Source organism: Peribacillus sp. NPDC096379, assembly GCF_044762875.1.
Lineage (GTDB): Bacteria > Bacillota > Bacilli > Bacillales > DSM-1321 > Peribacillus.
In genome coordinates, this window is sequence record NZ_JBIWFD010000008.1 from 1 (window position 1) to 107900 (window position 107900).

The 107900-nt window shown below is 36.6% G+C and carries 96 protein-coding genes and 18 pseudogenes; 83 read left to right on the top strand and 31 right to left on the bottom strand.

From position 1 onward, the window contains the following. Positions 1–496 precede the first annotated feature (496 nt). Together ACIQZI_RS22025 and ACIQZI_RS22030 are read left to right on the top strand one after the other, a co-directional pair. Positions 497–670, top strand: a complete 174-nt coding sequence (locus tag ACIQZI_RS22025; RefSeq protein WP_062187310.1) for a Spo0E family sporulation regulatory protein-aspartic acid phosphatase — start codon at positions 497–499, stop codon at positions 668–670. A 178-nt stretch (positions 671–848) separates the two neighbouring features. Next, complete coding sequence (locus ACIQZI_RS22030) at positions 849–1310, top strand: NUDIX hydrolase (RefSeq protein ID WP_403077418.1); 462 nt, start codon at positions 849–851, stop codon at positions 1308–1310. 107 nt (positions 1311–1417) lie between these two features. On the opposite strand, the pseudogene ACIQZI_RS22035 reads toward ACIQZI_RS22030, so the two are convergent. From ACIQZI_RS22035 to ACIQZI_RS22045, 3 genes and pseudogenes are all read right to left on the bottom strand, one after another. Continuing rightward, positions 1418–1873 (bottom strand): annotated as a pseudogene (locus tag ACIQZI_RS22035) (transposase); the annotation flags it as partial. Positions 1874–2173: 300 nt separating this feature from the next. Beyond that, positions 2174–2638, bottom strand: coding sequence for an RrF2 family transcriptional regulator (locus ACIQZI_RS22040; protein ID WP_403077421.1), 465 nt, complete (start codon positions 2636–2638; stop codon positions 2174–2176). 19 nt (positions 2639–2657) lie between these two features. Beyond that, positions 2658–3227, bottom strand: coding sequence for an NAD-dependent epimerase/dehydratase family protein (locus ACIQZI_RS22045; RefSeq protein WP_403077424.1), 570 nt, complete (start codon positions 3225–3227; stop codon positions 2658–2660). A gap of 451 nt (positions 3228–3678) precedes the next feature. Here ACIQZI_RS22045 and ACIQZI_RS22050 point away from each other — a divergent pair, with 451 nt between their 5' ends. Both ACIQZI_RS22050 and ACIQZI_RS22055 read left to right on the top strand, forming a co-directional pair. Further along, the gene (locus ACIQZI_RS22050; protein WP_403077427.1) at positions 3679–3861 is read left to right on the top strand and encodes a DUF4083 domain-containing protein; all 183 of its coding nucleotides are present in this window, start codon (positions 3679–3681) and stop codon (positions 3859–3861) included. A 329-nt stretch (positions 3862–4190) separates the two neighbouring features. Next, the gene (locus tag ACIQZI_RS22055; RefSeq protein ID WP_082675265.1) at positions 4191–4742 is read left to right on the top strand and encodes a DUF1003 domain-containing protein; all 552 of its coding nucleotides are present in this window, start codon (positions 4191–4193) and stop codon (positions 4740–4742) included. Between the two features lie 459 nt (positions 4743–5201). Here ACIQZI_RS22055 and ACIQZI_RS22060 read toward each other — a convergent pair whose 3' ends face one another. Then, positions 5202–7058, bottom strand: a complete 1857-nt coding sequence (locus tag ACIQZI_RS22060; protein ID WP_403077430.1) for a helix-turn-helix domain-containing protein — start codon at positions 7056–7058, stop codon at positions 5202–5204. Positions 7059–8153: 1095 nt separating this feature from the next. Here ACIQZI_RS22060 and ACIQZI_RS22065 point away from each other — a divergent pair. The 11 genes and pseudogenes from ACIQZI_RS22065 (at position 8154) to ACIQZI_RS22115 (ending at position 19311) form a co-directional block, all read left to right on the top strand. After that, positions 8154–9701, top strand: a complete 1548-nt coding sequence (locus tag ACIQZI_RS22065) for a primase C-terminal domain-containing protein (protein ID WP_403077433.1) — start codon at positions 8154–8156, stop codon at positions 9699–9701. 524 nt (positions 9702–10225) lie between these two features. Further along, positions 10226–10960 (top strand): bifunctional lytic transglycosylase/C40 family peptidase, encoded by a 735-nt coding sequence (locus tag ACIQZI_RS22070; RefSeq protein ID WP_403077436.1) that lies wholly within the window; start codon positions 10226–10228, stop codon positions 10958–10960. 17 nt (positions 10961–10977) lie between these two features. After that, positions 10978–11508 (top strand): hypothetical protein, encoded by a 531-nt coding sequence (locus ACIQZI_RS22075; protein ID WP_403077439.1) that lies wholly within the window; start codon positions 10978–10980, stop codon positions 11506–11508. A gap of 236 nt (positions 11509–11744) precedes the next feature. Beyond that, a pseudogene (locus tag ACIQZI_RS22080) lies at positions 11745–11843 on the top strand (acetyltransferase); the annotation flags it as partial. A gap of 148 nt (positions 11844–11991) precedes the next feature. Further along, positions 11992–13020: a LacI family DNA-binding transcriptional regulator gene (locus ACIQZI_RS22085; RefSeq protein ID WP_403077441.1), complete on the top strand. Its 1029-nt coding sequence runs from the start codon at positions 11992–11994 to the stop codon at positions 13018–13020. Between the two features lie 117 nt (positions 13021–13137). Beyond that, positions 13138–14520 (top strand): extracellular solute-binding protein, encoded by a 1383-nt coding sequence (locus ACIQZI_RS22090; protein WP_403077444.1) that lies wholly within the window; start codon positions 13138–13140, stop codon positions 14518–14520. Between the two features lie 110 nt (positions 14521–14630). Next, positions 14631–15503 (top strand): carbohydrate ABC transporter permease, encoded by an 873-nt coding sequence (locus ACIQZI_RS22095; protein WP_403077447.1) that lies wholly within the window; start codon positions 14631–14633, stop codon positions 15501–15503. A 5-nt stretch (positions 15504–15508) separates the two neighbouring features. Continuing rightward, entirely contained in the window at positions 15509–16330 is an 822-nt protein-coding gene (locus ACIQZI_RS22100; RefSeq protein WP_403077450.1) for a carbohydrate ABC transporter permease, read from the top strand. A 164-nt stretch (positions 16331–16494) separates the two neighbouring features. Beyond that, positions 16495–17220 carry a ThuA domain-containing protein gene (locus tag ACIQZI_RS22105; RefSeq protein WP_403077453.1) on the top strand — a complete coding sequence of 242 codons (726 nt, stop codon included), beginning with the start codon at positions 16495–16497 and terminating at the stop codon, positions 17218–17220. A gap of 23 nt (positions 17221–17243) precedes the next feature. Then, a complete protein-coding gene (locus ACIQZI_RS22110) occupies positions 17244–18269 on the top strand; it encodes a Gfo/Idh/MocA family protein (protein WP_403077456.1) in 1026 nt (341 codons plus the stop codon). A 16-nt stretch (positions 18270–18285) separates the two neighbouring features. After that, entirely contained in the window at positions 18286–19311 is a 1026-nt protein-coding gene (locus ACIQZI_RS22115; RefSeq protein WP_403077459.1) for a Gfo/Idh/MocA family protein, read from the top strand. A gap of 581 nt (positions 19312–19892) precedes the next feature. On the opposite strand, the gene ACIQZI_RS22120 is transcribed toward ACIQZI_RS22115, so the two are convergent. After that, positions 19893–20453: a recombinase family protein gene (locus ACIQZI_RS22120; protein ID WP_403077462.1), complete on the bottom strand. Its 561-nt coding sequence runs from the start codon at positions 20451–20453 to the stop codon at positions 19893–19895. A gap of 806 nt (positions 20454–21259) precedes the next feature. On the opposite strand from ACIQZI_RS22120, the gene ACIQZI_RS22125 reads away from it, so the two are divergent. The 8 genes and pseudogenes from ACIQZI_RS22125 to ACIQZI_RS22160 all read left to right on the top strand — a co-directional run bounded on the left by ACIQZI_RS22125 (position 21260) and on the right by ACIQZI_RS22160 (position 26361). Beyond that, positions 21260–21607: a general stress protein gene (locus ACIQZI_RS22125; RefSeq protein WP_403077465.1), complete on the top strand. Its 348-nt coding sequence runs from the start codon at positions 21260–21262 to the stop codon at positions 21605–21607. Positions 21608–22050: 443 nt separating this feature from the next. Further along, the gene (locus tag ACIQZI_RS22130; RefSeq protein ID WP_403077468.1) at positions 22051–22428 is read left to right on the top strand and encodes a MerR family transcriptional regulator; all 378 of its coding nucleotides are present in this window, start codon (positions 22051–22053) and stop codon (positions 22426–22428) included. Positions 22429–22544: 116 nt separating this feature from the next. Beyond that, positions 22545–23483: an aldo/keto reductase gene (locus ACIQZI_RS22135; protein ID WP_403077471.1), complete on the top strand. Its 939-nt coding sequence runs from the start codon at positions 22545–22547 to the stop codon at positions 23481–23483. A gap of 62 nt (positions 23484–23545) precedes the next feature. Beyond that, positions 23546–23758 (top strand): annotated as a pseudogene (locus ACIQZI_RS22140) (cupin domain-containing protein); the annotation flags it as partial. 100 nt (positions 23759–23858) lie between these two features. Further along, positions 23859–24281 (top strand): MarR family winged helix-turn-helix transcriptional regulator, encoded by a 423-nt coding sequence (locus ACIQZI_RS22145; protein ID WP_403077474.1) that lies wholly within the window; start codon positions 23859–23861, stop codon positions 24279–24281. A gap of 65 nt (positions 24282–24346) precedes the next feature. Beyond that, on the top strand, positions 24347–24745 hold the full coding sequence (locus tag ACIQZI_RS22150) for a DoxX family protein (protein ID WP_403077477.1): 399 nt from the start codon (positions 24347–24349) through the stop codon (positions 24743–24745). Between the two features lie 133 nt (positions 24746–24878). After that, positions 24879–25847 carry a ring-cleaving dioxygenase gene (locus ACIQZI_RS22155; protein ID WP_403077480.1) on the top strand — a complete coding sequence of 323 codons (969 nt, stop codon included), beginning with the start codon at positions 24879–24881 and terminating at the stop codon, positions 25845–25847. Then, positions 25787–26361: pseudogene (locus ACIQZI_RS22160) on the top strand (NAD(P)H-dependent oxidoreductase). Before ACIQZI_RS22155 ends, ACIQZI_RS22160 begins: the two are co-directional and overlap by 61 nt. A gap of 264 nt (positions 26362–26625) precedes the next feature. Here ACIQZI_RS22160 and fsa read toward each other — a convergent pair. The 4 genes from fsa to ACIQZI_RS22180 form a co-directional block, all read right to left on the bottom strand. After that, positions 26626–27294 carry a fructose-6-phosphate aldolase gene (fsa, locus tag ACIQZI_RS22165; RefSeq protein WP_403077483.1) on the bottom strand — a complete coding sequence of 223 codons (669 nt, stop codon included), beginning with the start codon at positions 27292–27294 and terminating at the stop codon, positions 26626–26628. 236 nt (positions 27295–27530) lie between these two features. Then, positions 27531–29279 (bottom strand): phosphoenolpyruvate--protein phosphotransferase, encoded by a 1749-nt coding sequence (gene ptsP, locus ACIQZI_RS22170; RefSeq protein WP_403077486.1) that lies wholly within the window; start codon positions 29277–29279, stop codon positions 27531–27533. After that, on the bottom strand, positions 29276–29542 hold the full coding sequence (locus ACIQZI_RS22175) for a phosphocarrier protein HPr (protein WP_403077489.1): 267 nt from the start codon (positions 29540–29542) through the stop codon (positions 29276–29278). Before ACIQZI_RS22175 ends, ptsP begins: the two co-directional genes overlap by 4 nt. Before the next feature lie 86 nt (positions 29543–29628). Next, positions 29629–30378 carry a DeoR/GlpR family DNA-binding transcription regulator gene (locus ACIQZI_RS22180; RefSeq protein ID WP_403077492.1) on the bottom strand — a complete coding sequence of 250 codons (750 nt, stop codon included), beginning with the start codon at positions 30376–30378 and terminating at the stop codon, positions 29629–29631. A 169-nt stretch (positions 30379–30547) separates the two neighbouring features. Between ACIQZI_RS22180 and ACIQZI_RS22185 the strand changes: the two genes are divergently transcribed. The 7 genes and pseudogenes from ACIQZI_RS22185 (at position 30548) to ACIQZI_RS22215 (ending at position 36781) form a co-directional block, all read left to right on the top strand. Further along, positions 30548–31252, top strand: coding sequence for a ribulose-phosphate 3-epimerase (locus ACIQZI_RS22185; protein WP_403077495.1), 705 nt, complete (start codon positions 30548–30550; stop codon positions 31250–31252). Continuing rightward, positions 31253–31819 (top strand): 6-phospho-3-hexuloisomerase, encoded by a 567-nt coding sequence (gene hxlB / locus ACIQZI_RS22190; RefSeq protein ID WP_156187527.1) that lies wholly within the window; start codon positions 31253–31255, stop codon positions 31817–31819. Between the two features lie 52 nt (positions 31820–31871). Beyond that, positions 31872–33041, top strand: coding sequence for a mannitol-1-phosphate 5-dehydrogenase (locus ACIQZI_RS22195; protein ID WP_403077499.1), 1170 nt, complete (start codon positions 31872–31874; stop codon positions 33039–33041). A gap of 18 nt (positions 33042–33059) precedes the next feature. Continuing rightward, the gene (locus tag ACIQZI_RS22200) at positions 33060–33500 is read left to right on the top strand and encodes a PTS sugar transporter subunit IIA (protein WP_403077502.1); all 441 of its coding nucleotides are present in this window, start codon (positions 33060–33062) and stop codon (positions 33498–33500) included. Positions 33501–33577: 77 nt separating this feature from the next. After that, positions 33578–35017: a PTS mannitol transporter subunit IIBC gene (locus tag ACIQZI_RS22205; protein ID WP_403077505.1), complete on the top strand. Its 1440-nt coding sequence runs from the start codon at positions 33578–33580 to the stop codon at positions 35015–35017. 229 nt (positions 35018–35246) lie between these two features. Beyond that, positions 35247–35621: pseudogene (locus ACIQZI_RS22210) on the top strand (Tn3 family transposase); the annotation flags it as partial. A gap of 563 nt (positions 35622–36184) precedes the next feature. Continuing rightward, complete coding sequence (locus ACIQZI_RS22215; protein ID WP_403077508.1) at positions 36185–36781, top strand: NADPH-dependent FMN reductase; 597 nt, start codon at positions 36185–36187, stop codon at positions 36779–36781. 444 nt (positions 36782–37225) lie between these two features. On the opposite strand, the gene ACIQZI_RS22220 is transcribed toward ACIQZI_RS22215, so the two are convergent. Beyond that, entirely contained in the window at positions 37226–38485 is a 1260-nt protein-coding gene (locus ACIQZI_RS22220; protein ID WP_403077511.1) for a glycosyl hydrolase family 18 protein, read from the bottom strand. Between the two features lie 354 nt (positions 38486–38839). Here ACIQZI_RS22220 and ACIQZI_RS22225 point away from each other — a divergent pair, with 354 nt between their 5' ends. Continuing rightward, positions 38840–39160: a 2Fe-2S iron-sulfur cluster-binding protein gene (locus ACIQZI_RS22225; RefSeq protein WP_403077514.1), complete on the top strand. Its 321-nt coding sequence runs from the start codon at positions 38840–38842 to the stop codon at positions 39158–39160. A 112-nt stretch (positions 39161–39272) separates the two neighbouring features. Here the strand turns inward: ACIQZI_RS22225 and ACIQZI_RS22230 are convergent. From ACIQZI_RS22230 to ACIQZI_RS22240, 3 genes and pseudogenes are all read right to left on the bottom strand, one after another. Further along, a pseudogene (locus tag ACIQZI_RS22230) lies at positions 39273–39494 on the bottom strand (helix-turn-helix domain-containing protein); the annotation flags it as partial. A 340-nt stretch (positions 39495–39834) separates the two neighbouring features. Continuing rightward, positions 39835–40830 (bottom strand): VOC family protein, encoded by a 996-nt coding sequence (locus tag ACIQZI_RS22235; RefSeq protein WP_403077517.1) that lies wholly within the window; start codon positions 40828–40830, stop codon positions 39835–39837. A 21-nt stretch (positions 40831–40851) separates the two neighbouring features. After that, the gene (locus ACIQZI_RS22240; protein WP_403077694.1) at positions 40852–41628 is read right to left on the bottom strand and encodes an alpha/beta fold hydrolase; all 777 of its coding nucleotides are present in this window, start codon (positions 41626–41628) and stop codon (positions 40852–40854) included. Between the two features lie 78 nt (positions 41629–41706). Between ACIQZI_RS22240 and ACIQZI_RS22245 the strand changes: the two are divergent. After that, positions 41707–41913: pseudogene (locus ACIQZI_RS22245) on the top strand (IS4 family transposase); the annotation flags it as partial. Positions 41914–42174: 261 nt separating this feature from the next. On the opposite strand, the gene ACIQZI_RS22250 reads toward ACIQZI_RS22245, so the two are convergent. Next, entirely contained in the window at positions 42175–43290 is a 1116-nt protein-coding gene (locus tag ACIQZI_RS22250; RefSeq protein WP_403077520.1) for an FAD-dependent oxidoreductase, read from the bottom strand. Between the two features lie 325 nt (positions 43291–43615). Between ACIQZI_RS22250 and ACIQZI_RS22255 the strand changes: the two genes are divergently transcribed. The 9 genes and pseudogenes from ACIQZI_RS22255 (at position 43616) to ACIQZI_RS22295 (ending at position 55368) form a co-directional block, all read left to right on the top strand. Further along, positions 43616–44230: a TetR/AcrR family transcriptional regulator gene (locus tag ACIQZI_RS22255; protein WP_403077523.1), complete on the top strand. Its 615-nt coding sequence runs from the start codon at positions 43616–43618 to the stop codon at positions 44228–44230. Between the two features lie 409 nt (positions 44231–44639). Further along, positions 44640–45320 (top strand): annotated as a pseudogene (locus ACIQZI_RS22260) (IS6 family transposase); the annotation flags it as partial. 387 nt (positions 45321–45707) lie between these two features. Beyond that, the gene (locus ACIQZI_RS22265; protein ID WP_403077526.1) at positions 45708–46247 is read left to right on the top strand and encodes a hypothetical protein; all 540 of its coding nucleotides are present in this window, start codon (positions 45708–45710) and stop codon (positions 46245–46247) included. A gap of 35 nt (positions 46248–46282) precedes the next feature. After that, positions 46283–48250, top strand: a complete 1968-nt coding sequence (locus tag ACIQZI_RS22270) for an ABC transporter ATP-binding protein/permease (RefSeq protein ID WP_403077529.1) — start codon at positions 46283–46285, stop codon at positions 48248–48250. Positions 48251–48317: 67 nt separating this feature from the next. Further along, a complete protein-coding gene (locus ACIQZI_RS22275) occupies positions 48318–48986 on the top strand; it encodes a response regulator transcription factor (protein ID WP_403077532.1) in 669 nt (222 codons plus the stop codon). A 1-nt stretch (position 48987) separates the two neighbouring features. Further along, positions 48988–50310 carry a HAMP domain-containing sensor histidine kinase gene (locus tag ACIQZI_RS22280; RefSeq protein WP_403077535.1) on the top strand — a complete coding sequence of 441 codons (1323 nt, stop codon included), beginning with the start codon at positions 48988–48990 and terminating at the stop codon, positions 50308–50310. 628 nt (positions 50311–50938) lie between these two features. Then, a complete protein-coding gene (locus ACIQZI_RS22285) occupies positions 50939–53350 on the top strand; it encodes a beta-glucosidase (RefSeq protein ID WP_403077538.1) in 2412 nt (803 codons plus the stop codon). 507 nt (positions 53351–53857) lie between these two features. Continuing rightward, positions 53858–54478, top strand: coding sequence for a recombinase family protein (locus tag ACIQZI_RS22290; RefSeq protein ID WP_403077541.1), 621 nt, complete (start codon positions 53858–53860; stop codon positions 54476–54478). 193 nt (positions 54479–54671) lie between these two features. Beyond that, positions 54672–55368, top strand: a pseudogene (locus tag ACIQZI_RS22295) (IS6 family transposase). A gap of 176 nt (positions 55369–55544) precedes the next feature. On the opposite strand, the gene ACIQZI_RS22300 reads toward ACIQZI_RS22295, so the two are convergent. Next, the gene (locus tag ACIQZI_RS22300) at positions 55545–57575 is read right to left on the bottom strand and encodes a carbohydrate-binding domain-containing protein (RefSeq protein ID WP_403077544.1); all 2031 of its coding nucleotides are present in this window, start codon (positions 57573–57575) and stop codon (positions 55545–55547) included. A 194-nt stretch (positions 57576–57769) separates the two neighbouring features. Here ACIQZI_RS22300 and ACIQZI_RS22305 point away from each other — a divergent pair, with 194 nt between their 5' ends. The 9 genes and pseudogenes from ACIQZI_RS22305 to ACIQZI_RS22345 all read left to right on the top strand — a co-directional run bounded on the left by ACIQZI_RS22305 (position 57770) and on the right by ACIQZI_RS22345 (position 64173). Further along, positions 57770–58456: a response regulator transcription factor gene (locus ACIQZI_RS22305; protein WP_403077547.1), complete on the top strand. Its 687-nt coding sequence runs from the start codon at positions 57770–57772 to the stop codon at positions 58454–58456. A 154-nt stretch (positions 58457–58610) separates the two neighbouring features. Further along, a complete protein-coding gene (locus ACIQZI_RS22310) occupies positions 58611–59747 on the top strand; it encodes a sensor histidine kinase (RefSeq protein ID WP_403077550.1) in 1137 nt (378 codons plus the stop codon). Between the two features lie 115 nt (positions 59748–59862). Beyond that, positions 59863–60672, top strand: coding sequence for a polyphosphate polymerase domain-containing protein (locus ACIQZI_RS22315; RefSeq protein WP_403077555.1), 810 nt, complete (start codon positions 59863–59865; stop codon positions 60670–60672). Then, positions 60641–61327, top strand: a complete 687-nt coding sequence (locus ACIQZI_RS22320) for a DUF4956 domain-containing protein (protein ID WP_403077558.1) — start codon at positions 60641–60643, stop codon at positions 61325–61327. Before ACIQZI_RS22315 ends, ACIQZI_RS22320 begins: the two co-directional genes overlap by 32 nt. 237 nt (positions 61328–61564) lie before the next feature. Next, positions 61565–61975 (top strand): annotated as a pseudogene (locus ACIQZI_RS22325) (DUF4317 family protein); the annotation flags it as partial. A gap of 358 nt (positions 61976–62333) precedes the next feature. Beyond that, entirely contained in the window at positions 62334–62606 is a 273-nt protein-coding gene (locus ACIQZI_RS22330) for an HU family DNA-binding protein (protein ID WP_062187508.1), read from the top strand. A 605-nt stretch (positions 62607–63211) separates the two neighbouring features. After that, positions 63212–63760, top strand: a complete 549-nt coding sequence (locus tag ACIQZI_RS22335; RefSeq protein ID WP_403077697.1) for a ribonuclease FAU-1 family protein — start codon at positions 63212–63214, stop codon at positions 63758–63760. Positions 63761–63856: 96 nt separating this feature from the next. Next, on the top strand, positions 63857–64036 hold the full coding sequence (locus ACIQZI_RS22340; RefSeq protein WP_403077562.1) for a hypothetical protein: 180 nt from the start codon (positions 63857–63859) through the stop codon (positions 64034–64036). After that, positions 64033–64173, top strand: a complete 141-nt coding sequence (locus ACIQZI_RS22345) for a hypothetical protein (protein WP_403077565.1) — start codon at positions 64033–64035, stop codon at positions 64171–64173. The genes ACIQZI_RS22340 and ACIQZI_RS22345 overlap by 4 nt, the downstream gene beginning before the upstream one ends. A gap of 145 nt (positions 64174–64318) precedes the next feature. Here ACIQZI_RS22345 and ACIQZI_RS22350 read toward each other — a convergent pair whose 3' ends face one another. Then, complete coding sequence (locus ACIQZI_RS22350; RefSeq protein WP_062187472.1) at positions 64319–64531, bottom strand: hypothetical protein; 213 nt, start codon at positions 64529–64531, stop codon at positions 64319–64321. Between the two features lie 840 nt (positions 64532–65371). On the opposite strand from ACIQZI_RS22350, the pseudogene ACIQZI_RS22355 reads away from it, so the two are divergent. Further along, positions 65372–65680 (top strand): annotated as a pseudogene (locus ACIQZI_RS22355) (helix-turn-helix domain-containing protein); the annotation flags it as partial. A 217-nt stretch (positions 65681–65897) separates the two neighbouring features. On the opposite strand, the gene ACIQZI_RS22360 reads toward ACIQZI_RS22355, so the two are convergent. Then, the gene (locus ACIQZI_RS22360) at positions 65898–66053 is read right to left on the bottom strand and encodes a YjcZ family sporulation protein (RefSeq protein WP_403077576.1); all 156 of its coding nucleotides are present in this window, start codon (positions 66051–66053) and stop codon (positions 65898–65900) included. 593 nt (positions 66054–66646) lie between these two features. Here ACIQZI_RS22360 and ACIQZI_RS22365 point away from each other — a divergent pair. The 4 genes from ACIQZI_RS22365 to modB all read left to right on the top strand — a co-directional run bounded on the left by ACIQZI_RS22365 (position 66647) and on the right by modB (position 69199). Continuing rightward, positions 66647–66919: an HU family DNA-binding protein gene (locus tag ACIQZI_RS22365; protein WP_403077584.1), complete on the top strand. Its 273-nt coding sequence runs from the start codon at positions 66647–66649 to the stop codon at positions 66917–66919. Positions 66920–67371: 452 nt separating this feature from the next. Then, positions 67372–67548, top strand: coding sequence for a TOBE domain-containing protein (locus ACIQZI_RS22370; RefSeq protein ID WP_403077699.1), 177 nt, complete (start codon positions 67372–67374; stop codon positions 67546–67548). Between the two features lie 168 nt (positions 67549–67716). Further along, on the top strand, positions 67717–68538 hold the full coding sequence (modA, locus tag ACIQZI_RS22375; protein ID WP_403077589.1) for a molybdate ABC transporter substrate-binding protein: 822 nt from the start codon (positions 67717–67719) through the stop codon (positions 68536–68538). Then, on the top strand, positions 68519–69199 hold the full coding sequence (modB, locus tag ACIQZI_RS22380) for a molybdate ABC transporter permease subunit (protein WP_062187464.1): 681 nt from the start codon (positions 68519–68521) through the stop codon (positions 69197–69199). The genes modA and modB overlap by 20 nt, the downstream gene beginning before the upstream one ends. Before the next feature lie 310 nt (positions 69200–69509). Here the strand turns inward: modB and ACIQZI_RS22385 are convergent, their stop codons facing one another. Both ACIQZI_RS22385 and ACIQZI_RS22390 read right to left on the bottom strand, forming a co-directional pair. Next, positions 69510–69755: a hypothetical protein gene (locus tag ACIQZI_RS22385; RefSeq protein ID WP_403077593.1), complete on the bottom strand. Its 246-nt coding sequence runs from the start codon at positions 69753–69755 to the stop codon at positions 69510–69512. 1209 nt (positions 69756–70964) lie between these two features. Then, positions 70965–71158: pseudogene (locus tag ACIQZI_RS22390) on the bottom strand (IS66 family transposase); the annotation flags it as partial. Between the two features lie 194 nt (positions 71159–71352). Here ACIQZI_RS22390 and ACIQZI_RS22395 point away from each other — a divergent pair. Next, on the top strand, positions 71353–72132 hold the full coding sequence (locus ACIQZI_RS22395) for an alpha/beta fold hydrolase (protein WP_403077595.1): 780 nt from the start codon (positions 71353–71355) through the stop codon (positions 72130–72132). 89 nt (positions 72133–72221) lie between these two features. On the opposite strand, the pseudogene ACIQZI_RS22400 reads toward ACIQZI_RS22395, so the two are convergent. After that, positions 72222–72380, bottom strand: a pseudogene (locus tag ACIQZI_RS22400) (transposase domain-containing protein); the annotation flags it as partial. Here ACIQZI_RS22400 and ACIQZI_RS22405 point away from each other — a divergent pair. The 8 genes and pseudogenes from ACIQZI_RS22405 to ACIQZI_RS22440 all read left to right on the top strand — a co-directional run. Continuing rightward, positions 72374–72508 (top strand): annotated as a pseudogene (locus tag ACIQZI_RS22405) (transposase domain-containing protein); the annotation flags it as partial. The pseudogenes ACIQZI_RS22400 and ACIQZI_RS22405 overlap by 7 nt on opposite strands. Before the next feature lie 435 nt (positions 72509–72943). Continuing rightward, complete coding sequence (locus ACIQZI_RS22410; protein ID WP_403077605.1) at positions 72944–75130, top strand: EAL domain-containing protein; 2187 nt, start codon at positions 72944–72946, stop codon at positions 75128–75130. Between the two features lie 202 nt (positions 75131–75332). Beyond that, positions 75333–75773: a flavoprotein gene (locus ACIQZI_RS22415; protein WP_403077608.1), complete on the top strand. Its 441-nt coding sequence runs from the start codon at positions 75333–75335 to the stop codon at positions 75771–75773. Between the two features lie 1322 nt (positions 75774–77095). Beyond that, positions 77096–77518 (top strand): FosM family fosfomycin resistance protein, encoded by a 423-nt coding sequence (gene fosM, locus ACIQZI_RS22420; protein WP_403077610.1) that lies wholly within the window; start codon positions 77096–77098, stop codon positions 77516–77518. A gap of 176 nt (positions 77519–77694) precedes the next feature. Next, positions 77695–78165: a peptide-methionine (S)-S-oxide reductase gene (locus ACIQZI_RS22425; protein ID WP_403077613.1), complete on the top strand. Its 471-nt coding sequence runs from the start codon at positions 77695–77697 to the stop codon at positions 78163–78165. Between the two features lie 303 nt (positions 78166–78468). After that, positions 78469–78840 carry a hypothetical protein gene (locus tag ACIQZI_RS22430; protein ID WP_403077616.1) on the top strand — a complete coding sequence of 124 codons (372 nt, stop codon included), beginning with the start codon at positions 78469–78471 and terminating at the stop codon, positions 78838–78840. A gap of 250 nt (positions 78841–79090) precedes the next feature. After that, positions 79091–79735, top strand: a complete 645-nt coding sequence (locus tag ACIQZI_RS22435; protein WP_403077619.1) for a DUF6518 family protein — start codon at positions 79091–79093, stop codon at positions 79733–79735. A gap of 337 nt (positions 79736–80072) precedes the next feature. After that, positions 80073–80390, top strand: coding sequence for a hypothetical protein (locus ACIQZI_RS22440; RefSeq protein WP_403077622.1), 318 nt, complete (start codon positions 80073–80075; stop codon positions 80388–80390). Positions 80391–80602: 212 nt separating this feature from the next. Here the strand turns inward: ACIQZI_RS22440 and ACIQZI_RS22445 are convergent, their stop codons facing one another. Then, positions 80603–80791, bottom strand: a complete 189-nt coding sequence (locus tag ACIQZI_RS22445) for a YjcZ family sporulation protein (protein WP_403077625.1) — start codon at positions 80789–80791, stop codon at positions 80603–80605. A gap of 347 nt (positions 80792–81138) precedes the next feature. After that, positions 81139–82376: pseudogene (locus ACIQZI_RS22450) on the bottom strand (IS110 family RNA-guided transposase). 797 nt (positions 82377–83173) lie between these two features. On the opposite strand from ACIQZI_RS22450, the pseudogene ACIQZI_RS22455 reads away from it, so the two are divergent. From ACIQZI_RS22455 to ACIQZI_RS22475, 5 genes and pseudogenes are all read left to right on the top strand, one after another. Beyond that, positions 83174–84004 (top strand): annotated as a pseudogene (locus tag ACIQZI_RS22455) (DUF4822 domain-containing protein); the annotation flags it as partial. A 68-nt stretch (positions 84005–84072) separates the two neighbouring features. Continuing rightward, positions 84073–85524 (top strand): sensor histidine kinase, encoded by a 1452-nt coding sequence (locus ACIQZI_RS22460; protein WP_403077627.1) that lies wholly within the window; start codon positions 84073–84075, stop codon positions 85522–85524. Between the two features lie 16 nt (positions 85525–85540). After that, the gene (locus tag ACIQZI_RS22465; protein WP_403077630.1) at positions 85541–86236 is read left to right on the top strand and encodes a response regulator transcription factor; all 696 of its coding nucleotides are present in this window, start codon (positions 85541–85543) and stop codon (positions 86234–86236) included. Between the two features lie 28 nt (positions 86237–86264). After that, the gene (locus ACIQZI_RS22470) at positions 86265–86933 is read left to right on the top strand and encodes an ankyrin repeat domain-containing protein (RefSeq protein ID WP_403077633.1); all 669 of its coding nucleotides are present in this window, start codon (positions 86265–86267) and stop codon (positions 86931–86933) included. Positions 86934–87527: 594 nt separating this feature from the next. Continuing rightward, positions 87528–87731 carry a hypothetical protein gene (locus ACIQZI_RS22475; RefSeq protein WP_403077636.1) on the top strand — a complete coding sequence of 68 codons (204 nt, stop codon included), beginning with the start codon at positions 87528–87530 and terminating at the stop codon, positions 87729–87731. 27 nt (positions 87732–87758) lie between these two features. Here ACIQZI_RS22475 and ACIQZI_RS22480 read toward each other — a convergent pair whose 3' ends face one another. Then, a complete protein-coding gene (locus ACIQZI_RS22480) occupies positions 87759–88322 on the bottom strand; it encodes a nitroreductase family protein (RefSeq protein ID WP_403077639.1) in 564 nt (187 codons plus the stop codon). Positions 88323–88491: 169 nt separating this feature from the next. Between ACIQZI_RS22480 and ACIQZI_RS22485 the strand changes: the two genes are divergently transcribed. Further along, on the top strand, positions 88492–88773 hold the full coding sequence (locus ACIQZI_RS22485) for an SDR family oxidoreductase (protein WP_403077642.1): 282 nt from the start codon (positions 88492–88494) through the stop codon (positions 88771–88773). 379 nt (positions 88774–89152) lie between these two features. Here ACIQZI_RS22485 and ACIQZI_RS22490 read toward each other — a convergent pair whose 3' ends face one another. From ACIQZI_RS22490 to ACIQZI_RS22505, 4 genes are all read right to left on the bottom strand, one after another. Beyond that, on the bottom strand, positions 89153–89845 hold the full coding sequence (locus ACIQZI_RS22490) for an LrgB family protein (RefSeq protein WP_403077645.1): 693 nt from the start codon (positions 89843–89845) through the stop codon (positions 89153–89155). Then, a complete protein-coding gene (locus tag ACIQZI_RS22495; protein ID WP_403077647.1) occupies positions 89815–90219 on the bottom strand; it encodes a CidA/LrgA family holin-like protein in 405 nt (134 codons plus the stop codon). The genes ACIQZI_RS22490 and ACIQZI_RS22495 overlap by 31 nt, the downstream gene beginning before the upstream one ends. A 104-nt stretch (positions 90220–90323) precedes the next feature. Further along, entirely contained in the window at positions 90324–90977 is a 654-nt protein-coding gene (locus ACIQZI_RS22500) for a GntR family transcriptional regulator (RefSeq protein ID WP_403077650.1), read from the bottom strand. A 523-nt stretch (positions 90978–91500) separates the two neighbouring features. Further along, positions 91501–92418 (bottom strand): AraC family transcriptional regulator, encoded by a 918-nt coding sequence (locus tag ACIQZI_RS22505; protein ID WP_403077653.1) that lies wholly within the window; start codon positions 92416–92418, stop codon positions 91501–91503. Positions 92419–92654: 236 nt separating this feature from the next. Between ACIQZI_RS22505 and ACIQZI_RS22510 the strand changes: the two genes are divergently transcribed. The 8 genes and pseudogenes from ACIQZI_RS22510 to ACIQZI_RS22545 all read left to right on the top strand — a co-directional run bounded on the left by ACIQZI_RS22510 (position 92655) and on the right by ACIQZI_RS22545 (position 99225). Further along, entirely contained in the window at positions 92655–93797 is a 1143-nt protein-coding gene (locus ACIQZI_RS22510; protein WP_403077702.1) for an MFS transporter, read from the top strand. A gap of 90 nt (positions 93798–93887) precedes the next feature. After that, a complete protein-coding gene (locus ACIQZI_RS22515; protein WP_403077656.1) occupies positions 93888–94532 on the top strand; it encodes an NAD(P)H-binding protein in 645 nt (214 codons plus the stop codon). 26 nt (positions 94533–94558) lie between these two features. Next, positions 94559–95032: a flavodoxin family protein gene (locus ACIQZI_RS22520; RefSeq protein WP_403077658.1), complete on the top strand. Its 474-nt coding sequence runs from the start codon at positions 94559–94561 to the stop codon at positions 95030–95032. A gap of 3 nt (positions 95033–95035) precedes the next feature. Beyond that, the gene (locus ACIQZI_RS22525) at positions 95036–96019 is read left to right on the top strand and encodes an aldo/keto reductase (RefSeq protein WP_403077661.1); all 984 of its coding nucleotides are present in this window, start codon (positions 95036–95038) and stop codon (positions 96017–96019) included. 37 nt (positions 96020–96056) lie between these two features. Then, positions 96057–96908 carry an aldo/keto reductase gene (locus ACIQZI_RS22530; RefSeq protein WP_403077663.1) on the top strand — a complete coding sequence of 284 codons (852 nt, stop codon included), beginning with the start codon at positions 96057–96059 and terminating at the stop codon, positions 96906–96908. A 497-nt stretch (positions 96909–97405) separates the two neighbouring features. Beyond that, positions 97406–97579, top strand: a pseudogene (locus tag ACIQZI_RS22535) (VOC family protein); the annotation flags it as partial. 293 nt (positions 97580–97872) lie between these two features. After that, positions 97873–99033 (top strand): MFS transporter, encoded by a 1161-nt coding sequence (locus ACIQZI_RS22540; RefSeq protein WP_403077666.1) that lies wholly within the window; start codon positions 97873–97875, stop codon positions 99031–99033. A gap of 24 nt (positions 99034–99057) precedes the next feature. Then, a complete protein-coding gene (locus tag ACIQZI_RS22545) occupies positions 99058–99225 on the top strand; it encodes a DUF4083 domain-containing protein (RefSeq protein WP_403077669.1) in 168 nt (55 codons plus the stop codon). A 193-nt stretch (positions 99226–99418) separates the two neighbouring features. Here the strand turns inward: ACIQZI_RS22545 and ACIQZI_RS22550 are convergent, their stop codons facing one another. Together ACIQZI_RS22550 and ACIQZI_RS22555 are read right to left on the bottom strand one after the other, a co-directional pair. Continuing rightward, on the bottom strand, positions 99419–99544 hold the full coding sequence (locus ACIQZI_RS22550; protein WP_403077671.1) for a YjcZ family sporulation protein: 126 nt from the start codon (positions 99542–99544) through the stop codon (positions 99419–99421). A gap of 533 nt (positions 99545–100077) precedes the next feature. Next, on the bottom strand, positions 100078–101019 hold the full coding sequence (locus ACIQZI_RS22555) for a BMQ_0737 family morphogenetic spore coat protein (protein ID WP_403077674.1): 942 nt from the start codon (positions 101017–101019) through the stop codon (positions 100078–100080). A gap of 224 nt (positions 101020–101243) precedes the next feature. Here ACIQZI_RS22555 and ACIQZI_RS22560 point away from each other — a divergent pair, with 224 nt between their 5' ends. Both ACIQZI_RS22560 and ACIQZI_RS22565 read left to right on the top strand, forming a co-directional pair. Beyond that, complete coding sequence (locus ACIQZI_RS22560; protein WP_403077677.1) at positions 101244–101621, top strand: DUF3992 domain-containing protein; 378 nt, start codon at positions 101244–101246, stop codon at positions 101619–101621. 1149 nt (positions 101622–102770) lie between these two features. Further along, positions 102771–103220: a DUF1569 domain-containing protein gene (locus tag ACIQZI_RS22565; RefSeq protein WP_403077679.1), complete on the top strand. Its 450-nt coding sequence runs from the start codon at positions 102771–102773 to the stop codon at positions 103218–103220. Between the two features lie 306 nt (positions 103221–103526). On the opposite strand, the pseudogene ACIQZI_RS22570 reads toward ACIQZI_RS22565, so the two are convergent. Next, a pseudogene (locus ACIQZI_RS22570) lies at positions 103527–104026 on the bottom strand (tyrosine-type recombinase/integrase). Positions 104027–104286: 260 nt separating this feature from the next. On the opposite strand from ACIQZI_RS22570, the gene ACIQZI_RS22575 reads away from it, so the two are divergent. Beyond that, positions 104287–104739 carry a hypothetical protein gene (locus ACIQZI_RS22575; protein WP_403077682.1) on the top strand — a complete coding sequence of 151 codons (453 nt, stop codon included), beginning with the start codon at positions 104287–104289 and terminating at the stop codon, positions 104737–104739. Positions 104740–105111: 372 nt separating this feature from the next. Here ACIQZI_RS22575 and ACIQZI_RS22580 read toward each other — a convergent pair whose 3' ends face one another. Then, entirely contained in the window at positions 105112–105285 is a 174-nt protein-coding gene (locus ACIQZI_RS22580; RefSeq protein WP_403077685.1) for a YjcZ family sporulation protein, read from the bottom strand. Positions 105286–105636: 351 nt separating this feature from the next. Between ACIQZI_RS22580 and ACIQZI_RS22585 the strand changes: the two genes are divergently transcribed. Together ACIQZI_RS22585 and ACIQZI_RS22590 are read left to right on the top strand one after the other, a co-directional pair. Further along, on the top strand, positions 105637–105816 hold the full coding sequence (locus ACIQZI_RS22585; RefSeq protein ID WP_403077688.1) for a hypothetical protein: 180 nt from the start codon (positions 105637–105639) through the stop codon (positions 105814–105816). Positions 105817–105867: 51 nt separating this feature from the next. Then, a complete protein-coding gene (locus ACIQZI_RS22590; RefSeq protein WP_403077691.1) occupies positions 105868–107274 on the top strand; it encodes a catalase in 1407 nt (468 codons plus the stop codon). Positions 107275–107900 lie beyond the last annotated feature (626 nt).

Below are 107900 nucleotides of genomic sequence, written 5' to 3' on the forward strand. Positions count from 1 at the left end.
TTTTGGACAGATCTTTTGGAAATTATAGAATCCAACGGCCATCATTCAACTGCTAAATGGACAAAGTAGTTACAAAAACAATGGTTTTTGGTAACGATCATTAGTTAATCGATCTGCAAATTGCTTCTTTGGTATTTCTGTAACAAACTACTTTATGGTCCATGACAGCCACCCTGTCACTAGGCCAAAGGGGTGCTTTAGCGCCATGAAAATGCTGCCAGATGAAAGCCCTTTGAAAGTATGATCACTTCCTAAAATCGACTTTATGTTCACTTACTTGAAGGTCATACGTATTTCACATGGAATCATACATATATGAGTTTGAGTGAAATGAGGGTGAACCATCTATGAGTGTAGATCAAAACTTCTACTGTCATTTTATAAGAACTTTTGTCAGGTGTATTCCAATTATGTAGAATGTTTTGCATAATATTGCTTATGTGCAAAGTAGTTAATGCACTAAACAAATAAAAAATGGATGATCAGGGGTATTTAGATGATTTGTACAGAGGCCGATGAATTAGAAAGTAGGATCAATCAGATGAAAAAAAATTTGATCCAAATTGCAGAAGAAACTAGCTTAAATAGCTATGACACCCTTTGTTACAGTCAAAAATTAGACGAGCTCATCACGATTTATCAAAAATTAAAAATTGATAATATACAATAGGGTGATCAAAAATCCTACATTTTAATTTAAAATGGGGTTTTTCTTTTGTCTTTTTTATAAAACAGATTCTTTTTCATTACCTATAATTGACCTTATGTAAAATAAAAGTGTATGTAAGATACATAAAGTTTAGTTCATGTAGGATAATCGTAGATAGATTGATGAAAGGATGTTACATATGAAATTCAAATATACGGTTTGCTTTGTTAAACAAAACAATAAGATACTTCTGTTAAATCGAGAAAAAGCACCGATTATGGGAGTATGGAACGGAGTGGGGGGCAAAATCGAGAATGATGAATCTCCTGAACAAGCTGCAATTCGTGAAGTGTGGGAAGAAACAGGCATCCAATTAGATAGTTTTATATCTCAAGGAGTAATAACATGGGAGACTCCAGAAGGTATAGTAGACGGGATACACGTTTTTTTAGGAGAATTGGACAGGAGCTTTACACTTAACACTCCGCGAAAGACCAGAGAAGGTATTTTAGATTGGAAGGAAATTAATTGGATACTGAACCCAAATAATCTTGGCATACCAGAGAAAGTACCTCAATACCTACCAGTTTTATTGGATCAAAAAGGGCATCATTTCTTTACTTATAGAAAAGGTAATATGCTATATGAAAAGAGATTGTAGGAATTACCGATAACATCGCTTATGTTAACTAGATTTATATAGAGTATTCATGTGATACTTTAAGGCCTTGTTCAATTAAAGGGCCAGATAACTGAATAAGAAAGGGCGCCTGCCGTATTACTAATCCCACCTGAACCTTGATAGTCAGTGGCGAAATGATCAGGTAGTTGAAACACTGTCGCATCTAAAATACGGATACGATTGAAAGTAGAGCTCATATGTGCAGAAAGCGATTGATTTGAACAGAGTTTTTGTGTGAGAAGAGAAGTAAAGACTTCTCGAAGAAATGCGACAGCTGCTGGATTAAAGCGTTGATTCAGTCCTTCTGAGCTCATCAGTACCCCAGTGGAAGCTTCTAACTGACTGCACAATTGTGTAAGTGATGTGCTAGCAATTTCTTGACTGAGCCATACGCAAAGGACAATGAGTTCGTTTGCTTGATACTTACTAGATCGCTGTACAAAGCCAACTTGTTTGGCGATATCTTGTAGGACTACTGGAGATAAAAAGTATTGTAGTTCTTGTGCGAAAAGATTCAGTTCATTTGAAATGGTAGGATTCATCAAAAACGCCATCCTTTCTCGTAAACTACTTACGATAAGCATAGCGTTTTTTCATTTTGAGGGTATGATTTTAACTTCGTTTGATGGGCATGCGGCTGAACCCCTTTAAGGAATAAAACTAATCTCTTATCTAAATTAACGGGTGCTTAATTAAACAATCAGCTAAAAGGATCTTCGACTAGAAGATCCTTTTAGCTGTACCTATAATGTACTTTATGTTAACTAGTTTTGTATGTGTTATACATATAAAATGATGATAATTTTTGGATTAAAATAACAGGTTATCAATAAATTGATAACTTAATCGGTTTTTTGATCCCAATCAATAACACCAATGATGTAACTGTCTTTTTCTAATAATTCCGAAAGATACAATTCCTTTAAGTTAGAAGAAAAAGCATCCATTCCAGAAGAAAAAGCACGAATTACTTTATTTTCACTTTCTTGAATGTGTGTTTCGTTTGAAAAAATTTTCCTAGCTAAATTTGTTGGTTGAAATGAGAGTCCTTCCGATTCAATTGCTTGATACACATCAAAAAGTGATATCTTTTCTATCGATTTCGCTAATTGAAATCCTCCATCTTTACTTGCATTTGATGTGACGAGACCTGCTACAACTAATTTTCGAAGGATCTTTTTTAGATAGGAATCAGAAACATTTAATATATTGCTCAATATATGGCTTTTAACAGGAACATGACCTTTTTGTAGAGCTAATATTAGTAAAACAAAAATTCCTTGCTCAATACTTTTATTGACCTTCATAAAGTATCTCCCTCAGTTGTTATTGTGTTAGTTTACTGATTAATTTATTTGCAACTTCTTCTACTTGAATTGGCTTCATTTTTTTCGAAAAAATCCCTAAAAATTTAAAGATAGGAATCATTTTTGACAATGTATCAGTCCGTCCTCCTCCATATACGATTGTTGGTTCAACATATTCTACACGTTTTCTACTTGCTTGAAGCATTTTAATAATATTGGATTTAATATCCGTAAATGATTTTGGACCTAAAACCCCTCCTATAAATCCCATAGCCTTAATATTATAATTTTGTGCAATTTTAAGCATGACTTTAGCCGGAGTTTCATTGATCTCTACTAAAAGTTTAGCGTCTTTCTCTGGGCGCCCAACAAAGTCGACTATAAAATCTATAGTTTTTGGTAATAATTTTATCACGGAATTATAATCATTCACATTTGCAGATATATTGTGAACACGTGGATGTTCAAGCTGGTTTTTCCCAGAACGAGAAACTACATAAAATTCTGCTTGTGAATCTTTCTCTAACCATTGTTTAGTTACTTCTCTCCCAATGTATCCATTTCCACCTAATAAAATAATATTTGTCATAACTACACCCCCCTACATCTTTAGATATAAAATATCTATGGATGTAATATATCCATAGATATTAAGAGTGTCAAGATAAAGTTGTAAAAAATAGACTCATCTTATTAAAAAAATACTTTTAACATTTTCTGCTATTTGGTGGTTGTTCGGTGGGAAAAGGGTTTTAATGATTGTTAGCTCATCTTCTTTTTTTCACTAACGAATTTGGGTGATGGGGTTCTCCATGCGTAGCATGGGTCGGCGATAGTCGAAGAGCCTCGCAGAACATACTTTTTACGTAGTAAAGTGTAGTGTGCTCTTCACTTTACTTGGAAGATATAGGGGAAAGATTGTACTGCCGATAACATCGCTTATGTTGACTAGATTTTTTTACTATGCAACAGTTGAGTGAAAGAATGGTAAAATAAAGGGTATTTTGAAAATTTTATAAGTGATTTGAAAGAGGAGAATAATGAATATAGGAGTAAATATAGGAGATATTATTTTTCAATTATTTTTTTTAGCAATTCCAATACTGTTTATAGCAATCTTATTTTTGTTTTCGCGATCTTCAAAAAAGAAAAAAGATCAATTAGATCGTATTGAAAAAAAGTTAGATACAATGCAAAAAAGAATGGATGAATTAATAAAGTAAAAGGATCTTCGGCTGAAGATCCTTTTTCACATGCCGATAAGCATGATTATGTTAACTAATTATGAATAATACATACAACGAAAAAACATCATTATTTTGTTTGTTTTATAGAATCATATAGTCCTATTGGATAAGTCATCATATAATAAATAAAAAGTGAGGTGGAGCATTTTTATGAGTAGTCCCAGTATAGGTGAGTCGGATAATTTGCCGACATCAGAGGAAGTCATACAACTGAATATCCAAGATGGATTACTACATAAAAATAGAGTCCGTCTTCTATAAGCTTTTGAAACATGGCTTCCTCTAAAAAAGAGGAGGTTGGAAAAATGGTACAAAACATTTGGAAGAAAATGAATTTAAAAAAACAAATCGAAAAACCGAAAAAAATCCAAGGGTTCGATATTGATTTAAACCAGGAAAACTTATCACGTATTGATCGTCTTGTAGATCGCTACGAGTCAGAAATTCTTCATCAATTGAATAGTGATTACACGCAACGAACAAAGTGGTCTGATCGAATTGCAGACAAAATTGCGCAATTTGGAGGCAGTTGGAAATTTATCATTTATTTTAGTTGTACTCTTGCAGTTTGGATGATTTGGAATAGCTTATCAATTACACAAGCATTTCATTTTGACTCGGAACCGTTTATTTTATTGAACTTATGTTTATCCTTTATAGCAGCATTTCAAGCACCTGTTATTATGATGAGTCAAAATCGTCAAGCTATACGTGATAAAAATGAATCGATGATAGATTTTGCGATTAATTATAAAGCAGAGCAAGAGATTGATGATATGCAAAGTCGTCTACACAATATAGAAAGCCAATTAACAGAGATTAGAGACTTACTAAAACAACAAAAAAAAGAAAATTGATTATAAAAAAGGATCTTCACGTCGAAGATCCTTTTGATTGTCATATTTTAAGAGACCGGAACTTGTATAGTCTTTTTCAAAATAATATTCGTGGCTATCAAGTCTAAACGAGTACGCCTGTTCAATTAATTGAACTCTATGGGGGGATAATCTGCACTATTTGTGAGGATGAATGTTCGGTCAATAGGGTCCCATTAACGATACGGGCAAGGAATCTATGTTGCTGTTTTCGCATTTCGAAAACAGTTTTACTATGTTCATTTATTATCGGCATTATTGTTGAAATATGTACATTATTACTTTAATAATTTAACAACTTTATTTTAACCCAGTCTTAAAATCAGAACGGGGCGTGCGTGTATGAGGTTTTAAAATCAAATAACTTCCTTGTTGATTTACAAAAACATTTGTTGCGATTAAGAGGGGAATAAACAATCGGCAACACTCTAACATATTTCATTAGTAAGAGTGCTGCCGTTGTTTTTCTTTTAACCAATTGAGCATTTTCTCATCGTTCTTGTTGTTTTGGCGTTTATTTTCTCTTCTTAGGTACCGCGAAAGAGTAGAGTGGGAAAAACCAATTTCTTCTGCTGTCTGTCGGATACTCATATTTTGGGAGTCCATCATGGCTTTCATTGTTTCTGGAGAGAGCTCTATTTCATGTTCTGGTCCGAAATGCAACACTTGCTGTTCCGGTTCCCAATGTCTATCTGTACTACTTTCTCCAGAAGGTACGATGGATGGGTCCTCGGTGGATTCTAATTCAAGTGTTGGAGCTAGTTCATTTAATGAAAAGTTCTGTGAGTAAATAAGATCTTCTGTAATTGAGCTCTCATGACTTATCTGATTCATCCGTTCAATAATTTCTTCATTCACCAAACGATTTGAATCAATCAGTAACTTTTTCTGATTTTCATTAACGACAGTGTCTGTTGGCAGAATAAGTACGCTCAGTTTAGTCCAATAGCTTTGGAACCACCCCTTTTTCCCAACCTGTTCCTCATCCATCTCTTCCGTATAGTTCCAGCTCCTGATCACGCTGTCTTTCTGCAATTCATCCAATACGTTTTCAAACTTATCTCTCTTTTGCACACCGTTATATCGACTGGATATGTCCATTATTTTCAACAGGGTAGATACCTTAAAGGGTTGCTGCAAGGTTCTTCTAATGGTCCTGATTTTCCACTGGATATTAAAATAACGGGTCAATCGCTTGTGTTCGCGCTGTGTGTAATGGCTATATTGAAAAACCTTTAAATCTAATAAACCAAGTGTTCGATTCGGTCCATCCAAGTAGGGGGTAAGAACAGAGGACGGTTTTACTTGAACGGCATATATACCTTTTGGTTCTCCTGTTTTTTTATCATAGGCAACACGGATTTTTCCAACTTCGAACATTCTTTGGAAATCTTTGAATTCATAAAGTTCATTGTCCTGGATATCTTGGGCGTTAAACACCTTTACCTGCTGATTACCAAGGGAGACCCAGATGCTTGAAAGTGCAGCCACTCGTTTCATGATATTGAAGCGATCTTCCTCACGAAAATCCAGTTCCCTGCCTTGTGCTGTGCGTTTCTTTAGGTTCCTAAGCTGTAAGGCATCATTACTATGAAACTCTATATATCCGTCACTGGTCTTCGGAGACACCATCCATAAGTATGTAATTAAATCAAAGAGGTCAGCCGTCATTTCATCCAATGAGTTTATAGTAGATTCGATAAGCTCAAACCACATTTCCTGTTGATCTGAGGCAAGCTCAGTCACATGAGACTCAGGAGGCCTGATTTCTGCTAATCCTCTGACCTTTCCACGATTGTCGATAATCTCGGTTGCCAAAAGACCCGTCTCTCCTTTTTTAAAGTCCTTTTTCTTTGTCACGATGTCTCTCATTAAATGATAATCCATGTCCATGCTGGAATATATATATTCACGGCTCAAAGCTTCACTTATTTTCTCTTCATTCGCGCTTCGTTTTATCTCATCCATAGGGAATTCGTTTATAAAATGTCCGGCTAATATGACTTTCATTGTATCCTGATAGTTTTCTACAGCCTTTTTTAACATTTCTTTTGTGATAAGTTTTTCGAAGTATAATGTTTGAGTGAACAAAGAAAATAAGGCCCGGAAGCTTGGACTCATTGTATAGTCCGGAATCTGATTTTTGACCTCTTCCTCCGTCATACGATAGGCTTCCTGTTTCCATTTAGCTAGAATATAAGGACGATCTTTAAACAAAATTTTGGTTTCTTCGAAAATAGCAATCTTCAGAAACTCATAGTTCAAAATCATATGATCATGTATGTCCTGATATATCAAAAAAAATCCATCCTCTCTATATGAAGGAAATCCAATGGCTGAAAAGATTAAAACCTCTACTTTTATCTAAAATGCACCACATTCTTATCATTATAACAAGAGTGGAACAGTTTTCGAAGAGAAAATGCACCATTTACTACACAGGTTCCGAAAAATGTGCACCATTTACTATACAGGTTTCGAAGTAATGGTGCATATGCACCATAAACCATACTGGTTTTACGAAGCCAGCATACGTAAACATATGTCCCTGTCAAACTAATCATTAAATGTTCAAGGCCACTAAACAAAAGATTCAATGATTTCTATATGATTTAAGGGAAACGCACCATTATTCTAAAGTGAGCGGAACCTGTGTACTATTTATAGCTATTATGCACCACCCTTCTCTTTATTTATTGAACTACTTGTAAATACAGCTCTAAGATTTTGGCGAGTATCAGCTTAAAATTTTTCTAGGTAAATTTGATAAAGTGAAATATGTTTGCAAAAATGCTCCATTAATCTCGAAATGAGCGGAACTTGTATACTATTTTTTTTTAAAATGCACCAAAATTATATTTTTAGTGTGCATGTGAGCGGAACCTGTGTAGGAGGAAAAAACGTTGATTTATATACATATCAGCACTATTTTGTTTCTATCACATATAAAAAATGTACCCAATTTGAGCACCATTATTTTATAAGTGAGCGGAACCTGTGTACCAAAAATGCACCACTCACCCTCAGAGGTGAGCGGAACCTGTTTAGTATTTTTCTTAGATGTATGTCAACGAACCTTATCATGACAAGCTTTTTTAGGATTACGTTCAATATGCAATGTGTGCAATAATGGTACATTTTCGGCTTTTTTGGTGCAAAAAGTGAGCGGAACTTGCATAACAAAAAAAAAAAAAAAAAAAATCAAACCCTTGGGGCTCTAAGCCCCAAGGGACTTTTTATTTTTGGTGCATTTCTCCTAGAGAGCACCCTTTTTCAAAAGTCGAGTTCGATATACTATATTCAACAAAACGTTCCATGCAAGAAGTGGAAATCGGTGCAATTTATTGCAACTTTAAATGTCTGTAATTTAAGTAGAGGAAGAAGGTGTGTACCATGGGAACTCCAATAGCAGCTAATTACAAAAGAAGTCTCCTTTCAATCGTTGAAATCATGCAATTTATGACTCATAGTAGCTTGCGTCTATATAAAAAGAAGGGCTCCCGTCAGCCCTTAAATAGAGTGGTTGAATACGAGAATACTATGAACGAAAACCCTCATCGTAAAGGCGTGGTCTTTGTATCGCCGTGTAAGGCTGACCTTATGGAGGGGAAAGGCTATATTGTGACTTCTTACGAAGCTCTCCAAGAAAAGTATGGGACCCTGACCCACTGGACACCTAATACCTATCGCGGTGGTACATACTATGACTTCAAAAGACGTATCATCAAGGGGCATGAGCGTGAGAATCTAAAACAAATCAATGTAATTAGCCTTGATATCGATACAAAAGAAGTGGATCTGTACGCCCTTTATCTTGGATGTGAGGAATTGGGCTTGCCTCGTCCTAATCTTCTTCTGGAAACGCCAAGAGGATTCCAGGTCTTCTTTGTGCTGGAAACTCCTTTTCATATACACAAAAAACAAGATTACAAGGCTTTAAGAGTTGCCGAGCGTCTGTCGGAAAATATGCGAAAAGCACTTAAAAGCTATGTGCCGGTTGATACCGGATGTGTCCCTTTCGGCTTTTACCGCATCCCAAGGGAAGACAATGTACTGGACTTCTATGACCAGCCTGCCAACACAAGCCAACTGCTAACCTGGTCTAAACAGTATGAAGAGAAGGAAAATAGAAACTTCTTGCGAGTAGTTTATAACAAGAATGCTTCTGCGATCGACCAAACGTCTTCAGACTGGTATCGGGCGCTTATTCGAGCTACACACATCCAGAAAGGGCATTTTGGCTCCAGCCGCAATAATGCGCTCATGACGCTTGCACTTGCCAATTACGCGAGTGAACGGCCATTGGAGGAAGCTTATGATGAACTTGATCAATTTAACAGCAACTTGTATCAACCACTAAAGAAAGGGGAATTTGAACGAATTATAAGAAGTGCGTATTCAGGCAAATATAAGGGCGTAAAGCGTTCCTACGTGGAAGACTTACTGGAGCTTTGGACAGATGGACAAGCTCAATTCAAGGGAAGCGAAGGATGGTATAAATTCAAAAAGCCGCGTGAAGAGCGAGTGCGTTCCCATTATGAGGAGTGGGAAGAGGACATCATCGCCTATTTAAATACACATACAAGCCCTGAAACGCCGTTTTTGGAGGCTTCTTTGAGTAGTCTTGCTAAAACCTTTGGAATGTCTGTATCTACGCTTAAGGAAGTTTGTAGGCAATCGAGCAAACTTAAAAAATTTACGATTGGTCGTGGCCGCGGGGCTATAACAAAACTTGCCAGCCGTTCGATGCTATTTAGGAGCTTGCTGATGCTACGTAAGAATAGCATTCTACAAGCCCAGCTTTCTTTTGCCGAACTTCTTCCCGAACCGAATCAATTTGTTGCCCTCCAATTCCCCACATTGGAAACGGAATTGCTGACTCATGAAGTAGACATTTTATACCGTTCTGGGGCGTCTCCACCTGATAAAATGACTTCTTAAAATTAATGAGCCAGTCTGCCATTACATATCTATAGTATCCTTTTGGGTGTCTGTAAGAAAATGGTTTCTCTTATACTAGCTTGAGTAGTGGATAGTTTTTCTTTTTATTGGGGAAGAACTTTTTGAGTGGCTTCTATTTGGATTTTGTGTAAGGTGGGCGCGAGAAGAATTAGCATATTATATGCATGCTTTTATACATGTTTAAGGTTTTATTAGTGAGGGAGATCTTAAAGTCATAATAGGGTTTATTTGGTTGCTTATTTAATTTATGAAGAAATAAATAATGAGATTCAAGGATAAGATTAGGTGAGTTTTAAGTTATTATTCTATCGAGGAACCAATGATCTTACGTTTAGATAATGGGTATATGTAAGTGATTTATCATAAATTCGTATCCTAAAATATAGGAAGTTATATTCATTTTTCTTTACAAGTATTTCCAAACAAATGTACGTCTAGTAGGCTTGAAATACAGTTTAAAAAATCGTAAACCATATAGATTAATATATGTAACTTAGAAGTTAATGAATGTCTATATGAGTTGCGGTTTTAAAAAGCAGTCATCCGAATCAATCGGACTTCCACCTGGAGCTATTACTGACCCTGAATACTCTATTCAAATTGGCGTGAAATATTTTGCGGAAGTGATGAAGCAGGCTAAAGGTGATATTAATCTAGCTTTGCAAAGCTATAACTTTGGAAATGGATTTATTGGGTACGCATTAGAACGTGGAGGTTATTCCAAAGAAATAGCTACCCAGTTTAGTAGTATGATGGCTGCTAAGCAGGGATGGAGCCGTTACGGTGATACAAATTATGTGGACCATGTCATGCGATATTACAACGGTGGAAATGGCAACGTGGTTGTCGTAGGTGATGGTACACAATCCTTTAATGTAGAAGAAGTCCATAACATCATGAAAGAGTATCTTGGTCGTCCCTATGTATGGGGAGGCAGAACGCCTGCAGCAGGAGGATTTGACTGCTGTGGACTACTGGAATATGCCTTTGCACAGATTGGCATTGAAATGTACGGCACAGCTCAATCACAGTACAACAAAACAAAGCCGGTTCCTGAAGATCAAATAAGACCAGGAGACTTCGTTTTTTTCTCCACATATAAGCCGGGAGCGTCCCACGTAGGTATGTATGTTGGGAATGGTCAATTTATCAATGCAAATAGCAGTGGCGGTACTTCTTATTCGTCCGTTGAAGAATGGAAAAACTTATATCCTTTCTTAGGTTTTAGACGGATTTAGAAATGGAGGTCCATGGCATGGAGCCAAACCAAAAGAAAAATTTCGTATTTTTAATGATTGTATTTGTTGCTGCTTTGGTTATTATGTACGTTTTCAGCTTGCGATTACAGTTGCAGGAAGTCAGAGCGAACCAAGGCAACTATGAAGAGCAGGTTAAATCTCTAACCTCTATCCAGAACACGGATGCATTAAAGATAAATCGCGAGTTTCTTAAAAGTTTTTTCACCTATCAAACCACTGCTGAACGATACAAAAAAATTGAACCATTCATGACCGATAAAGGATACAAGGCGACCCATCCTTCCGGAACGGAACTTCCTAATTCGGAAGAATCGGTCCAGTCATCCATGGTAGGCCTGAAGCCTTTTGAATATCAATCTTCGAAAACGGAAGCTGAATTTTTTAATGAATTCAAGCTGACTACGGAATTTAATAATGTTGCTGCCACTGAAACAGTTATCGTCAAAACATCGCTCATATATGTGAAAGAGCAAGGTTGGAAGATTGATGATGTTGAGTTTATTGGTCAATTGACTGGGCGTAAATAAAAAGAGTGTTTTAGTGAACTGACCCTAGGAGTATACCCACATAAAAAATACCCTTTAGGCTGCCATAGCTCCAAATTCTTTTGGAGTTATGGCAGCCTAATTTTTCTTTAACTATCTCCTCGGGGTACCCGTCTACAAAACGGTAATTTTGTACGATAAAGCTAATTCAAGCGCGAAAAAATGTAGTTAATGCATTAAAGAAAAACGGTCACGAAGTTGTTGTACTCGACTCCTATGCACTAATTTCTTCTGGATCTGTTGTGATCAGAGATGTTCCAGATAACGTGGTAGTTGGAGGAAATTCAGCGAAAATGATAAAAAAGTTGTTTTGTTAAGTGGCTTGATAGTTTATTATAGAAACCGTTTATAGTACCCTTATGGAGAGAAGTTCTATAACGATGTAGAAATTGATAGAAGCAAGTTGGTGAAAAGTAATGTTATAGATACTTGATATTAATAGTATAAAGGGAAAGGATGAAGGAGTTGGCAACAATAAAGGATATTGCCAAAGAGGCAAATGTAAGTGTTACCACGGTATCAAATGTTATTCATAATAGGGCATCTAGAGTTTCAACTGAAACTGTAAATAGGGTTCAATCAATCCTAGAAAAATATAATTACATTCCAAACATGAATGCAAGATCTTTAGTTAATAACAAATCAAAACTAATTGGGGTCTTTTTTAACCAACTGACAGAAGAGACTTTATTTGAAAGTCCGTTTAATACTGAAATACTTGGTGGAGTTGATGAGGTATTGAAAGATAATGGATATTACTTATTAGTTCGTTCTATATCATCGATAAGTGAAATCCAGCAGGTTTTAAAAACTTGGAAAGTAGATGGGGTGATTTGTTTAGGGTTTTTGGTAAAGGATGTAATAGATCTAGAACGAAGCATAAATACACCGTTGGTTTTAATAGACATAGAAGTTGATCATAAAAATTCTCGTTCAATGCATTTAACTGTTGGAATTAATGATTGGGAAGGATCTAAAATAGCAACCGAGCATTTAATTGAGAACGGACATCACAACATAGGTTTTGTTTCGTACCCCATTGTTTCTGGTGGAGTTATTGAACGACGTTATTTAGGATATTTGGAGGCTCTTAACAACCACGGTGTTAAACAGAACACGGAATTTATATTTGAATATGATAAAACGAAAGTCAGCTTGGACGAAATTTGTGATGAGATAGTAAAAAAAATAGATGATATCACTGGGTTAGTATTTACGGCTGATTATTTAGCGATTGAAATTATGGATAATCTCAAAAAACAGGGCATTTTGGTCCCGAATGATCTTTCGGTTGTAGGATTTGATGACATAGTTATGTCACAGTTTGTTAGTCCGAAGTTAACATCTATTCATCAAGATATACGATTAAAGGGAAGGAAAGCCGCAACTTTGTTAATTGAATTATTAAACGGTGATACTAATCAAGAATCTAAGAAGGTAGAGCTACCTATCCAATTAATTACTAGAGAATCTGTGAAAAAATTTAGAAAGTAATTGCGAGAGCGTTTTCAATATGGTAATATTCAGAAAAAAGGTTTAACGTTAAACCTATGAACTAGAAGACCAATATTTTTTTTGGAAGTTTAACGTTAAACTTAATAGGAGGGGTAAATGGTGAGGAAATTAGTTATTAGTCTCTTAACTCTATGTTTATTTTGGGTTTTAGCTGCTTGTTCAGGAGAAGACAAAAGTCTTAAAGGGCTTTCAAAAGATGAAAAGTCGGACAAGGGTATGGAAGTCGTCGGGGAGAATGTGAAATTTGACCCTAACAAACTTGTAAATAATGGTGAAACAATTGCAATAGAATTATGGACTTGGGGTGGAAAGGAAGTTTTCCAAAAGCAAGTAGATGCTTATGAAAAAATTTATCCCAACGTTAAAATAAAAGTTGTAAACCAACCGTGGGATGATTATTGGACTAAACTTCCACTTCAATTAAAAGGAAAGAATGGTCCTGCGTTGTTTAATGTCCATAATTCATATCATTCAAATATTATCAAATTCATGGCGCCATATGATATTTCAACCGAAGCGTTGGATAAAGATTACATAGGAGTGACCTCGCATGTTATCGATGATCATGTTTACTATATTGATTATGCTATTAACTCTGGAAATATTTATTATAACAAAAAAATGTGGAAAGAAGCTGGTCTTACTGAAACAAATATCCCGACTACATGGGATCAATTCATTCAAGTAGCTGAAAAGTTGACTAAAAAAGATGAAACGGGAAAACTGATACAAGCCGGATTTAATTTCAATGGGGAAACTTACAAAGCTATTATTGCTGGTTTAGGTTATCAAAAGGGAGAATTATTATTTAAAAAGGATGGAAAAACAGTTGATTTTGACAATAAGACAACGATTGAAAACACACAAATGCTCTATGATCTATACAACCAATCCCATGTTGGATCACCAGACTTTGGGGACGACTCGACAAAAAGCTTTGGTAATGGACAATCTGCAATGGTTTACAAATGGGGATGGATGCAAGGGGAATTGAACAATAATTACCCTGATATTGAGTGGGGAGTTTTCCGAATTCCAACGCCAACGGATGAAGTTCCATTTGCTTTTGATCGCTACAATGGTGAGAGTACACCTGGTATCAATGCAAATGCATCAAGAGAAGAGCAAGCAGTTGCACAAGACTTCTTAAAATTTATTTTAGCTGGTGAAGATTTTGGTAGGGCGTTTTCGTTATTCAACGCATCTTTCCCTTCAAAAAAATCACTTGCTAAAGACCCTGATATTCTTGCAGATCCTGTATTAAGGGCTCTTGCTCCAAACATTGATCGTTATATATGGCCAGGCTCGTTCCCGAGCGCCGTTGAAACTCAATCAGGAAAAGTGTTTGAAGAAATTTTCTATAATGGTGTCGATATTAAAGATGCAATAAAGGCTGGTCAAGAACAAATGGAAAAAGATATGAAGAATGCTGATTTTGAAACAGTGGAATCAAAATATAAATTCTATTCAGAAAGATGAAAGCGGTTTTATCAATAGCATAAAGGTCTCAAAATCAACCTTTACATATTCTGCAATGTGAAGGTTGATCTTAATTAACTTCTAGCGATTGTAGAAAGTGAGAGTGGAATATGGAAAACGTCAGACGTAGGAATAACAGTATTTTCACTTTAAAGAATATAGTTGTCACCTTATTGCTTATCTATTTTGCAGTATTTCTGATTTATCCAATTGGAATGGCCTTAGTAGGAAGCTTCTATAACTGGAATCCAATGAATGGTACATTTGATTTTAACGGTATCCGCAACTATACGGAAATCCTAAAGGATAAACTGTTTTGGACTTCGATGTCGAATACAATGATTTTTTCAATTGTCGTGATTGTTTTTAGAGTTCTAATTGGTTTACTTTTAGCCCTTGCCTTATTTTCGAAACTAGCAAGATTTAAAACTACATTCCGAACGGTTTATTACATGCCAACGATCACCCCACTTGTTGCTGTTTCATTTGTATGGGTCTGGCTTTATAATCCTCAATTTGGTTTGATTAATGATATTTTTGGTTTAGATATTAACTGGTTAAAAAATAAGGACACAGCCCTAGGTTCCGTCATGTTAATGACAATCTGGAAAGATTTTGGGTATGCAACAATAATCTACTTAGGTGGCTTAATGTCATTGCCAGATGACTGTTTTGAAGCGGCCGATATTGATGGCGCAAGTGGTTGGGAAAAGTTTAAGTACATTACTTGGCCATTGCTAAAACCAACAACAATGCTTGTAGCTGTCACATCCCTGATTACTTATTTGCAATCCTATATTCAGATATTGGTTATGACTGAGGGGGGACCAGGAACATCAACCTATACGATATCTTATTTGATATTTGATGAGGCATTTCAGAATTATAACTTTGGAACAGCTTCAGCTATGTCAATTGTATTATTTTTCTTTATTGGATTATTAACCCTTATTTCATTTAAATTGACCAAGGAAAGGAACTAACTAGAATGCTGCAAAAAGTGAAAGTAACATCCTTTAATCTACTTCTTGTATTATTTTCGATTATTACGGTATTTCCTTTTGTATGGATGTTGGTCTCTTCTTTTAAAACCAATAGTGAGATAGTCAAAATAGGTGGGAGCTTTTGGCCCGAGCACTTTAATTTTTCGAATTATATAAAAGTGCAAGAAAACTTCCAGTTTATGACGATGTTTTTGAACACATTAATCATTGCAACGGTTATTACGGCTTGTGTCATCTATACAAGCTCAATCATTGGATTTGTATTAGCAAAATATAAATTTAAAGGGAGAGACCAATTATTTGGTTTAATCTTAGGAACGATGATGATTCCTTGGGCAGTAACGATTATCCCTAAATATGACATGATGGAAAAATTCGGATGGATGGATAGTTATGCAGCTTTAATCATTCCTTCGCTTGTTAGCGGATTTGGGATATATGTATTACGACAAAATATTATGTCAATACCTGATGAAGTCATTGAGGCGGCCAGAATTGATGGGGCATCAGAGTTTTATATTTTTCACCGTATTATATTCCCTATGTCGCGAAACGCAATATCAAGTGTAGCTATATTTCAGTTTTTATGGGTGTGGGAAGATTATCTCTGGCCATACTTGGTGATTAATACTGAATCAAAACAACTAATAGCAGTGGGCTTAGCGATGTTTAACGGCCAATATTCAACCGATTATGGTGGTTTATTTGCAGCTACAGCTATTTCAATAATTCCAGTCATAATCGTTTATATTATGTTCCAAAAACGTTTTATCGAAGGAATAGCTGGTGCCTCAGTAAAAGGTTAATAACGAAGTAGAGTATATGATAGGAAACTACACATTTTTTATCAAATAAAAATGGTAAAAGGATCATTAAGGTGAAAGAAATAGCATTTTTTAGTGGTGTAACCGGTTAAATCTTAATGGGATATCAGTATATTAATATATTTGAAGAAAGCTAGGTGCTAAACATGATAAAAGTAACAGTATGGAATGAAAATCGTCATGAGAAAAAAAATCCAGTTGTAGGAGATATATATCCAAATGGAATTCATGGTACGATTGCGGAATTTTTAACAGAAGCAGGATTTGAGGCAGGAACGGCTACCTTGGATGAACCAGAAAACGGTTTAACAGATGAGGTTTTAAACAATACCGATGTGCTAATTTGGTGGGGGCACCTTGCACACGGGGAAGTGAAGGATGAAGTGGTCCATAAAGTACACCAACGTGTTTTGGATGGAATGGGACTAATTGTGCTTCATTCTGGGCATTTCTCTAAAATTTTCAAATCATTAATGGGGACAAGTTGTGATTTAAAATGGAGGGAGGCTGGTGAAAAAGAACGTCTCTGGGTAGTAGCACCAAGCCATCCGATTGTTGAAGGAATTGGAGAGTATATTGAATTAGCCAAAGAAGAGATGTACGGAGAACATTTTGACATACCAGTCCCAGATGAGCTTATTTTTACAAGCTGGTTTGAAGGAGGCGAAGTGTTCCGAAGCGGCTGCGCATATAATCGTGGAAACGGTAAAGTGTTCTATTTCCGACCTGGACATGAAACCTATCCGACATACCATAACAAAGATATCCAACGAGTTATTGTGAATGCCGTGAAATGGGTACAGCCCATAAAGAGAAATCGTCCAGTTTATGGAAATGCACAACCGTTAGAAAAGCTTTCATTGAAAAACTAATTTAAATCAAGGGGGAAGTAGTGATGGGGAAATTAAAAGTTGGTGTGATTGGATGTGGCAGTATTGCTCAGCATCGTCATTTACCGGAGTATGCAATGAATCAAAATGTACAGATTATTGCTGTTTGTGACATTGTTGAGGAGCGTGCACAAGAAGTGGCTGAAAAGTACGGGGCAAAAGTGTATACGAGCTATGAAGAATTATTACAAAGTGGTGAAGTTGACGCAGTAAGTGTATGTACACCAAACTATCTTCATGCACCCATCTCTATAATTGCTTTAAACGCGGGTGTACATGTTCTATGTGAAAAGCCGATAGCGACTTCAAAGGAAGAAGCACAGGCAATGATTGAATCGGCTGAAAAAAGTGGAAAAAAATTAATGGTTGCTCATAATCAGCGCTTTGTTCCATCACACCAAAAAGCGCGTCAATTGATAGAAAATGGGGAATTGGGCAAGATTTATAGCTTCCGTACGGCTTTCGGACATGGTGGACCAGAAGGATGGAGTGTGGAAGGAAAAGAAGGATGGTTTTTTCAAAAGGAAAAGGCATTCATTGGAGCAATGGGTGACCTAGGCGTACATAAAACAGATTTACTTCGTTATTTGCTTGGTGAAGAATTTGTAGAAGTGGGTGCATTTATTGAGACTAGCGCAAAGGACTTTGCAAATGTGGATGATAATGCGGTTTGTGTACTGAAAACTGAGAGTGGTATTATCGGCACGCTTGCAGCAAGCTGGTCTTATGTCAGTAAGGAAGATAATTCAACGATTATTTACGGTGAGAAAGCGATTCTTCGTTTAGAAGAAGATCCGACATATTCCTTAGTTGTGCAGTATGCGACTGGAGAAAGTGTGAACTATAAGCTTGGTAAAATTCAGTCTAATGAAAATGGAGGGCAGGTAAACTCACATATTGTTGAACAATTTGTGGAATCCGTTGTTCAGGAAAAAGAACCACCGGTAAATGGCGAGGAAGGCATGAAATCATTAGAAGTCATATTAGCAGCTTTAAGATCTAACGAAACAAAACAAATTACCCGCGTGTAAATAAGAGGAGACACATATGAATAAGCTTCGAATAGGAATCATTGGGATAGGTGGTATTGCCCAAGGGCGCCATATCCCCGCTTTATTGCAACTAAATGATCAATGTATTATCACTGCGGTTAGTGATGTGAATTTAGAACGTGCGAAGGAAGTAGCTGAAACACATCAAATTACTCATGTATTTGAAAACTACCGAGATGTATTTCCTAAAGTTGATGCAGTGTGTATCTGTACACCGAATAAGTTTCACGCTGAAATCTCAATTGCCGCTTTGGGTGCAGGTGTTAATGTATTCTGTGAAAAACCAATGGCTCTTACTACAGCAGAATGTGAAGCAATGATTACAGCCGCAACGAAAGCAAAAAAGGTGTTAGCTATTGGGTATCACTACCGTTTTATGAAAGAAGCACAGTCAGCTAAGAAAATGATGCATGGAGTCGGAAAGCCGCTTGTGGCCAGAGTTCAGGCATTAAGACGCCGTAAGGTACCAGGATGGGGTGTTTTTACCAATAAAGAACTTCAAGGTGGTGGTAGCTTGATTGATTATGGGTGTCATCTACTTGATTTAGCTCTTTGGTTAATGGGGAATCCGAAACATATCACAGTATGCGGTAGCACTTATAATGCGTTAAGCAAAACAGAGAATCAAGTGAATATGTGGGGTGAATTTGACCATAAAACATTTAATGTGGATGACCATGTAACCGCCTATATCAAATTTGAAAATGGAGCTTCCCTGCTTTTTGAAACATCATGGGCAGCTAACATTAAAGAGGATCAAGAACATGTCAGCATATCTGGTGTTGACGGGGGACTAAGTGTGTTTCCAATTGAACTTTATTCATCAAAGAATGGAATGCTATTTAACAGTGAACCAGCGTGGCTTCCAGTTGAAGAAGCCCCGGGACTTCTGCAGCTAAAAAACTTTATAGACGTCTGCCATGGAATAGATGAACTTATTGTAAAGCCTGAAGAAGCCTTGCAAGTATCGCAAATTATCGATGCTATTTATGAAAACAGTAGCAGTAAAGAGGGTATGTAAACATAGAACTAGGCGTATTTACTGTTTTATATACAGATCAATTAATTGAAGAGATGTTTGATAAACATAAGATCAGAGGTTTACGTGCTGTTGAAATCGGAACTGGAGGTTATCCAGGTAATGCACATTGACCACTTGATGAGAGTTTAACAGATGAGCATAATCGACATAATTAATTAGAAGTATTCACGTCACGAGGTTAATAATCATTACCTTTAGCTACATGGAAATCAGATTTCTCCAGATGAAGTCTTACAGATGTGGTGGATCTAACAAATATATTATGATAAACCTCTGGCTAAATAGTTAGCAGGAGGTTTATTAATTTACCTTCAATCATTCCTTTCCTTAAGGTGCTATGACTGACCTGTAGTTTAAATAGTAAGAAGTACCACCTAACAACTAACCTTGTTCTTTTTTCTAAAATATAGGGGTCCTACCACATGCCCATCAAGCGAACCAAACAAACTTCCCCTAAAATGAAAAAAACGTTATTCTTTCAGTAAAATGGCCCAGTACCAGCGTTGCTGTAACCAGGGGCAAAGTAGACATAGCTTAAGCACCTCTTGCCCCATTGGTTACTAGTTAGTCTCATTATTGTTTTGTATCTTACGATATAGAGTCATTCTAGAGATACCGGCTTTCTCTGCAGCATCCGTTCGACTCATTCCCTGTTCCATAAGATATAGAGCATACTGGATCTTTTCTTCATCTGCTTTCGGTCTTCCAGGAAGCTTTCCTCGTTTCCTTGCAGCCAAAATCCCCTCTTTTGTCCTTTCAGAGGTTAAATCCCTTTCAAATTGTGCAATCCCAGCAAAAATGGTAAACAGCATTTTTCCATGGGCTGTTGTTGTATCGAGCCAGGATTCCTTTAAACTCTTTAAATGTGCTCCCTTTTTGGAAATAAGTTCCGTGATTTCAATAAGGTCTTTTGTAGAACGAGACAAGCGAGTCAAATCGGTCACGACCACTGTATCCTCTGATCGCAAAAATTCTAGCATATGATTTAGCTCGGGACGGTCACGCTTTGTTCCTGTCACTTTTTCGAAAAAAATACGCTCACAACCAAAATCCTCTAGTTGTTTCTTTTGTCGATCTAAATTTTGATCCATGGTAGAAACACGCATGTATCCAAATTTCATATGTATCCTCACCTCTTTAACACCTATTGTATCAAAAATACCTATTTACAAGTATTGTTACAAATAATATTGTTACGTATTTTTGTTACGTTAGTTATGCAAGATTACTAGCTGGAAAAATTGGCGAGGACTTACGTAACAGAAACGTTCGTTTTTGTTACAGACGATGAAGTTGTCACTTAATAATGCCAGTCACATGATTCAATAATCGGGCCTGATTGTTGAAGATTGAAAAATGCGAAAGAGCTGCAAATATTGATTTAAAAGAAAGTTTGTTAAAATCCTGTTAATAAAGAGTTTTTCTTTTTACCCCTAAACTTCATCCGTATTATTCCATAAAAGGACCATATTCTTAAATAACATATTTGAAGAAGTTGTTAACGGTGAAGAGATTGTGAGAGTTTTCACTTAAAGGGTCAGGTTAGTGTAACAAGAAATAATCAATTCTCACATTTTGTGTAATAACAATAAAGTTGTTTAATTTTGAATCCGCAAATACGCATTACACTGTCCACATCTGTGGACGGTGTAAAAATAAAGTTATTTAATTTTTGGTGCAATTGCTGAATAACACTTCGTAGATGTAAAAATAAAGTCGTTTAAAAATCTAAGTTTTATTCCACAATCCCGCCCGATTGCTGAAGATCATTATGTATGCAAAGAAGGAGCTAAAAAAGCAACTTTCCGCGAACTACAAAACAGGAGTGGAATTCTAAAAGGAATGAAGCTTGAAGGTGAAATGTGTCTAGAAATACTAAAAAACGGGTAAAGAATACATAGTTGAAGCAAACAGGAGGTAATTTTTAATGAAGAATCAAGTTATTGGCGTATACGATAATGAACAAAGAGCGGCTGAAGTTGTTGAAGATTTAAAAGAGAAAGGCTATACAACTGAGGAAATTTCAGTTATTGCTAAAAAAGCAAAAGAACTATCTGAAAACACACAGGAAGTAAAACCCTCCACTATGGATGGAGCCCTTGCTGGAGCTGCAACTGGAGCTGCAATTGGCATAGCAGTCGTAGGGGTCAGCTCTGGTGCTGGCGGATTAAAGCATGCTCTTATGGAAATTGGAGTCCCAGATGATGAAGCTGAACGCTATTCTAATGACGCTCAAGATGGTAAAATCCTGGTATTTCTTCACCCCAAAGAGTGAGGGCGGATTGAATGGTCGATGTTCGCATAAATAACACGCAGTGATTCTAGCTAAAAGTCGCTAAATCACTTGATGTAATAGTTTTCCTCGGGAATTGACTCATGATGGACTACAATGGAAAGCACGTGAGATTCCGGTTCTTAAGATGCAGGTTTGATTCCTGCCGAGGGCGTACGAAAATTAGTGAGTTCCTATGTTTGTATGGGTTTTGTACGAACATAGGACCTTTTTTGTTTGGGTGCACCCAGTGTTATTCAACAATCTGGCCCGTTTGTTGAATAGCATGACTGACGATTTTAAACAACTCTATTGTTTTTTTAACGAGTTTATTATGATTTAAACAACTTTATTATCATGAAACACATTTCATAGAACTGGCATCTTTTATCGAAATAGTTTAATCTTTGTTAAAGTAAACTTTAACGCTAAAGGTGATTATTACTATGTACACAATAAATGAAGTAGAAAAAATGTATGACATACCATCATCAACATTACGCTTTTATGAAAAGGAAGGTATCCTTCCAAAAATCAATCGAAATAGCAATGGACGAAGAATTTATAAAGAAGAAGAGTTAGAATGGTTAGAATTAGTAATGGCTTTAAAAGATACTGGAATGGCGTTGGAAACAATTAAAGAATACCTTGCTATGTCTCATGAAGGTGACGAGACTTTAGAGCAAAGAAGAAGTATCCTTTTAGAACATAAACAAAGTGTTGAGAGGCAATTAGCTATAACATTGAAACATTTTGAAAAAATAAACAGAAAAATAACACTATATGATGTACTGGTTCTAAAGAAAGAGCCTAAGGACCTTTGATTTAATCGTTTCTCTTGACTTAAAGTATGCTTCAATTTGTATAGTTTGATTTGAGGAATTTTAAAAATAAGTAAATTCCCCAAATCTGCAAGAATACCAGAAAGGATGAGAAACTTTTGAAAACGAAAAAATTGGGTCATAGTGATTTAGAAGTATCAGCTATTGGTTTAGGTTTAATGGGGATGTCACCAATTTACGGTCAAATAAATGATGAAGATTCTATTCGCACGATTCAACGTGCATTAGAATTAGGTGTTACATTGCTTGATACAGCAGATGTATATGGTAATGGTCATAATGAGGAATTACTTGGTAAAGCTTTGAAAGGACGACGTGAACAAGCCATTATTGCGAGTAAATTTGGTTTTGGACCAAATTTCCAAGGTATCAATGGTCATCCCGATTATGTGAAAGAGTCCATTGATAAGAGTCTAAAACGCTTAGGTGTTGATTATATTGATTTATATTACCAACATCGTGTTGACCCTAATGTTCCAATTGAAGAAACAGTAGGAGCGATGGCGGATTTAGTGAAAGCAGGTAAAGTTCGAACTATTGGTTTGTCAGAAGCAACTCCTGAGCAAATCCGTCGAGCACACGCTATACATCCAATTACAGCTTTGCAAACAGAATATTCTTTATGGAGTCGGGAAGTGGAAGCTGAAATTATACCAACCGTCAATGAACTTGGAATTAGTTTTGTTGCATATAGCCCTCTAAGTAGAGGTTTTTTATCAGGAGAGTTGCGTAAATTTGAAGATTTAGAAGAAACAGACGTACGTAGAAGACTTCCTCGCTTCCAACCAGAAAATTTCCCTAAAAATGTTGAATTGGTTGATAAAGTAAAGGAAATTGCTACTGAGAAAAATTGTACACCTTCACAATTAGCAATTGCTTGGACTATTGCTAATGGGGCTTTACCGATTCCTGGAACGAAACGTTTATCGTATTTAGAAGAAAATGTAGATTCACTGGAAGTTGAACTAACTTCTGAAGATTTACGTCGCATCGATGCGGTTATGCCAAAAGATGCAGTGCTTGGAAGTCGTTATTAATAAAGTAATTTTGTTGTTGATTTAAAATAAAATATATGCCCATTATGTAGCACAGACATGAATACATCGAAATCGTGTATGTTTTAGAAGGAAGTTTTCTTCAAGAAATAAAAGGGAAACAGGTTAAGATGAAACAAGGAGATTTATGTATTTTAGATAAAAACATCACTCATTCTTCTTTACCACAATCCAAACATTTGAAAATTATTATTTTTATCTCTTCATTTAAGCCAAATACCTGTACGTTAAGGAATTTGGCTTTTGTCATAGATTAATTTCCAAAGATAAAAGATGTTGACAAAAAAATTTATAAGTATTATTATTATCTCGAATTAAAGATATTTTGATTCGAGGTTTTTTAAGGGGGTGAAATTAATGGAGAGTAAATGCAATAATTTACCCTTTCTAATATTAATGCAAACATCTAAAGCAATTCATGAACAAATAAAGGAAGAAATAGCAAAAAATAAGTTAGGTATTACGGAATTTTCTGTTTTAGAGGTACTTTATCAAAAAGGGAAACAAACGATTCAACAAATTGGAAATAGCATATTGATCTCAAGTGGTTCGATGACCTACGTTATAGATAAGCTAGAACAAAGAGGTTTATTAAGCCGAAATGCCTGTTTAAATGATCGGCGGGTGATACATGTGATATTAACTGATGATGGAAATGAATTGATGAAAAAAGTCATGCCGATTTATCATGAGTTCGTTAATCATATGTTTGATTCATTAGATTCTGATGAGGCAGAGACATTGGTGCAGCTTTTGAGAAAAGTAAGGAATGAAGTTTAAATTTTCATTTTTTTTCGGGAAAAATATCACGAATTCGAGATAAATATATTTAGGAGGATTTTAAGATGATAGATATTGGTTTATTAATCATTCGTTTGGTAATTGGTTTACTATTTGTGGGTCACGGTGCTCAAAAATTATTTGGCTGGTTCGGTGGCTATGGATTGAAAGGAACCGGTGGATGGTTTGAATCCATGGGCATGAAACCAGGAGTAACCATGGCTGTTTTCGCAGGGTTAGCAGAACTTATTGGAGGACTTTTGTTTGCTTTAGGACTATTAACGCCACTTGCAGGAATTATGATTGCAGGAACTATGTTAATGGCTATCGTAAAAGTGCATGCTCCAAATGGATTGTGGGCAACAGCTAATGGATATGAATACAGCTTAACTTTGCTTTCAGTTGCTATTGGTATAGCTTTGGTCGGTCCCGGTCAATATGCTTTAGATTCACTTTTATTCTAAAGTATCTTAAATTAAAGCTTATTTAAATTTAAAATGGAAATAATCTACATGTGTTAGCAATTTCAAATGGACGTAATAAGGTAGATAGGTTAACTGGAACAGCATACAAAGATTGTGACAGGAGTGGAATGAGATGGAACTCTTAGGACTACATCATGTATCAATATTAACAGGAAAAGCGGAAAAAAATTATGAATTTTATACAAAAACTTTAGGAATGAGATTGGTAAAGAAAACGGTTAATCAAGATAATACGGAATCCTATCATCTTTTCTATGCTGACGCCGAAGGAACCCCAGGAACTGAAGTTACGTTCTTTGACATTCCTCATCTTGGGCAAACATACAGAGGAACTTCAGATATTTCTACTGTATCACTAAGAATTAGAAATTCAGATTCATTGTTATTTTGGAAAGAACGTTTTAAACAATTTGGGGTTGAACATGATGATATTCAAAAAAGAGCAAATCGCGATACATTGGCTTTCAGGGATTTCGATGGGACTCGCTTAATACTGGTAGCCGATAACGGTGAAAAAGGTGTGAGATCTGGAATCCCTTGGAAAATGGATGGCATTCCACTAGAACATGCCATTATTGGTTTAGGACCTGTAACCCTTACAGTCGCAATTGCAGAACCAACTATCGGTGTTTTAACAGAAGTTATGGGTTTTCGATTAGCTGGTTCTTATCCTTCACTTGAAGGGGATTATTCAGATATATTGATTTATGATACTGGAGAAGGTGGCAGCGGTGCGGAAGTTCATATTGAAATAAGACCAGATTTACCAAGAGTCCGTTTAGGTCGCGGAGGTGTTCACCATGTTGCCTTCCGTGTTCCGAATGAGGAAGAATATGATCAATGGGCAGAGCGTTTGAAAGAATACAAGTTACCAAATTCAGGGAAAGTGGAACGGTATTACTTCAAGGCATTATATTTCAGGGAACCCAATGGTATCTTATTTGAATTATCAACAGATACACCAGGATTTGCGACAGATGAATCAATGGAAACAATGGGAGAAAAACTAGCACTTCCACCATTTTTGGAACCAAATCGAAAAGAGATCGAAGAAAAATTAAGACCATTAACATTAAATTAAATCATGGAGAAATATTAGCTCCTGAATCTGTTATCGAAGGAAATGAAGGGTGGAAAGCAACTGTCGAGGCGACAAAAGACGTTCCGGTAGCAAGATCAGCTGACCTTGAATGGGCAGATGCTATTATCATCAGTGTCTCAACGCGTTTTGGGAATATGCCATCACAAATGAAACAGTTCCTCGATATCCAAGGTGGGCTTTGGGCAAGCGGTAAGACAGTGAATAAAGTAGTAAGTGCTATGACTTCAGCGCAAAACCCACATGGTGGGCAGGAAGCTACATTGTTATCGTTATACACTTCTATGATGCATTGGGGTGCTATGCTACTCCTGGTTATAACGGATCTAGTACGTATTTGGTGCAGGCGGAACCCATATGGAACAAGTGTAACAGTTGGACAAGATGGTAACATGATTGAGGATGTTAAGATGCTGTAAAACATCAAGATAAACGTATAGTTACAGTTGCGAAATGGGTAAAAAAGGTAGTGGATAAATATATTCCAAATATATAAAGAGTCAATCGGTTATTGATTGGCTCTTTAATTTGGAGAAAAGATGTAATATTTATCATGTTAAATATATTAAAAATCTATTGTAAAATTAATCTTATTAGCATAAGGGGTACCGCCAGCAAAACGCGGATTTACAACGTTAAGGATATTCCAGTATTAAAAAATCCCAATTTCGCAGTGATATAAATGAAAAATTGGAATTTAATTATTCAACAATTGCGTCCTATTCTGAAGTATGATGAAACCTTCATATGTTTCATCTTCTTAAGCTTGAGGAGTTTTTTCCCAATCAGCTGCAAATTTTTCCATGCCCTGATCTGTTAACGGATGCTTAGAAATTTGCTCAATGACTGCATACGGAATCGTTGCGATGTGAGCGCCAGCCATCGCTACACGAGTCACATGATCTGGATGACGAACAGATGCCGCGATGATTTGCGTATCAAAGTTATGAAAACGGAACAATTCAGCTACTTTTGACACTAATTGTACACCGTCCTCAGAAATGTCATCCAAGCGTCCTAGGAATGGAGATACATACGTTGCACCTGCACGAGCTGCTAATAACGCTTGATTCACTGTAAAGATAAGTGTAACGTTCGTTTTAACACCTTTATCTGCAAGATAACGGCAAGCCTCTAAACCAGCTAATGTCATAGGAAGTTTAATTGTAACTTTCTCATCTTCGCCGTTAATTTTGATCAGCTCTTCAGCTTGTGCAATCATTTCATCAGCTGTAACGGCATCTGGCGTTACTTCAACTGATACAGATTCTACACGTGGAACTGCTTGGCAGATTTCTGCAATGCGATCTTCGAATTTAACACCTTCTTTGGCAACTAAGGAAGGATTTGTTGTAACACCTGCTAAAACGCCAATTCGATATGCCTTTTTAATATCTTCAAGATTTGCAGTATCAATAAAAAATTTCATGATAAAATTCCCCCATTTAAGAATATAGTAGGCTTTTTGCAGTTCGAACAACATTTTCTGTTGTAAATCCAAATAGCTCCATTACCTCAGCTCCCGTTGTTTTAGGTTTCCTCCGTCAGTTTTCCATTAGTGAGGTACTTTCACTACGTCATTTTTACTGAAATTGAATGGAGTTTTTTCTGATAAAAATTGACTCACCCTATTCACCTAAGAAACATGCCATCTCATTACTAGAGCTACTGCATGTAAACTAAAACATCCTCCGATTTTATAAAGGTATTAGTAACAAATTCCTTCACCTCTTCAGATGTTTTCATTGTTAAAATTTGTTCAATTCTCTCAGTTATATCTGCTTTTGACAGATTAAGAATATTGCTTCTGGTCTGTAAAATGGAAGTAGCACTCATACTAAATTCATCTAAGACAAGTCCAAGTAAAATTGGTATTGCTACTTCATCTCCTGCCATTTCTCCACACATACCCACCCATTTTCCTTCTCTGTGCGCTGCATCAATAACCATTTTAATTAAGCGAAGAATAGCTGGATTGTATGGCTGATACAGATACGAAACACGCTCGTTCATACGATCTGCAGCCATTGTATATTGAATCAAGTCGTTTGTTCCAATTGAGAAGAAATCAACTTCTTTCGCAAATTGGTCGGCCATGACCGCAGTAGAAGGAATTTCCACCATGATTCCGATTTCAATTGTTTCAGAAACAACGACACCTTCAACCTGTAGCTTCGCCCTTTCTTCCATTAAAACAGCTTTTGCTTGACGGAATTCACCAAGAGTTGCGATCATTGGGAACATAATTTTCAAGTTTCCAAACGTACTTGCACGAAGCAATGCGCGAAGCTGTGTACGGAAGATGTCCTGCTCTTCTAAGCATAAACGAATCGCACGGAAGCCTAAGAATGGATTCATTTCTTTTGGTAAGTCTAAGTATGGAAGCTCCTTATCCCCACCGATATCAAGCGTACGTACAACAACAGGCTTTCCTTCCATTCGCTCTAATACCGTTTTATAAGCATCAAATTGCTCATCTTCAGTCGGAAGCTGAGTACGTCCCATATATAAGAATTCGGTACGATATAAACCAACACCCTCACCGCCGTTTTCAAGCACACCCTTTACATCCTCAGGCGTACCAATATTGGCAGCTAGTTCCACATGTTGACCATCCTTCGAAATGGTCTGCTCATTCACAAGCTTTGCCCACTCTACCTTTTGAGCTCCATAAGCAGCTCTTTTCTCTTCATATTCTTTCACCATATCGGCTGACGGATCGACAATCACTGTTCCAGTCAAGCCGTCTAAGATGACCAATACTCCATTTTCGATATCAGTTGTGACCGTTTTCGTTCCAACAACTGCAGGAATTTCCAACGAACGAGCCATAATCGCTGAATGAGAAGTACGTCCACCGATATCTGTCGTAAACCCTTTCACATATTGTCGATTTAATTGAGCTGTATCAGATGGGGTTAAATCCTCAGCAATAATAATAACTTCCTCAGAGATCATGCTTGGATTCGGAATCGTTACACCCAAAAGATGAGACATCACACGCTTTGTCACATCGCGGATATCTGTAGCACGCTCCTTCATGTATTCATTGTCCATTGACTCGAACGTGCTTATAAACATGTTTGCCACTTCCTGTAAAGCAAATTCTGCATTCACTTTTTCAGTTGTGATTTTGTCTTTAATTGGGTTAATAAGTTCTGGATCACTTAAGACAAGAAGATGAGCGTCGAAAATCGCGGCCTTATCCTCTCCTAGCTCTTTGAAGGCATGCTCCTTGATTTGTTCAAGCTCAGATGTTGACTGCTTAAGAGCAGCAGTGAAACGTTGAATTTCTGCTTCGATTCTCTCTATCTCGCGTTTTTCTATAACTAATTTAGGTTCTTCTAATCGATAAGCTTTTGCGATGGCGATTCCTGCTGATGCTCCAATCCCTTTTAGACTTTGAACAATCATTGGCTTAGCCCCTGTTTCGTGATTGTTTCAGTCACTGCAGCAATTGCTGCAGTTTCATCCGAACCAGAGGCAACAATTTTAATTTCAGCACCTTGTGCAATTCCTAATGACATAACACCCATAATTGATTTTAAGTTTACGCTTTTTCCGTTACATTCTAAATTAACCTCTGAGTGAAAGCTAGATACTGCTTGTACTAAAAGGGTTGCTGGACGTGCATGAATTCCTGAAGCTTCTGTTATTGTAAATGTTTTTTCTACCATATTGATCAATCTCCTTTGCTTTCTTTTTATTAATGAGAAATTGTGATTTGCTCATTAAAAGCTATTTAAAATAGAGTAACCAATACTTAATCCACCACATTGATTCCTTTATTGGCATACAGCGCTTTAACATCTGGTTTAACATGTTCAGTAATGAGATAGGTTAAAGAATCAGATGGACATACAATGTGATTAGAAACGGTATCCAGTTTATCAGATGTAACCATGGCTAATACTTCAGTAGAAATGGATACCATTTTTCGTTTTACTAAAGCTTCCGATATACTGGGAATGCTGATTCCGATGTGAGGATCGATATTATAAATCCCCATAATATATAGGTCGGCCCTAATCATGTTCAGCGTTTCCACTGTGTCAATCCCCAAGTTGACCATCGACTCTTTAAATAAGGTGCCGCCAATCATGTTAACTTCAACATAATCGTAGTTGGATAATGCCATGGCAATGGGTGGGCTGTTGGTAATGACCGTTGCCTTCAAGGATAAAGGTAGGTTGTTTACTAGGTGTAGGTTCGTTGTCCCCCCATCGATCAGCAAGACCATATTATCTTTTATAAAATCAATCGCTTTAAGGGCCAAATTGATTTTTACTTCATTGGATATATTTTGTCTCGTAGAAAAATCAACAACCGGAGGACCGATCCTCAGCGCCCCACTGTGGACCCTTTTCACTAGGCCCTGGGTATCCAACTCCTTTAAATCTCTCCTGATCGTATCCTCTGAAACAGACAGACGTTTACTTAAATCGCTGGCGATTACTTTATGTTCATCATTTAAGAAGTGTAAAATTTTTTGTTGCCGTTCTTCTTTTAACATTTTTCATTTCCTCTCTTGTTATTTCTTATAATTTAACATAGTTTTTTTATTAAGCAAAGACAAAGACGCGTAAAAATGCACAAATATGCAAAAATATACTTTACTCCGAAAGGAAAACGCTATATAATCCTGTTATAAGCATAAAAGCGCAAAAAAAGGAGGCATTAACATGCACGATAAGGCAATTGTAATTGCACCATCTATTATGTGCGCAGATCTCTGCAGCTTAGAGAAAAGTGTAAAAGAGATTGAGCGTGCAGGCTTAGATACATTACACGTAGATATCATCGACGGAGCGTTCAGCCCAAGTATGCCGCTTGGAATCGACACCGTGAAGAAATTACGTGAGGTCACCGACATGGACTTTGATGTTCATATTATGTCCAATAATAATGAGTTTTTCATTCAGGAGATGCTCAACATTGGTGTCCAACAAATCTCGTTCCATCTAGAGACAAGCATCCATATTGATCGTTATATCAATATGATCAGAAAAAATGGGGTGAAGGTTGGAGTGGCACTTAACCCGGCAACTCCATTATCTGTCCTAGACTATGTATTGCCACAGGTTGATACTGTACTTTTAATGCTTATCAATCCTGGTTTTGCAACTGATAAAAACGAAAGCCAAGTATCCTACGCTACACAAAAGGTAGAGGACTTAAGCAAATTAATTCAGAAAAAAGGTTTGCACACAAGAATTGAAGTCGACGGAAGAGTATCTTTAGACACGATTCCTGAATTGGTGAGGGCAGGTGCAGAAATTTTGGTTGCGGGGACTACAAGTCTATTTATTTCAAATAATAGTTTAAATGAAAATAAACTACTAGTAGAAGAAGCGATTACACAAGGACTAAATATAGGGGTGAAATAAATGGTGAATTACTGGGAAGTTTCTAAAGATATTATCAATGAATTAGGCAATACTCTAGGCAATACTAACAGAGAAGAGGTAGAACAACTGATTGCTGAAATACAGAAAGCTGAGAAAGTATTCTTCGTCGGTGTTGGCAGGGTACTACTGTCATTAGAGGCTATCGCTAAAAGATTGGCTCATCTTGGCATCAAGACTTATATCGTTGGACAAATCACTGAACCTGCTATTACTGAAAGAGACTTATTGATTGTAGGCTCCGGTAGCGGAGAAACCGCTTTTCCACTTATTATCGCCAAAAAGGCAAAGCAATTTAAAGCAACAGTAGCCCACATTGGAGCGAATTCACAAAGTTCAATGAGAGAGTATACGGATCTCTTTATTAAAATCCCTGTAAGCACGAAGCTGCATTTGCCAGGTGAAATTCCGTCGGTACAACCAATGACAAGCTTATTCGAACAAAGCCTGCTGCTATTGGGTGATACAATTGCCCTAATGATGATCAAAGAGAAAGATAAAGATAAAGATATGCACTCTCTTTGGCAATATCATGCAAACTTAGAATAGTTAGAATTGGGATTTTCGTGTAGTTGAGTACTAGATTAGTAAAGGAGACTAGATGATGAAAGCTTTGCATTTTGGTGCTGGAAACATTGGGAAGGGTTTCATCGGAAATTTGCTCAGCAAAAACGGTTATGAAGTGTGCTTTGTTGATGTCAATCAAGAAATGATTGACAGAATTAATAGAAGAAACAGTTACTCAGTTGAATTATTAGACGAGAATCATACTGTGGAAACAATCTTTTCCGTATCTGCCCTGAATAGTATTATTCAAGAGAAAAAAGTGATTGAAGCAATTGTAAGTGCTGATATCATCACGACATCTGTAGGAGTCGCCAATCTATCTAAGATATCCAAAGTCTTGGCAAAAGGTCTTTTAGAAAGAATCGCCCAAAATGAGAAGAAAATTGATGTAATCGCCAATGAAAACGCGATTAATGCTTCTTCCACTTTAAAAAAGGAAGTAGAAAAAATCGTGTCAAGCAAAGAACTAGCTCAAATCAATTCCCTTGTCGGCTTTCCCAACTCTGCTATTGACCGCCTTGCTTTATCAAAAAAAGGTGCGGAAGGTGACATCGCCCTTGTAGAGCCCTTCTTTGAGTGGGTAATCAACAAATCAGAAATGGTTAACTTTGATCTACCTTTAATCAGCGGTGCTACATATGTAGAGGACTTGAGACCTTATATTGAAAGGAAGTTATACATTGTAAATATGGGGCATGCGACCACAGCCTATTTGGCATTTTTATTAGGAGAACCAACAATACAAAAGGCCTTAAGGAATCAGAATGTTGAAAGAATCGTGAGGAGCGTGATGGTGGAGGCTTCCCAGTATATCATTCGGACTTATCGGTCAGACTCCGAAAAAATGTCTGAGTTTATCGAAAAAACGCTCAAGCGTTTTAAAAACAGCAATATAAGTGATGATATTTTGCGTGTCGGACGGTCGCCAATCAGGAAGTTAAGTTATGAAGAGCGGTTGGTCAAACCAGCAAGAGAACTCTTCAAGTTGGGATTGCCTGTAGAAAATTTAGCCGCTTCCATCGCTGCTGGCTATCTGTTCGACAGCCCTGAAGACGAGGAATCGATCACACTGCAAGGTTATATCCGTAGCAATGGAATAGATAAGGCCGTTTCACATTTTTCACGCATTGAAAATGTTAAATTGAAGGTTATGATAAAGAAGTATTACGATAAAATGAAAAACGGTCACATAGCAAACTGTTGAATTGAGAGGAGAAATAATATGTTAAGCCAGTATCTTAAAAATAATGTCCACTTCCTGAATTCAGTCCCTACCTGGGAAGAAGCCATCAAGCTCGCTGCCGAGCCTCTGCTGAATAAGGGAAACATCACTGAGAAATATGTACAGGATATGATTCAAAATGTGAATGTTAATGGTCCATATATTGTCATTGTCCCTGGAATTGCTATGCCTCATGCACAAAATCATGATGGAGGGGTGCTAAAAACCGGGATCTCATTCCTGAAACTGAAAGAACCTGTGTTTTTTCCTGAAGAAAAAGATGTAAACATTCTTTTCGTTTTAGCAGCTGAAGATACGACAGGACATTTAGAGTTGATTTCAGACTTGTCCTCTTTATTGATTGATGAAGATGCTATGGTCAAATTCAAAGAGGCTAGCAGCGAATCTGAAATCATCGAGCTTATTGAATCGGTAGAATAACATTTCCCCGCATTCGCCCGATACGGATGCGGGAGATATTTTAAATAATAAAATTCACTTAAAAGGGAGAGTTTCACATGTCCAATGTTACAGCAATAACAGAAGTTAAAAAACCTTCTCCTTCGGCTCGTGCTCGAATACAGGCATTTGGTGGCTTCCTCACCAATATGGTTTTACCTAATATCGGAGCTTTTATTGCCTGGGGGATGCTCACAGCCCTATTTATTCCAACTGGATGGATTCCTAACGAAAAGCTTGCCGAAATCGTTGGTCCTTCCATTACCTACCTATTGCCTTTACTATTAGCAGGTACAGGGGGCAGGATGATTGCAGGCCAAAGAGGGGCAATAATGGGAATGATTGGTGCTATTGGTCTTATCGTCGGTTCAGGAATTCCAATGTTCCTCGGGGCCATGATTATAGGCCCATTAGGTGGCTGGGTCATTAAAAAATTTGACAAGTCAATAGAAAATAAAGTTCCAGCTGGATTTGAGATGATCGTCAATAACTTTTCAATTGGTATTCTTGGTTTCTTATTAATGATTTTATCCTTTTATGTCATCGGTCCTGTAATTGAATCTGCAAACAACTTTGTAACATCTGCAATTAAATCTTTGGTTGCTATTGGATTCTTACCATTGCTATCTTTAATCAATGAACCAGCCAAAATACTTTTTTTAAATAATGTAATTGACCAGGGAATTTATTATCCATTAGGTATGCAGGAAACACTAAAAGAAGGAAAATCAATCTTCTTTACTGTTGCATCTAACCCTGGACCAGGTTTAGGATTACTGCTGGCATTTAGCGTTTTTGGAAAAAAAGCTGCTAAAAGAACAGCACCGGGTGCGATTATTATTCACTTTTTAGGTGGAATCCATGAGTTATATTTTCCGTATGTATTAATGAAACCACTTACAATTATAGCTATGATTGCTGGAGGAATGTCAGGCATTACTGTGTTCAATCTGTTTAATGTTGGTCTTGTAGCTGGTCCAAGTCCTGGTTCGATTTTCTCTTATCTGGCGCTGACACCAAAAGGAAACTTTTTGGGAGTTATCGCAGGTGTTGTTGTCGCTGCCGTGGTTTCTTTCGTCATTACTTCTATAATTCTGAAACTTGATAAAAAAGCCGATGAGGAAGAAGACTTTACAAGTTCAATAGAGAAATCAAAATCCATGAAATCCGAAGGTAAACAAATTTTAAGTTCATCTTTGGTTAACCCTACTTCCAATACTATCAGTAAAATTTCTTTCGCTTGTGATGCTGGTGTTGGAAGTAGTGCGATGGGCGCTACTACGTTTAGGAAAAGATTGCAAAAGAAAAATATCAACGGGATCGAAGTCAAGCATTACAGGATAGAAGATGCTCCAAAAGATTCTGATATTATAGTGGTCCATAAAGATTTATACGAAAGAGCAAGATTAACTCATAAAGACAAAAAGATCATTACGATAAGTAATTATATTGATGATCCGAATCTTGCCCAGTTAATTAATGAATTAGAGGAAAGATAAATGTTGTCATGATACCAAATTTCTCTTATCGCAATTTGGTATGTATTTTCGGAAAAAAGAAGCTGATTTCTCCAACACTAAGGAAAAATCAGCTTTTCTTTATGTCAATGATTGCAAATCATTTGAGTTAAGTTTATGTGAAAGTTATATTCCCTAGTGATTAATGTGTTTCCAATATAGTGGGGAAGCATTTTTTGTTGAATTAACTGTCAAAAAGCATACTTTATGACACGTGTCAGATTTGTCAATTGAAGAGCATTATACAGATACAGCTGGTTTTACAGATCAAGTATTTGGTTTAACTCATTTACTCGGATTTCGATTTGCGCCACGTCTTCGAGATTTGTCAGACTCAAAACTTTATGTAATAGGAAAACCAAGCGATTTTCCGAAAATCGAGAATCTCTTGCGTGGTCAAATAGATATGAAGGTTATACGTAAAAATTACGATGATGTTCTACGCTTAGCACATTCTATTCGAGAGGGGAAAGTTTCCGGTTCGCTTATTATGGGTAAGCTAGGTTCTTATGCTCGACAGAACAAGGTTGCCAAAGCACTTAGAGAGATGGGACGAATTGAAAAGACAATCTTTATCTTAGATTATATCTCAAGTGAATCCGTACAAGGAATTTTTTAATCAATCTTTATTCTAAAGCTACATATAGAAATTACACTGTTTTTGACGATCGAATCAATAAAACTCTGTGCTTGAAATTATTCTTGCCGAGGAACCTTTCCCCCATACAAACAGCGGACTTTATCAGCTAATGATATATAGTTGGTTATCTATTGCTGTAGACAGCTCAATGTTATAGATTAAAATTGTGTGCATAAATCAAATTAAATTTCCTAATAAGGATTGAACAATATACTCTAAAAAAGGGTGGCAGAGGATAACGAGCTTTAAGATCAAGTATCCATGAAGAGGTCTAAACTACATGTATTAAATAGAAAAGGAGAATTGCCAACATTTCGTGGAAAACATACGTTTTTTTTCTTTTTCTGGTAGGGTGCCACTTCCAACAAATGTCTTAACGTGGTTTTACATCAAAATGGTAACCTACTTTATTAGACTGAGCAGATAAATTTAACGAAATAAGGATAAAATATGAAGAGTGATGAATCGTAAGGACATTCATAACTTCGAGACGAGGTATGGTGGAAGAAATGAGTTTTTTAGATAAACTATTTGGTAGATCAGCTACTGAGGAGGAAAAAACAATGACAAGATTAAATATCGGAATTATCTTAGGAAGTACACGCCAAGGACGTGTAAGTCCACAAGTAGGAGAATGGGTAAAAGGAATTGCTGACAAACGTGGAGATGCGAATTATGAAATCGTAGATATTGCAGACTTCAATTTACCATTTGTATTTACAACTGCTGGTGATGAACCAGGATTAAAAGCTTGGTCAGAAAAGCTTACTAATTTAGATGGGTTTGTGTTCATTGTGGCAGAATATAATCATAGCATAACAGGTGCATTAAAAAATGCATTGGATTCAGCTCGTGACGAATGGAATAATAAAGCTGCTGGTATTGTAAGCTATGGTTCAACTGGTGGTGCTCGTGCAGCTGAACATTTACGTGGAATTTTAGGAGAATTACTAGTTGCAGATGTTCGTGTACATCCAACATTGTCATTATTTACAGATTTTGAAAATGGAAGTGTTTTTAAACCAGCTGAACACCACCCTAAAAATGTAAATGCTATGCTTGACCAAGTTATTGCCTGGAGCGGTGCATTAAAAACTTTACGATAAAAATCATTCCAAACAATAGTAAATGTGAGGAGGATTATAGCTATCCCTCTTTTTGTATGTGAAATTCCATTGGTCAAAAGCTTAACGAACGGGTGTATTAAGAAAGAAAGGACTTCCCTAATAGTGAAGGGGCTAAGTTGAAGATCCTTATTTCACCCCATGTGAAGAGAGTTGTTTTTTTTAAGATGAATGTGCAAAATAACGCTTAAAATAGGTGATAAATAACACCTAAAGTGACAACCGCATTCTAACGTTTCTGAATTAACTTTATTTCCCAAGTGGTATCATATCGGTGACTATGCAACATGAAACAACTTTATGGTGAGAATTTAGACATTGCTCACGTAAGAATGCGTCTTGAACTACATACTTTATACAGAAAAAACTGAGCAATGTAATCAGCGCAGGCTTTTTCTGTATATATTAACCGTTCTTGTTAAATGTTTAAATCACTTTTCTTGTATTTAGAAATTCCTTTACTAAGTAGGCCGATTGAGGGAAGTGCAATCCTACTTGCCAAGCTCCTATTCCTCTTAATCGATAATCAACAACCAATTGTAGCTTGTGTGCACGTGCTCTCGAGTCTTCGTACCAAACGATATGTCTTGTACCCGCTTCGTCTCGATAGCTAAAGAAAGGCTGCTGGTCTTGAATGGAATATTGAATAGGTACTTGATATTTCATAGCTGTCTCTATGGCAGTGGCTACGGAAACAGCACGCCCACTTAAAGCGGTTCCATTTGACATCGTCCAGTCATATCCGTATCGTGGAACACCAAGGATGATTTTATTCCCTCTCATTAAGTTTTGAGCATACTCGATGGTTTTCCTAACTTCTTGTATTGGAGCAACAGGACCAGGCTGACTGCTTGCTTCATGCCAGTCATAGGCCATAATAAAAACAAAGTCAACAGCAGCTCCAATGCCTCCGTAATCATATCCCATTAACCAAGGGATGTCATCGCTTGTTTTTGCTGGAACAGCTACAGAAGTATAATATCCTTCAGGCTTCAATCGATCTCGTAACGCTCGCAAGAATCCGCTATACATATCTCTTTCTCCTTCACGGATTCTTTCAAAGTCAATATTCACTCCGGCGTAATTTTTTGTCTTCACCAAATTGTAAATATTATTAATAACTCGTTCCCTTACCTCCGGATTATTTAATACTTTCCTTGTTAATTCGGGGCTGAATCCGGTCTCCGTTAAATTTGTTATGACTGCAAGAGGGGCAACCTTATTTTCCCTTAATAATCCGATAAGGTGTTGATCATCAAGTGTACTTAAGCTTCCATCTTCAAGAATATGATATTCAAATATTCCAAAATACGTATTAATAGAAGCAAATGCTTTAACATTGGCTATATTTTTTGCTGGGATAGAAGGTGTGATATAACTCAGTCCTTCTCCTTCATGCTTAAGTCTTGGCGGCAAATAGATATTCATGCCAACCGTCAATAAATCAGATTGTAATCCATTATATAAGCGAATCGTTTCAATAGGAACCAAAGCCATTTGCGAAATGGAATATAGCGAATCTCCAGGTTGAACAATATATACATTTGTCGGAATAAGTAAGTCCTGCCCTGGTACCAGACGATCTGTTTTTAAACCGTTCGTGATTCGGATACTATCCATATTAATTCGATATTTCGTCGAAATGGAAAATAATGAATCGCCTGTTTTTACAACATAAATAAACATAGATCCACCTCGTTTGCTAAACTTTGTTATTGATTTAAATATATGTCATTGTGTATTAAGAATGTCGGGTAATAATTATATTATAGACGATCAACAAATCCTCTAAGGTTTCGATTCCGAGGGTCTTTGCTTCAAGGTGACTCAAATACTGAAAAAACGTTAAAATTTCGTGCTTGAATAACCAATATGACTTTTGCTAATACGTGTTGCCATTTCATTATCCACCCCTTGCATCATTTTGTAATATTGAAAAGTAATATTTCTCTACATTTCATGTCTATCAAATGTGAGAAAAGGAGATAATTATGTTAAAAGACTATTGGTATTCATCATTTAGTACGGGGAGGTAATAAAATGCCAAAAGTAACTGTTATAGGATACGGAGCTTTTGAAGTGGAAAAAGGGAAAAAGCTAGTATTAGCTCTAGAGGATAACGGTGTAGATATTCTTCATCGTTGCGGAGGGAATGCAAAATGTACGACATGCAGAGTAGAAGTATTGGCTGGTGAGTTTTGTGATTTAAGCAATGTAGAAAAAAACGCCTTTTCGGAAAAAGGAATTGAAGATCATTTGCGTTTATCCTGTCAACTTCGTGTGGATGGAGATGTGAGCGTTCGCCCAATCATGACAGTAAATGGATCTAGTATGAATGCTGGTCCGAGACCATCCAAATAATTGGATTCTGAATTGTGAAAATTAGCCAACATACATATTAGGCCCAGTACCAGCGTAGCTGTAACTAGGGGCAAAGTGGACATAGCTTAAGCACCTCTTGCCCTATTGGTTACTAGTTAGTCTCGTTATTGTTTTGTATCTTACGATACAGAGTCATTCTAGAGATATCGGCTTTCTCTGCAGCATCCGTTCGACTCATTCCCTGTTCCATAAGATATAGAGCATACTGGATCTTTTCTTCATCTGCTTTCGGTCTTCTTGGAAGCTTTCCTCGTTTCCTTGCAGCCAAAATCCCCTCTTTTGTCCTTTCAGAGGTTAAATCCCTTTCGAATTTTCCTTTTATTGTAATATATCTGGCGAACTAGAGCAGTAACCCTGTGATTAGGCTACAAAGGATAGCAATGATTTTAATTTTCAGAGTATTGACAAATATCGAAGCATTTTGCATCTATTTTAAGTGTTAATTTGCACACCCAACTTTAAAACCCAGCTACCTTCACATGAGAAGATTAGCTGGGTTTCTTAATTATTTACGACCAATCATTTATATAACTAATTAGATGTACTAGACAGTCAAAAGTTCTTGTCGAAATTTGTTGATAGAAGAATAACCCAAACCTAGCAATTTGGTGATATCCTAAAATGACCTTCGTATTCTATTAAATTTCTAGGTATTATTTTTTTACTGTTTCCTTTACAATGCCTGCGTAAATTCCTGTCATAATTTCGTCTGTTGCACCTACAGGTTGTCCCCAAAGTGTAAGGGCTAAGTCTAGTTCTTCAGTTGTCCAATGAATTGGTTCCCAGTCTGGCTCTAAGACTAGATATGCATTCGTAAATAATTCAATTCGAAGTCCACTACCTGGATCCTCAACATATAAATAAAGCGCGCGCGATCCGCCGTGACGGCCTGGTCCTATACATTTCAACCCAGCTTCAGCTAAGATGTCTGCTGCTCGTAAAATATCTTGACCATCATCCAGCCAGTATGCTAAATGATTCACCTCTGAAGTTGATTTTGCCCGTGGATCACTCATTACAGCGATGTCATGCGCTAGAGGTGATACGTTCATCCAAGCACCTACAATTTGATCCGTACCAGGGACTTCAATAGTTTCACGCATTTGAAAACCTAATTTTTCTGCTAAGAAATCTGCAATAATTTGTGTACTCATCGTTGTCATACAATTTATATGGTCAATACGTCTTGGCGAAACGCCTTTTGACCAAGCTTTGTAAGGTTGATTTCGTAGAATAGATTTATTGTCACCTTCACCCAAAGGACGCTCCATATCATAATAAATTTCAAAATTATGACCACTTGGTAATTGGAAACGAATGGCTTCGCCTTGGCCTACTTCAAATTTATCGTTAATTTTTGTTACTTCAACGCCAGCTTCCTCAAATAAAGCCGCAAAACTCGCTACATCTTCTCTGCGTTTCGCTTTCCATGCAATGTGCTCAATTCTTGATTCTGCACCAGCTGTAATCGATAAAGTATGGTGTTCAAAATCTCCCCATGCTCGTAGATAATGTACACCATCAACTTCTTTCGTTTCTTCTAAACCTAATACTTCTTTAAAAAACCAAAGTGATTTTTCTACATTTTGGGAAATTAATGCTACATGACCCAATTTTACGATTTCAGGTAAAATTTTATATTCTTCCATTATAAAGCCCCCTTGAATTTATTATTTCAATGAATCAGCAGTTTCTTTAACCGATAAAAATTGCTCGACTAACTGGATAAATCGATCTTTCTGTTCAATCTGCGCCCAATGACCGCATTGTTTAAGTAAAACAAGCTGAGCATTAGGAATATGCTCTAATAAAGTTAAACTACTTTCCTTGGGCACTAGTCTGTCTTCGTAACCGTGAATCAATAATACTTTTTGTTTAATTCGCATTAAGTTACTTGGTGAAAACATATATTCTGTTGGTGACTGGGCAAATAATTTCGGGAAAATCTCCCTTACTTCTTTTCTCATCACCTTTTCATATCTATCTTCAATATTATCTAATATATTTATGATAATAGATTCGTCATACATAAAGGAGATGAGTATATTTTTTAGATTTTGGACAGTGGGATCTTTATCAAAATTAGTAGCGCGTACCAATTCTGGAGTTAATTCTTTCAATTCTCCGCCAGCCGATCCCATCGTTATAATTTTGTTAAATCGGTCCGGAGCATAAATTGCTGCACTGAAAGAAATCACCCCATCCATTGAATTTCCTACTAAATGAGCTTTTTGGATATTATTATGGTCCATTAACTCTAAAACTTGTCTAATACGTGCCGTAGTCCATTCCCAATGAGTTAAATCAATATTTTCGGGAATATCTGTGTTTCCATAACCAATTAAATCTGGCGCTAATACATGAAATTTTTCACCAAGTATTGTTAAAATTCCAGCCCAATTGGTTTCAGAATTCGTACCTAACCCTGCCCCATGTCCACACTTGATTTGGACTAATTACTTAGGACCAGGGGTCACTAGAAATCTTTCGCTTTTTATATTTTCTTCAAGTATTTGCACTAGAACCAAGCGATTTATATAATTAAAGATTACTTTCCGTTATTGTTTCAAGCGATAGCAGTTGGCACAGAAGAACTTTTGGAAATTCTGCATCGTCTTTATCAGCTGCTCAAAAAGAACGGACGTAAATGTCATCGGTATAAGAAGAAGACCGTCTTTGATATTCTAGGGGTTGTGTACGAAACGACAGTAAAGCATAGACAAGCTGCCTAGCGAAAAAAATCGTATTTTAATAGGCTTCTTTGGTATGCCTACTTTCCATTACTCGCTCGTTTTGAAACAAGAATTATTTCGTATCTAGTCATTTACATCCTTAGCTTGATGGGCATGTGGTAGTCCCCCTAATAGCTCGTAAAAAAATTCTGTTTTACGTACAAGGGGGAAGTCTGCCCTTTTTTAGGTATAATTGCATTGAATCTTCAGTTTAATGGGCTATTCACAAATGAGTTTACTTTTACTCCCAGTTATGGAGGTTTAGTTGGGACTATTAAACTGAAATTCTAAGTTAGAGGGTACTTTTTGAACATCCACTTCAAGGAAGCCACGAGATAATTTTTGATATTTCGCTGTTATCGTTTTCCTTTCCTCTTCATATCGTTGCAATGCTTCTGGAATTGTATTAGATTCACGTAAAGCTTCAGCTAATGCTCCTGCATCTTGTATTGCCATATTTGCACCTTGACCTTGCATAGGAAGCATTGGATGTGCAGCATCCCCAAGCAGTGTTATATAATTTGAACTCCAGCGTTCAATGGGCTCTCTATCATAAAGTGCTCTCGAGACAGTAGGAAATTCTATGTTATTTATCAATTGATGAATCTTAGGACTAGAACCTTTGAATAATTCAAGGTAATCCTTTTTCTCTAATGTTACACTCCACGATGGATCTTGTAATGGCACAATTAAATCAACATGAACTCCAGATCTTACGGGCATTAAAAGTACGTAGGACCTGCCATCCTGATAAAGTGCTATTGTGTTATCAGGAGATAAATTAAGTGTATCTTCTCGATTTATAATATTCAGGCAAGCATGATATCCGGAGTAAATGAGCTTGTCATCACTAAATTTCCGACGTATAGCTGAATGAATACCATTAGCTGCTATCACTAAATCAGCTTCAATAACAGTACCATTGTTAAAATGAACTTCTACATGATTTTCATGTTCGATAATTGACTCATAGACGTGATTTAAATGAATCGATTCAGATGGTAATGGAGCTATTAATGTATCAAGTAGGTCAGCACGGTGAATACTTCTTACCCCCGTTTCATTTGGATCATTTATTATAGAGGGGATCTTCTCCTTTATAAGTGTATGTTCATCTGCTGCTGCAAGTAATTCCAAATACTCATTATGAAAACTCCTATTTAGAATTTCATCCTGCAATCCCCAATTCTTCATCAAATGTAAAGATTGCTGACTTAAAATAACTCCAGCCCCTATCTCTGTTAAATGCGGTGCTTGTTCATAAATTTCAGCATGAATACCTTCATTTTTTAGAGCAACCGCGGCGGCTGCACCGCCAATTCCGCCTCCAATAATAGCAACTCTTAATTCGGACTTTTTTTCGTCTCTTAATCTCATAAATAACTTCCCTCCATAAAATGTTAATGAAAGCGAAACTTTAACTCGATTAATACAAGTGTACTAGTAGTACACTTGTAAAACTTATGTTTACTCTAACTTAAAAAAAATCAGAAATCAAACAATTTCATATAGTGAATAAAAAATGATTCAAAAGTACCGAATCAAGAAATTCATATTATCTTACAGGTTTCTTGATTTTTATTTATTCATAATGTAATATTAATTAAAGTACAAAGTTGTACTTTAAGTACATTTAAATAGGAGGAATACCTAAATTGTTACCTTCTACCTATAAGATTATTAAGTGATAAGGACTGAGTTTATGACGGGGCCATTTTCTAGAAAACAAATCCAACATGATCGGGAAGAATATATTCTTCAAGTTGCTGAAGAAATTTTAAAAGAGAAGGGTTATAGTGACATGTCTATGGATGAAATAGCTTCTCGTGTTGGAATTAGTAAAGTTACACTCTATCGGCATTTTAAGTCAAAAGAAGATCTTGTTTTTTCATTGTTTTTCCATGATTTATCTAATTTCCTTCAAGATCTTGAGCAGATGATTTTGACCGATCTTCCATTAATGAAAAAAATAGAATCTATTATTTATATGGGTATCTTGAATTTTTTACAAAAAGATTCGGCATTTTCTCTACCTTTCATTTCCTCTTTAGGAGAGCTTCCAATATTCCTAAAAAGTAAGCAAAAAGAAATAGAAAAAATTGAACACACTATAGCAGATTATTTAATACCATTACTTGAGAAAGGCCAATCTGAGGGTAGAATAGATGCTTCAATTCCTTCTGAACTCCTTTTGAGAACTCTTTTTGGAATTCTTTCCTCACTTAGCTTACGATACCTAATAAAAGAAAATAATTTAAGTCAAAAACAACTAGCGGAAATGGGGACACGTCTCTATATGAAAGCAATTAAGGCTTAAAAAGAAAAGGGCATGTTAGTGTAGCTATGTAATACAGTTTGATAAAAGAGATGATGCTAAAGCTTATTTGGCAACAAACAAGAAGAATCCATTTTGAAAAATGGATTATTTTCTTGTGAATTAGTATACAACTTTTGTGAAAATGTTTGATCAAAATTTTCCATCAACCCTGCTATAACAGTGTTTTCTTTAGAGTTACCCTTCTAAAACGGTTAAACTTTTTTCAAAACATCGCAACTTTTTTATAAACGGTGCGACTTTATTCAAAACAATTAAACTTTGTTTTGATGCCACAGAGAACCCTTCAGGGCGTTATCCCATCATTTGATTCTTCGATATAATCCTTCAATTCCGAAAGGAACTGTCTAGCCTTTACCAGAGTGATGTGACCATCCTCCATTTAAACTAGAAACATTATCAACCTGATCTTATTTTATTAACCGTAAGATGGTACCTGAGGTACAACCTCAGTTTTCGTGATTTAGTCGAAATGATGGAAGAACGTGGACTATCTATTGCTCATACAACCATTATGCGTTGGGTTCATCAATATGGACCTGAATTAGATAAAAGAGTACGACGTTATCTTAAGACAACCAATGATTCTCGGAGAGTCGATGAAACCTATGTGAAAGTCAAAGGTCAATGGATGTATCTGTATCGTGCTGTTGACTCGGACGGGAATACCATTGATTTTTATCTAAGTAAAACAAGAAATAAACAAGCAGCCAAACGCTTTTTTAAGAAAGCTTTGGCTTTTTCGCACGTTTCTAAGCCTCGTGTGATAACAGTAGACAAAACCCCAGCTTATCCAATCGCTATCCAAGAGTTAAAAGAAGAAAAGCAGATGCCTGAAGGCATCCAACTAAGGCAAGTTAAATATCTCAACAATATCGTGGAGCAGGATCATCGCTTTATTAAAAAACGAATTCGCCCGATGCTTGGATTAAAGTCCTTACGGACTGCCAAACGAATTATTGCGGGGGTAGAGGCTATGCACATGATCAAAAAAAGACAGACTCTCCAAAGGGAGAAGTCTGTCCAAAATCAAAAGGAATTCATCCATCAACTGTTTGGACTAATTACTTAGGACCAGGGGTCACTAGAAATCTTTCGCTTTTTATATCTTCTTTAAGTATTTGCACCAGAACCCAATAACAGATAGCAAATGAATTTTTTAAAAATTTTGTTCAGCAATCGGGCCATTATGTTGAACAACACCTTTAAAGAAAATTGGATATACACTTTAATGTTTAGAAGAGAATATGAAGGATTGTAAATTAACTGCGCGGGATTTTGGAATAAGCAAAAACAATAAGGTCAGTTATTTTTTATACTATGAATCATTTAAGCATCTTCTTCTTAAACATCTATTCATAAAGAAAGATAACCTTTTAAAAAAAGGTTTTTTTGAGTTTATATTCAGTTCATATAAACATGATATCTTTTGTCTATTGAGAAATAGGAGGTAAATATAATGCAAAAAAATAAGTCTATGAATCATATGCATTATTTGAAGGGCTTTAGTTGGTTTGTTGTTGTATTAAGTGCTGTTTTGGTTCTTGGAGGGACACTTTCATTAGTGGGATTGTTACCGACAAGTATATGGATTGGCTTAGATGCTATTCTAACAAAAATGACAGAAATTTTTGGCTTTGCAGCTGTGTTCCTCATATTTTTTAGAATGATATGGGTGAGAGTTAAGAAGAGTAAAGTCCTAAATCTCCGCTGGATTTTCTCCACCTGGCAATTTCTCAAAAAAAGGCATACTTTGTTTGGATGGGTCGTAGCGGCTACGGGGACTGCACACAGTCTGTACTTCCTTCTTTTTATCCCCAGTGACATGAATGGAGTTTACAGTGGGCTGCTTGCTTTTGCGGTCATGGTTGTGATGGTTTTATTCGGTTATAAATTAAATCAAAAAAAACGCACACCCAGATACGTGAGAACTTCACATACTATTCTAGGTATAGTCTTTATGATTGGACTCATATACCATGTTGTAGAACTTAAATAAACAACGGTTTTAAGGGAAATATTTAGGAGGTTAATATGAAGCTATTAGAAATCAAACATGTAAATAAATCATATAAACTTGCTGGAAAAGAATCAGTATCTATTCTGAGCAATGTGAGTATAAGCTTTGAAAGTGGCGAATTTGTTTCCATCTTGGGAGAGTCTGGTTCGGGAAAATCGACATTAATGAACATTATCGGCGGGATGGATTCTGATTATGAAGGAGACGTCATCGTACAAGGGAAAACGCTGAGATCGATGAAAGAAAAGGAAATCGATGCCTACAGAAAAGAGAAGATTGGATTCATTTTTCAAAGTTTTAACTTAATCCCTCATTTATCAGTACTTGAAAATGTGATGATTGCAATGCAAATGATGGATAAAAACGAAAAAGAACGAACGAAACATGCTATGGAGATTTTAAAAGAAGTTGGTTTGATGGATCATGCGAAGAAACGGCCAAATCAACTTTCTGGCGGCCAAAAGCAGCGTGTAGCGATTGCACGTGCTTTAGCTAACGACCCTGAGATTATTTTAGCTGATGAGCCAACAGGTGCACTCGATCAAGAAACAAGTGGACAAATCCTTGAACTTCTTGATTCGATTGCCAAAAAAGGCGTCCTCATTATTACAGTGACGCATTCACAAAAAGTAGCTGATTTTGGTAGTCGGATTGTATCGGTAGAGGATGGGCGTATTAAAGAAGATCAGTCTTTAAAAGAGCGTTACACTTCTGTTAAGGGAACGGTACAGAAAAAAGGAAAAAATTTAAGTTTGATTGCTTCTTTTAAACTGGCTATGAAAAATATGAGATTAAAGGCGAAAAGAAATATTCTCGTCGCTTTGGGAGGATCCATCGGAATATTCAGTGTCATTTTAATGTTGTCTTTAGGCAACGGTGTTAAAGACTATATGAATGATGAAATTAACACAAATTTGAATCCGCTTCTTGTCGATGTAGTAAAGTCGGCTGAAGCAGAGGCAGTAGAGGAGCAGGGAGGACCGCCCAATCAACAAATGGGGGGAGAGCCATTTACAGACGAAGACATAGCTACGATCAGCGGATTGAAAAATGTTGAGAGAGTAGAAAAAGTGACAACAATCAGGGGAAAAACCAATGTTGTATACAGTGAAAAGAATTATGAGCTGTCGGCAATGGAGACTTTAACCGATACGATTAATAAGGATAATATTGAAAAGGGAACACTCCCATCTGAGAATGAAGTGTTGCTGACGACATCTTTTGCACAAAGTTTAACCAGTGAAGAGACATATGAGTCCCTCGTAGGAGAATCCATTAAACTGTTTATTAATGAAATGGGTGAAAATAACGAGCCAATCACAGTGGAAAGAGAACTTATCATATCGGGTATTTATGCTCAGGAAGATATGGGACCAATAGAGGGAGCAAGTGCGTACGTTTCGTATACGACGCTTGAGGATGCATACAGCGCAAAGGAGTTAACATTGAAACCTGTACAGCTTAATGCGTATGCAAAAAAACAAGATGATGTAGAAGGAATTAAAGCTGATGTGGAAAAAGCCGGCTTCGTAAGCTCTCCGATTGCAAGTATGATGGAACAAGTAACAACATATGTGAATATGGCAACATGGATGTTAGCCGGAATTGCGGCTATCTCCCTGCTTGTATCGGGCATTATGATATTAGTAGTCCTTTATATCAGTGTTGTTGAACGAACTAGAGAAATTGGTGTTTTACGGGCGATTGGCGCAAGGAAGAAAGATATCCGACGCATTTTCTTTTCAGAGTCTGCTCTAATGGGCTTATTGAGTGGTGTAATTGCTGTGGCAGGGGCCCTGGTTATTAGCATTCTTTTAAATGATTTGTTATCCAACAGCTTCGGTGCTGAACTGATTCAGCTTACTCCGGAATACATGCTGTTTGGAATTGGAACCAGCACATTGATCAGTGTGATTGCAGGATTACTCCCATCATCTAAAGCAGCTAAACTCGACCCAATGGAATCACTTCGATACGAATAATGAGCAGGACAAAAGCCTTTCATCACGTTGTATAATAGGGAATGGATAGGTGATTGGGGGATACTAAATGAATAAGATTTTAGTCGTGGATGATGACCCACATATTCGGAAGTTGATAAAGCTTTATCTTGAAAATAGTCAATACATCGTTGTGGAGGCAGAGGACGGACAGAAAGCACTAGATTATGTTGCACATACAAAAGTAGATTTAATGATTGTTGATGTAATGATGCCACGTGTAAACGGCATCGAATTAACAGAAGATATTCGCAGGTACTTGGATATTCCAATATTAATGGTAACAGCCAAAGGAGAATCGATGGATAAAGTTAAAGGGTTTCAAGCCGGAACGGATGATTATTTGGTGAAGCCCTTTGACCCTGTGGAGTTGGTCCTGCGGGTTAAATCCCTTTTAAAGCGCTACAATATTTTTACATCAAAGGCCATTGAAATTGGTAACGCAAAAATTGACCTTGAGACATTGACCGTTTCTTCAAATAAAGAAACGGTATTGTTAAAAAAGAAAGAATGTGAACTGCTATTTATGCTGGCCAGTTCGCCAGGTGCGATTTTTACCCGAACCCAATTGATTGAAAGACTGTGGGGAATGGACTATGAAGGAGACGAGCGGACAGTGGATGTTCATATTAATCGCCTGCGTCAGCGGATTGAGCCTTTCTCATCTTTAACAATCACCACTGTTCGAGGGCTAGGATATCGGTTGGAGGAAAAATAAGGTGTTAAAAAAAAGCCTGCGTATTCAAATTGTCGCTACTTTCATCATGATTATACTCATTAGCCTCTTTTTATCATTTGGAATTACTCGCTTGATTGCAGAGAGGGAAATTACCTTTGACGAGCCGTTTTTGACGATTGCACGTGACGCTGCCAATCTTCTTGCAGTAGCTGAGCCGGATAGGCGTAATCAGATGCTGGATATTTTATCTAGATATAGTATACATGGTGAAATTTTAAAAGAAGGAAATGTACTGCCTTTTTCATTAACAGAAGAAGAAACTTCACTGCTATTTCAGTCTGATATAACAGAGCCGTTCTTTTTAAATACAAGGGAAGGTCCTGTGCGATTCATTGGAGTGCCGAATATCGATGATAGTGGAAGTTCATTGATCGTAAAGGTGGACTTTACCCACTTTTCGAAGGTCATGCAGCGGATCTTACTTATTAGTCTTATTATCGTATTGGTTATTGGCAGTCTGTTTATTCTATTGGCCTCTAACTACATTGTTAAACCGGTGATAAAACTGACAAACGCAGCGAAAGAAATGGCAACTGGAAATTTATCCGTTCGTCTAAAAACGAAAAAGAAAGATGAACTCGGAGATTTGATGAATAGCTTTAATCATATGGCAAGTGAACTTCAGAAAATTGATAAAATGAGAGAAGATTTTGTTAGTAATGTTTCGCATGAAATTCAGTCACCAATCACATCTATTCGAGGATTTACAAAGGCGATTAGAGACGGTGTTATTCCACAAGATCATCAAAAAGAGCATCTTGATATTATTTATGAGGAAACGTTAAGACTTTCAAAGCTCAGTGATCATTTACTTCGGCTTGCTTCGCTAGATTCAGAAAACCATCCTTTTCATCCGTTAGAGTATCGATTAGATGAACAACTGCGAAGGACGATTCTCGTGTATGAACCGTTATGGACGGAAAAAAATCTTGATGTTGAAATCGACCTCCAAGCTTGCAAAGTTAAAGCTGATCAGGATTTATTTGAACAAGTATGGCAGAATTTGATTACTAATGCAATTAAATATTCAGATAAAAATAACAAGATTGAAGTGAAAATGGAAATACTCAATCATGAAGTCCGCGTTCATATAAAAGATAATGGCAATGGGATTTCAGATGAAGACCTTCCATATATATTTGATCGATTTTATATGGCAGATAAAGCAAGGAGCCATTTGGGAGGAGGAAGTGGGCTGGGATTGTCGATTGTGAAAAAGATCATCGAACTCCATGGATTTAAAGTAAATGTAAAAAGTGAGGAAGGAAAAGGAACATGTGTTACGATTTCCATCTCTCTTTAGATTGAATGGATTGGCGCTATTGTTTTTATGGTTCTGGTGCAACAATTTCAGCTAACTTGAAACTAATCTCTAAATCTTGGACATACTGATACTACTAAACTAAAAAGGACAGACTCTCCAAAGGGAGAAGTCTGTCCAAAATCAAAAAGAATTCATCCATCAACTGTTTGGACTAATTGCTTAGGATCAGGGGTCACTAGAAAACTTTCGCTTTTTTATATTTTCTTCAAGTATTTGCACCAGAACCAGACTTCTGTATATATTCTTTCAAAGTTATTTGCAATTTTCATTCAGTTTTAGGATCTATTTGCAGCTTCTTACGCTTTGCTACGACGTCAATAATTAATCCAGTAAAAAGTAAGGCTGCATCTATAAACTCATTGATTTATCACCTTAGACTTCTATTCTACAGATATTATAACAATTTTCAAAACAGTCATATGGTATATCACTCTATCTAAAACAAACGAAACTAATAAAAATGCTAGAAATAGCAAAAAAGTACAGAGGTTACGACTATTCAGATTATTCTGAGTGTTGATAAAATAGAAGTAGTAGTGCTTAACGTAGGTGATGAGATATTGCGAAAAAATGTAAGCGCTTAAAATTTTAGAAAAGGGTGAGAAATATGTTAAAAAAAATGAAAAAGAAAAGAAGGCAAAAGGTATTAGCGATAGCACTTGCTTCTGGGGTCGTCATTTCCGGACTTAGCTTTGAATCTGTTATAGTCGCAAATAGCGTAGTTGCTCAGACACACGGTGTTGAAAAAATCGGAAAAAATGTGAGAGCACACCAGGTTGCTACTCCTCAGCTAGTAGATGAAGCGTCAATTGAATCAGTTGTTGCAGTAATGACATTGCAAGAAAAAGCCTTTTTGGTTGTTGGGGGTAATAAAGGCGGGCTAACTGATGAAAATGGAGAAATAATTGGTGGACAATCAACAAAAGTTCCAGGAGCTGCTGGACAAACTCAAGCAATACCGCGTTTAGGCATCCCTGCAATTGTAATGGCTGATGGACCTATGGGAGTTAGAATAAATGCTACTAGAACGAACGATGACAAAACCTATTACGCTACCAAATTCCCGTCACCTACCGTTTTAGCCTCTACATGGGATACTAAATTAGTCAAAGAAGTTGGTGATGCAACAAGCGATGAAATGAAGGCATATGGTATCGATCTACTTCTTGCCCCAGGAATGAATATTCAGAGTTACCTTCTAAACGGCAGAAATTTTGAGTATTTCTCAGAAGATCCTGTTGTTACTGGAAAAATGGCAACAGCATTCGTAAATGCTGTTGAAGACAATGGTGTGGGTACAACCATTAAGCATTTGGCTACTTTTAACCAACGAACAAACAACAATGGAAATATGGTTGTCAGTCAAAGGGCCTTAAGAGAAATTTACCTAAAAGGTTTTGAAATGACTGTAAAAGAAGCTGATCCGTGGTCGATTATGGATTCCTACAATCAGATAAATGGTACTTATGCAACGGAAAACAAAGAATTATTAACCGATGTATTGAGAAAAGATTTTGGTTTTACCGGCTTTGCTATGACGGATTGGGAGTCTGGTGAAACAAGAAATATTGTTAAGCAGGTGGAAGCAGGAACAAACTTATTTATGCCTGGTAATGCTGCTCAGTCACAAAGAATTATCGATGCTGTTAATAACGGTAGTTTGGATGAAGCTATTCTAGACCGAAATGTTAAAGAAATACTTCGTATTGTGGTTGAAACACCTACTTTTAAAGGAGCAATAGCTTCAAATAATCCTGATCTTGAAGCAGGTGCAAAAGTAGCGCGAAAAGCCGCTGCTGATGGTATGGTCCTACTTCAAAATAAAAAATCAGCATTACCGATTCAAAATAATGTAAGTGCATCCTTATTTGGCGTGCCAATCAGTGAAATTAATACTGGTGGAAGAGGAAGTGCACTAGTAAATGCTCAATATCAAATTGGAATTGCAGAAGGACTAAAAAATGCAGGGGTAACTTTAAATGAGTCACTTATCGAAAAATACGATGATTATGTTTCAGACTTAAGAAGTCAAGATGCGTATAAAGGTACACCAGGTACATTTGGTTCAGTTGGACCAAAACTGCCTGAAATGAATATTAGTGAAGATGTCATAGAAGCAGCTAAAAATACAGATGTTGGTATTGTAGTTATTGGATCAGCACCTGGGTCTTATTCTGTTGACCGTGCTAAAGAAGACTTCTACCTATCTGAATCTCAACAAGAAATGGTCGAAAATGTCTCAAATGCCTATCGAGCCAAAGGAAAGAAAGTCATTGCTGTATTAAATGTAGAAGGACCGATAGAAGTGGAAAGCTGGAAAGATAAAGTAGATGGAATTGTACTTGCGTGGCAGCCAGGTCAAGAACTAGGAAATGCAGTTGCTGATATTTTAACTGGGAAAGTAAATCCATCTGGTAAACTCCCACAAACATTCCCTATGGACTACAGCGATCTCCCTTATGCGGATCGATATCCTGGATCTGCCAGCGGCTTCCCGTATGAAGAAGATATCTATGTGGGATATCGTTACAATACAACATTTAATGTAAAGCCTTCCTATGAATTCGGCTATGGATTATCCTATACAACATTCGACTATAGTAAGGTAAGGGTGACAAACAACGGTAATTTCAAAAATAAGATTACAGTTCATGCAACAGTAGAAAATACAGGGGATGAAGTAGGGAGAGAAGCAATACAGGTGTACGTTTCAGCTCCTGACGGTAAGCTTGAAAAGCCAGAAGTAGAGTTGAAGGCGTTTACGAAAACAAAAGAATTACGTCCAGGCAAAAAAGAGAATTTAAAATTTGAGCTTAATGCAAAAGACATTGCATCATTTGATGAAGAGTTATCAGCATGGGTAATTGAAAAGGGAACATATGAAGTAAAAGTAGGGGCTTCATCTACAAAAATTAAAGAAACAGCTACATTTAAAATAGATAAAGATATTCTTGTAGAAAAGGTGAATGATGTTTTAGAACCACAAGTACAAATTGATAAATTGTCTAAGTTTGATTAAAGATTGGATTTAGAGGTTCTGGTGCAAAAAGAATTAGATAGTAAAATCTAAATGAAAAAATTAAACATGTTAACATTTGTATGAGAGTGCCTACATTCTTTTTTTGAAAGACCATTAATCAAAAAGGTAGGAAGGGAAATGCAAATGAAAAAACACGTAAAAAAAGTTATGTTATTTATTTTAACAGTAGCAATGACACTTTCGTTCAGTATCGGTGCGTTTGCGAAGGAAGCGAAGGTGAAAGAAATAGTGATTAGTTTGTAATAGGGTTAGCCCTGCTTTGCTCACAATGAAAGATTATGTGTTTTATGGTTTTTATTATGGTCGTCATTTTACCCGTTCGTAAAAGTACACTTTTATGAACGGGTTATTTTTGTTTAAAAACAGTCAATATTAGCGTTCGTAAAACTTCGAAATAATTTAACGAACGTTCTCTTGATTACATATACTTTTATGAACGGTTTTTGATAGAATTATAGAAAAAGAATCAAAATGAAGGAGAATTAAATGGACGTTCGAAAGTTTGGATACATACGAGTTAGTAGCAAGGATCAAAACGAGGGACGACAACTTGAGGCCATGAAAGAAAAGGGAATAGGTGAACGAGGTATTTTCATGGACAAACAAAGTGGAAAGGACTTTAATCGAACTCAATATCAGTTGCTTAAACGAATGTTGAGAAAAGGAGATGTGCTATATATTCATTCCTTGGATCGCTTTGGACGGAACAAAGAAGAGATTTTACAGGAGTGGAATGACATCACGAAGAACATACAGGCCGATATCGTGGTGGTAGATATGCCTTTGCTCGATACGACTCAATTTAAGGATAGTTTAGGAACTTTCATTGCGGATCTTGTTTTACAGATTCTTTCCTGGATGGCGGAAGAAGAAAGGGATCGAATTCGAAAACGGCAGCGTGAGGGCATTGATTTAGCTATACAAAATGGAACAGTATTTGGTCGACCTAAAGTTGAGGTTACTGAAGAATTCAGAGCAGTCTATGATCGTTGGAAAGCAAGAGAGATGACTGCTGTTAAAGCGATGGAAGAATTAAATGTTAAAAAGACGACTTTTTATAAGTTGGTTAAGGAATATGAAAATGACATTAAAAAGGTTTATATATAATAGAAGAAACACGTCAAAAAAGAAGCAATTGCCGATAAGCAGATGCCTTTCAATACTTTAAAAGTACCATATACAAATAAATAAACAGGCACGTGGTTTAGGGGGGCTGGTGCAAAAATTTCAGCTAACTTGAAACTAATCTCTAAATCTTGGACATACTGATACTACTAAACTAAAAAGGACGTGTATCAGTATGAAAAAACCAGTAGAATTCAAATGGAAACATTATCAGCCTGACATTATTTTATTAACGGTTAGATGGTACCTACGGTACAGTCTCAGTGGTGGAATTGATGGAGGAACGAGGCTTATCCATAGCTCACACAACGATTATGCGTTGGGTACATCAATATGGGCCTGAATTAGATGAAAGAGTACGGCGTCATCTTAAGTCAACCAATGACTCCTGGAGAGTAGATGAAACCTATGTGAAAATCAAAGGTCAATGGATGTATCTGTATCGTGCCGTTGATTCAGAAGGGAATACCATTGATTTTTGTCTAAGCGAATCAAGGGATAAACAAGCAGCCAAACGCTTTTTTAAGAAAGCCTTGGTTTTTTCGCACGTTTCTAAGCCTCGTGTGATAACAGTAGACAAAAACCCAGCTTATCCAATCGCTATCCAAGAGTTAAAAGAAGAAAAGCAGATGCCTGAAGGCATCCAACTAAGGCAAGTTAAATATCTCAACAATATCGTGGAGCAGGATCATCGCTTTATTAAAAAACGAATTCGCCCGATGCTTGGATTAAAGTCCTTACGGGCTGCCAAACGAATTATTGCGGGGATAGAGGCTATGCACATGATCAAAAAAGAACAGATTCTCCAAAGGGAGAAGTCTGTCCAAAATCAAAAAGAATTCATCCACCAACTGTTTGGACTAATTGCTTAGGATCAGAGGTCACTAGAAAACTTTCGCTTTTTTATATTTTCTTCAAGTATTTGCACCAGAACCCTTTTTATCCTTATCACCATCTGTAGATTCCATGATTCCGTATGCTTCTTTCGCATGTTCAATTGGATAACTTCGAACACTCTTACCTAACTCAAAGGTTTCTCTCCTTTATTTCATTTTCCTTCTGGCGGCAACTGTCCGTCACTTGGAGCTTCCATTCCTTCTGGTCGCTCCATACCCTCGGGATGAAAGATCCCTTCTGGTGGCTCCATACCTTCGGGATCTTTCATCCCTTCTGGTCGCTTCATACCCTCGGGCGCTCCCATTCCACCAGGACCAGAAGTTTTTGCAGTGGTGATTCCAGATTCATTAAGCCATGTAACGGTGTCGGAAATTGTAAACTCCACTACTTTCGTGCCGCCTTGATAGTCACCAGCTTCAAAAAGACCATCACTTTCTTTACCAGACGTTGTACCTCCTGAGTAAAGGGTATAGGTAGCATCTTTCGTTAGTTTTGGCGAACTAATGACGACCGATTGATAGTCTTTTTCCGGCGCAAATGTCACAATTTCATTTCCTTCGCTATCTTCCAGATGCAGTGTGGTTCCTGCGGATTGTGTCTTCGGATAACTCATCAAGATCGTATGCTGTGATGAGTCTTCTGAAGTGGCCATCGCCATACCAGAACTTCCAACAGCGATGAGAACTCCGCCACTTATTTCAAAGTCTTTGTCATAATCCAAAGAACCATTGCCATTATTCGTAGGTCCATTAACGATTACGGTACCGCCTGTCATGGATATGGAACCATTAGAATCGAGTCCATCGCCGGCTGCATCGACATAAACATAGCCACCATTTATTGAAAGCAGAGAATCTTCCGCTTGTTCAGTAGACGTGTCTGATTTATCGTCGCCTGCGCTAATGTTTATGCCATCATCAGTTGCTTTAACATGAATTTTTCCGTCCAAGATTGTGATGGAATTACTTTCTATCCCTTCATTACTCTTCGTGATGTCGATACTTCCGCCTTTGATCAGAATGGATGTATTTGCATGAATTCCATCATCGCCAGTAGCCACTTTCAAATCGCCGCCAATTATAGTGACAGAGTTGTTGCTGTGTATCGCATCATCTAATGAATCCAGTTTAAAGCTTCCCCCGCCAATTGCCACTTCTTCATTGGCCTTAAGCCCTTTGCCACTGGATGTCTCAGAGCTAGCGTCAGTTGTGCTTGTTTCCGTTTCTCCAGGGGCTGGCCGATTCATTTCCGCATTCGTTATTTTTTCAGGACTGCCGCCTCCAGATGAAATGTTGAAATCTCCGTCTGCGATCAGAAGTGAAGTCTCTGCCTGAATGCCATCATCAGCTGCCTTGATATCAAAACTTCCTCCTTCAATGGCGATGATCCCTTTTGAAGCATCTTTGTCATTCGTGGACTTCATCCCGTCGCCACTCGCTTCGATACGGATATTGCCATCTTTAACAGCGAGGAGATCTTTTCCCATTAATCCATCATCAGCTGAATTAATTTGGATTGTTCCTCCTGTAATTTTCAATTGGTCTTTACTGGTGATTCCGTTGTTGTAATTACCTTGCACGACTAGTTTCCCACTGCCGTTAATGGTGAGATCGTCTTTGCTGAATAACGCTGCATTCGGCTCATCTTCCTCTGAATTCTCATAAACATATTTTGCTCCGTCGGATAAAATGTTTTCAGTTCCTTCTTCTAATGAAACAATAGTTTTTTCTGCTTGTTTCACGTAGATTGCTGAAGTAGAGGTAGAATGAATTTCCGCGCCATTCAAAACGAGCCGAACGATGTCATTGTCTTCTGTGTCCACAATGATTTGCCCGTCATCCAGCTTTCCTTGGATTGTATACACGCCTGAAGTTTTTATCGTGATGTTGTTCTTGTCGATGACGACTCCGCCATCACCTTCAAAGCTGGCACCACTTCCATTCAACTGAATAGACGTTTCGTTTTCCCAATCATCGTAAAAGTCTTCATCGGTATAGTTGACATACTTGCTAATAACACTAGCTATTTCTTGATTGTCAATGGTACTTAAGCTCTCGTCTTTTGCAGTAGACTCATTATTGGTACTTACCTTTTCTGAATCATTGCTGCAAGCAAACAAAGATGCGGTGCACATAAGAGTGGAGGCTACCTTTATAAATTTAGAATTTTGTTTTCTCATCATGAGCTCCTTATTGCAAATGAGATTTCATCCATTTTTCAGATGATGTTTTGCTAAGAACCCTATTATTCACTACGAACCTTAAACAAAGCTTAAAAAAGGCGATTTAAATTTAAGTTTGCTTTTATTTCAATTGGTCCTATAATCTATCGTAACGAATTAAAAAGTTGATAAATGATACGAGGGGGGGGCACTAGATGAAATTACTCATCATTGAAGATGACAAGTATCTCTCTGAATCAATATGTGAAACAACAAAGAAAATGTTCGAAACCGAGCAGGCTTTCGATGGAGAGGAAGGACTGTTTTTTGCACAGCAAAATATTTTCGATGTAATTATTTTAGATATCATGCTTCCGTATATGAACGGTTATGAGGTATTAGAAAATTTAAGAAAGCAAAACATCACGACACCTGTCATTATGCTGACAGCCAAAGATGGAATTGATGACAAGATTAAAGGTTTTAAAATGGGAGCAGACGACTATTTAGTGAAACCATTCCATCGAGAAGAACTATTAGTGCGGCTAGAGGCAATGGTAAGGAGATCTGGAGGTTTATTTAAGGAAAATGTCCTAACTTTTAAGGAACTACATTTGAATATCAAAAATAAAACCGCTGAAATTAATGGGGAAGCACTTAAGTTGAATGGAAAACAATTTGATTTACTGGAGTATTTGATGAACAATAAAAACGCTATTTTGACCAAGGAACAGATTTTTGATCGAATATGGGGATTTGAGTCTGATACTTCTACTACAGTTGTAGAGGTGTACGCCAGTAATTTACGAAAAAGTCTCAAGAAGTTTGAGTATGATCAATATATCAAAACCTTCCGTGGGTTAGGTTATATGCTGGAAGACCATGGTGAAGGTAATGTTTAATAAACTAATTTTCAAGAAACAGCAGCTAAAATTTATGATTTTCAACTTGATCGCTTTTACTGTGATTTTCACGATCTTTAGTATTATCATTTTTGGTCAAGTTCAAAATACATTATTTTCAAAGACAGACGAGGAACTCTTATCATTTAAAGAAATGATGACAGATAACAATCCAAAGGGTGTGCGGCCGCCTTTTAAAGTTGGAGACTTAGACCAGCCTGTACCTGATGACGGGAGACGAAAAAATACGCCAAATCCCAGGATAATTGTCATGCATTGGGATAACGCAGGAAATATACTTAATGAAAATGAAATCGGAACCTTATTTTACGAAAACTATCTAAAAGATTATAAGCTGGATAAAACAAATATGGACAAGATTACAATGACGAAAATCAGTGATCTGTATCAATTTAGATATATTCTTTTTGAAGACCATAATGATGAGGATGAAACTGTCTTTACACAGCTGATGATCAACGTGGATGCTGAACAAACCATCATTTCCAACTTTGAGAAACTGTTCATTATCTGGTCGGTAATCTTCATCGTCCTCTCTATTTCCGCTAGTTTCATCTTATCTAAAAAGATGATGAAACCAATTATTCATTCTTGGAATAAGCAGGCGGAGTTTGTTGAAAATGCTTCACATGAACTCAGGACGCCTTTGACGATCATTCAAAATAAGCTAGAGCTTCTCCTAACGGCACCGCAAGAAAGAATTTCAGATAGGTTTGAAAATATAGCCCTGAGCTTGTCTGAAACAAGGCGGTTGTCCAAACTCACTTCGGATTTATTGACCTTGGCAAGAGCAGATTCGGCGGAAACACAGATTGTGAAGCAATCCATTCATATCGATACATTCATCCGAAGCGTATGTACTCCTTATAAGGAATTTGCTGAGTCGCAGGATAAGGATTTTTCGCTAAATTGTCAAAGCCCTTTTACTATAGAAGCAGATGAAACTCGGCTGCATCAACTGTTGGTGATTTTATTGGACAATGCTTTAAAATATACGAGCGAACACGATCATATTCGTGTAAAAACATATGCCGAGGATCAGAAAGTTGCAATTGAAGTGACCGATACGGGGATTGGTATCAAAGAAGAAAATATCCATTACATTTTCGATCGCTTTTACCGAGAAGACAAAGCCCGAACTAGGGAAACTGGGGGTATGGGATTAGGATTGTCTATCGCCCAGTGGATTGTATTGATGCACAATGGAACGATTCATGTAAGAAGGAACCAGCATAAAGGAACCACTTTTATAGTCAAACTTCCAAAGTAAGAGATCACATCCTCGTGATCTCTTTTTTTGTGTTGATAAATTGTTTTAAGGTTTGTTTAAGGTTCGTCTTTTAGTATTTAGTTCATAGAGCGACAGCAAAAAGGAGTAGATAGATATGGCGATCGAAATCTTCAGTCGGAAAGAGCAAAAGTATTTAATCACTCGCCGCCAATACGAAGAACTTGTGGAACGGATTGGACCTGAGATGCGAAATGATAAGAATGGCGTCGATGGAAAATATTCAGTCACTAGCCTGTACTTTGACAATTTGGAGAAAGGCATTTATTTTGAGACCAAAAACAAACTAAAATACCGCCAGAAATTACGTCTACGCGTCTACGACGATGCAAATCTTACTAGCACGGCATTTTTTGAAGTGAAGCAGAAACATAAGAAAGTCGTCAATAAAAGACGGATGCTTTTGCCGCTAGGGGAAGCGTATCGTTATTTAGATGAAGACGGTCAAGCGGGTTTTGATCACTACAAAACGTCCAATTCACAAGTCATGAAGGAAATTGATTACTTCCGTAAATTCTATCGGTTACGTCCCGAAATGGTCGTATCGTATAGCCGTCACGCATTGCACGGTATCCATGATTCAGAACTGCGTATCACCTTCGACTTCGACTTACGTTGCCGTAAAGAAGATCTACATATCGAGAATGGTCCGTACGGAGAGCATTTCATCGATCCAAATCTTGTCGTGCTAGAAGTGAAAGTCGATCACAGTGTGCCGCTTTGGCTAGCCCGTATTTTACAGGAGCTTCAGTGTGAGCAGCGCAGTGCTTCAAAGTTTTGTACCAGTATGGAACTGCTGAGTGGAGATGTATTACCGCAGGCAGGATATTTTGAGCCGAAAGAATTGGAAGAACCACTAACAGGAGGAATAGAAAATGGAACAGATCACGAACTTGTTTTCAACTAATGGATTGGATGGAGCCACTCCGACCATGTGGATGAGTATTACCGCGATGGCACTTGCTGCGGTACTCAGTTTAATCATTACGAAAGTTTATCAAATTACATTTACAGGAGAGCGCTATTCACAAGCGTTCGTCCATACAATCATTATGATGAGTGTTGTCGTGTCGGTTGTCATGAACGTAGTAAGCGGAAATGCCGGTGTGGCGTTTGGTTTATTCGCCGTATTCTCCCTCATCCGCTTCCGAAGTGCCGTGACGAACGCCAAGGATATCGCCTACATCTTTTTTGGATTATGTGTCGGAATGACAGCAGGCCTGTTTCAATTTCCTCTGGCCATTGCATTGACGTTATTCGCCAGTCTGATCTTCTATATTTTATACAAAGTGGACTATGGCAAAGGGAAAGATACGCAAATCCTTAAAATAACTGTCCCTGAAAACCTAAATCACGAAAATTTATTCGACGATATCTTGAATGAAAAAACCGAATACTTCCAACTTCGACAAGTTGAAACAACGAACTTGGGGACGATGATTCTCTATACATTTGCCATCCGAAGCAAGACCGATACAAAAGATCAGGACTTGCTGAATGAAATCCGTGTACGTAACGCGAATCTGAAAGTGTCCCTATCTTATCTTGAGATGCGGGACTGAACCGTAAGACCGAATTATAACAATAGCCGTCTATTTCGATTTTTTTGAATCGAGGAGACGGTTTTTTTAATTCTTGCTGCATTTAGGTAATACAACCTATGGATGTCTTTCCCGAAAACATTGCCATAATAAGGATGTGTCAAAAACTGAACGGACGCTTTGGATGCTCTTATTAATTGCCTATACCAAATTTAACTTTTGTGACGAACTTTATTACCAAAGGAGCTGGATTGATAGATGAATAAGAAGGACATTGCAGATATTCGTAAGCACTTTAAGTCGGGTACGGATTTGTTGAAAATCACTACGATTTATAACGTGTATATCAAGCAGGAGAGCAGTAAAATTTATCATGAGGAGAGCCAATCTTTTTCATTGTTGGATGAGGAACAACAGGATTTGTTCTTCACCAACTTTAAGAAAGTATTGGGCGGTAAATTGGGTGTGAAGCTTTTCGAAGTGAAGTTTATGCGTCAAGTGGAGGGGGAGGAACAGGCGGATGATCGTGCGCAACGGGGGACTTCATGCGGATGACGTAAAAGGGAAGAGGATATGCAACGGATTGCGTTGAAGATGATGCAGGACGTCCAATATGAAAAAGACTTGGTCATTAGTTTCATTCGTGGGAACTATTTTAAACCGACAAAAGTTGCCACATACACTCCACACATGTAGAGTATGGGAACAACTGATGCTTATCAAATCTAAATTATTATAACTTGATTAACATTTCTACATTTTGAGAAGAATACTTACCCAGGTGGTAAGTGGGATAAATCTAGTGTATCCACTTAAGTAGATCCTCGTCCGATATGTTGTACCTACTTGAGTACCAGTTTACATAATACGCCTTATCGGAATTTGCAAAAACCTAATCTTAGCAATAATGACTAGAATATAATTACCTATTCACTAGCATTACAAGTGACAGACCTACCGAACATATGTTATGTTTATATTGTCACTACTACATACTATTTAAGATAAAAGGACGAGGTGTTTGACGATGAACAAAACGGATCTAGTGAATGCTGTGGCTACACAAGCAGAACTAACAAAAGAAGACGCTAAAAAAGCAGTAGATGCACTGATTGGAACAATCTCTACTACGCTTGCTAAAGAAGAAAAAATTCAATTAGTTGGATTTGGCACATTTGAAGTGCGCGACCGAGCAGCTCGAACGGGTAGAAACCCACAAACAGGAGAAGAAATACAAATTGCTGCTTCTAAAGTTCCTGCTTTTAAACCAGGTAAGGAATTAAAAGAAGCTGTTAAATAAAATAAAAATATATAAAGATAGTGTAAAATACTCTGGGGATGAGTTACTCTCCAGAGTATTTTCTATTTAAATATGTATGAATTTGAACATAGCTTGATTGTTTGTAGTTTGTATCCTGATGGGCATAGATAATTCAATCATAGACTGTCTCGTGTGATGAACGGGCAGACATGAGGGTTACATATAATGGATTAACCTTCACCCAATAACGGCTACCCTTTATGAGTAGCCATTTTTATTTGCCTACTAAATAATGGTGGTGAAAATGCTGTTCGAATTTCATGTTGCTTTGTAATAAAGACTGATAATTTATAAAAAAAGTTTGATTAAAATGATCTCACCTCTCTTAGAGTTAAGGTTTTTATTGGATGTTTATGTTAATATCATTGCGGAGATTGTGAAGAAATGTACTGACACTAACGGGGCAGGTTAGTTGAAGAGTGTTGTTTAACTTGTGTTCAACAATCGGGCCATTTAATAGAATAAAATATTGGTTTATCAGCGATGTACGATTAATAAAGGGAAAGGACAAATCTATGTTACGATTAATAAAGACAATTGTTATGGGAAGGAACATTAGCTAGGAAGGAGAAACTAAAACAGTGGTGAATTTAAGTATTCCAACTATTCAAAGTGGCGATAAAATAATTGAAAGAAAAATACGGTACGACTCCGTAGTTTTAGAATATAGCTGTAAGCTGTTAAAAGTACAAAATCAAAATGTAGTGCTTTTCCATATCATACAAGAATCCTTTACGATGATAGCAAACCAAACAACATTAACTATTCCTAAAGGTAGTTATACAATCGCTTATTACTGGAAAGATCGTCCATATAATTTATACATCTGGAGAGATAATAAAGGGAAGTATTTAGGCTCCTATCTTAATATTGTAAAAAATACATATATAACCGATAAATTGGTATCCTTTGAGGATTTGATTATTGATATTATGGTTCTTCCTAATGGAGACTATTTTATTTTAGATGAGGATGAGTTACCTGAGCCATTGGATCAATTTGAGAATGGGTCAGTCCTACAAGCGCTAAACTCATTAACGGATTCCATTGATATTCTTCTTTCTCAAATTATTTCAGAAACTGAAAATACCTATAAACATGAAGAAGTTCTTCCTTGGTTGAACAACAGATAACATTTATGAAAGTTTGTTTTAATACTTTGAATTTCCACAATCGGGCGCATTTCCGGAATAAGGATTATCGTCCTTATTACACAAAAGCGACATTTAATGGAATTAAACCCGATTTTTGAAGTGGTACGAATTAAACAGGAAGTCAGGGAAACGTCAGAGCCATTTTCATCTTATCGGATTGCATCACCAGGCGATGCGCAAGAATTAGCGGCTTCATTTATCGCGGATATAAGTGGGTATATGCGATTAAAGATGTCGAGCTTAAGGATTATATGAAAGATCGAGAGTCTTATGGTTTTGTTCTAAATGAGATTCATAACCGGGTGGCAGGCTATCTTAAAGAGATGTATGGAGATATTGGTGATTGTACCTTAGCAGATGATCAAGATCACGTATACGGGCAATGTTGTTAAGCTAGGTAGGAGCAGGAGCTAATAGGCTTCTGTTTTTTATTGCCACAAAAGACGTACCAGTACATATAGGACGGGTTATATGTACTCTGTTCTTTTCAACAGTCTCTGTTAAAATTTTTTTAACCCCAATAAAAAAAGTACCCGATTAATCGGATACATACTTAATGATTCCATGTAAATAAACGGAATATTCTCGCTGCACATACTCTCTTAATTTAATTCTTCCCTCTCTTTCTAATTCTTTAACCAAATCTTCAATCTTGTTTTCATCTTCTTTAGTATTCTTAGGAATTTCTAGTGAAAATAAATTACCTTGATGGGCACTCTGAATCTTTTTTAATAGTTTCTCTTTATTCATTGAGGCATCCCCTTTATCAACTCGTAGAACAAATAAAAACCTAAATGTTGCTCTGGATTTATTATATCCGATTATCGTATACGAAAAGGATAAAACGAGAATTTATTCTGGTTATCAATGAGAATCTGTTATATATCCATGTTAATTCATTATTTTTCAGGAAGGTTCATTTAAATGGCGCTGATTATCGCTACTTGAGTTATGTAATCCCATTACTAGCAGATGTGCAAGATTGTTATTTATCCTTATTGTCACTGTCAAGCATTCGTTGTTCTTTACGGTTAAGAGCAAGGGTACCTGGTGAAAGTAAATATTAGTTATGACTAACTAAACTCCCTTGCTCAATATCAATATATTTCGCGTTATATTCATTTGTGACGCTTCGAGTAGTCTTTAGGTAAGGTTTTTCTTTAGAAAGTTTTATAGATAAAGGCTTTAAGCATATTTCGGGCGGCAGCACTACAGCCTGTAAGAAAGGGGAAAGCGTCCTTTCTTACAGGCTATACGTGTCGCTTCGGCAGTAAATGACTCGATAACCACGGTCTGTAAGGCTAGCGCCTACATACCGTAGATACCTGTACCATTTGCGGCTACGCTGCCATACCGAGCAAGCCGAATTTGTTAAGTGACAAAAAAGTTGTTTAATTTACAATAAATTCGTTTAAAAAATGTGAGTCAATCTATTCAACAATCGGGCCATATACAAGAATAGCACTTGGTAGTAAATTTGAATATTTATGTTAAAAAATAGAGATTGTGAAGGAATGTACTATCGATCAGGTTAGTTTAAATACATTCCTTCACAAACTTATAGAAAAAGCTGTTATCCAACAAACCATAAATAACTATCAGAAATCTTTTCGGATTGAGGAACTTGCGGAAACAGTGAATATGAGTGTTTCATCGTTTCATAGGCACTTTAAAGAGGTTACTGCTATGAGCCCGATTCAGTTCCAAAAACAACTTAGACTACAGGAAGCTCGACGTCTGTTATTATCCGAGTCAACAGATGCCACTGATGCTGCATTCCGAGTTGGTTATGATAGTCCATCACAATTCAGTCGTGAATATTCCCATATGTTTGGTTTTCCACCTAAAGAGGATATAAAGCGCATGAGGGAGAAAAATGACCAAAAGAAAAATGCATGAAGTCCCGCCTAACCGGGTTGGGGGTAAATAAGATTACGGATGCTTTACTTAAATCCCAGGATCCGAAAACAGCTCCTTTTTTTATTATCTGGACGAACTAAGAGAATGGAAAAAATTACATGAATATGGTCTTGATAGTCAGCAATCTTAATTTAATAACCAGCTTTAAAATAAAGAAGGACGGCCTATGACGGTCGTCCTTTTTGTTACTTATTTATTAGCAGAAGCCTCCGTAACCGCCTCCGTATCCATAGCCACCCCCGCCGAATCCACCGGAACAACTACAGCCAACGATGATTAAGAGGATAAATAAAACCACTATAAAGGCAAAGCCGCCTCCAAAACCAATACCGCCATCGACACAACCTGACATATACAAACATCTCCTTTTGTTTTAAGGAGGAACTTACTACTTACATGGGCTAATGTATTGTATGTTTAAAATCATAAAATGACACAAATATATGATAGTTATCATTATGCATTGTGCTCCAGGTTCGGATGCGTACAAAGCAGCTAATGAAAATACTATGAAGTAAAGATGAAAATTTAAAGTACGAAACTATACAAAATCATACTTTCCTTTTTTTAGAGGATAATTCTTTAAACAAAAAAACGGGACTGTCAATGACAATCCCGAAAGGTGTATGTGTGAAAAAAAAACAAATGAACATGAACGAATTTAAAAAGAATTTGAGGGATAGCATATTGGGGCGAAAAAATCCGTAAAAATAGTCTACTAAGATACACTCAGACTAAGGAGAAGGAACAGAGTGAGTACGCGATATATGTGAGGTTGACATAAGTCATCTTCTCGGAAATTGTAAAGAGCTAATCTTAGCAATAATGACTAGAATATAACTTCCTATTCACTAGCATTACAAGTGACAGACATACCGAACGTATGTTATGTTGTTAATGTCATTACTACATATTAATGAAGAATAAAAGACGAGGTGTTTGACGATGAACAAAACAGATCTAGTGAATGCGGTAGCGGTACAAGCAGAACTAACAAAAGAAGACGCTAAAAAAGCAGTGGATGCATGGATTGAAACAATTTCTGTTACGCTTGCTAAAGAAGAGAAATTACAATTGATTGGATTTGGCACGTTTGAAGTGCGCCACCGAGCAGCTCGAACGGGTAGAAACCCACAAACAGGAGAAGAAATACAAATTGCAGCTTCCAAAGTTCCTGCTTTTAAACCAGGTAAGGAATTAAAAGAAGCTGTTAAGTAAAATAAATATAGTTATAATTCTGTAAAAATGCTCTGGGGATGAGATGCTCTCCAGAGTCTTTTCTATTTACATAAGTATTTTTTCTATTTTTTTCAATAGATATGAATGAAATAAAGTTTGATTGTTTATAAAAGATTGATTATTTGTAAATTGGTTCTTGCAGAGGGGATACATAATTCAATCATGAACTGTCTCGTGATGAACGGGCAGTATTGGGGGCTACATATAATGAGTTAACCTTCACCAATATTGGCTGCTCTTTTTATGAGTAGCAATTTTCCTAACCATTAAATTTAATTAAACGGAAATTAAATTTAATGGTTAGTGATGTGTATTTAAAATGAAGTTTAACCGTTTAAAATAAAGATTGACTGCTTTAAAAAAAGTTTAACTGTTCGTAATAAAGTTCTTAATGATGATCTGTCTTTATTAAAACTTCTAGAGGTTCTATCATCAATACGAAAATAGAAGTAATTGAATTATTGGATGAAGAAAATATTCTACACTCACAAATTGCGGGCCAACTATTTACTACCCGACTTGATACACGATCTGATGTTAAACAAGGACATGCCCTCAAGCTAGCAGTGGATATGAATAAAGTGCATTTATTTGATTACAAAACATAAAATCGTATTCATCTAGATGGATAATAGGAAAAATTCACAGGTTTATATTTATCAAGGTGAATTTTCTTAAAAGTTTGAAAAAATAGTTATTTTTATAATTAGTTGGTATAAGATGTAAATAGTTATAAAAAATCATATCTATAGGGTGGAGAGGGTAGAGGTGGAAACATGCAAAAGCGGTTTAAATTTGTCAGTACACTCTTATTTGTACTTATGTTTGCAGTAGCGTGTTCTAATAAAGAGAGTGCAGATCAATCTTCAGACAAGCAGGTAACACAAACAGCATCTGAAATTAAGGAAAATGTTGAATTAACCATTTCAGCAGCAGCTAGTTTGAAAGATGCAATGGATGTTATTCAACATACATATCAAGAAGAACATCCCGAAATAACGTTGAAATTCAACTTTGGGGCTTCTGGTTCTTTGCAGCAACAAATCTCTCAAGGAGCGCCGGTTGATCTATTTTTCTCAGCAGCAGAAGATAAATTTGATTTATTGGTTGAGGAAGGAAATATTGCGAAAGAAGACGGATTGGATCTTCTTGGAAATGAACTCGTTTTAGTTGTCCCTAAAGACGATCAATCTATTAAAGGTTTCGAAGATCTTGTAAAAGCTGAAGTAGATAAAATTTCAATCGGAACTCCTGAAACAGTGCCTGCAGGAAAATATGCAAAAGAGTCTCTTGAAAAGATGGATATATGGAAAGATGTTGAGTCAAAAGTAGTTTATGCAAAGGATGTCCGTCAAGTATTATCCTATGCGGAGACCGGTAATGTTGAAGCTGGAATTGTGTACAAAACAGATGCATTGGTTTCAGATAAGGTAGAAATTGTTGCAACCGCCGGTCCTGCAACACACATTCCTATTATTTATCCTGTCGGTATCATTAAGGACTCTAAACATTACGGAGCAGCAAAAGAATTTTATGAGTATTTACAAAGCGACGATGCATTAAAGGTATTTGAGGAATATGGATTTACTATTAAATAAAGATTTTATGCAAGAATTTTTGAGTCCAATTTGGTTGTCGATAAAAATAGCTACTATATCAGGTGTTATTGTTATTTTGATTGGAACATTGATAGGACGAATCTTAGCTAGAAGATCTTTTAAGGGGAAATCCATTTTGGAAACTACTCTCATGCTCCCGATGGTTCTCCCTCCTACAGTTGTTGGATTTTTTCTTATTGTCATCTTTGGAAAGAATAGTATGGCTGGACAGGCTATTGAATGGCTTTTTAAGCAGCCCATTATTTTCACTTGGTGGGCTGCTGTCATTGCTTCAATAGTTGTAGCATTTCCACTTATGTATCAGTCCGCAAAATCAGGATTTCAAGGAGTAAACCTTGACATTGAAGAGGCAGCTAGGGTAGATGGAGCGAATGAATGGAGGATTTTTTTATTTATTTCCATTCCTCTAGCTTCAAAGGCCCTTATTTCTGGAAGTATATTAAGCTTTGCACGGGCATTGGGTGAATTTGGTGCTACCTTAATGTTTGCTGGTAACATTCCGGGAGAAACACAGACGATTCCTACAGCTATTTATATAGCGATTGATTCTGGTAATATGAAAATGGCATGGATGTGGGTGATTTCAATCGTCATTCTATCCTTTTTAATACTGCTGACTGTCCGGGTAAAACAAGAATAATATAATTAAAGAGACTGGAGAAACTGGATCCTCTTTAATCTATATATTTATCAAATTTTCCAAATTCATAAACTCATTATTTAATCTCCTAGATAAAGATATCTAAACATCAAAGGGTATTGAAAATCATGATTATTATTCAAAGATAAATAATAACAATATACCTGAAAAGATAGATGACGTACTTCGATTATGTAGTACTTTTAAAGGTGATAATGATTGCTTGGCATGTAATATATTAAACGTTGATATATTCAAACTCTCCATTCTTGCTGATGATGGTCAAATACTAATATCCCTCGCCTCATGATTAGCCATTATCCTCTATTGCTAATCTGACGATTTCCTCAATCTGTTCTTTCTTTAGTTGAAGACCAAATAATAAACTGTTAATCGTTAGGGTATTGATAACCCGGGGCCTCCATTGGGATCGTAATGCGATTGATTCTACTGCTGTTTCTGTAAAGATGGGCATTTTTGCTCCTGCTAGCTTCATGTGATGATTGATATAATTAGAAACTTTCTCTCTAGTTAAAAGCCGAATCTCATATTTCATAATCATTCTCTGAGAAAGTGGACGATGATGATTTAATGCTAATCGTTGTGGCCATAACTTAACTAGAAAAAGAGAGCTGCCCGTCTTTTAAGGAAGCTCTCCCATCTATTGCCCGTGCCATTGAGACATTATGAAGTCTTAATTTAATGCTAATTTGATTATGTACCAATAAGCTTTACTCTATTGAGATTATAAAGTTTTCTAAGAAGAGGTAGCTTCGGTATCGTTAGTTGACTCATTTGTGGCTACAAGATTCTCACTCGAATTTATGATTCGTAAGATAATTATTAATAAAATGAAAAAATAACTTGCCATTCTCTCGTTAGTTACAGTCCTTATCAGGGCTGAAAAAATCAAAGTTTCCGTTAGATTGCCACTAAATAATAAATTTGAGATTTCTCTGAGAAGAAGAATAATATAATTATCATTTAAGTCCATACAATTGTCTCACTCCTTCGTTAAAGTAAGTATATTCAAGAAAGTGAAACAATGTGTGTGGAGTGATTGTAAATAAAAAAAGGTCGAATTCCATGCTCAAGGAATCGACCTTTTTATAGGAGTAAACTTTCTTAGCTTTGTAAATCCGTATTTTCTTGACTCTACCCCTATTTGTAGGATTTTTAGTTTCGAAGGGTTCCAAAAGGGGGGCATTCGAAAAAATAGGGATTTTGTTTATGAATTTTGAAGTGTGTTTTTTAAAACCCGTCGTACATGCTGTTTATTAGGCCTTCTAAGGCGTTTTATCCTTTTCTTTGAGTAAGGTTTAAGCGGTGTTAATACCTCGGGTGCTATAAACGGCTCTTAAGGGGGGGGGGAAGACCTTGCTGACTTATTGTTTTATTCCGCCATAATTAATATATCGGACACATCCAACATGCCATGATTAGCGTAGTTTATCCCTGATCAATAAACATGGCGTAATTAAACATAGATTAAAATCTATGTTTTGCGAACCAACTTCAGTTGGTGGATTTGCTAAAGCAAACTTGTAATAAAAGGGGCATATAGGGGGGAGCGTCAGGTGTAGTTTTATAAAAAAGATTGATCATTTAAAACAAAGTTCGATTATTTAAAATAAAGTTTGATAAAAACAACCTCTTGGCTATGATATCCGCAAGAGGTTGTTTTTCGGTGCCAAATGCGGGCTTGTCACAATAAACGTGAACTGAAACAGAAGTTCGTCCGTTGGCTTTTCCATTTTCACAATAACCCGTCTACGTGCAGGTGTCCGCTGAATCCCTTCAGGAAATCGCGTGGATTGGTCAGTAGTCGAATATCACGAAGGGCGGTCCCATGCGGCCGATTCGATATAACCACAAGTACGAGTGCGTCTCCACTGACTTGCCCGGCTCTCGTAGCACTTGCAGCGTCGTCTCATCCGCATGCAGAATATCCTGGTTCAATGAGGAAAGGCTCTCCGCCCGTGCATCAAAAATCGAAAAATCCCCTTACCTTCGTTAGGCGTTTCTTAAGCATGTATTCATCAGAAACCTCTTCGCACTATCTCAACAAAGTTTAACGCCGAAATTAGGCATACACTCTGCCTTGGGTAAATATCTTAATAGGAAATTACTTTTTAATAATTGGAGTGATGCACTTGGGCTACTTTGTAACTGTCGAACCAGGCGTCAACGTATTTATAGAGGACATCAATCCGAAGGGAAATAAAACGATACTTTTTATTCATGGATGGCCGCTAAATCATAACCAGTTCGAATATCAGTTCAACTTCCTTCCAACGCTTGGATATCGTTGTATCGGAATGGACTGGAGGGGATATGGCAATTCGGATAAACCTTTTAGCGGGTACAGTTTCGATAGATTAGCAGATGATGTCCGCATGGTCATCGAGACGTTACAGTTAAAAAACATAACACTGGCAGGACACTCTACAGGAGGCGCGATCTCGATTCGTTATATGGCTCGTTACAAAGGGTATGGGGTATCTAAACTCGTCCTGATCGACGCTGCCTCTCCATCTAGCGTTCCAAAAGAATTTACAAATAAAATCATCGAAGATACAAATCATGACCGACCGCAAATGCTGCAAGACCAAACGGGAATTTTTTTCTCTCAGTATATTTCCGAACCGAAATCCGATTGGTTCGTTTTAATGGGATTACAAGCGGCGAATTGGGCGACTTCCGCCATTATGGTCACGCTTAGAGATGAAAATGTTTACAACGATCTCGGTCAGATCGATGTACCCACATTAATTATTCACGGAATTCATGATAAAGTCGTTCCGTTTACCCAAGCTGAGGAAACAAATAAGCTGATAAAAAATTCGAAGCTAGTTCCGTTCCAATACAGCGGACATTGCGCTTTTTTAGAGGAGCGCGATAGATTCAACCAATTATTATCTTCTTTTGCATAACGACTCGGAATAGCAACACCGTCGTCAATTAATTCGTAAGCGTCAAATAGCCCCCTACCTTAAATAGATGAGGGCTAATTTATGCTGATTTATGATTTAAATACGCGACAGGTCAACGGCAACGACAGCGACCACGGCAGTAACCGATCCAGTTCTTCTGGATCTTTCGGGTCTGATAGCTGTGGCATCTTTTCGAATAGATATTTGAGATATTTGGATGGATTCAATCCGTTTTCTTTCGCTGTTTTCTGTGAGCGAAGCCGGTGCTAAAGCGAATGCGCTCTGTTTAAGTTTGGCGGAAACAGCAAAAGCAAACGGCATCGATTTCTATCAATACCTAGTAAAGTTAATGATGGAGTTGCCTAATGTGGATTTGAAATAAAGTCTTAGCGTATAAAACAAAGTTTAACCGTTGTTTTAATAAAGTTACACCTTTTTATAAGGGTGATTATAAAGAAAGCACTGTTGTATAAGGATTTTTGGAAAATTTTGATCAAACTTTATTACAAAGCTACATCAGGAAAGTGCAGATTTACAACGATTAGATTTTGGTACAAGTCTTATGAGCCATAATTAAGCCTAATTTATATATAAATTAATTGTGTATCAATAGGTTCTACTCTGCTGAGATTGTGAAAGTTTACCTAACTCCTACAGATATAGCGATAAGGAAGGTTGGAGAATACTTGAATCTGATTTAATTTAGCTAAACAACGTTATCCCCACCAATAATTTTGAACGGTTTAACATGAAAAAAATCCTGTTAAACTATCTTGGGGTAGTATAATATACTTATAAAAATGTTTGTGATTTGGATCAAAAATTAATAGTAGTTTATTTTACTTTTTCTATAATAAATTTAATACATATATCTTCTTGTATAAAAGGGAATGAATGGAGAATGGTGAATTTAGTTCAAGAACTAAATATAGAAAAGTTTTTACTTATGGAAATAATGGAGGAAATAGTTGATTTTGTTTGTTTAAAAGATGGTGAAGGTAAATGGATTCGAATGAATTCAATTTCTAGTAATAAAAACTTGTTACAGTTAGATTATTTATATTTTTTAGGGAAAAAAGATAATGACTTAGCCAAGCTATATCCTAATTTTCAAGTTTTTTTTGAAAATTGTAGGATATCTGATGAAGAGACTTGGTTAAACGGTAAGATTACCAAATTTGAAGAGAGTGTTTATAATATAGAGGATGAAATGAGGATCTTTGATATTATAAAAGTCCCTTTTTTTAATGTAGATGGTAGTCGAAATGAATTATTGATTTTAGGGCGAGATATTACAAATGAAAAAAAGAATGAAACAGATCTTGAAATAAAAATAAAAGAGTTAGAAGATTTTAAGTTTGCGTTAGATGAATCATCGATTGTGGCAATAACAGATCATAGGGGAATCATCACTTATGTTAATAATAAATTTTGTGAAATCTCAAAGTATAGTAAAAACGAATTAATTGGAAACAACCATCGAATTGTTAATTCAGGATACCATCCTAAATCATTTATGAAAAGTATGTGGAAGACCATTCAAGATGGACGGGTTTGGATGGGTAATATTAAAAACAAAGCTAAAGATGGTTCTAATTATTGGGTAAAAACAACGATTATACCCTTTGTAGATAACAAAGGCATACCTTATCAATACATTTCAATTCGGCAGGATATTACAGAACAGATGAAAATGGAAGAGCAGATTCTGTATAACTCTTATCATGATGAATTAACTGGGCTTCGTAACCGACGTTATTTGAAGGATAATTTGAACCAATGGATAAATGAAAATAAAAATAATCAAATGGCACTACTTTTTTTAGATTTAAACCGGTTTAAATTTATTAATGATACGCTGGGTCATAGCGTAGGCGATCAGGTTCTTAGAGAAGTATCAAATAGAATATTTACTTACCTACATGAAAAAGCCGAGTTATATCGATTCGGAGGTGATGAATTTATTATTGCATTAAAGAATTGTACAATGAACGATGTTAACGAACTGGCAAATGAAATTAATCATTTACTTTCACCTTCTTTTCATATTAATGACGAAAGTTTATATCTTAGTGCAAGTGTTGGAATCAGCCTTTTTCCAAGTGATGGGGGAGATATTGAAACCCTTGTAAAAAAGGCAGATAGTGCCATGTATGTTGCGAAAAAAAAAGGCATGAATTCTATTCAATTTTATTCATCAAAAATGTATGAAGATATGAACAAAACAATGAATTTGGAACGAGCATTAAGACAAGCCGTAGAAGAAAAGGATTTTATCCTTCACTATCAGCCACAGATAGATTTATCTTCCAATAAGATTATTGGAGTAGAGGCTTTAATTCGTTGGAAGCATCCAGTTACAGGAAACATACCTCCGTCTGAATTTATCCCGTTGGCAGAAGAAACTGGTTTAATTACTCCCATAACTAAATGGGTTCTTGAAACAGCGTGTAAACAAAATAAAAAATGGCAGGAAAATGGAACACTTCCAATAAGAATAGGGGTTAATATATCTCCTTACTTGTTTAGGGAGGATTTGATTGAAATGGTCAAACGAATTTTAAATGAGACACAATTACAACCGTGTTATTTAGAATTGGAGATTACTGAAAGCTTAATGCAAGACCCTACTTTTACTATTCCAATTCTAAAGGAATTAAAGTCTCTTGGGGTAAGACTCTCTATAGATGATTTTGGAACTGGTTATTCCTCTTTAGCTTACTTAAGGCACTTTCCTATCGATAGCCTAAAAATTGACCGTTCCTTTATTAATGATATACAAACTGATAATGGGGTTATGGTTAAAGCGATCATCGATATGGCTTCCCATTTAAGTGTCAGTGTTATTGCTGAAGGCATTGAAAATCAGGAGCAATTATCCTTTCTTTCGAAACTAAATTGTTCCGAGGGACAGGGCTACTATTTTAGCCGTCCTTTACCAAGTAGTGAAATAAATAAGATTCTGCCTAAATTTGAAAAAGTAGGGGAACAAAGGTGAAACTAAAGGGTGATTATGTAAACTCCTCTTAATAAAATAAGAGGAGTTTTTTAATCTAGCTTATTAAGCTAACGGGGCAGGTTAGTTGAATAACAACTGATAGTAAACAGGGTGTTATTCAACTATTGCAGGAAGTTAAAGCACTACTAAAATTGATGTATAATGAATTAACACGATAGACAGAGCAGGTGAAGGTAAAATTATGGAACTACTAGGTGCATTTTCATTAACGAGTTTAGGCTTTATTTTATGTATAGCAGGTATTTTGTATATGAGAAAGACTCAAAAAAAGAAACCTTTATCGCTTATTAAATACTATGGAATCCAGCTTGGACTCATATTAATTGCCCTTTTATCTCTCACCGTGTTTTGGGATGCCCTAACGGTAATGCCTAAGATTATAAAGGGAGATCACGACACAGTAAGGGGTGCGTGTTCAGTTGAATATTGGGACACCACAAAAGATTCTTATTTAGATATTCTGTTTTCAGAAAATATATTTTTTAGTGTTCCTCCTGATAATTGGGATAAAGGTTCATTAAAAACGGCATATTGCGAAGTTACCTATTATGAAGGTTCTGAATTTGGAATACATTATAAAATATTCAATAAACAAAATGGCACATTATTACAGAAAGATTAGCCACTTTAAGTAAATATATAATAGCTTACGACTAATCATGAGGCGTCCTGCGATGGGTACACCATTTCCACTAACGGAGTGCTTTAATTCAACAACGTGACTACCAAATTGGTGGTCTTTTCAAAGTACGAAAATATTTAAAATCATACATTCGGAGAAACTCCCTATTCAACTAAAGAAGCAGTATACTTTTATAAAAAGAAAGATTAATAAAATTAATTATTAATCTTTAGTGATTACTGGTAGGTGTGAATAATGGGAAGTGAAACATATATAAAAGATACTCCACTGTTACTTCTTTTTGGGCTCCTTTTTACTATCATTTTTGGATTTTGGTTAAGAAAAAGGATTGTATCATTCGATTTTAACAATAAAAGTAAATTCTTCTTCTTGTTGGACAATTATGAGTTGATTGGTGGATTTCTTATAGGTATAGGATTACTATTTATTGTAATTATTCTCTAAGGTATTTCTTTCACTAACAGATGCTTTAATTCAACAGTGCGTTGATCTAGTCGGAACCCCTTGAGTACCAAGGGGTTTTATGTTTCGGAAGTTCCGAAAATTGACCTTATGTTAACTAGATCTGTATAAAACATTTATGTGTTCCATATAGAGCCTTTATTCAGCAAACGGCTATTTAATTGAATAACACTTTAAAAAAATTGGATATGTATGTTAGAGATTAGAAGAGATTGTGAAATTTTGCACTTAAAGTAACGGAGCAGGATAGTTGAGGGGAGTTGAATTGTGTGAACCTCTTTAAGTTTTTTGTTTATCAAGTCGTTTTATCTATTCTTGGAATGGTAAATAATTCTTCTTTTAAGGAGTTTATTTATGAAAACTTCCACATTAATAATAAACTTATTATTTCATTAATTAAGGCACCTATTGATATGATATTAATTTATTTCACTTTTAAATTATATTTCTTATTAAAAACTAAGCTGAGATACAAGATTTTAATTCACATTGTTGCTTTGATTATTGGGACTATAACTTTAGTGCTAATAACTAATTATATTATTAAGTGAAAAGAAAGTTCTTGAAATAAAGTCGTTAAAAGGATCTTCCAACCGAAGATCCTTTTTCAATACCATAAGGAATTTTATGTTAACTAGATTTGTATAGAGCATTCATGTGTTCCTTAGAAACCTTATTCAGCAAACGGGCCAGATTGTTGAATAACACCTAGAATCTAGGTGAAAGTTTAGGCGAGTTTGTGAAACTTTGTACTTAAAGTAACGGAGCAGAATACTTCAATAAAGTTTATTTCCTTTGTATGATGGAATTATAAAAAAATGTACTTTTGAGGTGTTATTATGTCGGTAAAAGGTCTTAATCACTTTTTATTTTCTGTATCTAATTTAGAGAAATCGTTAGAGTTTTATAAAAATGTGTTTGATGCAAAGTTGTTAGTCAGGGGCAGAAGTACAGCCTATTTTGATTTGAATGGTATATGGCTTGCCCTTAATGAAGAAAAAGATATTCCCCGTAATGAAATCAGCCAGTCATACACTCATATTGCATTTTCAATAGAAGAAGTTGAGTTTGATGATATGTACCGTAAGCTTGAGGGATTGAATGTAAACATCCTTTCAGGTCGTCCAAGAGACCAAAGAGATAAAAAATCCATTTATTTTACCGACCCTGATGGTCATAAGTTTGAATTTCATACAGGTACTTTACAAGATAGGCTGGATTATTATAAAAAGGAAAAAACACATATGGAGTTTTATAATTAATAATTTCCCTGTTTAGATAAAAACTGTTTAACGAAAAGATTGTGAAGAAATACACTTAAAGTAAAGGGGGCTTTACTTCAATAACAGTATTCAACAATCGGGCGCGATACTTGAATAAGAACTGGACTCCATTCTGGGATTGTTGGGCTAATTTGCTGCATAAGGAGGAGAATAATATGGAAATAGTATATTTTGCAGGTGGGTGTTTATGGGGAGTACAAGCTTTTGTAAAAACTTTACCTGGAGTTAAGTTTACAGAAGCGGGAAGAGCTAATGGAAAAAGTCACACTCTTGAGGGTGATTATGATGGTTACGCCGAATGTGTAAAAACAGGATTTGATCCAGCGGTGGTAACTTTAAAGGAATTAATGGGATATTTTTTCGAAATAATTGATCCGTACAGTTTGAATAAACAAGGACAAGATGTTGGTAAGAAATACAGAACAGGAGTATATAGTGAAAAGCAAGAACACTTAAAAGAAGCGAAAGCATTTCTTGATGAGAGAAATGATTATGACCTTATAGTTGTTGAAGTATTACCTCTTACAAACTATGTGAGAAGTGCAGAAGAACATCAAGATAGGTTAGCTAGATGTCCAAACGATTATTGTCATATTCCAGAAGAAATATTAAGTAGATATAAGTAATGTAGAATATTGAAAGATTATCATCTATTGATGTTTAACCAAAAGAAGTTGCTTTAAAAGTTCAATCCTTATTCAAGTAACGGGGGTTATATTTGTTTAACGATCTTCAACAATCGGGCGCTTTAATTTAACAAGTAGCTAAAAGGATCTTCCAACCGAAGATCCTTTTTCAATATCAATAAGGATGATTATGTAAACTCTTTTTGAAATAGAAAGAGGAGTTTTTTAATCTAGCTTATTAAGTTAACTGGCAGTTTAGTTCAATAAGGAATGTTAAAATAGGGATAAAAAGGGGATGTGAAGATGCCAATATTTCCAGAAGAAAACGACTTTCTTTCGTTATTCGAATCGAAACCAATGTTATTAGATACAACTAAAAAAGACTTGCCATTTTATTATAATGAAGCAACTTATCGATTCTCTAATGGACAGGAAGACTTTGTTATTAAGCTTTGTCCCTCGTATGGTGAAGTTAAAATACAAGTATCTATGCATAGTTCAAATAGATTGTTATCACTTTTAGACCTGAAACGAGTTGAAAAACTTGAAATTACAGCAGATAAGAAAGAACGGGCAAGTGTGCTACTAACAATTGATAATGAGGATTCTCAACAAATGATTGAAATTGATTTTAAGCCGTATTTTAAACAGATTTTTAAAGAACATCTTACTTAGTAAGTTCAATTTCTTATTAAGCTCACGGAGTGCTTTAATTCAACAACGTGACCACCAAATTGGTGGTCTTTACAATGTACGAAAATATCTAAAATCATACATTCGGAAAAAACTTCTTCAACTAACAAAGCAGGTTTGTTCAACAAGAAATTACAATAGGTATTCACCTACTGTAAAATACAATCAGATGATTAATGTCCGTTAGTAGAAAAATGTGAAATAAAAATTGTTTATATTTGGGAGGGAATAAATGAAAAACTTTTTGAATGAAATTCGAAGACCAATCAATATACCGATATCAAGAAAATTTTTATATTCGACTTTAATATTTATCGCAGGGGTTATTTTAGGTGTAATTTCTAAGGTGCTTGATGAAACTGCCAGTAATTTATTACCATACTTTCTTGAAGTGTTGGATTTAAGTAACTTCTTTTCTCGTATGGGAGTTTGGATTTTCCTTGCGATGCTAATATCTGCGTATAGCAAATCACCTGTTAGGTCTGCCATAAATGTTTTTTTATTTTTTGTAGGCATGGTAGGTAGCTATTATCTTTATACTATTATGATAGCTGGTTTTTTTCCTAAATCATATATGATGATTTGGATTATCATGACTGTTATTTCGCCATTTTTGGCTTTTGTATGTTGGTATGCAAAAGGGAAAGGTATAATTGCTATTTGCATTTCATCAATAATATTTATGCTTATTTCAAGACAGGCTTTTGGGTTTGGAGTTTGGTATTTTTACATTAAATATAATCTGGAATTGTTACTTTGGATAGCCACGATTTTTGTTTTATATCAGTCTCCAAAGCAAATAATTAAGATGGTTACCATAGGATTGATTCTTCGCTTACTTACCGCTGAAATCAATTTATTTTGGGGAATGTTGTAGGTTTCTATCTACACATTTTTCTTTTTATATATCAAAGATTGTGAAAAGTTATACTTAAAGTAACGGGTGCGATAGTTCCATAAAAAGGCTGCCAAATGATGGTCTTTTTAATGTGTGAAAATATACAAAATCATACATTCATAAAAACTCCTTCTTCTATTAGGGGGAGGAAAGAACAGTAAATCGTTGACTGTTGCTAATTGTCTTGTGAAATCTGGTACAACGAGAGGTTATGCCTATACCTCAAATATAATAACAACCAAGCATACATCCTTTACAAATAGGCAAATACCTACCCCTCATTGAATATGGACACATACACTATATTTGAAACAATTTGAGGAGGAGATATAAAATGGAAAGACAAAATGTTGGAAGTTATGGCTACGGCATGGGGTATGGTGGTTATCCATCTCAAGGCATGGGATATGGTGGTTATCCGTCTTATGGCATGGGGTATGGTGGTTATCCATCTCACGGCATGGGATATGGTGGTTATCCATCTCATGGCATGGGGTATGGTGGTTATCCATCTCATGGTATGGGGTATGGTGGTTATCCATCTCATGGCATGGGGTATGGTGGTTATCCATCTCATGGCATGGGATATGGTGGTTATCCGTCTCACGACATGGGATATGGTGGACATTACTGAAATGGTTCTTGCTAGCCTCATTAAATAATAATACGGATTCATTACTTAAATCCCAGGAGCCGATCAACAGCTCCTTTTTTTATTATCTGGATGAACTAAGAGAAAAAACTAATTACATAAACATGGTCTTGATAGTCAGCAATCTTAATTTAATAACCATCTTTAATTTAAAGAAGGACGTCCTGTGACGGACGTCCTTTTGTTAATTATTATTAGCAGAAGCCCCCGTAACCGCCCCCGTAACCATAGCCGCCGCCGAATCCGCCGCCACCAACTCCGCCAAATCCACCACCACAACTACATCCAATAATGATTAAGAGGATAAACAATACAATTAACAAGGCAAATCCGCCACCAAATCCACGACCACCATCACATCCGCCATCTACACAACCTGACATATACATACATCTCCTTTTGTATTAAAGGAGGCACTTACTACTTGCATGGGCTAATTCATAGTATGTTGAAAATAATGAAATGTCACAAATATACGCATGTTTATATGATGCTATGGATGCTTTAGATGTTGAGTGACAATAAAGTTGTTTAATTACAAATAAAATCGTTACATTTACAATAAGGATGTTTAAAAATTCTAGTCACACTATTCCGTTAAACCAGCTAATAGATTGTCAAGAAAAACATTTTAAATCGAAAATCACTTCATGCTATACTAAAAATGCACAACTCAAATAACCCTCCGAATCTAATTTGGAAGGTTTTGTTGTATTTGAAAATGTTGTTACTAAATTGCTTCTTGGAACGGTGTTTTCGTTTTTAACATCGCATAAATCCAGTGTAAAAGCTTATTAGCGCAAGCGATAATCGCTACTCTGTATGGGTTTACCTTCTTCGCGTTTTAAGTCGTAGAAGGCTCGTATTCTCTTATTGCGTGCTATAGTTTCGTCAGTTGTTTTCTTTTTACGGCTATCACGTATAGAGCAGCGAACGGCTGTATAAAGCATACGTCGAAGCCTAGCTGAGCCACGTTTGGTAATATGATTTTTTGTAACTTTAAAGCGACCTGATTCGAACACACTTGGATCAAGTCCTGCAAAGACAACTAACTTTTTAGGATGACTAAACCGATCAATTTCCCCAATTTCAGAAATAATCGTTGCAGCGATTTTTTCACCTACACCGGGAATTGTTTGGAGTAGTTCATATTCTTCAAGTTGTATCGCTAACTCATCAATCTCACGCTCGAACGAAGAAAGCTGTTGGTGGTACGCTTGAAGTAAATCTATATACATATTCAGGCTGACAAGAAGGCTATGATAAAGCGTTGACTGAAATGGGTTGCGCTCTGCAGCTAAAATCAATTCTTTAGCTTTCTCATGCGCCCAATTAAATGAACGTGCTTTACAATTTGCATCAATGAATTGTGCAATCTCTTCTCTACCTGCTTCTAGGACTGATTCAGAGGTAGGGTAGGCCTGTAAAGTCTTTAATGAAATCTCACTGTATAAATTACCAAAAACACCTTTATACTCAGGGAATACTTGATCTAATACTGCTTGTAATTGAAGCATTGTTTGAACCATAATTCCTGTCATATTTTCATGCTGCCTTGTTAGATGCCAAAGGTTTAATAACTGAATACCACGCTTTTTTTTGAGGCTCTAAGTCTTCTTTGTAATACATTTCACCTAAGTGATATGCATCAATGGCATCTGTTTTGGTTTTCCGTAAGCTAGAACTTTTCGCTCGGTAGGCTACCAACGGATTAACGATAATCACAATATACTCTCGTGCTTCTAAAAACTGAACAACTGGGGCATGATAGTGGCCCGTTGATTCTAAAACAACAGGTGGTTTCATCCCTGTTTGACGCTCTAAATCTAGTAAATAAGAGTGTAACTCTTCTAGACCCTCCACCGTATGTTCAACCTTCACACTGTTTTTATAGGGCATTTTTTTCTCCAAGAACATTTGAACCTGACTTTCACCTTTTGCGACATCCAGACCAACTACTGGATTCATGTATTATCTCCTCCTGATGTAATGGATTGACCGGTAACCTCTATCTACCTTGTCATTCATATCTTCGCTTGTTATACGGGATCACTATGCCCCAACCAGCCTAATCATGTGTTAACAAGTAGAGGGCGAACAGTTTAACGGTCGGGATCAAGTCCCACGGGCGCTTACGTTCTACCCCGGCTACTATCAATCTATAAACTGAATAAAAAATAGTCAACCAGATTTCTCTGGCTGACCTTATAATACGAAAGGGTGCTTTAGTGGAACAAGCAGCTAAAAGGATCTTCCAATCGAAGATCCTCTTTTATTGCCTATAAGTGACTTTATGTAAACTAGATTTGTATATAATATGCATGTGATACTTTAGGAACTTGTTCAACTAAAGGGCCAGATTGTGGAATACATAATTATAGACTTAACATTAAGAAAGGTGAACCGTATCATAAGTAAGTGCGGTTTATTGTCATCAATTAATCTAAATAGTGTTGAATGGTATATGGAATATTTCATATGCCTTTTTTTATTTACCGTTAGGTTTCACCTGTACGAACGCATAATGCATTTTTTCTCGAATTTATATTTTGTTTATATTTGCGATATATAGAGTTTAGAATTGAGCTTCATAATAAGGGGGAAGCAAATCATAAAGGAGTGAAAATACTATGAAGAAAAATTTGAAATTCGCAACACTAGCTATATTCAGTTCAGTCACATTACTAGCGGCATGCGATGAAACTACAAAAAATGAGGCGAACAATTCAACTGTGCAGAGTCAACAGGAAGAAGCGGTAAAACCTGAGCAACAACTTACAAAGGGCCAAGAAATGGCGAATGTACTAAGCGGTACAAATTGGCAAGGTACTCGTGTGTACGACAAAGATAAAAATGATTTAACTAAGGAAAATGCAGGGTTTATCGGTTTAGCAAAATATGATTCAGAGACAGGTAGATATGAATTTTTTGACGCGAAAACAGGTGAGACGCGTGGCGATGAAGGTACATTCTTTATGACAAATGATGGTATGAAGCGTATTTTAATATCAGATACGATGAAATATCAAGCCGTTGTAGAAATGACCGAATTAGATGAGGATATTTTCACTTACAAACGTATGGGTAAAGATACGGATGGAAAAGATGTCGAAGTGTTTGTGGAGCATATACCATATGATGAAAAAGATTTAGTCTTCACAAATCCATTTCAAAAGTTAACTACTTCTACAGGAAATATTAATACTGATGAAGATGGGGATAAAATTCTTAGTAAAACATTATGGCAAGGTACAAAGGCACTTGATGAAAAAGGCAATGATGTCACAAAGTATAACGAGAATTTTTTGAGTGTTGCAAAGTTTGAAGAAGGTACGAATCAATATGAATTCTTTAATATAGAAACGGGAGAGAGTCGAGGGGATTATGGTTACTTTGATGTGATACACGACAATAAAGTCCGTGCTCATGTATCAATCGGCAAAAATAAATACGGTGCAGCGTTGGAGCTTACAGAGTTAAACGACGACAAGTTTACTTATAAACGTGTTGGTAAGGATGCGGATGGTAAGGATATCACAATATTTGTAGAGCATGAACCATATAATGGAGATTTAAAGCCTTCATTTAGTTTTTAAATAACAAGAAAGTCTATTACTTGAAAAAGTAAAGAATCTCTTTTATAAATGGAGAAAAGGAGATTAATGTGACAATCAAAAATCGATTTTTAACTTCATATATTGGCGGTATCGTCATTGCAAGTGTCTCCATTCTCACAATTTTATGCATTGCTTTTTATGTGACGACAGGATCCGTTTCGACACCTAAAACATTGTATCAATCTTTTACGAAGCAACGCTCCTTGAGTTCTGAAGAGGAGCTTGCTTACGTAGAGTTACGTAATATTGCGAAGACAAATCCAGATAAGTTTCTAGCAGAAGATTTGCAAAAGAATTTGCAACAAATAGAGCAGAAGTCACTTGGAGTAGTTATTCGTCAAGATGATGAGATTTTGTATTATTCGAAGGAATTAGTAGAAGAGTCGCTTATCGTACATTTTCCAAGTTTTAATACGAATAATATTGAAACGAAAGGTACAATTGATAATGCGGGTAGACTGTATCGCTACATTAAGTTTGATTTTTATTATAGCGACAAGGCGAAGGGAAGCGTCCTTGTGCTGAAAAAGGAAAATAGTTTTTTGGAATTTCTTACAAAATGGGGAATAATTATTATTTTCATTATCCTTCTTGTATCCATCGCCGCAATGCTTTTTTTAAATCAACTTTTACGCAAGACAATTATTAACCCTTTAGAAAATTTAGGGCAGGTCATGTCTGAAATACGCGAGGGAGATTTGAGGGTCGAGACACCAACTTTACCTGTCAATACAGCAAAAGAAATCCAGCAGCTGACAACTAATTTTGAGAGTATGCGCACGGCAATATTCATCTCTAAACAAGAGCAGCAAAATCTTGAAAATAATCGGAAGGGACTAATAGCAAGTATTTCGCATGATTTAAAAACACCGATTACATCCATTATTGGGTATGTTGAAGGCTTACAGGAGGGGGTTGCTGATACACCTGAAAAGCAGGAGAAGTATTTGAAGACGATACATACGAAATCACTCGCATTGAATCGTTTAATTGAAGAACTCTTCCTCTACTCCAAGCTTGATGCAGAGGCAGTTCCTTTCTATTTTGAACGTATCCAACTTGCAAAGTTCCTCGCACATATGGTAGAAGAGTTTCAGTTATACAATCGAGATGTCCAATGTCTGTTACATGTTAATGAGGATGTATACATCTCTATTGATCGTATGCAAATGAATCGAGCATTTACTAACATAATCGAAAATAGTATGAAGTTTAAAAAGAAAACTAAATCTTTGTGTATGACAATAGAGGTAGTGGTAGTCGATGATATGGTTGAAATTCTTGTAACTGATAATGGGCAAGGGATTGCGGAGTCACAGCTTCCTTTCGTATTCGACCAGTTTTATCGGGGGGAAGAAGCGCGTACATCGACGACAGGTGGCAGCGGCTTAGGGCTTGCGATTGTTAAGCAAATCGTCGAAAAGCATAATGGTTACGTAAAAATTCAGAGTAAGTTACATTATGGTACGACGGTGACAATAGTAATGGAAAAGGCTTAAAGGAAGGTGTCAATGAATGGTGCCATACCGAATTTTAATCATTGAAGATGATATTAGTATTGCAGAATTACAGAGAGATTATTTAGAAATTCATCAAATTAAGGCAGACATTGTAATGGATGGTTTTGAGGGGATGAATCGAGCATTAAATGAGCCTTTTGATTTAGTTGTCATTGATTTAATGCTCCCTTCAATGGATGGTTTTGAAATTTGTCGTCGCATACGTGAAAAGAAAAATATTCCACTGATGATTGTATCTGCAAAAAAAGAAGATATCGATAAGATAAGAGGGCTGGGCTTAGGAGCAGATGATTATATGACGAAGCCATTTAGTCCGAGTGAGCTCGTCGCACGTGTACAAGCTCATATTAAACGGTATAAGCAGCTGACAGGTACAGGACAAACACAGGAAACTCTAGAGATGAAAAATATTATAGTTGATAAAACAGCACGTAAAGTATTCATTTTAGGTCAGGAAGTAGTTTTTACGACGAAGGAATTTGATCTACTCGTCTTTTTTATGGAGCATCCAAATCGAGTATGGACAAAGGAGCAGCTTTTCCGTCAATTATGGTATATGGATGATTTAGATGGCGATGTTTTTACCGTTGTTGTTCATGTAGGACGAATTCGAGATAAATTAAAAAAAGGAAAACTCTCTGAGCTGCCAATTGAGACAATTTGGGGAAGTGGATATCGCTTTAATAATTGAAAACCTCCCTGTGAAAGGAAGGTTTTACGTGAAATATCTTATATGGATTATTGCAACGTCCGTTTTATTATTAGTAGGATGTAATGATGGAGGGAATCAAGTGAAGCAACAGTCAGGAATTCTTATTGAAGCAGTAGAGAAAAATGATGTTGAAAAAGTCCAGGAGATTTTACAGGATACATCATATCCAATTAATGAAACGAATGATAAAAAGGAAACGCCGCTATTAATCGCGACACATGAAAATTATATAGAGGTGGCGAAGTTATTAATTGAAGCAGGAGCAGACGTTAATCAACAAGATAGCATTCAGGATAGTGCCTACCTGTATGCAGGAGCACAAGGTAAAACCGAGATTTTAGCGTATATAATCGAGCATGCAGAGCCGAATCAACAGATTGTTAATCGCTTTGGCGGTAATTCTTTAATTCCAGCTGCCGAGAAGGGGCATTTAAATAATGTGAAGTTGCTTTTAAAAGATGGCAAAGTAGATATCAATCATCAAAATGACTTTGGTTATACAGCATTAATCGAAGCAGTTGCATTGCGTGATGGTTCAAAGGTATATCAGCAAATTGTGCAGGAATTATTATCATATAATGCGGATAAAGAACTTCGTGATGAACTGGGGAAGACAGCACTTGATTATGCCAAAGAGCTGGACTATACCGAAATGGTTAAAATGTTAGAAGAGTAGTGGTTAGACGGGAATAGCGATTAGGTATATCCGTTGGATCCATAAAATTGAGAAGTACTGTAAGTAAACGAAGTATCCTAACGAATAGAGCCTATCCAAGACAACGAAGTTTTGGATAGGCTTTTCTTAATAAGAACGACTTGTTTCTGTTTTTATCGATATATATTTTAGGAACAGTTTTTTTTACAGCACAACAACTATCAAAAGAATAAAATCTAAGTAACTTATAATTTTATTCAGGGGTGAGGCAAATGAATAAGTGTATACTGTAGGTGGTTGATTGGATTGAAGATACACAATTTGATTAAGAAGAATTTAAAAGCAGGAAAGTAAATATCATATTTTGTAGTGGGAGCCTTCGTAGGTATTGTAAGCCGTATAATATAAGACATAGTAATGATAAAAAATTGTGAAACCTCATTTAGATATATTACGAAGAACCGTATCATAAGTAAATGAGGTTTTTAAAATAAACCGTTGGTATAAAAGCTGAACGGCTTATTTTATACTTTGAGTTTTTGTTTATTAAACTTGGGATTTAATATTTCGTATATAAATTCTTCTAGCACGATAACTTCAATTCTAGGATTAAAAATGTTTCGAACAGCCAAACAGATTATCTGCGGAGTGGAAGTGATGCAGATGCTGAAAAAAGGACAACCTCAACAAGGGGTGAAGTCTGTCCAGAGCGAGGTTGAATTCACCAATAAAAAAACACCTTCATATTTAATTTTAGGTACGATACCCGAATTAAATATGAAGGTGTTTTTATACGTATCGTTTTATGGTCAGCCCTAAAGTGAGGACGCTTTGATTATATTAAAATTATTTGAAAGAACCTTCAAATACGATTTCTTCTAATGGGCGACGACCTGATGGTGTTTCACGATCTTGTAATTCTGGAGAAAGCATTTCTTTTTCACCTTTGTACCCGATTGCGATCGCTAATTGTACATCAAAGTTTTCAGGAATATTTAATGCTTCTTTTGCTACATCTTTGTATATACCGCTCATTGGGTGAGTGACTAACCCTTCTTTAGCTGCTTGTAATGAAAGGAATCCCCAAGCTGTGCCAGCATCGAATTCATTTGAACCTTTTGTATTATCAGAAACGACTAATACTAATACTGGTGCATGTTTAGCCCATACTAAGTTTCCTTCCATTAAGATTGGGTGGAATTTTTCACGGTCAGCTTCAGTTTTAGCGACGATGAAGCGCCAAGGTTGGTTATTACCTGAAGAAGGGGCCCAACGAGCTGCTTCGAATAGTCGATTTAATACGTCGTCTGCTACTGGTTTGTCAGCATAAGCACGTGGAGACCAACGATTTAAAAATAAGTCTGCAATTTCGTGTTCAGCTGTACGGAAATCTTTTGCTTGGAATGTCATAATAAAATCCTCCTAGTTGTATCAATTTACCTTTCTAATTTTAAATAATATCAAAAAGTTTGCAAGTAAACCGACTTACGAAAAGTAAGCGTGTGATTTAATCGTACGATGGATTAGTGAATTTAATCGAATTTAAAGTGAAAATGATAAAAACGTAGGGAATTATTGTTTGAAAATAATTCCTTTCAATATTCGTGTAAACTCTGTAGCACCAGGTGCCATCGATACACCAATGCTACGCGGTGCACTTGAACAATTTGTTCTAAATGAAGCGGAATACGCACCACAATTAAGTTTGTTAAATCGCTTTGGTCAAGCTAATGAAATTACGCAAGCGAGTCTTTGGATAGTATCTGACTTATCTTCTTATATTACAGGTACAACGATTCATGCATATGAGGTTATACTTCAAGGTAATTATAAAACGAATGCCGATTTATACAGTTTGTAGGAATCGGCTTTTTGTATGCTTTTATAAAACGTTTTACATTTACAGAGGATAGCTGTTAATTATGCTATTTCTATCGATAAGCGTGGGTGAGACTGGTTAAGATTAACAACCTCATTTAGATTCATTGCGGTGAACCGTATCATAAGTAAATGAGGTTTTACCAAGGTTTTGTTACAAAGGTAATTATTGAGTGATTACATAAAGCAATTTAGTTCTGTTTAAGAAGGGCTTTCAGCGTTAGCAATTAGGTGAGTACAACCTTGCCAGATAAAAAGTCCAATTTCCAAAGAGCAGATAAAGGAAATTGGACTTCTTTTTAGTTGGTTAATCGAATACTTACATGTATAAGTAAACTTTATTTTATTCGTGAGAGAGTTTCTTAAAAGTGGAATAGCCACACAATAATTGGTCCTAAAAAGGTACCGATGATTGCACATAATGTCATCGCAACGGAACTCATCGAAAATGTGAGTTCACTGTATTCGGCAGCTTTTGAAGTTCCCATGGCATGTGCGTTACTTCCGAGGGCAATCCCTCTTCCAATCGGACTATGCACTTTCATAAATTTAAAGATAGTAGGAGCGATTATTGCACCAAATATCCCCGCAATCATAACACCGAAAATTGCCATAGAGGCATTTCCCCCCAGACCTTCAGCAACTTCTATCGCAACAGGAGTAGTAAGAGATTTAGGGATAATGGAAAGAATTAATGTATGATTTATTCCTAGTAGCTTAGCTAGAAGGCCAACACTGACCATTCCAGAAATAGCGGCGATTAAAACTCCACCTACTATTGTAAATAAATAATTCATTAAAAAACGACGTTGTTTATACAAAGGATAAGCAAGTGCTACCACTGCTGGTCCTAAAAGGGAAGTCACCCATTGCCCACCTACCATATAATTTTTGTACGGAATATGGAGCATTACAAGGATGATGATGATTACCGTCGTCGTAGTTAAAATGGGAAGTAAAAAAGGATAGGCATATCGTTTATACAATTTAGCCAATGCTAAATAAACAACGACGGTTAATAGAATCATGCAGAATGCGAAGAAAACTTGTTGCATTCTTTATCATCCTTTCTTTTTTGTGCTTTTTTCTCAAAAAATTGACTTGCAGTTCCTGAAATTGCAATGGAAATGATGGTACTTAATAAAACCGTTATAACGAGCAATGCACCATGAATAGAAAGTAACGAAGGATAGTTCATGATTCCAACGGTTGTTGGAATAAACAATAACATTAATATACTTATCAAATAAGCTGCTCCACTTTCAATGAACTTTACTGGAACAATTTTTAAACACAGACAAATAAAAAGTAATAACAGTGCTATGATACTTCCCGGAATAGCGAGATGGAAAAAGTTATGAATCGTAGTTCCGATAAAGGAAAAGATATATAAAATAACAATTTGTAAAGAAATGGTGATGATTTTCATGTTGTGTTGTTCCTCTTTTAGGAAACAACGTCCCTTCTTTCTTTTAAAAATGAATATTTAGTACATCAGCTAGAGGATGAAATTGTAGATGTTTCTCTTCACTCTCACTCCTTAAGATTTGTTATGATTGTGCGATGTGAGATATCAAGATGGTTTAAAACAGCATCCGTTGTTTGACGTAAATTCCTTGCTTTTAGACCCTCAATAATTAATCGATGTTCGTATGAAACCTCATCTAAGTTTTTTCCAGCCTTTAATGCAACGAACCCATACCAATTAACATGGTCGATAAGGTTTTGGATTAATTGATACAGCCGATGATTTTGACTTAGCTCAGCAAGGAACAAGTGAAAAGCTGAATCAGCATACATAAATTTTATAGGGTCTTTCTTAATGTCGGATAGTTGATTATCCATCTTCTCAATTTTCTCAATTGTTTCGTCATTAAGAAGAGGAATAAGTAGCTCGATGGCCAAAACTTCATTAGCCTTTCGCAGTTGAAAAATTTCATCCACATCTTGTCTATTAATGGTTTGGACCACAATACCTTTTCTAGGTATAGACTGAATCCACCCTTCTAGTTCTAGCTGTTGCAAAGCTAATTTTAATGGGGTACGGCTAATTCCAAGGCTTTCACTAAGTGAACGTTCATATAACATGGATCCAGGTTCGACTTTATGTTGAATAATGCCTTTCTTAATTTCATTATAAGCATGATCTTTAAATGACTGGGGTTGTTCTACCTTTAAGAAACTCATCAATTTTCATCCTTTATAAGCATAGTAGTTAAATTTTAAGGGATTATCAGTATTGTTAATAATCTACGAAAAAGGGAAAAGAAACAGTTGGTATCTGGTATACCAGATACCAATGAAAAAAGTATATCATTGGTTTCGTCTCTTTACAACCTTTGATAGAGGGCATAAGTTCTAAAAAACTAATTAATAAACCTCATTTAGACACATCACGGCGAACTATTCATATCTGGATAAAGTTATTCAACAATCGGGCGCTTTAATTGAACAAGCAGCAAAAAGGATCTTCCAGTCGAAGATCCTTTGGTCATTGCCAATAAGGGTGATTATGTAAACGCCTCTTAATAAAATAAGAGGCGTTTTTTAATCGAGCGTATTAAGCTAACGAAGCAGTTTAGTTTAAGTGAAACGATTCACAATTTATATGTCATTGTGTTAGTTACGACAAATTTTCCACTAAAATGCTTTTTGTAGAGTGTTGTCCTTTTCTTATACACAAAAGGACCCCAACCATAAGGAAGGGGATTCACAGGTTTATCGTTTTGTCTTGATTATCTCTCAACCGCTTTATATCTTCTTTAGGTGGTAAGCCAAACATACGCGAATATTCACGGCTAAATTGTGATGGACTTTCATAGCCGACCTGGAATGCAACATCTGCTGCATCCGCTGATTTAGATAATAACAGACTCCGGGCTTCTTGTAGTCTCAGTTGTTTTTGGAATTGAATGGGGCTCATTGCTGTTACCTCTTTAAAGTGCCGATGCAGTGAAGAAACACTCATGTTTGCTATTTCAGCAAGTTCCTCAATCTTAAAAGACTTTTCATAATTATTCATGATATGTTCAATCACGTCATTGATTTGACTGGTGGAACTTCCTTCTATTGCTATTTGTTTTAGCATTTCTCCATGTTCTCCTTGCAGAACTCTATAGATGATTTCTTTCCTAATTAGAGGGGCAAGAACCTTGATATCTTTCGGATTATTTAGAAGTCGAGCTAATCTGGTTACCGCGTCTAACAGAGATTGCTCTATTTTGCTGACATACATTCCTCGTTTGGCATTGTCCTTTTTGTCAACTCCCATTTGGAATTCACGTAACACCTCTAATATTTCACTCGGTGTGAATTCAAGTTTGAGAGCCAGATATGGAACTTCAGAAGAGGCTTCTGTTACTTGTCCTGAAATCGGCAGATTAACGGATGCAACAAGGTAATCGGCAGGACCATATTGAAAACGCTCCTGTGAAAGAAATACCTCCTTCATCCCTTGAACGACAATGCATAAGGAAGGCTTGTGAACTCCGTAATTTGGTCCAGTATCATTAGAGTAATGGGAGAAAAATAAAGACGGAATAGCGGTCATTTGAGTCCTGTCCCGTCCTGTGTTACCCTCTATAATTTTGGCGAGCTCAACTCTTTGTCTATATAATTGTTCAAACATAAAATCCCCCTTTATTCTTCATTCGTGATGGTCCCATTATAAGACTAATTCACTTTCTGCGTAAATGGTTGTGAGAGGATTATGCAATCATTTGACAGGATTGTGATACCAGTCGTATTTTCATTTGTTGCATAATAAGAATGCAAGTTATTGCACATCTTTATTTTTAACGAAAGTATTTCAAAATATAGAAAGGGAGTAGATAGAACACCATGAATAACACATGGAAAATATACATGCTAACCCTCATCAGCTTCTTGGTAGGCACCTCACAATTCGTCATCTCTGGCATTCTAGATAAAGTAGCTTCTTCCGTCGATGTATCATTATCAGCGGCAGGACAGCTTATTACCGTATTTGCTCTTGCCAACGCAATCGGCACGCCCATCATCATGGTTGCGACCGCAAAGTTGGACCGGCGAAAGCAACTACTACTTGCTCTTGCCATCATATTCCTAGGGATTGTTTCAACACTTGCTCTACCAGGATTCGGTTTTCTAATGGTTTCGCGGATCATTCTTGGAGTCGGAACTGGTGTCTTCGTCGTCACCTCTTATTCCACTGCAGCTAATCTTGCACTACCGGGAAAACAGGCTGGAGCAATGTCAAATATCGCATTGGGCTTTAGTGCCTCCCTTGTTCTCGGTGTTCCCGTCGGTCGAGTAATTGCTTCTGCATATGACTGGAAAGTGATCTTCTGGGGCATTGGAATTTTCACCGTGCTGGGATTCATCGCTATCGCAAAATCAATCCCATCTATGGAAAGTGAAGCGCCTGTTCCTCTAAGAAAGCAACTTGCCCTGTTAAAGAATCCAAAGGTTGCTATCGCCCTTAGCGTGACGTTCTTCGTGTTTATTGGCTATTCTGTGGTCAATACGTACACCACCCCTTTTCTGACCTCTGTCATGTCAATGGGTGAAGGGGAAGTGAGCACCATACTCTTTGCAATCGGCATCGCAAGTTTGTTTGGTTCCAAGCTGGGCGGCTTCATGGCAGATGGAATCGGTACTAACCGAACACTCCTCATCAGCATGATTGCACACGCTCTAGCGCTTGCTTTCCTGTCGGTTGCTGTGAAATCTACATTTGTTGCCATCGTTTTACTAATGATTTGGGCAATTGCTGCATGGGCATTTGCACCGACACAGAACTTCAACTTGCTTTCAATCTCACCGGAAGCCTCCGGGATCATGCTTAGTTTGAATGCTACCTTTGTGCAGCTCGGCTTTGCTGCAGGTGCTGGTATCGGAGGAATTGCAGTAAATGGATCATCAATACTAGCAATCTGTTGGATCGGAGCTGTTTCGGTCGTTGTGGCGATTGCCGTTATCTCTGTCTCCTTCAGGCTTACCAGCTCGTTAGCAAGTACGCGAGGATGATTTTTAAAAATGGTTATTGGTGCAACATAAGAGAGTTCCCAGGATTTAAATAAAATATTAGCAAAATTTATTAAGTCTGGAGTGTATATTATGAAAGTATTAATTTTAGGCGCAGTAGGTCAAATAGCCCGTATGCTACGAAATGAATTACTCAATAAAACTGACCATTCAATCGTTCTTTATGCAAGAAACGCCTATAAGCGTTTAAACGTTAATGACGATAACCGAGAAGTTATCTATGATGGTGATTTTAAAGACAGAGATAAACTAATCCATGCTATGAAAGATGTTGACCTTGTTTATATCAACGACATGGGTGACGATAAATCAACAAAAACAATTATTAATGCCATGAATGATGCAGGAATAAGAAGAGTAATCGCGGCATCGGTTCTTGGAATATATGATGAAGTGCCGGGAGCTTTCGGAGAATGGAATAAACGTATGATTGGAGGAAGCCCTAGAATGCAGTCCCAGATTGAATCAGCACGGTTATTAGAAAATTCAAAACTAGATTATACACTATTAAGATTGACATGGCTTTACAACGAAAATAGGAATACTAAATATATGATTACCCATAAAGGAGAGTCGTTTGTTGGTGCACAAGTTACACGTCAAGCTGTAACTCAGTTAATCATGGATATCATTGAAGAAAAAAGTGATAAATATTTTCAAACCAGTCTAGGAGTAAGTGAACCAAATACAGATTGGGCGAAGCCATCATTTTATTAAAATATAAAAGTTGAGGGGGCATATTTTTGAGACGTATATTTCTAAACGGCAGTATGAATGTTGATGGTAATACTGCTAGATTAGCAAAAGAAGTTTTTCAAGGTCTTGATTATATACCTATCAATTTCGCTGAGCATCATATTAATCAAATCGGACAAGAATCCGACGGAAAGCAAGATGATTTTCAAAATGTCATGGAACAATTAATAATGGCAGATGATATCGTCGTTGGTACTCCAGTTTATTGGTCAAGTATGAGTGGTTATTTAAAGACTTTCATTGATCGTTTTGCAGACGCTTTGGATGCCCCATTAGCAGATAAACGTGTTTATCTATTAATTCAAGGTACAGCATCTGATGATGCTATTCCTTATATTACAAATGTAATAAAACATCTCTGTCGCCGTTTCCACATGAATTATATGGGATTAGCAACTAATTCTAAGGAAGCAACCAAATTGCACAATCTAATGGATAATAAAAAGGAGAAAGGAAGATAAGTCATGAAAAAACGCCTAATAGGAAATAGCGGCTTGGAAATTTCCGCTATAGGTCTTGGTTGTATGGGAATGAGTAATGGTTATGGTCCGGCATCGGACAAGAAAGAGATGATTTCGCTGATTCATGCAGCCATTGATCGAGGAGTTACTTTCTTCGACACCGCCGAAGTTTATGGTCCATATGTGAATGAGGAGTTGGTTGGTGAAGCGCTTGAATCTTTCAAGGGAAAAGTGGTCATTGCCACTAAATTCGGTATCCAAATGGAAAATGGCAAGCAGGTGCTTGACAGCAAGCCCGAGACTATTCGGCAATCTGTTGAAGGCTCATTAAATCGCCTGAAAGTTGATACTATTGACCTCTACTATCAGCATCGGGTTGATCCCAATGTGCCTATTGAGGAAGTAGCCGGTGCTGTACACGACCTAATCAAGGAAGGTAAGGTTAAACATTGGGGGCTTTCTGAGGCAGGAGTACAAACGATTCGCCGCGCACATGCGGTTCAGCCTTTGACTGCAATTCAAAGTGAATATTCCATGATGTGGAGAAGTCCTGAAGAAGAACTGCTGCCTACTCTTGAAGAACTTGGAATCGGCTTTGTGCCGTTTAGCCCTCTGGGCAAGGGCTTCCTTACTGGAAAAATTGATAAAAATGCAACATTCGCTAGCTCCGATTTTCGAAGTATTGTTCCTCGTTTCAAACCGGAAAATATCGAAGCGAATCAGATATTGGTCGAACTGATAAAGAAGATTGCAGTAGGGAAAGATGCAACCCCTGCTCAAATCGCATTAGCATGGGTACTTGCTCAGAAGCCATGGATTGTTCCGATTCCCGGTACAAGGAAACTGGAACGTCTGGAAGAAAATCTTGGCGCAGCGGATGTTGAGCTGACTGCTGAAGAACTACATGATTTGAACGATGCACTATCAAAGATTAAAGTTTCGGGAGAGCGCTACCCGGCAGAATACGCAAATAGAGTGGGAAAATAAAATACACTCAAAATTTAATTAATAGGAGGAATTTTTTATGCAAAAAGTTATTTTAAACAATGGTGTTGAAATGCCGATACTCGGTTTTGGTGTTTTTCAAATTCAAGATGAAAAAGAATGTGAACAAGCTGTTTATGACGCTATTATGGCTGGTTATCGACTGATTGATACCGCTGCCTCTTATCTAAATGAAGAGGCGGTCGGCAGAGCTATTAAGCGGAGCGGTGTGCCAAGAGAGGAATTGTTTATTACTACGAAACTATGGGTTCAGGATACTGGTTATGAGAGCACAAAAAAAGCATTTGCCAATTCACTAAAAAGACTTCAATTGGATTATTTAGACTTGTATTTAATTCATCAGCCATTTGGAGATGTATATGGTTCTTGGCAAGCTATGGAGGAATTATACCGGGAGGGAAAAATCAAAGCAATCGGAGTAAGTAACTTCTATTCAGACCGTCTAATTGATTTAATCATTCATAATGAAGTTGTTCCTGCCGTAAATCAGGTCGAAACACATGTTTTCAATCAACAAATTGAAAGTCATAACTTTATGAAAGAGAACAATGTTCAGATTGAGTCTTGGGGACCGTTTGCAGAAGGAAAGAATAACATGTTCCAAAACGAAACTTTGGTATCAATTGCTGAAAATTATAATAAAACCGTTGCCCAGGTGGTTTTACGTTGGTTGACACAAAGAGGTGTCGTTGTGATTCCAAAGTCTGTTCGTAAGGAAAGAATCATCGAAAACTTCAATATCTTTGACTTTGAATTAAGCCAAGAAGATATGGAGAAAATTGCTACCTTAGATACGAAACAAAGCCTATTCTTTTCACATCAAGACCCTGAAATGGTGAAATGGATCGGGACACGTCAACTTGATATTTAATGTTCATTCTTATCAACAATCAAAATGATATTCTGGGTTTAGTCTACTCACCGAAATACTGTTGTTTATTAAGGTGTTGAATCCAAAAGAAAAAGCGTATGAATTCTACATACGCTTTTTCCATTATAGTCTGTTGAGTAAGGACTAGAAGTTTCTACAAAGGGACTCGGTTGCATGGGTACGATTTGAACAAAGCGCTCTCGAAAACCAAGATTTCATATGTTCGCTATCCGGCAGAATACGAAAATAAAATCAACAAATTGGAAAGGATGTTCTCTAGTATGTCTAATATTCAAGATCAGGTTTCATATCTGGCTGTTTCTTTTATCTAAACTACTTTTTAGTTATAAAAAAGTATGTGAAATAATGTACTTAAACTATAGGAGTGCTTTAATTCAACAACGTGACCACCAAATTGGTGGTCTTTTCAATGTGCGAAACTATACAAAATCATACGTTCATAAAACCCTCTACGTGAACTAACTAGCAGGTTAGTTCAAGAGGAATTTGCTTATTCCAGTTCAGTTATTTATTTTCAAGTTGAAAATATTAAAGAGATTTATGAAAATTTAGTAGGTAAGGAAGTTACTTTTATCGATGAACCACATGTTGTAGCGAAAATGGGACAAAAAGAAACATGGATGACATTTTTTAAAGATATAGAAGAATAATAATCGTGGTATAATATTTATAATAGAATACATAGTCAAAGGAGTATTGAAAGATTCACTTATGTTCATAAAAAAGGTTGGTACCTATCCATTGATCAGAAGAGGATTTAATTGAAATTCCTAAGCGGGATTCATTATCGATCCCTGTCCACGAATTATTTTTTGGTGCTTAGGCCAACTCTTCAGAGAAAAACTAGAAGAAGTTTGGAATGAATGAGAAAAGACCTAGCGAAACATGGCGGGCTATTTTTTATCGAGTATTTATTTTGCTTTTTAGAGAGGGAGTTAAATTTTTGGATAAACGCGTGTATATATTGGCGATTGTCTCGTTTGTTGTCGGGATGGTTGAATTAATCATTGGCGGTTTACTAGATATTGTCGCGAATGATTTAGATGTGAGTCTTGGGCAAGCGGGTTTCCTTATCACTGTTTTTTCTCTTGCATTCGCGTTAGCTGCGCCCATATTGTTAACAGTAACACAAAGAGTGGAACGAAAACAGCTAACTTTAATTACTTTGTTTATTTTTTTAATAGGAAATGTCATTGCTGTTTTCAGCCCTTCTTATAGTATTTTACTTGTTGGGCGTATCATTGCAGCTTCTAGCGGTTCATTGCTTATTGCTTTATGTTTAACGATGGTGCCAAATATTGTAACTGAACAATACCGTGCAAGGGCGATCGGAATTGTTTTTATGGGAGTCAGTGCCTCTCTTGTACTAGGGATACCAATTGGATTGATGCTTGGAAATGCTTTTGGCTGGCGGGCACCCTTTATCATGATCTCCATCCTAACCTTAGTCTCGATGGCGGGGGTGTTTTTCTTTCTGGAAAGAATGGTACCAAAGCCTTCTATTCCAATTGGAAGACAATTACGTACATTGAAAAATCGAAAAATTCTATTTGCCCAGATAACTTCCTTTGTCATGTTGACGGGTCATTTAACACTATATGGATACCTAACTCCATTTTTAAAAATGAAACTAGGCCTTGATGGAACATGGGTTAGTATTGTCTATTTAATTTTTGGAATTGCAGCTGTAGTTGGCGGGGGAATTGGAGGCTTTCTGGCTGACCGTTTCGGCCCCACACGTACTATAATATCTGTCATTATCCTTTTTGCGGTTTCGATGTTATCAATCCCTTATACAACCTTTGCTTTACCATTTTTCCTAATCTTGATGGTAATATGGAGTATGCTAAGCTGGGCGATCACACCAGCGATGCAAAGCTATCTGATCGAGCTGTCACCAGAAACCTCGGATATCCAGCAAGCCTTAAACAATTCGGCGGTTCATATGGGTATTGCTTTTGGTTCACTTGTTGGCGGAATTGTCATTGAGCAAACCTCTGTCGAGTTCAACCCTACAGTAGGTGGTGTGCTCGTCTTGATATCCTTAGGAACAGCAGCTCTTTCTGTCATGAATTATGGTCATCGAGAGTTCAAAAAAAGCTGATTTCCCTTTAGCATAGGAGAAAAAATGAATTCAGGAATAAATATGGGCGATATTATTTTTCAATTATTTGTTTTAGGAATTCCAATATTTTTTATAGTAATCCTATTATTATTTTGGAATTCTTCAAAAAAGAAAAAAGAACAATTAGACCGTATCGAAGAAAAGTTAAACTCAATGGAAAAAAAGAATTAATAAACTGTTCAACTAAGGATACAAAGGATCTTCGAGTCGAAGATCCCTTTTTAATACCTATAAGGCTGATTATGTTAAGTGCCTTAAGGTACTCTTTTCAATGTACGAAAGTATATAAAATCCTTTGTTTAACTAAAAAGGCTGGATTGTCGAAACAAAAAGGACGGCATTTAACGACCGTCCTTTTTGTTTATTAGCAGAAACCTCCACCAAATCCACCGCAGAAGCTAGCTCCAATAATGATTAAGAGGATGAACAATACGATTAATAAGGCAAAGCCTCCACCAAATCCACAGCCGCCATCTACACAACCTGACATATACAATCATCTCCTTTTGTTTTAAAGGAGGAATTTACTACTTACATGGACTAATTAATTGTATGTTTAAAATAATGAAATGACACAAATATAAGCATGTTTATATGATGATGTAGGACTTTTAACTATACTTTTAGTGAAGATAAGCTCACTCACTGAATTAATGCATGGCATAGAAATGGGGATAGACCCAACTCCAGGCATAAAAAATATCGATTCTCGACCACCAAATTGGTGGTTTTGCTGTTGAACAAGGTTTTAAGCAATTAGCTAAATCAAATTTTAAGGGGGGAGAGTAATTTTGCTAAAGTGCGAGAACTGCAACTCGCAATTTAGCTGGAGTAAAATCCATAAATCGTTTTGGTGGGCATTTGAACCAATTGAATGTGACAACTGTGGTACTAAACATAAGATACCCATTAAATTACCCCTTTAGATAAACAAATCCATAGGGGCAAAACATCGCAACTTTTTATAAACACCGTGACTTTATTTAAAAGCGACACAAACAATGCTTACCTTAAAGGTTTTTACTAATACCGCACATGTTTAAGATCTTCATCATTTAAATCTCTACGTGGTCTACAAATAGTACCATTAAGCTCAATGAACACATCTGCAACAGAAGATATACTTTGACAAATAGAAAGAATAATAACAGCCTCTATACAATGCATATTGTTATAAACCGAAGGAACAACATGTGCCTTACAATCAACATTGGTTATGGTACAGTTAATCTCTGTTTCTTGAGGAGCACATAAAACTACGGAATCCACTTCATAAAACGGAATAATACATTTTAAACAGGTTTTCCCATTGTGATTGATGAATTGAATGCAAATGAATCCTTGTTTTAAGAGATCAACTCTTTGTAGAAAAACAGTTTTGCCTAGCTGATTTATAACAGGAACAGTCACTCTATCTTCTGGACACGTCAATTCTGTACACGTTATAAAGCAATCATCATTCAAAGAAACTAGATTGCCGTGACAATCTGATAAGTGACAAATCGTACTCTTAATATCATTAACTGAATTTAGATCACATTTGTCATTTTGATAAAAGTGAAGCATTAATTTAAAATCTCCATAGCAGTGATCATTCTGCGCACTTTTTCCATTGCATTGAACTTCGATTGAATCAAGGTGTGTAAAGGTAGCTGAAAATGAACTTCCTTCGTTTATATTTGCTTGTTTTTCTCCATTAACAAACACAGATAATGAACTTCCACATCCTCTTTTAAAATTAATACAAATTGAACCTCCGATTTGGCTAAGTCCATATGTTGTCCATAGAGTGGACTTTCCCACTTCTCCACAAGGGATACAAAAATCACAGCATATAAGATCATCCAATCTTTTTTTCTTCAGATGAACAATTTTCTTTAACTTGATAACAAGAGAATTATTTACCTGATCAAATACTTTAGGGACCTTTAGACAATGCGTGGTTGGATTCTCATTTAACTGCATGTATTCTTTTGTACCTCCCTTCAGTGAAGACCTCTTTTTATTTATCTTATGTTTTTACATATTAAGAAGGTAACGAATTGGGCTTCATAACTAGGAGGTTAAAAATTCAATATAAATACAGATAAAGTCCAAACCATATCGAGTTTCAACACATGTAATAAATAGATATCAAAAAATTATAGAATGGAGATGAATCTATTTTGTGTCAGAGTTCTGTGGGGAACATGGGGGACGGAGGTTTTAGTTGCTGTGAGCCTAAAAATTTTGTACAAGATAAAATTTGTAATAATTTCACAGTTGCCGGTGATGATGTAGTAGGTGCGGAAACCCTTTTTGCTACAAACTCAAATGAATTAATTTTTTCATCTGGGTATGTCAAGAATGTTGGAAATTTCCCTATTACAGTACAATTTGTAAAAGGTGCAGATCCTATTACAGGTTCTGGAGGTACTATTGTCAGACAAACAGTCGTTCCATCCGGAGGATCATTTTCGTTTACAATTTCACGATTTGATACTATTCGTGCATTCGCAACTGGAGCTACACCAACTCTACCAGCTGCAGGTGAATTTTGTATCACACCTCGTTATATAATTGGTTAATTTTTTCTCTATAAAAACAGGCAGAGTGTCATCAATGGACACCCTGCCTGTTTTTATAGGGGGATCGTCAGGAAAATGCGGATTTACAACGCTAATCATTTTGATACAAGTCTTATGAGACATTGAAAAATCATTTAAAAAGGGATTTAGGAATGGAGTGAAAGTGATTTAGATTCAAAAAATTTATTCCTCACAATCCAACCCAAAAATACCTTTTAGGAGGTACGTGAACAACGTGCAGGATTAAGAGAGTGTACCACAGTCACTCTTAAAGCGTTGTCACGCTTGGGTTTAATCCGAATACATATTGCATAAAACTTGAATACGTAGGCCTCTTAACCCTTGGTATACAACGCAATTAATAGAATACTTGCCATACAAAAACATGTTTTATTTCTTTTAGTTCGTTTCTTAAGGCCCTTTCATATATTGCATTAGCATTTGCCCCTAGTAGCAGAAGCTTCATCACTTGTATAATTAGGTTTTGGAGGTGTTTTATATGAAGATTAAGGAAGTGTTAGAACTAACTCAAACTATACCACTTGCGACTATTGCGAAAGATCGTTTGACCATAGGTAAGGTAAAGCTACAGAAGCCCTAAAAGCATCGGGCTGCTATTGTCAGAACGGTGTCAAAGGATGGTTTTATGACGGTGACGAAAGCATTTTAGAAAAAAGTATTTATGATTTTGTAGCAACTAGCCAGCAGAAATCTAGCCCTAGAAAGTCTAATCCAAGCGAAAGTAATAGCAAAGTAAAAGTTAGCAACGAGCAAGTTGAAAGCTTGTTACTAGCTAGTGCAAGCGAGTTAGATGCTATAGATAAGCTATTGTTACAGAATGATAGTGCTAGCGATCAGTGAGTATACAGGGGCTTTTATTGGGACACTGATATCATTCACTTTTTGGATCATGTAAAGCATGGCAACAAGTCTGATTTGATGAATGAAATTGTACGAACCGTTTTAATGTCAAAAGGTTTACTATAGGTTACCCACTGTGAGAGCGTTCCTGATTGGAAAGGTTCTTACTTATTATCTTATTCAACTAACGAAGCAGGTTAGTTGAACAGTGTTGTTTAACTTGTGTTCAACTATCAAGCCAAATAAGTTAAGAAGGTTGACTCATTATAATTAAAGGGGAATGCACTAATGAAAAATATTTTTAATCATATGCATACAGCAGAAGTTTTAAAGCGTATTGACAAATTGAGTCCAAATTCACAACCGAAATGGGGAAAAATGGATGTTGCTCAAATGCTAGCGCATTGTTCATCTTTCCAAGACATTGCAATGGGAAATTCTTTTCCACCAAGGAGTTGGTTAGGAATAATAGTAGGGAGGTTTGCAAAACAAATCATTTATAATGACAAGACATTGCCCCATAATATGTCTACTATTCCAACCATTTTGATTGCAGATGATAGAGAATTTGAAACAGAAAAAGAAAAGCTTAAACAAAAAATTATCACATTTCAAAATAACGGACCAGAGAAGTGCACAACTCATCCGCATCCTTTTTTTGGGAAACTCACTTCTGAGCAATGGGGTAAAGGAATATACAAGCACCTTGACCATCATTTTAAACAGTTTGAAGTTTAAACATTGAAAACAAAATGAAACGATGTGCATCGTTAGTTGAAGAAAGTGTCTCTAAGCCTAATTACTAATCTCTTTCATAAGATGAACAATGCTTTGATTTATTCTCAATTCCTATTTGAAGCAACCAACAGTATGTCTTTTTATAATCTTTTGTTTTACCTTAAACGGGCGCGATTGTGGAATAAGCTTCACTTTTCTTCTTCAACTAACGGGTGCTTTAGTAAAAAAACAGACTTATCTATGGAATGAAGAGATAAGTCTAGACTTTTATGCTGAGAAACTTACGCATGTTCCTGACGATACCCCTTATAAAGAGAAATCCTTTAGTGTTTCGTCGATTTCGTCTTGCGTAATCCCGATATATCGTTTGGTGATCGACGGGGCGGAATGGTTAAAAATATTTTGTAGGAACGCCAGGTCTTTTGTTCTCCGATAATACGCATATCCGAAGGTCTTGCTCATCGTATGCGTACCGATGTCATCCCTCCCGATCACTTCTCCGGCCTTCACAAGCGCTCTATAAGCTTGTGTGGGTGTAATTGGGCCATTCCCTTCCGACTTGCAAACAGGTACTCTCCGTCGCTCATATGAGCTGTATAATCTTCAATTTCTTCTCTCAGCTTCACCGGCAACATAAATCGCTTTGTTTTATTCGTTTTTTTCTCTCGAATCACCACATGCGTTGTTCCTCGTACATCCCCAACGGTCAACGGAACCATATCGCTGACTCGAAGACCGGTATTAATCCCAAAGACAAGCAAAAAATAGTCCCGTTCGGAACCATATCGCCGTAGCGCCCATTTCATATCTTCGATTTCTTTGGCTGTTCGCAACAGCTGCACGTTCTTTTCTTTCGTGATTTTCCTCCAATATCGTACAAACAACGTATGATATGGATAGTTTATCAAGAGGGCCCAGTTATATCAACGAAATAAATGTACGAAAATATATGAAATCATACATTCAAAAAACCCCCTTGTTCAACTAAAGGGGCATTTATCCAATCACATTAGGCAGTAGTTACATAGCCTGAATTATATATCATATCTAAAGAGGAGGAATTATTTTGACTAATTATTATCAATTTACGCCATCGATCCCCGTAGTTGGTCAACAGGATATAAATCCTAATGACCAGAGGTTTTTTCCATTCCTTGGCCTTGGCCTTGGCTTTCTAGGCGGTCTTGCTACCGGTGCATTACTGGCTCCAGGTCCGGGATTTGGACGCTACCCTTATTACCCAAGACCTTGTTGTGCACCAGGTCTTGGTTTTGGCGGTCCTGGCTATCCGGGCATAGGTTTAGGTGGACCAGGTTCAGGATTTGGTTTCGCCCCAGGTCTTGGTTTTGGCGGTCCTGGCTATCCGGGCATAGGTTTAGGTGGACCAGGTTCAGGATTTGGTTTCGCCCCAGGTCTTGGTTTTGGTGGTCCTGGCTATCCAGGCATAGGTTTAGGTGGACCAGGTTCAGGATTTGGTTTCGCCCCAGGTCTTGGTTTTGGCGGTCCTGGCTTGTTTTAGATATGGTTGTCCATATTCTTATCAATAATTTAAAACTTTACTTCATTGTTTAGAAGTGAAATTGACTGTATTTAAACTGTACTCTCAATAGTGGAGTTTTATTAAACGAGGCGTTTCTACAAAAAGTGGAGACGTTTGTTTCTTATTCGACTAACGAACAGATTGTGAAGAAATATACTTAAACTAAAGGGTGCATTAGCGCCATAAGAAGGCCGCCAATTGGCGGCCTTTTTTACACTTTTTTTGAATGTATGAAAATATCTAAAATCATACATTCAAAAAACCCTTCTTCAACTAAGGAGTGGCTTTAATAACCATCTATAATTTAAAGAAGGACGGCCTATGACGGTCGTCCTTTTTGTTACTTATTTATTAGCAGAAGCCTCCGTAGCCGCCTCCGTAACCGCCTCCGTAACCATAGCCACCGCCGCCGCCGCCGAATCCACCGCCACAACTACAGCCAACAATGATTAAGAGGATAAACAGAACCACTATAAAGGCAAAACCGCCACCGAAACCAATACCGCCATCTACACAACCTGACATATACAAACATCTCCTTTTGTATTAAAGGAGGCACTTACTACTTGCATGGGCTAATTCATAGTATGTTGAAGATAATGAAATGTCACAAATATACGCATTTTTATATGATGCAGGACTTTTTATTTAATAGGTAATCACCTCTTTTGAGTGAAGATAAGCTCATTCATATGATGCATGAAATGATGCTGCTATCCTTATTCTACGGGTGCAATTGATTATAAGTCCTCTGTTTATTGAGCTGTAAAAGTGTTGCTACTTTCTGGACCCCAATTTTCTCCCCCAAAACCTTTTTTACCTCGTAAATTAACAAAGCAAGGCAACACCGTGTATTGAACCCCAGGTGTAGCATTCATGTTAAAAGTAATAATGAACCTTGTTCTTGAATTATCAACAGGCGTAATCATTGCCATATTAGATGTAAGACTATTCGTTGGAAGGAGCATCATGTCATCCCTTGCAACAGTAGCAATGTCTGAGGGTCTATCTAAATTATTTCTAAATAAAAGTAGAAGATACATATTCGAGGCTTAAAAATCATATCTAGTCATGATTGATGGAAAATGAATTTTGGAGGCCATGATAATGAATGAAAAAGAATCTAAACAAAAGCAAGCTTTATCAGAAGAAGACTATAATAAAAGAAAAAAGTTATCTAGAGACCTCTCCAAATGGACTAATGATGAGTCAGCTAAACTTCATTCACAGACAATCGGCTCTAAAGGACCTGTACTGGAACAAGATATTGTACTCCACGAGTCCTTACAAGAGTTTATTCATGAAAAAATATTAGAAAGACCGGTTCATGTGAAAGGATTTGGTGCATTTGGTTATTTTCAAACGATATATTCGATGTCCGAATACACAAAACTGAACTTTTTACAAAATCCTGATCATAAGGTACCTGTTATGGTTCGCTTTTCATTAGCTGCCGGTACGAAAGGAACACCTGATACTTCCAGAAATGTACGTGGTTTCGCTACAAAATTTTATACAGAAGAAGGTGTTTTTGACCTTTTATGTAATCATATCCCTGTTTTTTCTGTTCGTGATGCGATACGTTTCCCAGAATCTATTAGAGCATTATTACCTTCACCCAAAAATAACTTAATTGACCCTGATAGATTTTGGAGCTTTGTAGCAAGAGCACCCGAATCTATTCATTTTGTTGTACGTCTCTACTCTGACGCAGGTACAGTAAAAAGTCTTCGTCACATTCCAGGACATAGTGTGAATACATATATTTGGAGAAATGCTCATGGTATTAGAAAGTATGTTAAATACCATTGGTATCCATTTGAAGGTGTACAATACATTGGTCGCGAGGAAGCAAATAGACTAGCTGTTGAAAACCCTGATTATGCTGGTAAAGATCTATTCGATGCTATTGTGGGTGGTGAATCAGTGGAATATGGCTTATACGTTCAGCTCATGGATCCAGCAGATGAAGCACATCTTTCTTATGATCCTTTAGACGATACAAAAGTATGGGATGAGAAAGAATATCCTCTTATACCAGTAGGGAAAATGGTATTAAGTAAAAATCCTGATAATTATATGGAACAAGTAGAAAAGGTTGCCTTCTCCCCTTCAAATTTACTTGACGGTGCAGAATTATCTGATGATAAAATACTGCAGGGCCGAGCCAATATTTATAATGATTCTCAAAGAAGAAGAATTGGGCCTGAATTTCGTAAAGTACCAGTCAATCAACAGCAAGACTGGACAGCGACTAACCAAATTACAAGTGGTGAGGGAAGATATGTTGAAGGGAAACTAGAAAGAACTTCTATAACAAAGCATGATGATTTTGTGCAGGCTGGTGAATTCTATATGAAGTTAACTCCTATAGAAAAAGAACATCTTGTAGAAAATTTAGCTAGCGACTTGATAGTCATATCCGATGATATTAGAAAGAAAGTTATGGAGTATTTAAATAAGGTATCATCTGACTTGGCAAAAAGAATTGAGATACAACTAAAAAAACAATAAAGATATAAAAATCAAAATTTACTAAGACTAATGAACTTCCATGAGTGCTACCCATAAAGGGCGCGACAGTCGGTGGTACACCGTGGTCGTCGGAGTCAGACTAACGGATGGGCTCAAAGGCACCATAGTTCAACGACTATCTCCGCCAGCCATTAAACATTATGGACCCTGAACCCCATATTCATTCTCTGTGGTGCAGCGCCGGTTTTGCGCTGCATGGATGGCTAACGGGTGCTTCGTGAAAGAAGAATTTGCATAAAACACCCCTTTTTTATGCAGCTACCAGGCTCTTCAGAAGCTGAAAATGTTGATTCATCAACCATGTATAAAATCCTGAATAAACGATAAAAAACGACTAAAAGCCAAACCCCTGATACGCATGGGGGTGGCTTTTTTGATAAGTTCCAGAAATTAATTTTATGTAAACTAAAAACGAATATATAATTCACGAATATAGATAAAACGGAGTATATAGCATAGTCAGAGTCACTTTTCTTAAATTGTGACACGGGTACTTTTCTATATTGAGTTAAACCTCACATGGTACCTACATTAGTTGAGTAGCAATACAAATGTCCCGTTGATATAATTTTCAAAAAATAGATGAAAGGGGTCAGCAATATTGC

Coding starts and splice junctions, on each gene's coding strand:
- ACIQZI_RS22070 (WP_403077436.1), top strand. CDS start 10,226: ATGAATGTCTATATGAGTTGCGGTTTTAAAAAGCAGTCATCCGAATCA.
- ACIQZI_RS22435 (WP_403077619.1), top strand. CDS start 79,091: ATGAAAAACTTTTTGAATGAAATTCGAAGACCAATCAATATACCGATA.
- ACIQZI_RS22480 (WP_403077639.1), bottom strand. CDS start 88,322: ATGACATTCCAAGCAAAAGATTTCCGTACAGCTGAACACGAAATTGCA.
- ACIQZI_RS22145 (WP_403077474.1), top strand. CDS start 23,859: ATGGAGAGTAAATGCAATAATTTACCCTTTCTAATATTAATGCAAACA.
- ACIQZI_RS22465 (WP_403077630.1), top strand. CDS start 85,541: ATGGTGCCATACCGAATTTTAATCATTGAAGATGATATTAGTATTGCA.
- ACIQZI_RS22050 (WP_403077427.1), top strand. CDS start 3,679: ATGAATATAGGAGTAAATATAGGAGATATTATTTTTCAATTATTTTTT.
- ACIQZI_RS22350 (WP_062187472.1), bottom strand. CDS start 64,531: ATGAATAAAGAGAAACTATTAAAAAAGATTCAGAGTGCCCATCAAGGT.
- ACIQZI_RS22555 (WP_403077674.1), bottom strand. CDS start 101,019: ATGCAGTTAAATGAGAATCCAACCACGCATTGTCTAAAGGTCCCTAAA.
- ACIQZI_RS22505 (WP_403077653.1), bottom strand. CDS start 92,418: ATGTTTGAACAATTATATAGACAAAGAGTTGAGCTCGCCAAAATTATA.
- ACIQZI_RS22125 (WP_403077465.1), top strand. CDS start 21,260: ATGAAGAATCAAGTTATTGGCGTATACGATAATGAACAAAGAGCGGCT.
- ACIQZI_RS22590 (WP_403077691.1), top strand. CDS start 105,868: ATGAATGAAAAAGAATCTAAACAAAAGCAAGCTTTATCAGAAGAAGAC.
- ACIQZI_RS22065 (WP_403077433.1), top strand. CDS start 8,154: ATGGGAACTCCAATAGCAGCTAATTACAAAAGAAGTCTCCTTTCAATC.
- ACIQZI_RS22185 (WP_403077495.1), top strand. CDS start 30,548: ATGCACGATAAGGCAATTGTAATTGCACCATCTATTATGTGCGCAGAT.
- ACIQZI_RS22495 (WP_403077647.1), bottom strand. CDS start 90,219: ATGAAAATCATCACCATTTCTTTACAAATTGTTATTTTATATATCTTT.
- ACIQZI_RS22585 (WP_403077688.1), top strand. CDS start 105,637: ATGTTAAAAGTAATAATGAACCTTGTTCTTGAATTATCAACAGGCGTA.
- ACIQZI_RS22255 (WP_403077523.1), top strand. CDS start 43,616: ATGACGGGGCCATTTTCTAGAAAACAAATCCAACATGATCGGGAAGAA.
- ACIQZI_RS22195 (WP_403077499.1), top strand. CDS start 31,872: ATGATGAAAGCTTTGCATTTTGGTGCTGGAAACATTGGGAAGGGTTTC.
- ACIQZI_RS22265 (WP_403077526.1), top strand. CDS start 45,708: ATGCAAAAAAATAAGTCTATGAATCATATGCATTATTTGAAGGGCTTT.
- ACIQZI_RS22235 (WP_403077517.1), bottom strand. CDS start 40,830: ATGGAAGAATATAAAATTTTACCTGAAATCGTAAAATTGGGTCATGTA.
- ACIQZI_RS22155 (WP_403077480.1), top strand. CDS start 24,879: ATGGAACTCTTAGGACTACATCATGTATCAATATTAACAGGAAAAGCG.
- ACIQZI_RS22055 (WP_082675265.1), top strand. CDS start 4,191: ATGGTACAAAACATTTGGAAGAAAATGAATTTAAAAAAACAAATCGAA.
- ACIQZI_RS22180 (WP_403077492.1), bottom strand. CDS start 30,378: ATGTTAAAAGAAGAACGGCAACAAAAAATTTTACACTTCTTAAATGAT.
- ACIQZI_RS22475 (WP_403077636.1), top strand. CDS start 87,528: ATGTTTCGAACAGCCAAACAGATTATCTGCGGAGTGGAAGTGATGCAG.
- ACIQZI_RS22270 (WP_403077529.1), top strand. CDS start 46,283: ATGAAGCTATTAGAAATCAAACATGTAAATAAATCATATAAACTTGCT.
- ACIQZI_RS22290 (WP_403077541.1), top strand. CDS start 53,858: ATGGACGTTCGAAAGTTTGGATACATACGAGTTAGTAGCAAGGATCAA.
- ACIQZI_RS22250 (WP_403077520.1), bottom strand. CDS start 43,290: ATGAGATTAAGAGACGAAAAAAAGTCCGAATTAAGAGTTGCTATTATT.
- ACIQZI_RS22220 (WP_403077511.1), bottom strand. CDS start 38,485: ATGTTTATTTATGTTGTAAAAACAGGCGATTCATTATTTTCCATTTCG.
- ACIQZI_RS22150 (WP_403077477.1), top strand. CDS start 24,347: ATGATAGATATTGGTTTATTAATCATTCGTTTGGTAATTGGTTTACTA.
- ACIQZI_RS22530 (WP_403077663.1), top strand. CDS start 96,057: ATGCAAAAAGTTATTTTAAACAATGGTGTTGAAATGCCGATACTCGGT.
- ACIQZI_RS22580 (WP_403077685.1), bottom strand. CDS start 105,285: ATGTCAGGTTGTGTAGATGGCGGTATTGGTTTCGGTGGCGGTTTTGCC.
- ACIQZI_RS22275 (WP_403077532.1), top strand. CDS start 48,318: ATGAATAAGATTTTAGTCGTGGATGATGACCCACATATTCGGAAGTTG.
- ACIQZI_RS22500 (WP_403077650.1), bottom strand. CDS start 90,977: ATGAGTTTCTTAAAGGTAGAACAACCCCAGTCATTTAAAGATCATGCT.
- ACIQZI_RS22095 (WP_403077447.1), top strand. CDS start 14,631: ATGGAAAACGTCAGACGTAGGAATAACAGTATTTTCACTTTAAAGAAT.
- ACIQZI_RS22215 (WP_403077508.1), top strand. CDS start 36,185: ATGAGTTTTTTAGATAAACTATTTGGTAGATCAGCTACTGAGGAGGAA.
- ACIQZI_RS22110 (WP_403077456.1), top strand. CDS start 17,244: ATGGGGAAATTAAAAGTTGGTGTGATTGGATGTGGCAGTATTGCTCAG.
- ACIQZI_RS22305 (WP_403077547.1), top strand. CDS start 57,770: ATGAAATTACTCATCATTGAAGATGACAAGTATCTCTCTGAATCAATA.
- hxlB (WP_156187527.1), top strand. CDS start 31,253: ATGGTGAATTACTGGGAAGTTTCTAAAGATATTATCAATGAATTAGGC.
- ACIQZI_RS22090 (WP_403077444.1), top strand. CDS start 13,138: ATGGTGAGGAAATTAGTTATTAGTCTCTTAACTCTATGTTTATTTTGG.
- ACIQZI_RS22445 (WP_403077625.1), bottom strand. CDS start 80,791: ATGTCAGGTTGTGTAGATGGCGGATGTGATGGTGGTCGTGGATTTGGT.
- ACIQZI_RS22205 (WP_403077505.1), top strand. CDS start 33,578: ATGTCCAATGTTACAGCAATAACAGAAGTTAAAAAACCTTCTCCTTCG.
- ACIQZI_RS22075 (WP_403077439.1), top strand. CDS start 10,978: ATGGAGCCAAACCAAAAGAAAAATTTCGTATTTTTAATGATTGTATTT.
- modA (WP_403077589.1), top strand. CDS start 67,717: ATGCAAAAGCGGTTTAAATTTGTCAGTACACTCTTATTTGTACTTATG.
- ACIQZI_RS22285 (WP_403077538.1), top strand. CDS start 50,939: ATGTTAAAAAAAATGAAAAAGAAAAGAAGGCAAAAGGTATTAGCGATA.
- ACIQZI_RS22515 (WP_403077656.1), top strand. CDS start 93,888: ATGAAAGTATTAATTTTAGGCGCAGTAGGTCAAATAGCCCGTATGCTA.
- ACIQZI_RS22105 (WP_403077453.1), top strand. CDS start 16,495: ATGATAAAAGTAACAGTATGGAATGAAAATCGTCATGAGAAAAAAAAT.
- ACIQZI_RS22175 (WP_403077489.1), bottom strand. CDS start 29,542: ATGGTAGAAAAAACATTTACAATAACAGAAGCTTCAGGAATTCATGCA.
- ACIQZI_RS22330 (WP_062187508.1), top strand. CDS start 62,334: ATGAACAAAACGGATCTAGTGAATGCTGTGGCTACACAAGCAGAACTA.
- fsa (WP_403077483.1), bottom strand. CDS start 27,294: ATGAAATTTTTTATTGATACTGCAAATCTTGAAGATATTAAAAAGGCA.
- ACIQZI_RS22315 (WP_403077555.1), top strand. CDS start 59,863: ATGGCGATCGAAATCTTCAGTCGGAAAGAGCAAAAGTATTTAATCACT.
- ACIQZI_RS22115 (WP_403077459.1), top strand. CDS start 18,286: ATGAATAAGCTTCGAATAGGAATCATTGGGATAGGTGGTATTGCCCAA.
- ptsP (WP_403077486.1), bottom strand. CDS start 29,279: ATGATTGTTCAAAGTCTAAAAGGGATTGGAGCATCAGCAGGAATCGCC.
- ACIQZI_RS22430 (WP_403077616.1), top strand. CDS start 78,469: ATGCCAATATTTCCAGAAGAAAACGACTTTCTTTCGTTATTCGAATCG.
- ACIQZI_RS22345 (WP_403077565.1), top strand. CDS start 64,033: ATGAAAGATCGAGAGTCTTATGGTTTTGTTCTAAATGAGATTCATAAC.
- ACIQZI_RS22385 (WP_403077593.1), bottom strand. CDS start 69,755: ATGAAATATGAGATTCGGCTTTTAACTAGAGAGAAAGTTTCTAATTAT.
- ACIQZI_RS22340 (WP_403077562.1), top strand. CDS start 63,857: ATGGAATTAAACCCGATTTTTGAAGTGGTACGAATTAAACAGGAAGTC.
- ACIQZI_RS22300 (WP_403077544.1), bottom strand. CDS start 57,575: ATGATGAGAAAACAAAATTCTAAATTTATAAAGGTAGCCTCCACTCTT.
- ACIQZI_RS22030 (WP_403077418.1), top strand. CDS start 849: ATGAAATTCAAATATACGGTTTGCTTTGTTAAACAAAACAATAAGATA.
- ACIQZI_RS22550 (WP_403077671.1), bottom strand. CDS start 99,544: ATGTCAGGTTGTGTAGATGGCGGCTGTGGATTTGGTGGAGGCTTTGCC.
- ACIQZI_RS22560 (WP_403077677.1), top strand. CDS start 101,244: ATGGGGGACGGAGGTTTTAGTTGCTGTGAGCCTAAAAATTTTGTACAA.
- ACIQZI_RS22130 (WP_403077468.1), top strand. CDS start 22,051: ATGTACACAATAAATGAAGTAGAAAAAATGTATGACATACCATCATCA.
- ACIQZI_RS22525 (WP_403077661.1), top strand. CDS start 95,036: ATGAAAAAACGCCTAATAGGAAATAGCGGCTTGGAAATTTCCGCTATA.
- ACIQZI_RS22025 (WP_062187310.1), top strand. CDS start 497: ATGATTTGTACAGAGGCCGATGAATTAGAAAGTAGGATCAATCAGATG.
- ACIQZI_RS22360 (WP_403077576.1), bottom strand. CDS start 66,053: ATGTCAGGTTGTGTCGATGGCGGTATTGGTTTTGGAGGCGGCTTTGCC.
- ACIQZI_RS22365 (WP_403077584.1), top strand. CDS start 66,647: ATGAACAAAACAGATCTAGTGAATGCGGTAGCGGTACAAGCAGAACTA.
- ACIQZI_RS22200 (WP_403077502.1), top strand. CDS start 33,060: ATGTTAAGCCAGTATCTTAAAAATAATGTCCACTTCCTGAATTCAGTC.
- ACIQZI_RS22100 (WP_403077450.1), top strand. CDS start 15,509: ATGCTGCAAAAAGTGAAAGTAACATCCTTTAATCTACTTCTTGTATTA.
- ACIQZI_RS22565 (WP_403077679.1), top strand. CDS start 102,771: ATGAAAAATATTTTTAATCATATGCATACAGCAGAAGTTTTAAAGCGT.
- ACIQZI_RS22415 (WP_403077608.1), top strand. CDS start 75,333: ATGGAACTACTAGGTGCATTTTCATTAACGAGTTTAGGCTTTATTTTA.
- modB (WP_062187464.1), top strand. CDS start 68,519: ATGGATTTACTATTAAATAAAGATTTTATGCAAGAATTTTTGAGTCCA.
- fosM (WP_403077610.1), top strand. CDS start 77,096: ATGTCGGTAAAAGGTCTTAATCACTTTTTATTTTCTGTATCTAATTTA.
- ACIQZI_RS22120 (WP_403077462.1), bottom strand. CDS start 20,453: ATGAAATTTGGATACATGCGTGTTTCTACCATGGATCAAAATTTAGAT.
- ACIQZI_RS22310 (WP_403077550.1), top strand. CDS start 58,611: ATGATGACAGATAACAATCCAAAGGGTGTGCGGCCGCCTTTTAAAGTT.
- ACIQZI_RS22320 (WP_403077558.1), top strand. CDS start 60,641: ATGGAACAGATCACGAACTTGTTTTCAACTAATGGATTGGATGGAGCC.
- ACIQZI_RS22545 (WP_403077669.1), top strand. CDS start 99,058: ATGAATTCAGGAATAAATATGGGCGATATTATTTTTCAATTATTTGTT.
- ACIQZI_RS22425 (WP_403077613.1), top strand. CDS start 77,695: ATGGAAATAGTATATTTTGCAGGTGGGTGTTTATGGGGAGTACAAGCT.
- ACIQZI_RS22045 (WP_403077424.1), bottom strand. CDS start 3,227: ATGACAAATATTATTTTATTAGGTGGAAATGGATACATTGGGAGAGAA.
- ACIQZI_RS22040 (WP_403077421.1), bottom strand. CDS start 2,638: ATGAAGGTCAATAAAAGTATTGAGCAAGGAATTTTTGTTTTACTAATA.
- ACIQZI_RS22490 (WP_403077645.1), bottom strand. CDS start 89,845: ATGCAACAAGTTTTCTTCGCATTCTGCATGATTCTATTAACCGTCGTT.
- ACIQZI_RS22510 (WP_403077702.1), top strand. CDS start 92,655: ATGCTAACCCTCATCAGCTTCTTGGTAGGCACCTCACAATTCGTCATC.
- ACIQZI_RS22225 (WP_403077514.1), top strand. CDS start 38,840: ATGCCAAAAGTAACTGTTATAGGATACGGAGCTTTTGAAGTGGAAAAA.